This is a genomic window from Telluria sp. ZB4P34, from assembly GCF_059686055.1.
This window is the reverse complement of record NZ_JCASIF010000001.1, coordinates 568,701-681,074: the sequence shown is the minus strand read 5'-3', so window position 1 is coordinate 681,074 and position 112,374 is coordinate 568,701. Positions and strand designations below refer to the sequence as shown.

Genomic DNA, 112,374 nt, shown 5'->3' with positions numbered 1-112,374 from the left:
GCCGCCGATGCCGGCCATCAGGTTGAACGACACGCCGATGTAGGCGCCCAGCACGGTAGGGATCATCGACAGCGCGAGGAGCCAGTAGGTGTTGCGCAGTACTTTGTTGCGCGTGACGTCGCCCCGACCGGCTTTGGTCAGATCGATCGTGCTGCGGGGTTGCGAATTAGGGAACATGGTGCCTCCGGTTGGTGGATGAGCGTCACTGAAAACCATACTAGAAAATGCTTAGCAGAGCCTTAAAACAGGACGATTTTGCTCCGCCACTCTACCACTTTGCTTGCCAGTGCCGCAATATCGGCTATATGAGGGATGTATGGTAAAATTAAAGGTTGATTGAGTACCCGAATTTTAGTTAAGTTCTCGATTTAACCCTTTCTTTTTATTGGAGTTTTTACATGGCAATCGAACGCACCCTGAGCATCATCAAGCCTGACGCAGTCGCGAAAAACGTGATCGGCCAAATCTACACCCGTTTCGAAAACGCCGGCCTGAAGATCGTCGCTGCCCGCATGACCCAACTGACCCGCGAACAGGCTGAAGGCTTCTACGCTGCTCACAAGGAGCGCGGCTTCTTCAACGACCTGGTCAACTTCATGGTGTCGGGTCCGGTCATGATTCAGGCCCTGGAAGGCGAGAACGCCGTGCTGGCGCACCGCGACCTGATGGGCGCGACCGATCCGAAGAAGGCAGAGAAAGGCACCATCCGCGCCGATTTCGCCGATTCGATCGATGCCAACGCCGTGCACGGTTCGGACGCTGTCGAAGCTGCGAAAGTTGAAATCGCTTACTTCTTCCCAGAACTGAAGTAATCGGTTTTATTGCATCAAGAACCGCTCGCCCACGGCCCAAGGCCGGCGCGAGCGGGGTTATTTGGAAAGATACTGGATTTATCATGACGACTCTCACCAACCTGCTGGACTTCGATCCCGCGCAACTCGTTGCGTACTGCGCCGAGCTGGGTGAGAAACCGTTCCGCGCCAAGCAGTTGCAGCGCTGGATCCACCAGTTCGGAGCCGGCAACTTCGACGACATGACCGACCTGGCCAAGTCGCTGCGCGAAAAGCTGAAAACCCGCGCCGAGGTGCGCGCGCCGGGCATCATCAGCGACCACACCTCTACCGACGGCACCCGCAAGTGGCTGGTCGACGTGGGCAACGGCAATGCCGTGGAAACCGTGTTCATTCCGGAAGAAAACCGCGGCACCCTGTGCATCTCGACCCAGGCCGGCTGCGCCGTCAACTGCCGCTTCTGCTCGACCGGCAAGCAGGGCTTCAACCGCAACCTCACCGTGGCCGAGATCATCGGCCAGCTGTGGATGGCCGAGTTCGAGCTGCGCCGCACGAAAGGCATCGAGCCGGGCCCGAAGGGCGAGCGCCAGATCACCAACGTGGTCATGATGGGCATGGGCGAGCCGCTGCTCAACTACGAGCCGACCGTCACCGCGCTCAAGATGATGTTGGACGACAACGCCTACGGCCTGTCGCGCCGCCGCGTGACCCTGTCGACCTCGGGCGTGGTCCCGAACATCGACAAGCTGGCGCAGGACGTGCCGGTGGCCCTGGCCGTGTCGCTGCACGCGTCGAACGACGCCCTGCGCGACACCCTGGTGCCGCTGAACAAAAAATACCCGCTGCGCGAGCTGCTGGCCGCCTGCAAGCGTTACCTGGAGTTCGCCCCGCGCGACTTCATCACGTTCGAATACTGCATGCTCGACGGCTTCAATGACAGCGACGAGCACGCGCGCGAACTGATCGCGCTGGTGAACGACCCGATCGTGGGCGTGCACTGCAAGTTCAACCTGATTCCGTTCAATCCGTTCCCGGAATCGGGCCTGACCCGCTCGAAGAACCCGCGCATCAAGGCCTTCGCCCAGGTGCTGATGGACGCCGGCATCGTCACCACCGTGCGCAAGACGCGCGGCGACGACATCGACGCCGCCTGCGGCCAGCTGGCCGGCGAGGTGCAGGACCGCACCCGCGTGGCCCAGCGCATGGAGAAGATGGCCGAGTACCAGAAAAAATTCGGCGCCGACTTCGGACGCATCGTGGAGATCCCGTCCTGATGGGCCGCGCCGCCGGTCGTGCACTTGTCTTGTTCGCCGTGGCCGTGCTGGCCGGCTGCGCCAGCAATGGGGCCGGCACCAGCGGCGAACTGAAGACTGCGTCCGACGTGACGGCGGCGGAAAAGCGCGCCTCGCTGCGCCTGCAGCTCGCGGTCGGCTACTACCAGAACGGCCAGTACGAAACTGCCCTCGACGAGGCCAAGCAGGCCATCGCGGCCGATCCGGGCAATGCCGAGGCCTACGGCCTGCGCGCCCTGATCTACACGGCGATGGGCCAGTTGCCGCTGGCGGACGACAATTACCAGACCGCCCTGCGCCTGAAACCGGGCAACCCGGACCTGTCGAACAACTACGGTTCCTTCCTGTGCACCTCGCTGAACAAGCCGGCGCAGGCGCTGCCGTACTTCGAGACGGCGCTGCGCAACCCAAGCTACCAGACCCCGGTCAGTGCGCTGGTGAATGCGGGCCTGTGCAGCATCCGCAGCAAGAATTACCAGGGCGCCGAGCGCTACCTGCTCGACGCCCTGCGCTACAACCCGGACCTGCAGGCCACCAACGCCGGCCTGGCGCGGATCTATTACGAGCGGCGCGACTTCCAGCGCGCCGGTTTTTTCATTAACCGCCTGATCGAGACTTCGAAACTCGACACCCTGTCGGCCGACGCGCTGTGGCTGGCCATGCGCGTGCAGCGCAAGCTGGGCGACCGGACACAGGAAGCCAGCCTGGCAGCCCAGCTGCGGCGGCGCTTCCCAGGTTCGCCGGAATACGCGGCCTTCGAGCGCGGCGGATTTGATGAGTGAATTAGCGAGAGTGAGACCAGCAAGATGAACGAGCATGCAGACCAGCCCGCGACGCCGGGCAACGACGCCGGCATTCCCGGCAAGACCCTGCAGACCCAGCGCGAAGCGATGGGCTGGAGCGTGGAACAGGTGGCCGACCAGCTGAAGCTGGCGCCGCGCCAGATCCTGGCGCTGGAAGCCGGCGATTACGCCGCGCTCCCGAGCCCCGCGGTGACGCGCGGCTTCGTGCGTGCCTACGCCAAGCTGCTGAAGATCGACGCCGCCCCGCTGGTCGCCAAGATCGAGATGAACATGCCGCCGGAAGCCCAGGCCGGAGCCACCGCGACCATCGCGCGCCGCGAGCAGCGTCCCGCCTCGTTCTCGCAGAGCCGTTTCCCGATTGGCGGCAAGCGCAATAAAGTGCCGGTCGGCCTGGTCGCCGGCGTGGCGGTGCTGATTGCCGCCGGCGCCGCGCTGTGGCACTTCGGCCTGATCCCGGGCAGCCGGCAGCAGGAAGCCGACACCGGCGCCGTGCTCGAGACCCCGGCGATCGCGCCGGCCACCCCGGGCGCCGCTCCGGCCGCGCAGGATGCGCTGCAGAACCCGTCGGTGCCGCTGATCTCGGTGCCGGCGCCGGCAGGCGAGGGCGCCGTGGCGCCGGCCGCGAACGCGCCGGCAGACGCGACGACCCCAGGCGCCGCGGCCCCGGGCGCGACGCCGGCAGCCACGCTGGCGGCGCCGGTGACCGCCGTACCCGCTGCGCCTGTTGCCTCGGCGGCTGCCGGCAACACGCTGGTGCTGAGCGTGCGCGAAGACGCCTGGATCGGCGTGGCCGGCGGCGGCAAGCGCCTGCTCTGGCGCGAGGTCAAGGCCGGCACGACCGAAACGCTCGAGCTCACCGGTCCGGTCCAGCTGACCGTCGGTAACCCGGGCGCTGTCACGGCCACCCTGCGTGGTGCGGCCGTCGGCCTGGATCTGGCGCCGGGCAAGAAGTTCGCCCAAGTGTCCCTGAAATAAGCGATGGAACAGAACATGATCGTGAACGAACCCTGCATCGGCGAACCGATCCCGTCCGGCCCGCTGGCGCGCCGCGCCAGCCGCAAGGTCCTGGTCTCGCACGGCCAGCGCAAGGTCTGGGTCGGCGGCGACGCGCCGGTCGTGGTGCAGTCGATGACCAACACCGACACCGCCGACGTGATCGGCACCGCGATCCAGGTCAAGGAACTGGCGCGCGCCGGCTCCGAGATCGTGCGCATCACCGTCGACACCCCGGCCGCGGCGGCGGCCGTGCCGGCGATCCGCGAGCAGCTCGACCGCATGGAGATCGACACCCCGCTGGTCGGCGACTTCCACTACAACGGCCACCTGCTGCTGCGCGACTATCCGGAATGCGCGCAGGCGCTTTCCAAGTACCGCATCAACCCGGGCAACGTGGGGCAGGGCGCCAAGCGCGACACCCAGTTCGCCCAGATGATCGAGATCGCCGCCAGGTACGACAAGCCGGTGCGCATCGGCGTCAACTGGGGCTCGCTGGATCAATCGCTGCTCGCTCGCATCATGGACGAGAACGCGTCGCGCGCGACCCCGTGGAGCGCCCAGGCCGTGATGTACGAAGCCTTGATCACCTCAGCGATCGAGAACGCCGTGCGTGCCGAAGAAGTGGGCCTGGCGCGCGACAAGATCATCCTGTCGTGCAAGGTGTCGGGCGTGCAGGACCTCATCGCCGTCTACCGCGAACTGGCGCGCCGCTGCGACTACCCGCTGCACCTCGGCCTGACCGAGGCCGGCATGGGCAGCAAGGGCATCGTCGCCTCGACCGCGGCGCTGTCGGTGCTGCTGCAGGAAGGCATCGGCGACACCGTCCGCATTTCGCTCACCCCCGAACCGGGCGGCGACCGCACGCGCGAAGTCGTGGTCGGCCAGGAAATCCTGCAGACCATGGGCCTGCGCAAGTTCACCCCGATGGTGATCGCCTGCCCGGGCTGCGGCCGCACCACGTCCACCGTGTTCCAGGAACTGGCGGACAATATCCAGACCTTCCTGCGCGAGCAGATGCCGGAGTGGAAAAAGACCTATCCGGGCGTGGAAGCGATGAACGTGGCCGTGATGGGCTGCATCGTGAACGGTCCGGGCGAGTCGAAGCACGCCAACATCGGGATCAGCCTGCCGGGGACGGGCGAGTCGCCGGCGGCGCCGGTGTTCGTTGATGGGCAGAAGTTCGCGACCTTGCGCGGCGAGCGCATCGTCGAGGAGTTCAAGACCATCGTGCTGAATTACGTTCAGAAGAACTACAGCCGCGAAGCAGTAGCACAATAAGATATCCGTAGGGTGGGCGGGTCTCCCGCCCACGCGTTCAACTCGTGCATGCACTGTTTGAACGCGTGGGCGGCAAAGCCGCCCACCCTACGAAAGAAAGATAACAATATGTCCAAACCAGAAAAAATCGTCGCCGTCAAAGGCATGAACGACATCCTCCCGCAAGACGCACCGATGTGGGAGCTGTTCGAGAACACCGCCGAGACCATCCTCAAGAGCTACGGCTACCAGAAGATCGTCACCCCGATCGTCGAAGATACGTCCCTGTTCGCGCGCGCCATCGGCGCCGTCACCGACATCGTCGAGAAGGAGATGTACTCGTTCGAGGATTCGATGAACGGCGACCAGCTGACCCTGCGCCCGGAAGGCACCGCCGGCGCGGTGCGCGCGGTCATCGAGCACAACCTCGTGTACGACGGCCCCAAGCGCCTGTGGTACAAGGGCCCCATGTTCCGCCACGAGCGTCCGCAGCGCGGCCGCTACCGCCAGTTCTTCCAGTTCGGCGCCGAGGCCGTGGGCTTCTCGGGCCCGGACATCGACGCCGAGCTGATCATGCTGTGCCGCCGCCTGTGGGACGACCTGGGCCTGCAGAACGTGCGCCTCGAGCTGAACTCGATCGGCAATGCCGACGAGCGCCTGCGCCACCGCGCCGACCTGATCGCCTATTTCGAGAAGCACGAGGACATCCTTGACGCCGAGGCCAAGCGCCGCCTGCACAGCAACCCGCTGCGCATCCTGGACACCAAGAACGCCGCCATGCAGGAGATGGTCAACGGCGCGCCGAAACTGCTCGACTACCTGGGCGAGGAATCGCTGGCGCACCTGGAAGGCCTGAAGAAGATCCTGGACCGCAACGCGGTGCAGTACACGGTCAACCCGCGCCTGGTGCGCGGCCTGGACTACTACAACCGCACCGTGTTCGAGTGGGTCACCGACGAACTGGGCTCGCAGGGCACCATCTGCGCGGGCGGGCGCTACGATCCGCTGATCGAGCAGTTCGGCGGCAAGCCGACCCCGGCGGTGGGCTTCGCGATGGGCATCGAGCGCATCATCGAACTGATGAAGGGCCTGGGCGAAGCAGCCGCGCCGAACCAGTGCGACGTCTACATGGTCCACCAGGGCATAGAAGCCCAGCTGCAGGCCTTCATCACGGCCGAGCGCCTCCGCGATGCCGGCCTGGATGTTGTGTTACATTGCGCAACGCCGGCCGGCGCGGGCAGCTTCAAGAGCCAGATGAAGAAGGCCGACGGCAGCGGCGCCTCGTTCGCGGTGATCATCGGCGACGACGAGATCGCATCCGGCGAGGCGGTGGTGAAAGCCATGCGCGCGGACGTCGACAAGGCAGCCGGCGAGCAGCAGCAGTCGAAGGTCGCCTTCGAGAATGTGGTCGACTACGTGGTCGACCAGATCGTCGGAGGCGGCGGCCACGACTGCGACGACGAGAACTGCAACGAGCACGGGCACCATCACCGTCCCTGAGCGTAGCAAACCGTGTACCGATCCACCATCCAATAACAACCAGTAACAGAGAACTGAGCAGACAATGGCATACGACCTCGAAGAACAGGAACAGATAGCGAGTTTCAAGGCCTTTTGGGCCCGCTTCGGCAACCTCATCACCTGGGTGCTGATCATCGCGCTCCTCGCCTACGCCGGCTATAACTACTGGCAATCGCGCCAGCGCACCCAGGCCGTCGAGGCGTCGGCGCTGTACGACGAGATGCAGGCCGCCCTGGGCGCGAGCGACAACGCCAAGGCCCAGCGCGTCGCCGCCGACATGCAGAAGAAGTACGAGGGCACCGTCTATGCGCAGATGGCCGCGCTGGCCGCCGCCAAGACCGCTTTCGAGGCAAACGACCTGAAGAACGCCAAGACCCAGCTGCAGTGGGTGGTGGACAAGGGCAGCGACGAATACCAGGCCATCGCCCGCCTGCGCCTGGCCGGCGTGCTGCTGGACGAAAAATCCTACGACGCCGCGATCAAGCTGCTGAACGAGACCTTCCCCGCGCAGTTCTCGGCCGAAGTGGCCGACCGCAAGGGCGACGTGCTGGTCGCGCAGAACAAGCTGGCCGAAGCACGCCAGGCCTACGTGGCGGCACTGGCCGCCATGCACAAGGATAACCCGGGCCGCCAGCTGGTCCAGGTGAAGCTCGAAGCGATCGGCGGCACCGTGCCGGAAGTGAAAGACGCGAAAGACGCGAAAGCCGCCGCGTAATACCAAGATCGACAGGCCCGCGCCCGCCGCCCAGGCGTTCGCGGGCTTTGTGTCCTCTACAAAAGGTTAAAGAATATGCGTATCAGCAGCAAACTTGTTGGTGTTGGTGTACTGGCCCTGGTGACGGGTTGCTCGAACCTCAATCCGACCAGCGCGATCAATAAACTCAGTTCGCTCAACCCCTTCTCGTCGAAATCCAAGACCGACCAGCCGGCGCCGCTGGTCGAGCTGAAGGCGAGCATGGCCGTGCGCACCGCCTGGAAGCTCGAGATCGGCAAGGCCGGCCCGTACAGCTTCTCGCCCGCGCTGAGCGGCAATACCGTGGTGGTGGCCGGCGGCGACGGCGACATCGCGCGCGTCGAAGCGGCCAGCGGCAAGCAACTGTGGCGTATCAAGGCCGGCACCGAGCTCTCCAGCGGCGTCGGCACCGACGGCAACCTGATCGTGGTCGGCGGCGCCAAGGGCACCGTGCTGGCCTTCGACATGGACGGCAAGAAGCTGTGGACCACCCAGCTGTCGAGCGAGATCCTGTCGTCGCCGGTGGTGAGCCAGGGCATCGTCGTCGCACGCAGCCTGGACAACCGCATCGTCGGCCTGGACGCCAGAACCGGCGAGAAGAAATGGACCGTGCAGCGCCCCGCGCCGGCCCTGACCCTGCGCACCGCGCCGGGCATGATCATCAACGGCAACGACGTGATCGTCGCCCAGCCGGCCGGCCGCCTGTCCTCGATGATCCTGGCGACCGGCGCCCCGCGCTGGGACCAGGAAGTGGGCGTGGCGCGTGGCGCCACCGAGCTCGAGCGCGTGACCGACATCGGCGGCGCCCCGGTGCTGTTCGAAGGCGACGTCTGCGCCGTGTCCTACCAGGGCCGCGTGGCCTGCTTCGACGCGGCAGTCGGCACGGCCAAGTGGACCCGCGACCTGTCGTCGGAAGTCGGGGTGGCCGTCGACCAGCGCTTCGTGTTCGCCCCCAACGACAAGGGCGCGCTGTTCGCGTTCAACCGCGACACCGGTTCGAATGCCTGGAAGAACGACAAGCTGGCCTTCCGCCGCCTGTCGACCCCGGTTTCCTACGGCCGCACGGTGGCGGTGGGCGACTACCAGGGCATCGTGCACTTCCTGTCGCGCGAGGACGGCAGCTTCCTCGCCCGCGCCGCTACGGACGGCAGCGCCGTCATCGGCACCCCGCTGGTGGCTGGATCGCACCTGATTTTTCAAACACAAAATGGAACTGTGACCGCCATCGCGGTCGAATAGAATAAAACAATGAAGCCGGTAATTGCACTCGTTGGTCGCCCGAACGTCGGGAAGTCGACCCTATTCAACCGCCTGACCCGCTCGCGGGACGCGCTAGTGGCCGACCTCCCTGGCCTGACCCGCGACCGCCACTATGGCGAAGGCCGGATCGGCGAACGGCCGTTCCTGGTCATCGACACCGGCGGTTTCGAACCGGTCGCCAAAGAGGGCATCATGTTCGAGATGGCGCTGCAGACGCGCCAGGCGGTGGCGGAAGCCGACGTCGTCGTGTTCATCGTCGACGGCCGCCAGGGCCTGACCCCGCATGACAAGACCATCACCGATTTCCTGCGCAAGTCGGGCCGCAAGGTCATGCTCGTGGTCAACAAGTCCGAGGGCATGAAGTACACCTCGGTGACGGCCGACTTCTACGAACTCGGCATGGGCGACCCCTACGTGATCTCCGCCGCCCATGGCGACGGCGTGCACGACCTGGTGAACGAGGCGCTCGATGTCGCCTTCGCCGCCCGTCCCGACGCGGAAGAAGAGCCGGAACACCCCGACCATGGCATCAAGATCGCCATCGTCGGCCGTCCCAACGTGGGCAAGTCGACCCTGATCAACACCCTGGTCGGCGAGCAGCGCGTGATCGCCTTCGACATGCCGGGCACCACCCGCGACTCGATCGAAGTGCCGTTCGAGCGCGAAGGCAAGAAATACACGCTGATCGACACGGCCGGTATCCGCCGCCGCGGCAAGATCTTCGAGGCCATCGAGAAATTCTCGGTGATCAAGACGATGCAGTCGATCTCGGACGCCAACGTCATCATCCTGCTGCTCGATGCCCAGCAAGACATATCCGAGCAAGATGCGCACATCGCCGGCTTCATCCTGGAGTCGGGCAGGGCGCTGGTGGTGGCCGTCAACAAGTGGGACGGCCTGCAGTCGGACGACCGTGACGAGGTCAAGATCGATCTCGACCGCAAGCTCGACTTCCTGTCGTTTGCGAAAACCCATTTCGTGTCGGCGCTGAAGGGTACCGGTATTGCCCAGCTGATGAAGTCGGTGGACGCAGCCTATGCCGCCGCGACCGCCAACCTGTCGACCCCGCGCCTGACCCGCGCGCTGCAGGAAGCAATCGAGAAGCAGGAGCCCAAGCGCAAGGGCAGCACCCGTCCGAAGCTGCGCTACGCCCACCAGGGTGGCCAGAACCCGCCGATCATCGTCATCCACGGCAATGCGCTGGAAGCGGTCAGCGACCCGTACAAGCGTTATCTGGAGAAGCATTTCCGCGACACCTTCAACCTGGTCGGCACCCCGGTACGCATCGAATTCAAGTCTGGCAAGAACCCATTTGCCAGGGAGCAGAATTAGAGCGCTTCCTGGCCGTAGCAGTACGACAAAAAGTGGCAAAACAGGTTACAGTAGCTCAGGGCTTTCATTCGCCATAGCGGAATGTGGCCCCGGCACTTGAAAAAAGGCAAATAGCCTCAAACTCGCATCTACACCCACTGAACAACTACAACATTACGGAGCTGTTATGAGCAATAAAGGGCAACTGTTACAAGACCCATTCCTGAACGCTTTGCGTAAGGAGCACGTCCCCGTCTCCATCTACCTGGTCAACGGCATCAAGCTGCAAGGCCATATCGAATCCTTCGACCAGTACGTCGTCCTGCTTCGTAATACCGTGACCCAAATGGTCTACAAGCACGCCATCTCCACCGTCGTCCCGGCCCGTGCGGTCAACCTCAACCTCGACTCCGAAGCCGAGTAAGGCCGATGGCTGACGCCCCCGGCACTTCCTCCACGCGCGCAGCGCTGGTCGGCATCGATTTCGGTGCCGGTGACTTCAACGCCAGCCTGGAAGAGCTGTCGCTGCTTGCGCGCTCCGCCGGCGCCGACCCGATCACCACGATCACGGCCAAGCGCAGCGCTCCCGATGCGGCCCACTTCGTCGGCAGCGGCAAGGCCGACGAAATCAAGATGGCCTGCAAGGCCGAAGGCATCGACCTCGTCATCTTCAACCACGCCCTGTCGCCTGCCCAGCAGCGCAACCTGGAGCGTCGCCTCGAAGCCCGTGTCATCGACCGCACCAGCCTGATCCTCGACATCTTCGCCCAGCGCGCCCAGAGCCACGAGGGCAAGCTGCAGGTGGAACTGGCCCAGTTGCAGCACCTGGCCACGCGCCTGATCCGCGGCTGGACCCACCTTGAACGCCAGAAAGGTGGTATCGGCCTGCGCGGTCCGGGCGAAACCCAGCTCGAGACCGACCGCCGCCTGATCGGCGAGCGCGTCAAGCAGTTGCGCGTCAAGCTCACCAAGCTGCGCAAGCAGCACGAGACCCAGCGCCGCCAGCGCGGGCGCAACCAGACCTTCTCGGTGTCGCTGGTCGGCTATACCAACGCCGGCAAGTCGACCCTGTTCAACACCCTCACCAAGGCCGGGGTGTACGTTGCGAACCAGCTGTTCGCGACGCTCGACACCACCAGCCGCCGTCTCTACCTGGGCGACGAGGTAGGCAGCGTGGTGATCTCCGATACCGTCGGCTTCGTGCGCGAACTGCCGCACCAGCTGGTGGCGGCCTTCCGCGCCACGCTCGAGGAAACCATCCATGCCGACCTGCTGCTGCACGTGGTCGACGGCAATTCGCCGGTGCGCATGGAGCAGATCGAGCAGGTCAACGAGGTGCTGCGCGAGATCGGCGCCGATCACGTGCCCCAGATCCTGGTCTGGAACAAGATCGATGCGGCCGGGCTGGAGCCCGGGGTCGAGCGTGATGAGTATGATAAGATCAGCCGCGTTTTCATCAGCGCCCACAGCGGGGCCGGCCTGGACCTGCTGCGTGACGCCATTGTCGAGGCGGCGAAATCCGCTCCCGGCCAGCGGTACGCGAACGAAGTGCAGGACGAAGCCGATCAGGAACTCACGGACGGCTTCACAGAAGATGGACCGGCGGTGGACGGTTCCCTCGGTGGTCCTGCCGATAACAATTTAACTTCCACCCATGTCGGGCCACATCACTAGCCTATGCTCGTTTCTTTACTAAAACGTTGCGGCATCAAACTGTCGCTGAACGATCCGCGCTGGGGCCACAAACCCCAGGGCGACCACAAGGCCCAGGAGGGCCGCCGGCCGGGTGAAGGCCCGCCCGACCTCGATCAACTCTGGCGCGACTTCAATGCCCGCCTGAACCGCATCTTCGGCGGCCGCAACAACGGCGGCGACGGCGGCGGCGGCCCCTCGGGCCGGGGCGACATGCGCGGCGCCGGCGTTACTGCCGGCGTGGTGGCGGCGATCGTCGGCCTGATCTGGCTGGCGAGCGGCGCTTTCATCGTGCAGGAAGGCCAGACCGGCGTTGTCACCACCTTCGGCAAGCTCAGCCATACCACCGGCGCCGGCTTCAACTGGCGCTGGCCGTATCCGATCCAGGCGCACGAGACGGTCAACGTCTCGGGCATCCGCACCGCCGAGATCGGCTATCGCGCCAATCCCCGCAACAAGCAGGCGCAAGAGGCCCTGATGCTGACCGACGATGAGAACATCATCGATATCCAGTTCGCGGTGCAGTACACGCTGAAGGACCCGGTCTCCTGGCTGTATAACAACCGCGAGAACGACGAAACCGTGCGCCAGGTGGCCGAGACCACAATCCGCGAAGTGGTGGGCCGCAGCAAGATGGACTTCGTCCTGTACGAGGGCCGCGAGAAGGTCGCCGCCGACGTGCACCAGGCGATGCAGCAGATCCTCGACCGCTATGCGCTGGGCGCCCTGATCACCAACGTGACCATGCAGGGCGTGCAGCCGCCGGAACAGGTGCAGGAAGCCTTCGACGACGCCGTCAAGGCCGGCCAGGACCGCGCCCGCGCCCGCAACGAAGGCGAAGCCTATGCCAACCAGGTGATCCCGCAGGCGCGCGGCCAGGCTTTCCGCCTGCAGCAGGACGCCGAGGCCTACCGCTCGATGGTGGTGGAGAACGCGATCGGTAACGCCTCGCGCTTCGACCAGGTGGTGGCGGCCTACTCGAAGGCCCCTAGCGTGACCCGCGACCGCATGTACATCGACACCATGCAGCAGATCTTCTCCAGCACCAGCAAGGTGATGGTCGATTCGCGCACCGGCAACCCGATGATCTACCTGCCGCTCGACAAGCTGATCGGCCAGGGCGCAGGCGCCGAGAACGTCGGCGGCCGTTCGGGCCCGCAGCAGGTGCCGGCCCCGCAGTCGTCGGCGCCGGCGGACGTCATGCAAGCCATGGATTCGGTGCGTCAGCGCGACAGCCGGAGCCGCGATTCCTCACGTGATCGGGAGAGCCGTTAATGAACCGCCTCGTAACTCTTTTTGTGGCGGGCTTCATTGCCCTGATGCTGCTGTCGTCGACCGTGTTCGTGGTGGACCAGCGCCGCTTCGCGATCGTGTTCGCCCTGGGCCAGGTGCGCGACGTGATCACCGAGCCGGGCCTGCACTTCAAGCTGCCGCCGCCGTTCCAGAACGTGATCTACCTGGACAAGCGCATCCTGACCCTCGATACGCCCGACGCCGACCGCTTCATCACGGCCGAGAAGAAGAACATTTTGGTGGATGCCTTCATGAAGTGGCGCATCACCGACCCGCGCCTGTACTACGTCAGCTTCAGCGGCGACGAGACCCGCGCGCGCGACCGCCTGTCGCAGATCATCAAGGCGGCCCTGAACGACGAGATCACCAAGCGCACCGTGCGCGAAGTGATCTCGGGCGAGCGCGGCGCCGTGATGAATGCGGTGAAGGAAAAGGTCGTGGCCGAAGCCAAGGAGATCGGCGTCGGCGTGGTCGATGTGCGCCTGAAGCGCGTCGACTACATCGAGCAGATCAACAACTCGGTGTACGAGCGCATGAAGGCCGAGCGCACCCGCGTGGCCAACGAACTGCGGTCCACCGGCGCCGCCGAATCCGAACAGATCCGCGCCGATGCCGACCGCCAGCGTACCGTGATCATCGCCGAAGCCTTCCGCGAGGCCGAGAAGATCAAGGGTGACGGCGACGCCAAGGCATCGGTGATCTACGCCGAGTCCTTCGGCAAGAATCCGGAATTCGCCAAGTTCTACCGTTCGCTGGAAGCCTACCGCGCGACCTTCAAGAACCGTGGGGACGTGATGGTGGTGGATCCGAATTCGGAGTTCTTCAAGTACTTCAAGCAGCCTGGAAGCAAATAGACCAGATCGCCTTGGTAGGGTGGGCAGGTTTCCTGCCCACGTGTTCACGCGGCTCATGCACTGCTTGAACGCGTGGGCGGGAGACCCGCCCACCCTACATATCCGTCTAGACAAGCGTTGCAACTTGGCATCTTGACAAGCCGCAAACGCTGTCAAACCAACATCCCCTGCCTCTGCCTCCCCATTTTCAGGTAAAATTGTCGATTCGGCGCTCGCACCGTGCGCCGGCACGCCTGTGCCCTTAGCATTGCTCTTCAACACAACCCGTTAGCTGTCTGCCCATGCCGAATTGGCTTCTGCCTGAGAATATCGCCGATGTCTTGCCGTCCGAGGCGCGCAAGATCGAGGATCTGCGCCGCAAGATGCTCGATACCTTCCGCCTGTACGGTTACGAACTGGTGATGCCGCCGCTGCTCGAATACGTCGAGTCGCTGCTGGCCGGGGCAGGGCAGGACACCGAACTGCGCACCTTCAAGGTGGTCGACCAGCTGTCCGGCCGCCTGCTCGGCCTGCGCGCCGACATGACCACGCAGGTGGCGCGCATCGACGCCCACCTGCTCAACCGCGAATCGATCACCCGCCTGTGCTATGCCGGCAGCGTGCTGCATACCCGTCCCTCCAGCCTGCACTCCACCCGCGAGCCGGTCCAGATCGGTTGCGAGATCTACGGCCACGCCGGCCTGGAAGCCGACGCCGAGATCCAGGAGCTGGCGCTCGGTTCGCTGGCGCTGGCCGGCTTCAACGACGTGCGCCTCGACCTGTGCCACGTCGGCATCCTGCGCGCCGTCCTGAGCGAAGACCCGGTCGCGCAGCGCGACGAAGCCCAGCTGACCTGCCTGCTGCGCGCCAAGGATGCGCCGGGCCTGGACGAGTTCACGCACCACTACCTCCCCGCCACCCGCAAGGCCCTGCTGGCGCTGCCGCAGCTGTACGGCGACGTCGAGGTGCTGGGCCGCGCGAAAGAGGCGCTGCCGGCGCTGCCGGGCATCACCCGCGCATTGGCCGAACTGGCGGCGCTGGCCGCGAGCGCCATCGGCCGCGCGGAAGTGGCGATCGACCTGGCCGACCTGCGCGGCTACCAGTACGAAAGCGGCGCCATGTTCGCGCTCTACGTGCCGGGCCTGCCGAACGCGGTGGCGCGCGGCGGCCGCTACGACCACGTGGGCGAGGCCTTCGGGCGCGCACGTCCGGCCACCGGCTTCTCGCTCGACTTGCGCGAACTGGCGCGGCTGCTGCCGACTGCAGAGCGCAAGCATTCGATCCGCGCGCCCTGGGGCAATGCGCCGGAACTGAAGGAAAAAATCGCTCACCTGCGCAAGGCAGGCGAAGTCGTGATCCAGTCCATGCCGGGTCACGACAATGTTCAGGACGAGTTCGAGTGCGACCGCGTGCTCGTCCTCGAAAACGGAAATTGGATTCTCAAAAACTTAGGTTAAGTGATGTCAAATACTAACGTGGCAAAGAACGTCGTTGTCATCGGCACCCAGTGGGGCGATGAAGGCAAGGGTAAGATCGTCGACTGGCTGACCGACCATGCGGCCGGCGTCGTCCGTTTCCAGGGTGGCCATAACGCGGGTCACACCCTCGTGATCAAGGGCCAGAAGACCGCGCTGCAGCTGATTCCATCCGGGATCATGCGTGAAGGCGTGGCCTGCTACATCGGCAACGGCGTGGTGGTCTCGGTGCCGGACGTGATGCGCGAAATCGACAAGCTGCAGGCCGCCGGCATCGAAGTGGTGTCGCGCCTCAAGATTTCGGAAGCCTGCCCGGTCATCCTTCCTTACCACGTCGCCATCGACAAGGCGCGTGAAGCCAAGCGCGGCGAGAACAAGATCGGCACCACCGGCAAGGGCATCGGCCCGGCCTACGAAGACAAGGTCGCGCGCCGCGCCATCCGCATCGCCGACCTGCTCAACGAAGAGCGCTTCGCCGAGAAGCTCAAGGAAAACCTCGAGTACCACAACCACGTGCTGGTGAACTACCTGGGCGCCGAAGCGATCGACTTCCAGCAGACCTATGACGACGCCATGGCCCTCGTGCCGCGCCTGCGCCCGATGGTGGGCGACGTCTCGTCGCAGCTGTACGCCGCCCACAAGGCTGGCGGCAGCCTGCTGTTCGAAGGTGCGCAAGGCTCGCTGCTGGACGTCGACCACGGCACCTACCCCTTCGTCACTTCGTCGAACTGCGTGGCCGGCAACGCCGCCGCCGGCGCCGGCGTGGGCCCGGGCATGCTGCATTACATCCTCGGCATCACCAAGGCCTACACGACCCGCGTGGGTTCGGGCCCGTTCCCGGCCGAACTGCCGACCGATGCCGGTGTGGGCGAGCACCTGTCGCGCGTGGGCCACGAGTTCGGCACCGTGACCGGCCGCGCGCGCCGTTGCGGCTGGTTCGACGCCGCGCTGCTGCGCCGCTCGGTGCAGATCAACGGCGTGTCCGGCATGTGCCTGACCAAGCTGGACGTACTGGACGGCATCGAATCCCTGAAGCTGTGCACCGGCTACACGGTCGATGGCCGCAATGTCGACATCTTCCCGGTCGGCGCCGAGGAAGCCGCGCTGTGCGAGCCGGTCTACGAAGAGATGCCGGGCTGGACCGAGTCGACCGTCGGCGCCAAGTCGATGGAAGAGCTGCCGGCCAATGCCCGCGCCTACATCAAGCGCATCGAAGAACTGGTGGGCGTGCCGATCGACATGGTGTCGACCGGCCCGGACCGCGTTGAGACCATCGTGCTGCGCCATCCGTTCGCAGCCTGATACCCATAAAAGTAGAAGATAGGAACGACCTGAAATGAACACCCCTGCATCGACCGACAAGGACCTCTGGGTTTCGTGGGACGAGTACAACCGCCTGGTCGAACGCCTCGCGTTGCAAGTGTATGAATCGAACTGGAAGTTCGACATGGTGCTGTGCCTGGCGCGCGGCGGCGTGCGTCCGGGCGACGTGATCTCGCGCATCTTCGATGTGCCGCTGGCGATCCTGTCGACCAGTTCCTACCGCGAAGAGTCGGGCACCAAGCAGGGCAACCTGGATATCGCCAAGTACATGACGATGACCAAGGGCCCGCTGGCCGGCCGCATCCTGCTGGTCGACGACCTGGCCGACTCGGGCGTGACCCTGCAGAAGGTGCGCGAGCACCTGCAGACCAACTACCCGGATGTCAGCGAAGTGCGTTCGGCCGTGATCTGGGTGAAAGGCACGTCGAGCTTCAAGCCGGACTACCACCTGGAAGACCTGCCGCACAATCCGTGGATCCACCAGCCGTTCGAGGACTACGACGGCCTGCGTCCACACCAGCTGGCGGCGTGGATGAAGAAGTTCGAGAAGTAATCCGCTTTGCCGCTCGCCTAGCAGGCGGCAAGCGAACGGGCAGGGAGGGCAAACGCCTTTCCTGCCCGTTTTGCTTTGGGCTTTTCTTTTGAAAAAGCCTCCGCGGCGGGCCAGGAACCCGGTTCGTGACAGAGGCTGGGCGGCGCGGCAGTGACTCGATAAAGACCATCCATCGTAAAGCGCCAGCCCTGGAAGGTGCTTTTGTTGTTTCCCTTGTTTTCTTGAATCATGGGAGAATCTTCTGCCACCAGGTCATAACATAGGAGTGTCTTCTCATGGAGTTCGAAACAAGGCCCCGCAAGGACAATCTTGACGAGATCGACCGGAAGATCCTGCGCATCCTGCGCAGCGACGGACGCATCACCAACCAGAAGCTGGCCGACAGCGTGCACCTGTCGCCCACGCCCTGCTGGAACCGGGTGCGCGCGCTGGAAGAGCAGGGCTATATCGAGGGCTACGCCGCGATCCTGTCCCAGCGCGCGCTGGGCTTGCCCGACACCGTCATCATCGAAGTCACGCTCGAGCGCCACGATGAAGAAATGCTTGAGCGCTTCGGCGCAGCGCTGTCTGAACTGCCTGAAGTGATGGAAGCCAGCCTGCTCACCGGCGACTACGACTACCTGATCAAGGTGGCGGTGGCCGGCACCGAGGGCTACGAGCGCTTCCTGCGGCAACGCCTGTACAAGATCCCCGGCATCCGGCACAGCCGCTCGACCTTCGTGCTGCGGACGCTGAAACGCACCCATTCGGTCGAGCCCTGATACAAAGCAGGGGCCGCCTCCTGGATGCCACTCTGTTAAGATGCTCCCTGGCCATTCGCGATAGTTAACAATAACAAGCACAACCCGATGACCCAAAGTTTCTTCCAGACCTTCATCCTCCTGATCCTCGTCACTGATCCATTCGGCAACGTTCCCCTGTTTGTCGCCGCCCTCAAGGAAGTCCCCCTCGAGCGCCGCGCCCGAATCGTGGTGCGCGAGTGTGCGATCGCCTTCCTGCTGCTGCTGGTGTTCATGTTCTTCGGCCAGCACTTCCTGGCGGCGCTGCACCTCTCGCCGGTGGCGCTGCGCATCGGCGGCGCGGTCATCCTCCTGATCATTGCGATCCGCATGATCTTCCCCCATCCGGATGGCGTGCTGGGCCGCAACGAAGGCGGCGAGCCCTTCATCGTGCCGCTCGCGATCCCCGCGCTGGCGGGCCCTTCGGCGCTGGCCACCGTGCTGCTGTTCAGCGCCGGGAGCGTTGCCGAAACCATGGTCCACGTGGCCGCGCTGGCGGCCGTCGGCGTGGTCTGGCTGGCGGTCTTCCTCAGCGCGGAAAAACTGCAGCAGCGCCTCGGTCCGCAGGTCATGACGGCTTTCGAGCGCCTGATGGGCCTGATCCTGACGGCGATGTCGGTCGAGATGCTGCTGGGCGGCATTCGCGAATTCGTCAAGACGCTGTGAGGGCAGCGGTGCGGGGTCCAACATCGGCTTTCTGGCACACTTTGGCATGAGCAATAGCGCGGCCACATCCGTATCGACCGAAGCATGAAACCAGAACACGAGACGCCTGCCGAATGGCTGCCTTTCCTCAGCGGAGGCGGGCAGATGGGCGCCATGATGCGGGCGCACGACTGGTCCGCGTCGCCGCTCGGCCACCCGCGCGGGTGGCCGCAGGCCCTGCGCACCACCGTGGGCTTGATGCTCAACTCGAAGTTTCCGATGTTCGTGGCCTGGGGGCCGGAACTGGGCTTTCTCTACAACGATTCCTACGCGGTCATCCTGGGAGAAAAGCATCCGGCCGCGCTCGGAAGCCGTTTCCACGACGTGTGGCGCGAGATCTGGGATGCGCTCCATCCGCTGATCGTACGCGCGCTCAAGGGCGACTCCACCTACATGGACCGCATGCCGCTGCGCATGAACCGCCACGGCTACGACGAGGATACCTGGTTCCGCTTCTCGTATTCGCCGGTGCGCGACGAGGACGGCACGGTGGCCGGGATGTACTGCGCCTGCGTCGAAATGACTGATGAAGTACTGGCCGAGCGCTACCGGGAGCAGGAAAACCAGCGCCTGATGACCCTGTTCGAACAGGCGCCCGGGATCCTCGCGGTCCTGCGCGGCCCGGACCACGTCTTCGAGATCACCAACCAGTCGTACCTGCAGCTGATCGGCCACCGCCGATTGATCGGCAAGCCGGCGCGCCAGGCGATTCCGGAACTGGCGGACCAGGGCTTCTTCGAGCTGCTCGACCAGGTCTACCAGTCGGGCCAGCCCTTCGTGGGCCATGCGGTGCCGGTTCGCGTGCAGCGCGAGGCCAGGGGTCCGCTGGAAGAGCGCTTCGTCGACTTCGTGTACCAGCCGATCCGCGGGCCCAAGGGCGAGGTCGAGGGCATTTTCGTGGAAGGCAGCGACGTCACCATGCGCAAGCGCGTGGAAGACGAGCTGCGCGCCGCCAACCGCCAGAAAGACCAGTTCCTGGCGATGCTCGCGCACGAACTGCGCAACCCGCTGGCGCCGATCACGACGGCGGCCCAGCTGCTCCAGCGCGGCGCGCTCGACCCGGAACGCGCACGCCAGGCGAGCGACATCATCGTGCGCCAGGCCGAGCACATGACCGACCTGGTGAACGACCTGCTGGATGTCTCGCGCGTGACGCGCGGGCTGGCCGAGATCAACAAGGAAGAGCTGGATATCGCCTCCATCGTGGCCGGCGCCATCGAGCAGGTACGGCCGCTGCTGGACATGCGGCGGCACGCGCTGCGCCTGGAGCCGTGGGAACTGCCGCTGCATGTGCTGGGGGACCGCACCCGCCTGGTGCAGATCGTGTCGAATATCCTGAATAACGCGGGCAAGTACACGCCGGCCGGCGGCGAGATCGTCGTTCGTTTCGGAAGCGAGGGCGAAGAAGCGGTGATCTCGGTACGCGACAACGGGCAGGGCATCGAGCCGCAGATGCTGCCCTACATTTTCGATCTGTTCACGCAAGCCGAACGTACGCCGGACCGCTCGCAGGGCGGCCTGGGCATCGGACTAGCGCTGGTGAAAAGCCTGGTCGCCCTCCATGGCGGGCGGGTGGCGGCCTACAGCGAGGGGCCTGACCAGGGGAGCGAGTTCGTGATCCGGCTGCCGCTGCTGCCGGATGCGGCGATGCAGGAGGCGCAGCCGCCGCTCCGCCAGGCCGATGACGGTGCGGTGCGGGTGCTGGTGGTGGACGACAATGCCGACGCCGCCCAGATGCTCGCTGCGCTGCTGGAGGCCCATGGCCACGTGGTGAGCGTCGAGTACGACGGTACCGGCGGCCTGGCGCGCGCGCTGCGCGAACGGCCGGAAGTGATGCTGCTCGATATCGGCCTGCCCGACATGGACGGCCACGAGCTGGCGCGCCGCCTGCGCGCCTCGCCCGACACGGCGAACGCCATGCTGGTCGCACTTACTGGCTACGGCCAGGGCGAAGACCGCGAACGCGCGCGCCTGGCCGGCTTCGACCGCCACCTGGTGAAGCCCGCGGACCTGTCGGAACTGCTGCGCATCCTGGCGTCGGTGCGCGATCCCGTCGGCTGAGCAGCCGCCCTCATTTGTGCGCAGCCGGGGCCGCACGCCGGTGTATGCTGGCTGCGGGACAACAGAGGGACAAGCTCGTATGAGAACCTGGAGAATCGCGGTCGAAGACGTGGCCCTGGACCGCAGCTGCGAAGGCGCGCGCAAGAGCGGCGGCCATTGGCATGCCGAGGGCTGCGCGGCGCTGTATTCCGCCTTGACGGTGGAGCTGGCGGTGCTGGAAAAGTTCGTGCACACGGAAGGGCAGGACGAGTCGCTGGTGCTGGTGGCGGTAGATCTGCCGGACGATCCGGAACTGGGCGTGGACGTGGCGCGCGACGAGCTGCCCGAAGGCTGGGACGACACGGACGACGGCGGCGGCGCCGCCGCTTTCGGCACGCGCTTCCTGGAGAAATGCCATCACCTGTACATGCGCGTGCCCTCGGTGATCGTGGGCGAGGGCGTGAACCTGGTCATCAATCCCGAGCACCCGGCCTATGCCGACGTGAAGCTGTCGATCGCGCGCAGCTTCAGCTTCGACCAGCGGATGTTTAAGCGTCCTGGGTAATCTGCGCAGGACGGCTTCGGAATCGTTCCCTTTTCCCCAGACTCGGTTATAGTCGCGCTCATTTCAATTCATGGGCGTACCGGGAATGGCAGACCAGGAAGTCATCAAGCACGGCAAGAAGATCATCCGCCTGGCGGGCAGCAAGGAGCACGCCTTTTCTCACAAGCTGCGCGAGATCGCGATCGAGTTCTTCACGATCGTGTTCGCGGTGAGCCTGAGTATCTGGCTGCACGGGCTGAGCGAACACCATCACCAGCAGCAGGAGGCCAAGGCCTTCCTCGGCGGCCTGCGCACGGACCTGAAGAACGACATCGATGCGATCGCGGAACTCAAGCGGTCCTATGCCGGCTTCAACGCGAATTTCACATACCTGGCCGCGCTCGATCCGAAGCGGATGCCGGACCGGATGGAGTTCGAACGAGTGGTGCTCGCATCCGACGCCAACCATTATTTCAGGCCCTTCACCAGCCGCTACGAAGGCTTCCGCTCCAGCGGCAAAATGGCCTACATCGAAGACCAGGCCCTGCTCGACAACATCTTCGAGCTGTACCAGATGGCGCTGCCGCAGATCCGTTCCTCGGAGGGCGGCTGGGCGAGCCGGCAGGAAAAGCTGCGCGCCTACCAGGACCAGATGCTGGAAGGCGACAGCCTGGAAGAGCATTTCAGGGTGTTCACTTCGCCGAAGGGCAATCGCCTGGTGAAGTCGATGATTGCGCACGAGCTGCTGTTCACGCGGTATGACGGGTATGCGAGGCAGGCCGGGGCGATCGTGCAGGCGATCGAGAAGGCGTATCCGGAGTTGAAGGAAGTGCAGAAGGCTGCGGTGGCCAAGGCGTAGGGGTGATTTGGTCCAGTGGACCAAATCACGCTTCGCCGACCGCGCGTTCAGACGGTGCATGAACTGACGCACCGTCTGATCATCCCGGAGTTGAACGCGCGGTCGGCAGAGCCGACCACCCTACGAAGAACGGGCTTACTTGCCGAGGATCGACACCACATTGTCCGTCCCCGGCGCCCCGAAGGCCTGCTGCTTGAGCACATGCAGCTGGTCGCGCACCTGCGCCGCCTTCTCGAACTCGAGGTTCTTGGCGTGGTCGACCATGAGCTTCTCGAGGCGCTTGATCTCCTTGCTGATCTGCTTCTCGCTCATCGACTCGACCTTGGCGGTTGCCGCGTCCTCGACGATGCCGTCGGCCATGGCCTTCTGCGCGGCGTTGCTGTAGACGCCGTCGATCATGTCCTTGATCTTCTTGTGCACGCCCTTCGGCGTGATGCCGTTCGCTTCGTTGAAGGCGATCTGCTTGGCGCGGCGGCGTTCGGTCTCGTCGATCGCCTTCTTCATCGAATCGGTCATCTGGTCGGCGTACAGGATCGCCACGCCGTTCAGGTTACGCGCCGCGCGGCCGATGGTCTGGATCAGCGAGCGTTCGGAACGCAGGAAGCCTTCCTTATCCGCGTCCAGCACGGCCACCAGCGACACCTCGGGCAAGTCCAGGCCCTCGCGCAGCAGGTTGATGCCGACCACCACATCGAAGGTGCCCAGGCGCAGGTCGCGCAGGATCTCCACGCGCTCCACCGTCTCGATGTCGCTGTGCAGGTAGCGCACCTTGATGCCGTGGTCGCTCAGGTATTCGGTGAGCTGCTCGGCCATGCGCTTGGTCAGCGTCGTCACCAGCACGCGCTCGTCCTTGGCGATGCGGTCGGTAATCTCGCTCATCAGGTCTTCGACCTGCGAGCGCGCCGGCTTGACGATCACCAGCGGATCGACCAGGCCGGTGGGGCGCACCACCTGCTCGACCACGTTGTCGGCCTTGCCCTTTTCGTAGTCGGCCGGCGTGGCCGAGACGAACACGGTCTGGCGCATCTTGCCCTCGAACTCCTGGAACTTCAGCGGCCGGTTGTCGAGCGCGGAAGGCAGACGGAAGCCGTAGTCGACCAGGTTCACCTTGCGCGAACGGTCGCCGTTGTACATCGCGTTGAGCTGGCCGATCATCACGTGCGACTCGTCCATGAACATCAGCGCGTCCTTCGGCAGGTAGTCGATGAGCGTGGGCGGCGGTTCGCCCGGCATCGAGCCGGACAGGTGGCGCGAGTAGTTCTCGATGCCCTTCGTAAAACCGATCTCGGCCAGCATCTCGAGGTCGAAACGGGTGCGCTGCTCGAGGCGTTGTTCTTCGATCAGCTTGTTCTGCTGGCGGAATTCCTCGAGGCGGTCGCGCAGCTCGGCCTTGATCGATTCCACCGCGCGCAGCACGGTGCCGCGCGCCGTCACATAGTGCGAGCCCGGGTAGACGGTGAAGCGCGGGATCTTCTGGCGCACGCGGCCGGTGAGCGGGTCGAACAGCTGCAGCGATTCGATCTCGTCGTCGAACATCTCGACGCGGATCGCGAGTTCCGCGTGCTCCGCCGGGAAGATGTCGATGGTGTCGCCGCGCACACGGAAGGAGCCGCGCGAGAAATCCATCTCGTTGCGCGTGTACTGCATCTGGATCAGGCGCGCGATGATGTCGCGCTGGGCCACCTTGTCCTTGTGGCGCAGCGTCAGGATCATCTTGTGGTATTCGTTCGGATTGCCGATACCGTAGATGGCCGATACGGTGGCCACGATGACCACGTCGCGCCGCTCCATCAGCGACTTGGTGCACGACAGGCGCATCTGCTCGATGTGCTCATTGATCGACGAGTCCTTTTCGATGAACAGGTCGCGCTGCGGCACGTAGGCTTCCGGCTGGTAGTAATCGTAGTAGGACACGAAATACTCGACCGCGTTCTGCGGGAAGAACTCGCGGAACTCCGCATACAGCTGGGCCGCCAGCGTCTTGTTCGGCGCGAACACGATGGCCGGACGGCCCGCCTGCGCGATCACGTTCGCCATCGTATAGGTTTTACCGGAACCGGTTACCCCGAGCAGGGTCTGGTACATCAGGCCGTCGTTGATGCCTTCGATCAGGCCGGCGATCGCGGTCGGCTGGTCGCCTGCCGGCGGGAAGGGCTGGTGCAGCTTGAAGGGCGACCCGGGGAAGGTGATGACCGTCGAATCCGGGGCATGTTCGGGAGCGTTTGCGATGGATAAATCAGCCATACTTTCAGACCTTTGCTAGAATGGGAGTCCGCTTGCGGCACTGCAGCATGACTATACAAGCAGTGTCGTTTCTACAACCGCTGCGAACCCACCGACGAAATCCAGTTTATCACGATGACTTCCACAGCCTCCGCCAGCCTCTTCGGCGCCATCGACATGGCGCCCCGCGACCCGATCCTGGGCATTACCGAAGCGTTCAACGCAGATACCAACCCGGCCAAGATCAACCTGGGCGTCGGCGTCTACTACGACGATCATGGCAAGGTTCCTTTGTTGCAGTGCGTGCAGAAGGCTGAAGCGAAGCTGATGGAGCAGCCGGCGCCGCGTACCTACCTGCCGATCGAAGGACTGGCGGCGTACGACAAGGCCGTGCAAGAGCTGGTATTTGGGGCCGACAGCGCCGTAATTCAAGAGAAGCGCGCGATCACCGTGCAGGCCCTGGGCGGCACCGGCGCGCTCAAGCTGGGCGCCGATTTCCTCAAGCGTTTCGCGCCTGGTTCGGATGTCTACATCAGCGACCCGAGCTGGGAAAACCACCGCGCGCTGTTCGAAAGCGCCGGCTTCGCCGTCAACAACTACACCTATTACGACCCGGCCACCCACGGCGTGAACTTCGAGGGCATGCTGGCGGCCCTGAACGCCATGCCGCGCGGCGCGATCGTCGTGCTGCACGCCTGCTGCCACAACCCGACCGGCGCCGACCTCAGCCAGGACCAGTGGACCCGCGTGATCGAGGCCGTCGTCGACAACGGCCTGGTGCCTTTCCTCGACATGGCCTACCAGGGCTTCGGCGCCGGCATCGCGGAAGATGGCGCCGTGGTGCGCCGCTTCGCCGAGACCGGTGTTCCGCTGCTGGTATCGAACTCGTTCTCGAAGTCCTTCTCGCTGTACGGCGAGCGCGCAGGTGCGCTGTCGATCGTGGCCGGCAGCAGCGAGGAAGCCGCGCGCGTCCTGTCGCAGCTGAAGCGCGTGATCCGCACCAACTACTCGAACCCGCCGACGCACACGGCCAAGGTGGTCGCGATGGTGCTGTCGACCCCGGAGCTGCGCCAGCTGTGGGAAGAGGAACTGGCCGGCATGCGCGTGCGCATCCGCGAGATGCGCAATCTCATGGTCGAGAAGCTGAAGGAAAAGGCGCCCGGCCGCGACTTCGAATTCGTGCGCGAGCAGGTCGGCATGTTCTCGTATTCCGGCTTGACGAAAGAGCAGGTCGGCAAGCTGCGCGAACAGTCGATCTATGCGGTCGACACCGGCCGCATCTGCGTCGCGGCGCTGAACTCGACCAACCTGGACCGCGTGGTTGACGCTGTCGCGAAGGTGCTTTAAAATCTTGGCTCTTCGGGATTGCAGCGTTTTTTGATTCCGAAGAGCAGCAAAGATGGCTGCGCGACACAGGCTGAATTTGACACCGTGTCACTGCAAACATATAATGCTGTCATCAATTCCCTGATAGCTCAGTCGGTAGAGCGACGGACTGTTAATCCGCAGGTCCCTGGTTCGAGTCCAGGTCGGGGAGCCAGAATTCTTGAGAAGGCCACATCGCAAGATGTGGCCTTTTTCGTTTTTGCGGCGTGGCGCGGAGGGTTGCCAGGCGGCGAGCACACGCGGTACGCTCGCGTTATCGACTTTTACAGGACGCCATCGTGAAGCATCTCCCATCGAGCAAACGGGTGGCCATCGGCGGACAGGTGCTCCGGTTTTCCTTATCGGGCGAGGGTTCCCCGACCATCGTCATGCTGAGCGGCGCCGGCGGCCCGCTCGAGAACTGGCACAAGCTGTTCCCCGACATCCAGAAGCTGGGCACGGTCTTCACCTACGACCGGCCGGGCGTGGCCGGCAGCGCGCGTCCGCGCGACGCGCAAATGGGCACGACCGTCGTGCTGCAGCTGCGCGCCCTGCTGCGCGAGACCGGCGCCAGGCCACCTTTCCTGCTGGTGGGGCATTCCTTCGGCGGGCTGCACGCCAACCTGTTCGCGCGCCTGTATCCGGACGACACCTGCGGGGTGCTGTTCCTGGAAGCGACTGCACCCGACGATGTGCTCAACATGAAGCGCTACCGCTCCGGCCTGCAGCGCGCCATTGCGGGGCTGCTCGACCGTTTTTCGCCGCCGGATCCGAACGACGAGGTCAGCAACGAAGAGGAAACGGTGGCCGAGATCGCCGAGGCGCCGGAGTTTCCGGCGATTCCCGTCACAGTGCTGTCGGGCGGCAAGCGCCTGCCGCGCTGGATGGTGTCAAGCGCGGCGCAGGATGAGCGCGAGCGCAACCAGCAGGGTTTACTGCGCCTGTCGCCCCTGGCCGAGCGCGTGATCGCCAAGGGCAGTGCGCATTTCCCGCAGATGTCGGAGCCGCAGGTGGTGCTGGACGCGCTGGGGAAGCTGGTCCGGCGGGTGCAGGCTTGAGAAATCGTGCCTTTCGATCGCTGAGGCTTCGCGATTTCGAAAAGCGCTGCTATAATACGGCCTCTAATCCCTGATAGCTCAGTCGGTAGAGCGACGGACTGTTAATCCGCAGGTCCCTGGTTCGAGTCCAGGTCGGGGAGCCAGAATACGAAGGGCCGCATGGAGATGCGGCCCTTTTTGTTTTTCGGTGGTTGGCCAAGTGCGGTCGGTAGAATGCGGCGGTGTCGGAATATCTGCCGCGACGTTGAACTGTCGTACGCGCTACTGGCGCCAACGACTCCCGGCGCAGGCCGGGACGATGTTGTTTAGGGTAGCGTGGGCATCGGCATTGGTGACTTCGGCGAGCCCTAGAGAACCACCGGCTTCACCCGCGAAGCCGCTTCCAACGCCCGCTGGCGCGCCGTCTCCACATCCTCCGCCGTCGCCAGCGCCACGCCCATGCGCCGGCGCGCGAACGACTCCGGCTTGCCGAACAAACGCAGGTCGGCGCCCGGCACGCGCAGCGCATCGGCCACGCCCTCGAAGGCAATGGCAGCCGCCTCATGCTGCCCATAGATGACGGCGGACGCCCCCGGTGCACGCAAGGACACGTCCACCGGCAGGCCCAGCACGGCCCTCGCATGCAGCTCGAATTCGCTCTGCACCTGGCTGGCCATGGTCACCATGCCGGTATCGTGCGGACGCGGGCTCACTTCCGAGAACCACACCATGTCGCCCTTGACGAACAGCTCGACGCCGAACACGCCGCAGCCGCCCAGGTCAGCCGTCACCTTGGCGGCGATGTCGCGCGCACGTTCGAGGGCGGCGGGGTTCATCGGGTGTGGCTGCCAGGATTCCACATAGTCGCCCTGCACCTGCTTGTGGCCGATCGGTTCGCAGAAACTGGTCTCGACCTCTCCACCGGCGCCCAGCGAACGCACCGTGAGCAGGGTGATCTCGTAGTCGAAGTCGATGAAGCCTTCCGCGATCACGCGGCCCGCATCGACCCGGCCGCCGCTGGCGGCGATGTCCCAGGCTGCCGCCACGTCGTCCGGGCCGTCGAGTGTCGACTGGCCCTTGCCGGATGAGGACATCACCGGCTTCACGACACAGGGAAAGCCGACTTGCGCGCAGGCCTGCTGCAGTTCTTCGAGACTGCTGGCGAATCGGTAGGGCGAGGTCGGCAGGGCGAGTCCCTCGGCCGCCAGGCGCCGGATGCCTTCGCGGTTCATGGTCAGCATCGCGGCGCGCGCCGTGGGGATGCAGGTGATCCGGCCAGCCTCTTCGAGGGCCAGCAGGGTCTCGGTGGCGATGGCCTCGATTTCCGGGACCACCAGGTCCGGCTTTTCCAGCGCGATCAGGGCAGACAGGGCGGCGCCGTCGGTCATGTCGATCACGTGGGCGCGGTGGGCGACCTGGTGGCCGGGGGCGTTCGGGTAGCGGTCGACGGCAATGGTTTCCACGCCCAGGCGCTGCAGGGCGATGATGACTTCCTTGCCAAGCTCGCCGGAGCCGAGCAGCATTACCTTGGTGGCGGAAGGGGAGAGGGGAGTGCCGAAGCGGCGGGATGTCGTCATGGGTCTGTATGAAGTGGCAAGCGATCGGGTGGGACTATAGCAAAGGCCTGCGCCGGCCGCTGCTCGCCAAATGATTACGCGAAGCACTGGTCAAACTGGAATCGGGTCGCTATAATGCGGCCTCTTTTCCCTGATAGCTCAGTCGGTAGAGCGACGGACTGTTAATCCGCAGGTCCCTGGTTCGAGTCCAGGTCGGGGAGCCAGAATACGAAGGGCCGCATGCAAGTGCGGCCCTTTTTGTTTTTCGCGTTCATACGGCGTCAGAAAGCGGCGCTGCCGGATGAGTTGCCGTACCTTATCCCGTGGTACGCGCCACGGGCGCCTACGACAGTCCTGGAAGCCCGGGGAAGCTGCATGTCCATGCCAGGGGATAAGCGCACTCAGGCGGCCCGGTCGAGCGGATGCAGCTCGACCGAGGTGCGGTTGCGGCCGGCCGCCTTGGCGGCGTACAGGGTGCGGTCGGCGCGTTCGATCAGGTCGTCGATTTCTTCGCCGGGCACGTAGCGCGTGAGTCCGCTCGAGAACGCCAGGCGCAGGTGCGGCGCCATCCTGCTCGCCTCGGTCACGGCCAGCGCGCCGCGCAGGCGTTCGATGCCGATGTTCGGATCGCCAGGGGGCGACTCGGGCAGGATCACGAGGAATTCTTCCCCGCCCCAGCGGCCGACGATGTCGGTGCTGCGCAGGTGGAGCTGGGCCTGCCGGGCGAAGCAGACCAGGGCGTCGTCGCCGGCCCGGTGGCCGAAGCTGTCGTTGACGTTCTTGAAGTGGTCCATGTCGATCAGGGCGACCATGAAGTGCGGCCCGCCGCGGCACTGCCGCGTCACGTGTTCCGCCAGCAGGGTCAGCATGTGGCGCCTGTTGGGCAGGCCGGTCAGTTCGTCATGGGTTGCCGCCTTGCGGATCTGGTCGAGTGCCGATGCGAGTTCCGCTTTCTGCGCCTTCAGGCGCTCGCGCATGTGGCGCAGCTGGATCGACAGCGAGGAAATCGAGGGCAGGGTGGCCAGCGCCAGGACGAAGAAAATCAGTTGCAGCCTGGCGGGGTAGGTCAGGGGATCGCGGTGGTTGCTCCAGATCATGGCGATCCCGATGGCGGCCAGGCTGTACGCCATCAGCTTCCAGACGCTGGCGGTCTTCATCTCGAACATGCCGAAGACCATGACGGTCGCGAGCAGGATCAGGGTGCCGGGATGGACCGGACCGGTGACGGCGTAGGCCATGGCGACCAGGGTCTGGGCGCAGATCCCCTGGAAGAGCGCGAGCGAAGGATTGGAGAAGCGCAAATTGAGTCCGCTGCGGAAGATCAGGAAAAAGAGTGCCGGCATGGCGACGCAGACCGGGGCCATCACCGCGGCGCCGCGGGGGTCGAACAGGCCGCTGTCCGCACCGTACACGAGGACGCCGGCGCAGATCAGGTAGACGCAGGCTGTCATCAAGACCACGGTGATGCGGCGGCGCTGCCGGAAGTCGTCCGTGAAGACCAGGCGTTGCAGGCGCTGCGCGTTGGCGCGCCCGGCGCCCGCCCCGGAACCAGTATCCGCTTCGTGCTTATCCATCGATAGTCTCCTGCATAGACGACGGAGGTCAGCTGAATGTTTTCGCTTTACCCGTTCTAAGGTGGACTATACACCTAAAGTAAAGCTAAAAAAGTGCTAAATTGCAACATGCAATGCTTGTATTGCAATATTCGTCAGCGGAACTTCTTCTTGTTCGCCGTATAGGTACGGGTGTAGAAGTCGGACGGCTTCTTCGCGACCCAGTCGATGAAGGCGCGGATGTCGTCGTGCCCGCGCAGCGCGTCCCAGGTGTGATAGGTCTGCAGCAGTTCGCGCTCGGTGAGGGCGGAGTGGATCTTGCGGTGGCAGATCTTATGGATGGGGTACTGCTCCTTGCCCTTGAAGGTTTTCGGGATCAGGTGATGACGGTCGATGTTGGCCGTCCCGAGCACGCGGCCGCACAGCGGGCAGCATGCTTCGGGCGCGGGGGCGTCCTCGATCGGTTCGGCGCGGCGCTTCGGCATGGGGCGAAGATGGCGGCGGCGCCTGCGACTTACAAGGCGCACACTGCTCAGATCCGTCATTTGCGCGTACACGTTTGATAATATAGTAAAATAATTGCTTACCTTTTTGCAAGATAGTCACTTGTCCGTGGGCCTGCTGCAATGATTGACGATCGTCCTGAATGCTCCGTTCTCCTCATCGACGATGAGCCGTTCGCCCAGGACATCATTGCGCACGGACTGCAGGGTTGCGTCGGCCACAACCTGAGCTACGAATCGAGCCCGGCACGAGCAGTCGAGGTGGCGCGCGCGCTGCGGGCCACGGTGGTGCTGGTCGACCTGCGCATGCCGGACCTGGACGGCTTCGCGGTCACCGCGCTGCTGCGCTCCCATCCCGACACCCAGGACATTCCCGTCATCGTCCTGTCTTCCGAAGACGACCCCGACATCAAGGCCAGGGCATTCGCCGTCGGCGCCAACGACTACCTGGTCAAGTGGCCCGACGCGCGCGAACTGGCGGCGCGCGTGCGCTACCACAGCGGCGCCTGCGTGGCGCGGCGCCAGCGCGACGCCGCGTTCGCGTCGCTGCGCGTCAGCCAGGAACAGCTCGCGGCCAGCCAGTCGGCCCTGCACCAGGCACAGAAGATGGAAGCGATTGGCCAGCTCACCGGGGGCGTCGCGCACGACTTCAACAACGTCCTGCAGATCATCGGCGGTAACCTGCAGCTGCTCAAGCTGGTGGGCAACCTGAACGACAACGCGCGCGCGCGGGTCGAGATGGCGCTGTCCGGTGTCGAGCGCGGCGCCAAGCTGGCCGCGCACCTGCTGGCCTTCGCGCGGCGCCAGCCACTGCAGTCGGTGGTGGTCGATCCCGGCCACCTGCTGCGCGACATGGACGACATGATGCGCCGCGTGCTCGGCCCGAACGCGCGCGTCGTCACCGAGATCGAGCCCGGCCTGGGCAGCACGATGGTTGACCCGAACCAGCTCAACAACGTGCTGCTGAACCTGGCCATCAACGCGCGCGACGCCATGGCCGGCAACGGCACTCTCACCATCCGCGCCCGCAACGCCAGGGTCGGCGCCGGCCCGGACGAAGAACCGCTGCCCGAAGTCCCGCAGGGGAATTTCGTCATGATCGAGGTGACGGACACCGGCAAGGGCATGCCGAACGAGGTCCTGCAACGCGCCTTCGAACCCTTCTTCACGACCAAGCCGACCGGGCAGGGCACCGGCCTGGGCCTGTCGATGGCCTATGGTTTCGTGAAGCAGTCGGGCGGCGAGATCGTGCTGCGCAGCGAGCCGGGGCAGGGCACCAGCGTGCGCATCTACCTGCCGCGCAGCGACGCTGCCCCGACCGCGGTCGAGCCGGTACACAACGGTCCGTTGGCCGGCGGGCTGGAGACCATCCTGGTGGTGGAAGACGAGGCGGACGTGCGCGACGCCACCTGCGGCATCCTGTCGGCGCTGGGCTACGAGGTGCTGGAAGCGGCCGACGCGGAAAGCGCGCTGAAGATCATCGACAGCGGCCGCCACATCGACCTGGTGTTCTCAGACGTGATCATGCCCGGGCCGGTGAGCAGCCTGCAGCTCGGCGAGATGGCGCGCCGCCGCCTTCCCTTTGTGCAGGTGCTGTACACCTCGGGCTATGCCGAAGGCGTGCTGTCGCACGAGGGCAGGCTTGACGCGTCGGTACACCTGCTGCAGAAGCCCTACCATCCGGATGCGCTCAGTTCGCGCATCCGTCACCTGCTGCGCCGCGCAGGGCGCGAGCAGAAAGTCGAAGGGCAGAATGGTGTGGCGGTGGCCGCCACGACAGCGCAAGGGCGCGGCCGCCCGGATCACTTGGGCTTGACGTAACGGCGCGAGCCCGGCGGCGGTTCGTTCAGGACCGCCCAGAAGACGCCCAGGTCGGCGATGGCGCGCACGAATTCCGTGAAGTCCACCGGCTTGACCACGTAGGCGTTCACGCCCAGTTCGTAGCTGCGCACCACGTCCTGCTCTTCCTTCGACGAGGTCAGCATCACCACCGGGATGCTCTTCAATGCATCGGTCTCGCGGATCTCCTTCAGCACTTCCAGCCCGTCCACCTTGGGCAGCTTCAGGTCGAGCAGGATGACGGCCGGGTTGCCGACGGTGCGCTCCTGGAATTCGCCGCGGCGGTGCAGGTAGTCGAGCGCCTCGGCGCCGTCGCGCACCACGACGACTTCGTTCGCCAGCTGGCTTTTTGCCAGTGCGATCAGGGTCAGTTCGAGGTCGTTCGGGTTGTCTTCGACGAGGAGGATAGGCTTGAGCATCGTTGGCCTTAATTGGATGGGTATTTCGGGAGACTGAACGAGAAGGTCGCGCCTTCTCCTTGTACTGAGGTGGCCCAGACGCGGCCGTCGTGGCGCTCGACGATGCGGCGCACGTTGGCCAGACCGATGCCGGTGCCCTGGAAGTCTTCCATGCGGTGCAGGCGCTGGAACACGCCGAACAGCTTGTGCACGTATTCCATGTTGAAGCCGGCGCCGTTGTCCGCGATGTGGAAGACCGTGAACTCGCCGTCTTCTTCGGACGTGATTGTGATGACCGCCGGGTCGCGCCCGCCGGTGAACTTCACGGCGTTCGACAGCAGGTTGAGCACGGCCAGGTGCAGGAAGGTCGGGTCGGCGCACACGGCGGGCAGTGCTTCGATGTGCCAGTCGACGTTCCGGCCCTGCATTTCCATGCCCAGCTTGTCGATGCAGGCCGATACCAGGTCGTTCATGTCCACCTTGGTCGGGCGCAGCGCGGCGCGGCCCATCTGCGAGAACGACAGCAGGTCGTCGACCAGCTTGCCGGCCAGGCGGGCCGATTCCTTGATGTTCTTCAGGAAGCGCTGGCGCCGCTCGGGGTCTTCCGCGCCTGCCGATTCGATCAGGAGGTCGGAGAAGCCCACGATGTGACGCAGCGGCGCGCGCAGGTCGTGCGAGACCGAATACGAGAACGCCTCCAGCTCCTTGTTGGCGCGCCCCAGTTCCTCGGCCAGTTCGGCCATCTGCTCGGCGCGTTCCAGCGCGATGCCCAGCAGGGCCGTGCGGAATTCGACCGTCAGTTCGATCTCGGCCACGTGCCATGGCAGGCTGCGGCCGTGGATGGTCTCGCGCCATGACTGGAAGCTCAGGCGCGGGGTCAGCTGGGTGGGATCGGCAGGCGACACCTGCTTGCCGTGCGGGTTACCGGCCCACTCGATGGTCTGCACCACCTCCGGGCGGAACCACAGCAGGTAGTGCTGGTGGATGCGCGAGATCGGCAGCGCCAGCAGGCCGCTGGCGTTGCGCACCATGTCACGGCCATCCGGGTAGGCGTCCTTCAGGTGGTCGGTGTGGAATACCTCGGTGTAGCCGTGCAGCGACAGCCAATCGGCCAGGCTCCGGATCTGCGCTTCGTCCGGCGTGTCGCCATAGGCGAGCACGCGGTCCTCCATCACGATGGCGACCCCGCCCGCGCGCCCGAAGCGCAGCAGTTCGGGAAACACGCCGCTCATGTTCTCGAGGAAGTCTGCTCCATTGGTCAGGCGGCCCAGCATCTCCACCATGATGCGGCGCACGTCGAGGCGGAACTGCAGTTCGCTGGCATCCTCGCGCGATTCGATGCACAGCGCCAGGATCTGGCCCAGCTGCTCGCAGGCGGTGCGCTTTTCGACCGGCACCGGGCAGGGGCCGGCGTTGTGGCAGGAAATCAGGCCCCACAGCCTGCCCTTGACGATGAGCGACACCGACATCGAGGCCAGCGTGCCCATGTTGCGCATGTATTGCAGGTGCACCGGCGAGACGCTGCGCAGGGCCGCGAAGGACAGGTCGTTGCGCGCGCCCGTCGCCGGATTCAGCTCCGGCACCAGCGCGGCCGGCTCGTAGTTCGCATCCTGGATCACGCGGATCGGCGACAGCGTATACAGCGCGCGCGCCTGGGCCGGGATGTCGCTGGCCGGGAAGTGCTGGCCGAGGTAGGAATCGTAGCCGTCGGCGAGGGATTCCGCCACCACGTGGCCGTGGCCGTCCGGGTCGAACTGGTAGATCATCACGCGGCCGTAGCCGGTGACGGCGCGCACATGCTGCGCCGCCAGTTCGGACAGCGCGGTGATCGACAGCGACTGGTTGACCTTGAGAAGAAAATCGCCGATCAGCGGATACAGGTGGCGGAAGTCGGCTGCGCCGGCCCGGTCCACGTTCTCGAGTTCGAGGATCAGCAGGCCGTCCCAGGCATGGACCAGCACGTCGAAGCGGGCGCCGTTGGCCACCGTGACGGTGCCGATGTAGGTCGGACGCGACGCCACTGGACCCGCCCCGATGTCGGCCGCGATGCGCGCGGCTGCGTCGCTGCCCAGCACCTGCGCCAGCGGCCGGCCTGCCGCCTCGTTGGCGGCCATGCCGGTCCAGGTTTCGAGGTTGGCGCTCGCCTGCTGCACGATGAGTTGCGGCGCCGGCGACAGCGTCAGCATGAATCCGTGCGGCTGGATGCTGCCGGGGGTGCGGATCGGTTCGTCCGCGCAGCGGCTGAGGTCGAGGGTGTCGGTGGGGGCCTGGGTCATGTGCAAACGGGGAGGCTGCAGGGTTTACAGTGGGGTATTGTAACGTCAAATCCGGCAGATCGAATGGCCGTAGCGGAATTTCTAAGCTTGCAGATGTACATACAAGTCAATGCCGTGTCAAGCGCGCGGCCGGTATTGCCGATTGACAGTAATATCGGATTTTTGCTGCACCGAAAACGGAAGCGCCGCCCGGCCATGAATTCGCAACATTCTTCCAAGCCCCCACTCACTGACGAGCAACGGTTCCAGTACCTGATCGCCGGCATCAGCGACTATGCCATCTATATGCTCGACCCGTCCGGCCACATCGCCAGCTGGAACGCGGGCGCGCAGCGCTTCAAGGGTTACCTGCCGCACGAGATCCTGCACGAGCATTTCTCGCGCTTCTACACCCCGGAAGACCGCGAGGCCGGCCTGCCGGCGCGCGCGCTGGCGCATGCCCTCGAGCACGGCAAGTACGAAGCCGAAGGCTGGCGCGTGCGCAAGGACGGCGCCCGCTTCTGGGCCCATGTGGTCATCGACCCGATCTACGACGAGCAACGCAACCTGCTGGGCTATGCGAAGATCACGCGCGACGTCACGGGGCGCAAGCAGGCCGAGGATGCGCTGCGCGAGAGCGAACAGCGCTTCCGCCTGCTGGTGCAGGGCGTCACCGATTATGCGATCTACATGCTGACGCCCGAGGGGGTGGTGTCGAACTGGAACGTCGGGGCCGAGCGTATCAAGGGCTATTCCTACGACGACATCATCGGCAGCCACTTCTCGCGCTTCTATACCGACGAAGACCGCGAAGGCGGCATGCCGGACCGCGCGCTGGGCACCGCCGCGCGCGAGGGGCGCTATGAAGCCGAGGGCTGGCGCGTGCGCAAGGACGGCACCCGCTTCTGGGCCCACGTCATCATCGATGCGATCCACGACGACGAGGGCAAGCTGCTGGGCTTCGCCAAGATCACCCGCGACCTCACCGAGAAAAAGCAGGCCCAGGAGGCGCTCGAGCAGGCGCAGCTGGCCCTGTTCCAGTCGCAGAAGATGGAATCGATCGGCCAGCTCACCGGCGGCGTCGCGCACGACTTCAACAACCTGCTGTCGGTGCTGGCAAGCGGCCTCGAGGTGCTGGAGATGACCCGCGAGAACGGCAGCGACGTCAAGACGCTCGACAGCATGCGGCGCGCCATCGACCGCGGCGCCACGCTCACCCAGCAGCTGCTCGCCTTTGCGCGCCAGCAGCCGCTGCAGCCGGAGACACGCAGCATCAACCGCCTGATCTCGGGTTTCGAGTCGGTGCTGCGGCGCGCCGGCCACAGCGGGATCGAGTTCGCCTTCAACCTCGACCCGCAGGCCGGCAGCGCGGTGGTGGACGCGGCCCGCTTCGAGTCGGCGCTGCTCAACCTGGTGGTGAATGCGCGCGACGCCATGCCCGAGGGCGGCAGCCTGGCGCTGGACACGGCGCAGGTAGCACTGCGCGAAGGCGAGGTGGCCGGACTCGCCGCAGGCGCCTACGTGTGCATTTCGGTAACCGACACCGGCGCCGGCATGGGCCCGGAGACCGTGCAGCGCGCCTTCGAGCCCTTCTACACCACCAAGGAAACCGGCAAGGGCACGGGCCTGGGCCTGTCGCAGGTGTACGGCTTCATCAAGCAGTCCGGCGGCGAGGTGGTCATCCAGAGCGCGCTGGGCGAGGGCAGCTCGATTGCGATCTACCTGCCGTCGGCGGCCACCCAGGAACGCGAAGCGGCGCACGGCGACACCGAGACGGTGCTGATCGTCGAGGACGAGCCGGACCTGCTGGACGTGGCCTCCGCGCTGTTCATGAGCATGGGCTACGACGTCACGACCGCGGCCTGCGGCCAGGAAGCCATCGACGTGCTGGCCAGCCGCGACGTCGACATCCTGTTCACCGACGTCGTCATGCCGAATGGCGTGAACGGCATCGAGCTGGCCGAGTTCACGCGCGAAAACTACCCGAACATCAAGGTCATGCTGGCTTCCGGCTATCCGCAGCCGGCGCTCAGGCTCGACCAGTACCGGCTGGGGGAGTTTACCTTCGTGAGCAAGCCGTACCGGCTGTCGGACCTGGCGCGGGGGCTGCGCAGCGTGCATTGAGGGCGGCGTCGCGGTGACTACAAGCCGAAGATAATGTCGCTGATCCGCTCATACACGGGATTGGCCGACGGCCCCGGATTCGGCCAGTTCAGAATGTCGAAGTGGTCGTACCCCCGGTAGTTCCCCAGGAAGTTCCAGGTTCCCTTTACCGGCCTGCCGTCGAACTCCCGCACCGGATGCCCGCCTGGTGCGCGCATGCTTGCCGTGTTCACCACGCCGTCGTTGGCGAACCACTCGCTGTCGATGCGCACCCGCCCGGCGCCCTGCTGGGTGTAGCCGCCCAGCCCGTTCTGCAGGGCCGAGGGCACGATCCATTCGCCGGCCACGCCCTTGAACGCGGGAATCATGTCGCGCCGCGGGTACTGGTAGTAGGTGGTCTGGACCGGGGCGATCACGCGGTCGGTGCCGTTGCAGCACCAGCTGCCGGCCTCGGTCGCCACCGTGCCCACCGAAAAATACGTGATGTGGGGCGAGGTGCGCGCCCAGGCGTTGAATTCGCGCGCACCGTCCGGCGACAGCTCCCACCTGGCCCAGCGGTGTTTCAGGAGTTCGCCCAGCGGCGTCTGCAGGGCAGGGGTCACGTTCAGCACGGCGTCGGAGAAGGTGGTGCCGTTGTGCGGCGCCGAGATCGTCGTCACGCTGCGCACCCAACCGACCTTGCCGCCCTTGAACAGCTCATGGCCGCCTTCGTCCTCGGGCGAGCCGTGTTCGAGGAGTTCGACCAGCGCGCGGATGGTCGTGCCGCCCTGGCTGTGGCCGATGAAATGCAGCGGATGCTGCGCGTCCCAGGCGGGGTAGAGCGCGAGTGGATAGTTCTCGGGATTGTTCTTCGGGTCCGCGGCCCAGCACTTGCCGGCAGGCTTTTGCTGCTGGCCCGGCAGGCCGGCCTTGCGCACGTGGGCGGCGCCGTAGTCGACGCAGCCGCCCTTGATCTGGGCGTACAGGTCGGCCGCCCGGTCCCAGTTGGAACTGACGGGGCCCACCACCGCCGCGAACACCGTGCGCGGGCCGCGGTAGACCTGCATGTGCGAAGCGATGTCGCCGTAGCCGCCCCAGTAGTTGAAGCCGCTGTGCGCGAAGCTGTCGGGACCGAAGCCGAGGAAGCCGTGGACCAGGATCACGGGGTAATTGTTGCCGTGGCCCGCCAGCGCGGCCGGCACGCAGGTGCACAGCGCGGCCAGCGCAAGCAGGGCGTGGGTGATGCGAAACATGCAATTCTCCGAAATGGCATCAAGGCCATTGTCGGAGTTGCGGGCGGTGCGCGGCTTGCGCTGGGTCGGGAACCTGGCGGGTGACTTGGCAGTAGGGTGGTCGGCTCTGCCGACCGCGCGTTCAGCTGACGGGAGAACCGCCACCTTGCGTCTGTTCGATCGGGATTTGGACGCGCGGTCGGCGAAAGCCGACCACCGTATTAATTCGTGGCCTTGTTCGAGCCGATCGAGGTCGTCGGCGCCGAGTTCGGATCCACTGGCGGCTTCGGCACCGGCGTGACGGACGCCGTGACCGAGGTCTTCTCGGCCTGGTCGATATCGCCGTTCCACACCACGTAATCGTCCACCGAGTACAGGCGGCAGGGTTCGGTGCTCTTGGCGGTGCAGGTGGCCAACGCGCGGCCGTCCGGGTCTTCGCCTTCCTCGGCCCAGGTCCAGGCGCCGCTCGGCGACACGGCGAAAGCGCGCGGGGTCATCTTGGTCAGGTAGTCCTGGTAGGCGCGGCGGCCGTTCTCCGACAGGAAAGGCACGGCTTCGACGTCGTCCACCTGGGCATAGTCCGTGCGCGCCGGGCTCGGCGGCGGCGGCACGTCGTGGATGACCGCGGTCGGCATGCCGATCCCGTCCAGGAAACGCATCGTGTCCTCCAGCCAGTATTTCTCGCCGTCGCGGCTGGCCAGCATGCCGTGCGAATCGCGCTTGAAGGCCGGCAGCACGACCAGGCGCCCGCGGCCGCCGGCGCCTTCGAAGGCGGCGTGCATGCGCTGCGCCAGCTCCGGGCCGAACAGCGAATCGTTCTGGCCATACATCCACAGGGTCGGCAGCCTGGTCTTTGCGCCGTACTCCGTGAAGGCCGACACCAGGGCCGAACGCCAGGCGCAGCGGTCGCTGTCGTCGCGCAGGCCGCCGGCAAAGTTGATCAGGCCGCGCACGCCGGGCTGGTTTTCGGTGCCGAGGGCGATGGTCGCCAGGCCGCCGTAGGACTGGCCGGCGACGACGATGCGCTTGGCGTCCACCCACTTCTGCTGGCGGGCGTAGGCGAGGGTGGAGGCGATGTCCTGCGCCTGGGCATAGCCGTTGGCCGTCATGTCGCAACCGAATTCACGGTAGCGCCCGGTAGAGTTGGCGAAGCCCTGGCGCATCGGCACCATCACGGCGTAGCCTCGCTTCACGAAGGCGGCGGCCATGTGATAGAAGCGGTCGCGCGGCTGCAGGTTCGGGCGGCCCGGATCCTTGCCATGGTTGATGATGATGAGCGGGAAGGGACCCGGACCGTTCGGCTGGAACACGGTGGTCTCGAGCATGGCGCGGCCCTTCGGACCGGCGGGCACCTGCTCGATGTGCTCGTTCATGCGGTGATCGAGTTGCAGCTCTTGCTGAACGGCGATGCCCGGGGTCAATGCGGCTAGCGCGAGGAGGACGGCAAGCAGCTTGCGGAGCGTGAATCGTTGGACCATGTTGACTCTGTTTCGACGACGACCTGATGTAGCAACGGAATAAATTTCCGCTTGGAATAAATTGATTTTAGGTACGTAGAAAAGGCAGATCAATACTCGTTGTGGCAATTCTGGGAGTAAATTTTTGTGGCGTGCCAAAGTGTCTACGCCACTTGCGGCCGTGGGGTGTCCAACGCAGTTTTGCCGAGCAGTTATGATGCGAATGTGATCAGAACGCAGAGACATGGCCAGATGAACAAGTACCTTCCGCGCGAGCGGGTCCCGGCGAAGCCGGCGCCATGAACGGGGCGGAGACGAAGCGGGCGCGTTGCGCAAGCTGCCTGCGCGCCCAGTCGGCCTGTATCTGCCAATGGATCGCACGCGTCGAGCCGCGCGCGGCCCTGCTGGTGCTGCAGCATCCGCTCGAAGTGGCCAATGCGAAGAACAGCGCGCGCCTGCTGCACCTGAGCGTGGCCGGCAGCGTGCTGGCGGTGGGAGAAGCCTTCGGCCCTGCCGAACTCGATGCGCTGCTGCATGCGGAAGACCGCATGCCGGTGCTGCTGTACCCGGACACGCCGGGCGATGCCGGCCTGCCGCCGCCGTCCTTCGTCCCGCGGGCGCCGGAGCGCCTGCGCCTGGTGGTGCTGGACGCCACCTGGCGCAAGAGCCGCAAGATGCTGTACCTGAACCCGATTCTTCAGTGCTTGCCGCGGCTGGCGCTGGTGGACGTGGCGCCGTCGAATTACCGGATTCGCAAGGCCCATGCGCCGCACCAGCTGTCCACGCTGGAAGCGGCCGCGCTGGCGCTGGCGCAACTGGAAGGAAACGGGACCGCCTTCCAGCCCTTGCTCGCCGCCTTCGCCGGCTTTGTGCAGCAACAAGCCGCCTATGTTCCGCCCGGCGCGCACGGCTTGTCATCCGGCTGAGAGAGGCGTACCATACTGTATAAACATACAGTATGGAGCCGACGTGTCCGACCGCCCTCAAGCAAGCCAGCGCCAGCCCGTGGACGAGCAGCCCATGCTCGGCCCGCGTCCGCTCGCGGCAAGAAAAGGGCGGGGCGCGGTGTCGAACCTGCAGGGCCGCTACGAGCTCAATGGCAGGGAGGAATTCGACGACGGCTGGGAAGGCGAGAAGGATGAAGCTGTCGCCGTCAAGACCCTTGTCACCGACGAGTTCGCCAAGACCATCCTGACCCGCAACGCCTCGCCGGACATTCCCTTCAATGTCTCGCTCAACCCTTACCGGGGTTGCGAGCACGGTTGCATCTATTGCTTTGCGCGCCCTACCCACAGCTACCTCGGCCTGTCGCCCGGACTCGATTTCGAGAGCCGGCTGTTCGCCAAGGTGAACGCGGCCGACTTGCTGCGGCGCGAGCTGGCCAAGCCCGGTTACGTGCCCGAGCACATCGCGCTCGGCGTCAACACCGATGCCTATCAACCCTGCGAGCGCGAGCTGCGCCTCACGCGCGGCGTGCTCGAGGTGCTCAGCGAGTGCCGGCATCCCGTCGGGCTCATCACCAAGTCCTCATTGATCGAGCGCGACATCGACCTGATCGCGCCGATGGCGGAACAGGGCCAGGCCTGCGCCGCCATCACCCTGACCACGCTCGATCCGGACATCGCGCGCACGCTGGAGCCGCGTGCGGCGGCGCCGGCACGGCGCCTGCGCACCATCCGTACGCTCACCGAAGCCGGCATTCCGGTGAGCGTGAGCGTAGCGCCCATCATTCCTTTCGTTACCGAACCGGAGATCGAGAAAATCCTGGAAGCGGCGCGCGATGCCGGTGCGGTCGGGGCGCATTACGTGGTGCTGCGCCTGCCGCACGAGGTCAACCCCCTGTTCCAGGAATGGCTGCAGGCGCATTTCCCCGATCGCGCCCAACGGGTGATGAACCGCGTGCACGACCTGCGCGGCGGCAAGGACTACGACAGCGATTTCGGCAAGCGCATGCACGGTGAAGGCGTGTGGGCCGACCTGATCCGCCAGCGCTTCTCGAAAGCCGTCGACCGGCTGGGGATGGGGGAGTTTCGCGGGCGCTTCGGCAGGCTGGACGGCTCGCAGTTCCGCAAGCCGCTGGTGGTGCCGCCAGCGTCGCCGGCGCCTGGCAGGCAGTCGGCGAATCCGGCAAGGGCGTCCGCGGGACAGCTGGACCTGTTCTAGCGCTGGCCTCGCTATGCCGGCGGCTCCAGGCCTGGTCGCCGGCAGACAGACCGTCGGCCGGCAAGCGGAGCGTCCGCCTGTACGCGAAGCGTCGGCCGGGAGGTGAAGTGTCGGCCGGCACTGGACCGTCGCACCGGCGCAGGCCGGCGCCCAGGCCGACCGGAGCCGCCGCTTTACTTCTTCTGGATCTTGTTGTGCACCTCGTTCACCATCATCAGCGCCGCCGAGCCGTAGAGCTTGTGGTACTCGGCCTCCATCAGGCCGCTGATGATGACCGGGTCGGTGGCAACGAGACGTTTGGCTTCCTCGATGTCCGGCGTGGCCATCACGAAGACGCCGCGGCGGCCTTCCTTGCCGTCCAGCGGGCCGGCGAAGACCAGCTTCTTCTCGGCCGCGAGCTTGCCCATGTTGGCGAAGTGTCCTTCGAAGATCTTCGCGCGCTCGGCCTTGTCGTCGATGTTCTTCGGGCCGGTCTTGAGGATCACGAACACGTAGGGACGCATGCCGCGCTCGTCGGCGCCGAGCGACCTGGCCAGCTCGGCATCGTATTGCTGCGCCGGCTCGGGCGCCCTGGTTTGGGCCATGGCGGGCGGCATCGCCAGCAGCAGCGCAGCACCCAGCATCATCAGCATCTTCTTCGGCATCCCCGTCTCCTGGTATGGCGCGTGGCATGGACGCGCGCTTGTCAGTTAGTTAGTTATCCAACCGGTTGCCCGGCGTGTTGTTGTCCTGTGATTCCAGCCGTGTCCCGCCGCATGGGCAGGGCATCACACCCACAAGCGGTAGATCCAGAACGATTCGTCCTCGGTGTAGCGGTCGGCAAACTCGGTCGGCGGAAAGCCGCAGATCTGCCGGGTGACGCGGCTCAGGTGGGCCTGGTCGGAAAAGCCTTCGTCCAGCGCCAGCGTGGCCCAGTCCAGCGCTTCGCCTTTCTCGTGGCGTTCGCGGGCGGCGAAGAACAGGCCTTCGGTACGCACCAGCGACTGCCATTCGCCCAGCGAGCGTCCGCTGAACGACTTGATGCGGCGCTCGACCTGGCGCGTGCTGTGCGTGTTGCGCCATTCATGGGCTTTCCATGCCAGTTGCTGCACCCAGTGCCGGCCCATCTGGCGCAACGAGGGCCGCTCGGACCGACGTCCCTGCACGGCGCGCCAGCGCCGGCCGAGCTCGTCTTCCAGCAGGCGCAGGGCGGCCGCATCGTCGGGCGCGGCCAGCAGGGCATCGAGGAAGGGGCGCCAGTCGGGGCCGAGCACCGTATGGGCCGGCAGAAAGCGGTCTTGCAGGCTTGCCAGCTCGACCCCGAACAGGGCGGGCACGGCCTCCGGCAGGAAGCAGGCCATGTAGCCGCGGCCGCCCGTGGGCGACCAGGTGGTCATCGGGTGCGAATGGCTGCCCGAGATCATCACCCGCGATGCGAACGGTTCCCAGCCCCGGACATCGTCGACCAGCCCCGAGTCGAGGCCGTCGAACCACGACAGCGTCACGATCGGTGACGCGGGAAAGTGCGACAGCCGCTGGGCGTCGTCCAGGCCGCAGTGCGCGATGTCGCGGCTGACCAGCGCCAGCATCGCGCCCTGCAGCGCGGGCGGCGCCAGGTGGAGGCGGTCGCGCGGCATCTTGCCCGGCGTGCATGCGCGCGGGGCGCGCGCCAGGCGGTCGGGGCAGGGAAGGAGACGGTCGTGACTGTCGGGGGCCATGAGCCAGCAGTATAGGCATGGTCTGCGCGCATGTCGATGTCGTTTGCGTTCAAGACGCCGGCCGGAAAGCGGCGAAGAATGGCAGGCATGAACACGACCACTCCTCCCCGATGCCCTTTCCATGCGGATGGCATGCCGTCCGCCCAGCCTACCGCTACCGATGCCGCTGCCGCTGCCGCTGCCGCGCACCCGCCCGGCGCATGGCCCCCTGGACCGCCGTCCGGCCTCACCGGCTGGGGGCTGCTGGCGCGTATGGCGCACGACTTGCCGGGCGCCGTCGCCGGCTGGCGCGCGGCCTATGGCGACCTGGTGCACCTGCGCATGTGGCCCGAGCACCAGCTTGTCGTGACCGATCCGCAGCTGGTGCGCGAGCTGCTGGTCAGCCACCAGGACGCCCTGGTCCGCTGGGAACGCGCAGTCGACATCTTCGCCTACCTGCAGGGCGACAGTGTGCTGGTGACGGAAGGGCCGCGCTGGAGCGCCAAGCGCCAGGCGCTGCAGCCGGCCTTCGCGCCGAAGTCGGTCAAGGACTTCGTGCCGACCATCGCGGCGGCGGCAGGGAGCGCGATGGAGGGCTGGCAGCCGGGGCCGGCGATGCCGATCGAAAGCGAGCTGACCTCGCTGGCGATGGACGTGATCCAGCGCATGATGTTTTCAAACGCGATCGGCGGCGAGGCGCGCAGCACCGAAGCGGCCGTCCACGCCGCGATGGTGGCGGCCAATGCCGAGATGTTCTGGCCGGCCAGCGCGCCCGACTGGCTGCCGTGGAAGCGCCGCAAGCGCCAGGTGCGCGCCATGCTCACCGGCCTCATTGAACGCCAGGTGGGGGCGCGCCTGGCCATGGCGCAGGCCGACTGGCCGCAGGACATGCTGAGCCGCCTGCTGGAACTGCACCGGCAGGACGGGGCAGGCTGGCCCCTGTCGGCGGTGCGCGACGAATGCATGACGGCCTTCCTGGCCGGTCATGAAACCACTGCTGCCACGCTGAGCTGGTGGGCCTGGTGCATGGCCGCCAATCCTGCCGCGCAGGAGGCGGCGCGGCACGAGGTCGACACGGTGCTGCAGGGGCGCGCCCCGGGCGGCGAGGCGCTGCCGCGGCTGGGCTACCTGGCGCAGACCCTGAACGAGACCATGCGCCTGTACCCGGCCGCGCCGATCCTCATGAGCCGGCGCGCCACGCGCGAATTCGTGCTGGGCGGCTGGACGATCCCGAAGCGCACCATGTTCATGGTGCCGGTGTTCCTGATGCACCACGACGCACGCTGGTTCCCGGAGCCGCAGGCCTTCCGGCCGGAGCGCTTCGCGCCTGAGGCGCCGGCTATTCCGCGCGGCGCCTTCATGCCCTTCGGGACCGGGCCGCGCGTGTGCCTGGGGCAGCACCTGGCGCTGGCGGAGATGACGGTGGTGGCGGCCATGCTGCTGCAGCGCTTCGACTTGTCGGCGCCCGCGGGACAGGCGGCGCCGGAAGCCGCGATGCACATCTCGATGCGGCCGAAGGCGCCGCTGACGCTCGCCGTCGCGCGCCGCTCATGCTAGGGCCAGGGCCAGGGCCAGGGCCGGCGCCGTTCGCGCTCAGAGGAGGCCGGGCTGCGTGAAGTCGGCCAGGTGGCGCGCGATCGCTTCGACGTGCTCGTCGTGCCTGCCCAGTGCGCGCAGGGCGCGCGCCAGCTCCAGCAGGTACTCGCTGTTCGGCCCGCTCGGACCGCGCGCCGTGGCGATCTGGCGTGCGATGTCGCGCTCGCCGGCCGGGCCGAGGTAGGCCGCATTGCCGGTGGTGGCGATATACACGATGCCTTCATGGACGCTGCCGTCGTCGAAGGTCATGTCGGTGGCCAGGCGCAGGTAGCCGTTCTTCTCGCGGTGGTCGAGGTGGGCGAACTCCTCCGGCGTGACCAGGTAGGCCATGCCATGACAGGTGGCGCCGGCATCCTCGACCAGGGTCACGACGCGCCCCGGTGCGCTCTCGGTGCCGCGGTGGTCATGCGAGCCCTGCCAGAAGCGGCGGCTCCAGCCGCGGATGGAGGCGGGACGGCGTTCGATGAAAGGGAAATCGGCCTTGAAGATCAGGGAACCGTAGCCGAACAGCCAGACGCTGTCGTGGCGGTCGAAACGGTCCATGAGACGGTTGGTCTCGATGGTATTGAGGGACATCGTTCATGCTCGTGTTTTTTGGCAGGCGCCATATTGTAGCGCGCAGCCGGCGGACGGGATGCTAGCGCTTCGGCGGCCGGGCACTGCCGCGCGGCGGTACCGCTTCCAGCAATTCGACCAATGCATCCAGATCCGCAGGCTTGACCAGGTAGTGGTCGAATCCTGCGTCCGTGGCCTTGTCCCGGTCTTCCGACATGCCGAAGCCTGTCAGGGCGATCAGGACGGGCTGCGCGGACAGGCGCGCCCGGATCTTCATCGCAAGCTTGTGTCCGCTGCCGTCGGGTAAGCCGATATCCAGGATGCACACATCCGGCGTCAAGCTGCCGATCGCTTCCAGAGCAGCACGGGCAGTATGCGCAAGGACTACTTCATGTCCCATCGTCGACAGGAAGAACTGCAGCATGTCGGCCGCGTCGACATTGTCGTCCACCACGAGCACCGACAGCCTGTTCCGGGTGCTGGGCAGGTCGGAAAGACGGTCGGCGAGGCGCCGGTCCGGTACTGCCGCGTCTGGCGCAAGCCGCGGTATGCAGACAACGAAACGGCTGCCGTGGCCAAGGCCTTCGCTGTGGCAGCTGACCGTACCTCCGTGCATGCTAACGAGGCTGCGCACCAGCGCCAGGCCGATCCCCAGGCCTCCCTCGGCCCGGTCGGAGGTGCGCTGCACCTGCTCGAACAGTTCGAACACGGCCTGCTGCGCGCCTGGTGCGATACCGATGCCATTGTCGTTGACGACGATGCACACCTGGTCGTCCGCGATGGACAACTCGATATGGATGTTCCCGCCGGGCTGGGTGTATTTCGCGGCGTTGTTGAGAAGGTTGGCCATGACCTGTATCAGCCGCTTTTCGTCGCCCGAGACGTAGGCGGTGGCCGGGGCGAGCGTCACGGCCAGTGTGTGTCCACGACTCTCGATCAGCGGGCGCACCTGCTCGATTGCATTGCCGATCACGATCTTCATGTCGAGCGAGGCCATGCGCAAGGTGATCTCGCCGCGTGACACGCGGGACACATCGAGCAGGTCGTCGACCAGTGCGCTCATGTGCTTGACCTGGCGTATGATGACCTGGCTCGCCCGGTTCGCAGCGACGGCATCGAGCCTGCCCAGGGCCAGCAGTTCGGCGGCGGCGCTCACCGGCGCAAGGGGGTTGCGCAGCTCATGCGCCAGCATCGCCAGGAACTCATCCTTGCGCCGGTCTGCATCGCGCAATGCCGATTCCATGCGCTGCCGTTCGCTCACGTCGTGGAACACGATCACCGTGCCGCACTGTCCTCCATCCTCGCAGGGGATTGTCGATCGCCGCATGTCGATCACATGCCGGCTACCGTCGCGTGCATGGAGAACCGATGTCCTGCGCGGGGACATGCCGCCGGCGTCGTCAGCCATGAGGGCCGCGTCGTCGACTTCGGCAGCGTCCGGCGAGGCGATGGCGAACACCTGCCCGATGTCGAGCCCTTTCGCCGCTTCTTCGGGCCAGCCAGTCAGCATGCGCGCCTGGTCGTTCATGGTCTCGACCAGCCCGGTGCTGTCGACCGAGATGACCCCGTCCGCGATGGCGCGGAGCGTCAACTCGGCGCGCGCCTTCTCGGCGGCCAGCCTGTCCTGCAACTCCTTCAGGTTGGTCAGGTCGCGCGTGAGCTTGCAGTAGCCCTCGAGCTCGCCGCTGCCGTTCCGGATCGCGATGATCTCGACCAGGGCCCAGAACAGCGAGCCGTCCTTGCGCTGCCGCCATGCGGACTCCTGGAAGGTATCGTTATTCGCAGCATCCTCCATGTTATGTTCAGGATGGTTCCGGCGCCGGTCTTCTTCGGTGTACAGGATGCTCAGGTGCTGGCCAATCGCCTCACTCGCGAGATAGCCTTTCATGGCCTCTGCCGCCGGGTTCCAGGTGCGGATCACCCCAGCGGGGTCGAGCAGGAAAATCGCGTAGTCGGAGACTTTCTCGACCATGCGGGCAAAGCTGCGCGCGACGAACGAATCGGACATCGGACCCTCGGCAAGATTCTGATGTGGATACCGGCAGCTGTGCCGGCGCTGTGCCTCGACTATACGTCGCTTGCAGCGCCCTCGACGGACGATTGAATCCGGGATAGCCCCGCATTCGCCCGCCGGGACAGCGATACACGCGGTCTCACCTATTTGCGCGCGACAAAGTCGCTGAGGAAGCCAAGGAAGCTTTCGGCGGCAGGCGACAGCGACCGTCCCGGGCGGGTATAGATGAAGAAGCGGCGGCTCAGCACCGGCTCTTCCAGCTGGCGCAGCACCAGGCCGTACAAGGTGGCCAGCGGCGCCGCGTAGGGCAGGCAGACCGTCACGCCGAGCCCGGCGGCGGCCATCGCCAGCGCAGTGGTCATGAAGGTGACTTCGTTGGCCGGCTTGACCGGCACTTCACGCAGAGGGGAATGCACAGGTGAGGAATGAACGTCTGCCAGCAGGCGCTCGGTGAACTGCCCCTGCAGCGAAATCAGCGGATGGCGTGCGACGTCCTGCCAGGTGACGCGCGGCAACTGTTCGAGCGCGTGCCCTTTCGGGAACACCACGGCGAAGGGCATCTCGAACAGCAGGCTGGCGTCGAGCGGCGGGGCCGGTTCGCGCTCGGGGCCGATGCCGGCGTCGGCCTCGCCCGACAGCACACGTGCAATCACGCTCTCCACCGCGGTGTCGCCCAGGCGCACCTCGATATCCGGATATTCCCTGCGGTAGGCCGCGATCGCCTCCGGCATCAGGGTGCAGGACAGCAGCTGGGGCGCGGCGATGCGCACCATGCCCTTCTTCAGGCGCGTGTGGTCGGCGACGTTGGCCAGGGCGCCGTCGAGGTCGTCGATCATCTGGCTGAACAACGGATACAGTTCCTTGCCGATGTCGGTGAGCAGGGCGCGGCGCGTGCTGCGGTCGACCACCTTGGCGCCCAGGGTCTGCTCGAGCTCCTTGATCAGGCCCGACAGCGCCGACTGCGTGACGTGCATCGCCTGCGCGGCAAGCGTAAAGTTACCTGTCCTGGCGAGGGCCACGAAGGCGCGCATCTGGCGCAAAGTAGGGTTCATGATGCGGGATTCATAAGCTTATCTAATAAATCGAGCGAAAAATACTGTTTGAATGATAGTACGAATTGCTCTCTAATGACGGCACTGGATAATCTCTTGCAAAGGAAACAGCATGAAACTCGCCTCCCTGAAGTCCGGCGGCCGCGACGGCACGCTGGTCGTCGTCAGCCGCGACCTGGTGACCTGCCAGGCCGTGCCGAAAATCGCGCGCACGCTGCAGTGCGCCCTCGACAACTGGGATGAGGTGGCGCCGCAGTTGCAGAAGGTGTACGAGCGCCTGAACGCCGGCACCGCCGACAAGGCCGAATCCTTCATCGAGGAAGAATGCCATTCTCCGCTGCCGCGCGCCTACCAGTGGTGCGACGGGTCGGCCTACATCAACCACGTCGAGCTGGTGCGCAAGGCGCGCGGCGCCGAGGTGCCGGAATCCTTCTACAGCGATCCGCTGATGTACCAGGGCGGTTCGGATTCCTTCGTCGGCCCCTGCGACCCGATCGCCGTGCTGTCGGAAGACTGGGGCGTGGACCTGGAAGCCGAGGTGGCGGTGGTGACCGGCGACGTGCCGATGGGCGCGTCCGTCGAGGAAGCGGCCGGCGCGATCCGCCTGGTGATGCTGGTGAACGACGTCTCGCTGCGCAACCTGATCCCGAACGAGCTGGCCAAGGGCTTCGGCTTCTACCAGTCGAAACCGGCCAGCGCCTTCTCCCCGGTGGCCGTCACGCCCGACGAGCTGGGCGATGCCTGGGTCGATTCCAAGCTCAGGCTGCCGCTGCTGGTGACGCTCAACGACAGCCCCTTCGGCCGCCCGAACGCGGGCGAGGACATGACCTTCAGTTTCGCCCAGCTGGTGGCGCACGCTGCCAGGACCCGCGAGCTGGGCGCAGGCAGCATCATCGGCTCGGGCACGGTGTCGAACAAGCAGGGCAGCCTGCACGGCTCCAGCATCGGGAACGGCGGCGTCGGCTACTGCTGCCTGGCCGAGGTGCGCATGTACGAGACGATCGAACAGGGCAAGCCGGTGACGCCCTACCTGGCGTATGGCGACACCGTGCGCATCGAGATGGTGGACAAGGATGGCGCCAGCATCTTCGGCGCGATCGACCAGGAAGTCACGCGCTATCATCGCAAGGACCTGCACAAGGGGGCGGCATGAAGCTCCATACCTATTTCCGCAGCTCGGCCGCGTACCGGGTGCGCATCGCGCTCAACCTGAAGGGGCTCGACTACGACGCGGTGCCGGTGCACCTGCTTGCCGACGGCGGGCACCACCTGATGGACGAGTACCTGGCCGTCAACCCGAGCGGGCTGGTGCCGGCTTTCCAGGACGAGGACCTCACCCTGACGCAGTCGATGGCGATCATCGAGTACCTGGAAGAGGTGCACCCATTGGTCCCGCTGCTGCCGAAGGACGCGGTCGGCCGCGCCCGCGTGCGCGAGCTGGCGCAGATCATCGCCTGCGACATCCACCCGGTCAACAACCTGCGCGTGCTGAAGTACCTGGTGAAACAGCTGGGGCAAAGCGAAGAAGCGAAGACGGACTGGTACCGCCACTGGGTGATCGAAGGCCTGCGCTCGCTGGAAGCGCACCTGGCGCGCAACGCTGGCGCCGGGACCTTCTGCCACGGCGATACGCCGACCATCGCGGACTGCTTCCTGGTACCGCAGGTGTTCAATGCGAAGCGCTTCGATATCGACGTGGCGGCGTATCCGACCATCGCGCGCATCAATGATTTGTGTGTGGATCTGCCGGCGTTCAAGGCGGCGCATCCTTCGCAACAGCCGGATGCGGAGTGACAGGGTTGCGCTTGTGCCGATGACTCCGTAGGGTGGGCGGCTCCACCCGGCAGACGATGTGACGGGCTGCTGGCGCCGCCCACGCGTCCAGGCAGCGCTTGAATCGCCGCACAGGCAGCATCACCGTGATCTGAACGCGTGGGCGGCATTGCGCACCAGGCCACTCAGGCTGCAGGGTGGAGCCGCCCACCCTACGAACAACTCATCAGTGCCGCGTCTCCGCCCGATCCGGCTCCGACGGCGTCGAAATCTCATCCAGCGCCTCTTCGGCCGCACCGCTGGTCTTGGTCGCGATATCCCCCAGCGACACGATCCCCACCAGCTGCTTCGACCCTTCGTCGATCACCGGCACGCGGCGGATCTGCACGTCGCCCATGGTATTGAGCACCTCGTCGATGTCCTGGTTGCTGTAGCAGGTGCGCACGTCGGTGCTCATCACGTCACCCACGAAGGTCTGGTCGGGCGTCTGTCCGGCCGCCACCGAGCGCACGGCGATGTCGCGGTCGGTGATCATGCCGACCAGCCTGTCGCCGTCGCACACGGGAATCGCGCCCACGTTGAGGTCGTCCATCATCTGGGCTGCGCGCTGGATCGTTTCCTGCGGGGAGATCGTTTGCACATCCGGGGTCATCACGTCACGTATGGTTTGCATGGTTTCCTCCTGCATCGGTTGGTAGGGTGGCCCGATCCCGACGGGTCGGGCAGCGTGGAAATCATGCCTTGAAATGCCGAAAGCGGCCGCTAGATTGACTGTGGGAATGGAGTAGCTCCTGGGCTACAATCCCGCCTCCTTCGCCCTCGCCAGCCTGCCATGTCCAGCCACCCTATTCCTGCATCCATACTTGCCGCCCTCGACCGTGCCGACCGCTCCTGGCGCCCCATCCTCGAGGCCGGCCTGCAGGCCGTCGCCGCCGCCGACCCCGGTTACTTGCCGGCGCTGGCCGCCGACGACTACCTGCCGACCGGGGGACGGATTTTTGCCGCGTTCGCCCAGCCGCTCGGCAGGGTGAAGCAGGTGCTGGTGGGGGAGGGGCCGTATCCGCGCGCCGAGAGCGCGACCGGGGTCTGTTTCATGGATGGCGCCGTGGGTGAACTGTGGTCGGAAGCGGGGCTGTCGAAACCGGTCAACCGCGCCACCTCGCTGCGCAATTTCATGAAGATGCTGCTGGTGGCAAATGGCCGGCTGGACGCAGGCGATACCGGCGGCAGTGCCCTGGCGCCGGTGGCGCGACAGGCACGCAGCGACGGCTCGGGCACGATCCGGACCCTGGCCCAGCTGCAGGACAACCTGACTAACCAGGGCTTCCTGTTGTTGAACGCGGCGCTGGTATTTCGCAAGCACGTGGCGCCCGCCATCGATGCGCGTGGCTGGCAGCCCTTTTTGCAGGCGGTGCTGGCCGCCCTGGCAAGCCAGCCGCAGCCGCCGACGCTGGTGCTGTGGGGAAAGATCGCCGAACAGCTCAGGAAACTGCCGGAAGCGGGGCGCCTGCCGCAGATCCATGCAGAGCACCCGTACAACCTGTCTTTCATCCAGCACAAGGGAATGCAAGAACTGTTCGGACCGATGGAATTGCTGCGGCTGCGCTAGGGCTGCTTGAGGGTGTGGGCAAGGGACTTGACCACCCACCGGTTTTAGGGGCCTTCAAGACAAGCCAGTCAGGATTTGCTATACTTGACTAATTCGATCAAGTACTCAGGTCATTTGGCCGGCTCGCTCGACAAACGATTGTTGCGCTGCACCGAGTATTTGAATAGAAGCAATATTTTACACTAACACTGGGGTTGCGATGCGTCTGACCACCAAAGGCCGTTTTGCTGTTACCGCGATGATCGACCTTGCCCTGCGCCAGGGCAATGGCCCGGTCACGTTGTCGGGCATCAGCCAGCGCCAGGCCATCTCGCTGTCGTATCTGGAGCAACTGTTCGGCAAGCTGCGCCGCCACGAGATCGTCGAGTCGATCCGCGGCCCCGGCGGCGGCTACAGCCTGGCGCGTCCGGCCGACAAGGTGACGGTGGCCGACATCATCATCGCGGTCGACGAACCGCTCGACGCCACCCAGTGTGGCGGCAAGGAAAATTGTCACGGCGCCGACGCTGCTTCCGGCACCCGTTGCATGACCCACGAACTGTGGACCACGCTGAACGCCAAGATGGTCGACTACCTCGATTCGGTCTCGCTGCAGGACCTGGTCGACCAGCAGAAGCAGAAAGAACAGAACGTCGTGGTGGTGCACCGCACTGCCGCCACTGCCGTACAAAACATTGAAACCGGAGTGAACCCATGAACGCGCCTTTGGACAAACAAATCGAGCAGAGCTTCGTGACTGCGCCGCATTTCCCGATCTACATGGATTACTCGGCAACCACCCCGATCGATCCGCGCGTGGCCGACAAGATGATTCCCTACCTGCGCGAGCAGTTCGGCAATCCGGCCTCGCGCAGCCACATGTACGGCTGGAGCGCGGAAGCGGCGGTCGAGGAAGCGCGCGGCCATGTAGCAAGCCTGGTCGGCGCCGATCCGCGCGAAATCATCTGGACCTCCGGCGCGACCGAATCGAACAACCTGGCCCTGAAGGGCGCCGCCCACTTCTATAAAACGAAGGGCAAGCACATCATCACGGTCAAGACCGAGCACAAGGCGGTGCTGGACACCGTGCGCGAACTGGAACGCCAGGGCTTCGAGGCGACCTATCTCGAGCCGCAGGACAACGGCCTGATCACCGTGGCCCAGCTGGAAGCGGCGATCCGTCCGGACACCATCCTGGTCTCGGTGATGCTGGTGAATAATGAGATCGGCGTCATCCAGCCGATCGACGCGATCGGTGAACTGTGCCGCTCGAAGGGCATCATCTTCCACTGCGACGCCGCGCAGGCGACCGGCAAGGTCGCCATCGACCTGACGAAAACCAAGTGCGACCTGATGACCTTCACCGCGCACAAGACCTACGGTCCGAAGGGCGTGGGCGCGCTGTACGTGCGCCGCAAGCCGCGCGTGCGCCTGGAAGCGCAGATGCACGGCGGCGGCCACGAGCGCGGCCTGCGTTCGGGCACGCTGCCCACCCACCAGATCGTGGGCATGGGCGAAGCCTTCCGCATCGCCAGGGAAGAAATGGACGCCGAACTGGCCAAGGTGAAGGCGCTGCGCGACCGCCTCGCCAAGGGCCTGCTGGAGATCGAAGAGGTCTACGTCAACGGCGACATGGAAAACCGCGTGCCGCACAACCTGAACGTCTCGTTCAACTATGTCGAGGGCGAGTCGCTGATCATGGCGATCAAGGGCCTCGCCGTGTCGTCCGGTTCGGCCTGCACCTCGGCCTCGCTGGAGCCGTCCTACGTGCTGCGCGCCCTGGGCCGCAGCGACGAACTGGCGCACAGTTCGATCCGCTTCACCATCGGCCGCTTCACGACCGAGCAGGACATCGACTTCGCCATCGAACTGCTGAAGTCGAAGGTTGGAAAACTGCGCGAACTGTCGCCGCTGTGGGACATGTTCAAGGAAGGGATCGATCTGAACTCGATCCAATGGGCAGCCCACTAATATGCATTGAGCGCGACTAGCGCTTTACGTATCTCAAGGAGTATCAAAATGGCTTATTCAGACAAAGTACTGGACCACTACGAAAACCCGCGTAACGTCGGCGCCTTCGACAAGGGCGACGACGCGATCGGCACCGGCATGGTCGGCGCACCGGCCTGCGGCGACGTGATGAAGCTGCAGATCAAGGTCAACGAGCAGGGCCTGATCGAGGACGCGAAGTTCAAGACCTACGGCTGCGGCTCGGCCATCGCCTCGAGCTCGCTCGTGACCGAGTGGGTCAAGGGCAAGTCGCTGGACGAAGCGCTGTCGATCAAGAACACCCAGATCGCGGAAGAGCTGGCGCTGCCGCCGGTGAAGATCCACTGCTCGATCCTGGCGGAAGACGCGATCAAGGCCGCCGTGGCCGACTATAAAGCCAAGCACGCCGCGAAGGCGTAACCGAGCAAGCAAGACAGAACTGGAGCAAGCGTTATGGCAATCACCCTGACTGAAAAAGCCGCGAAGCACGTCAACCGTTACCTCGAACGCCGGGGCAAGGGCATCGGCTTGCGCTTCGGTGTGCGCACCACCGGCTGCTCCGGCCTGGCCTACAAGCTCGAGTACGTCGACGATGCGACCGCGGACGACAATGTCTTCGAATCGCACGGCGTCAAGGTCTTCGTCGACCCGAAGAGCCTGCCCTACATCGACGGCACCGAACTGGACTTCGCGCGCGAAGGCCTGAACGAGGGCTTCCGCTTCAACAACCCGAACGTCAAGGACAACTGCGGCTGCGGCGAGAGCTTCCGCATTTAACCGGGATGCAGAACCACTTCGAGCTGTTCCAGCTGCCCGCGACCTTCGCGCTTGACGGCGATGCGCTGGACGCGGCCTACCGCGAAATCCAGGGCCGCGTGCACCCGGACCGTTTCGTGAACGCCACCGATGCCGAGAAGCGCGTCGCGATGCAGTGGGCGACGCGCGCGAACGAGGCTTACCAGACCTTGCGCAATCCGCAGAAGCGGGCCCAGTACCTGTGCGAGATCAACGGCGTCGACCTGCAGACCGAGTCGAATACGGCCATGCCGGCAGCCTTCCTGATGCAGCAGATGGAATGGCGCGAAGCGCTCGACGATGCGCGTTCCGCGAAGGATGCGGCGGCGCTGGACGGGCTCGATGCGCAGGTGCGCCGCGAGCGCAAGGGGATGCTGGAGCAGGTCGGCAGGCAGCTCGATGCGGGCGACTACCAGGGCGCGGCGCAGGGCGTGCGCGCCATGATGTTCCTCGATAAGTTCGGGGAAGAGGTACAGTACGCGTTCGAAGCGATCGAACTGTAGGGTAGTCGGCTCCGCCGACCGCGCGTCCAACTACATCATGCATTTCGACGACGCATCCTTCTGTTGAACGCGCGGTCGGGAGGACCCGACCACCCTACAACGGCGGTCATCGCCGTATAAAAGAACAACACAGGTAACACGACCATGGCACTACTCCAAATCGCCGAACCCGGCATGTCCACCGCCCCGCACCAGCATCGCCTGGCGGTCGGCATCGACCTGGGCACCACCAACTCGCTGGTTGCCACCGTCCGCAGTGGCAGCCCGGAAGTGCTGAGCGACGAGGACGGCCGCCCGCTGCTGCCATCGGTCGTGCGTTACCTGCCCAACGGCCACGCCAGCATCGGCTACAAGGCGCAGGCCTGCCAGACCCAGGATCCGAAGAACACCATCGTCTCGGTCAAGCGCTTCATGGGCCGCGGGCTGAAGGACATCGCCCACGCCGAGAACCTGCCCTACGATTTCGTCGACAGTCCCGGCATGGTGCAGATCAACACCGTGGCCGGCGTGAAGAGCCCGGTCGAGACCTCGGCCCAGATCCTGGCCACGCTGCGCCAGCGCGCCGAGGATTCGCTCGGCGACGACCTGGTCGGCGCCGTCATCACCGTGCCGGCCTATTTCGACGACGCCCAGCGCCAGGCCACCAAGGACGCGGCCCAGCTGGCCGGCATCAACGTGCTGCGCCTGCTGTCGGAACCGACCGCCGCGGCGATCGCCTATGGCCTCGACCACGGCAAGGAGGGCATCTACGCCGTGTACGACCTCGGCGGCGGCACCTTCGACATCTCGATCCTCAAGCTCTCCAAGGGCGTGTTCGAAGTGCTGGCCACCGGCGGCGATTCGGCCCTGGGCGGCGACGACTTCGACCACCGCCTGTTCTGCTGGATCGTCGAGCAGGCCAGGCTGGCGCCGCTGTCCGACCAGGACACCGCCACCCTGATGGTCAAGTCCCGCCAGGCCAAGGAGCTGCTGTCGACCAACGAAGAGACGCTGGTGGAGGCGATCCTGAAGTCGGGCGAGATCGTGCAGGTGACCGTCGCGGCGCATACCTTCGCCGAGATCACCAGGCACCTGGTCGGCAAGACCATGAACGCGATCCGCAAGGCGATGCGCGACGCCGACGTGTCGGTCGAGGACATCGACGGCGTCGTGATGGTCGGCGGCGCCACCCGCATGCCGCACGTGAGGCGCGCCGTGGGCGACTACTTCCACACCATCCCGCACGCGAACATCGACCCGGACAAGGTGGTGGCGCTGGGCGCCGCCATCCAGGCCAACCTGCTGGCCGGGAACCGCGCCGAGGGCGACGACTGGCTGCTGCTGGACGTCACGCCGCTGTCGCTCGGCATCGAGACCATGGGCGGCCTGGTCGAGAAGATCATCCCGCGCAACTCGACCATCCCGTGCGCACGCGCGCAGGAATTCACCACCTTCAAGGATGGGCAGACGGCCCTGGCCGTGCACGTGGTGCAGGGCGAGCGCGAGCTGGTCTCCGACTGCCGTTCGCTGGCGCGCTTCGAGCTGCGCGGCATCCCGCCGATGGCGGCCGGCGCGGCGCGCGTCCGCGTCACCTACCAGGTGGACGCGGACGGCCTGCTGTCGGTGTCAGCGCGCGAGACCCGCTCCGGCGTGGAAGCATCGATCACGGTGAAGCCGTCCTACGGCCTGGGCGACGACGACGTGGCGCGCATGCTGCAGGATTCCTACAGCTCGGCCCAGGGCGACATGCAGATGCGCGCGCTGCGCGAAGAGCAGGTCGAGGCCGAGCGCATCCTGCTCGCGACAGGGTCGGCGCTCGATGCGGACGCGGAACTCCTGAGCGGCGCCGAGCAGGAACAGGTGGCGCTGCTGGTGCAGGGCCTGCGCGAGGCGGTCCGGCGTTCGAACGATGCGTCGCTGGAAGCCGCGCAGCGCCAGGATGGCTTGCATGCGGCGGTACAGGCCCTGGCCAAGGGCACCGAAGAATTCGCGGCGCGCCGGATGGACAAGAGCGTGCGCAAGGTCCTGGCGGGCAAGTCGCTGGACGAGGTGTAGGGTGGTCGGCTCTGCCGACCGCGCGTTCAACATGGGGATGCGTCGCCACGGATCAACCGGGAGTCGAACGCGCGCACGGCAGAGCCGTGCACCCTACGAAAACAAACAACGAGGTAAATAAGTGCCACAAATCGTCATCCTCCCCCACCCGGTCCTGTGCCCTGAAGGCGCCGTGCTCGAGTCCCCCGCCGGCAAGTCGATCTGCGACGTCCTGCTGGAAAACGACATCGAGATCGAACACGCCTGCGACCGTGTCTGCGCCTGCACCACCTGCCACGTGATCGTGCGCGAAGGCTTCGAGTCGCTGAACGAGCAGGAAGAAAAAGAAGAAGACATGCTCGACAAGGCCTGGGGCCTGGAGCCGAACTCGCGCCTGTCCTGCCAGGCGATCGTCGCCGACGAAGACCTGGTCGTGGAAATTCCGAAGTACACCATCAACCACGCAGCAGAAAAGAACCACTGAGTCCACCCGGGCAGCCTTGATGAAGCGCGCACACCAACCACCCAAGACCCCGGCCGTGATCGAATTGCCGCCGGAAGTCCGCCCCGGCCAGTCCATCGAGCTGCTGAAGGAACTGCACATTCTCACGCGCGACGGCAAGCTGAACCAGGACAGCCGCCGCAAGCTCAAACAGGTCTACCACCTGTACAACTTCATCGAGCCGCTGCTGAAGGATATTCGCGAGCAGAAGCAGGACGTGTCCCTGGTCGACCACGGCGCCGGCAAGTCCTACCTCGGCTTCATCCTGTACGACCTGTTCTTCAAGGGTTTGGAGGACGGTTCGCACATCTACGGCATCGAGACGCGCGAAGAACTGGTCGCCAGGTCGACCGAGCTGGCCGCACGCCTGGGCTTCACGGGCATGTCCTTCCTGCCGCTGTCGGTGGCGGAATCGACGACGTCGAAAGAACTGCCGGAAGCGATCGACATCGTCACCGCGCTGCACGCCTGCAACACCGCCACCGACGACGCCATCGACTTCGCCCTCAAGAAGCAGGCGAAGCACATGGTGCTGGTGCCGTGCTGCCAGGCCGAGGTCGCGACCGTGCTGCGCAAGAACAAGGGCAAGGACCTGGGCCGCAGCGCGCTGACGGAAATCTGGCGCCACCCGATCCACACCCGCGAGTTCGGCAGCCAGGTCACCAACGTGCTGCGCTGCCTGCAGCTGGAAGCGCACGGCTACCAGGTGACCGTGACCGAACTGGTGGGCTGGGAACACTCGATGAAGAACGAGCTCATCGTGGCAACCTACAAGAACCTGCCGCGCCGCCGCCCGACCGAGCGCCTGCGGGAAGTCATGGCCGAACTCGGTCTCGACGAAATGAAGCAGCGTTTCCATACCCCTGTTGAAGCCAACCAAGCAGACTGAGAACGAGATGAGCGACAAGCACCCGAAGTGGATCGACCTGCGCAGCGACACCGTCACCCAACCCTCCGACGCCATGCGCGCAGCGATGGCGGCGGCCGAGGTCGGCGACGACGTGTACGGCGACGACCCGTCGGTCAACCGCCTGCAGGACTATGCGGCCGAGCTGTTCGGCTATGAGGCCGGCATGTTCGCGCCCTCGGGCACCCAGACCAACCTGATCGCCCTGATGACCCACTGCGGCCGGGGCGACGAGTACCTGGTCGGCCAGGAAGCGCACACCTACAAGTACGAAGGCGGCGGCGCCGCGGTGCTGGGCTCGATCCAGCCGCAGCCGATCGCCAACGGGCCGGACGGCTCGATCGCCTTGGCCGACATCGAGGCCTACATCAAGCCCGACGACATGCACTTCGCGCGCACCCGCCTGCTGGCGCTGGAAAACACCATCGGCGGCCGCGTGCTGCCACAGGACTATGTCAAGGCAGCCACCGACCTGGCGCACAGCCGCGGCCTCGCTACCCACCTGGACGGCGCCCGCATCTGCAACGCCGCCGTCAAGGGGGGCATCAGCCTGGTTGAGGCGGTGCAGGGCTTCGATACCGTCTCGGTCTGCCTGTCGAAGGGCCTGGGGGCGCCGGTCGGGTCCGTGCTGCTGGGGCCGAAGGCCTTCATCGAGCAGGGCAAGCGCTGGCGCAAGATGCTGGGCGGCGGCATGCGCCAGGCCGGCGTGCTGGCCGCGGCCGCGCAGTATGCGCTCGAGCACAACGTGGGGCGCCTGGCCGAGGACCACGACAATGCCGCCGCACTCGCGCGCGGCCTGTCGGACATCGACGCGCTGAAGGTCGGCACGCCGCAGACCAACATCTTCTGGCTGGACATGCCGGCTGCCGCCTGCGAACCGCTGCGCCAGCACCTGGCGCGCGCCCGGATCCGCGCCTCGATCGGCCCGCGCACCCGCCTGGTGACGCACCTGGACGTGTCGAAGGAAGAGGTCGCGCGCACGGTCGAGGTGTTCCAGTCCTTCTTCGCCGACTGGCGCGCCCAGTGACGGCCGCCATGAACGACAAGATGCTTGATGAGGGCGTTCGCCTGGCCAAGCGCGTCGCGGCGCAGCTCGGCTGCTCGCGCGCCGAGGCCGAGCGCTATATCGCCGGCGGCGGCGTCAGTGTCGACGGCCAGGTCGTCGAGGACCCGGCCAGCCGGGTGCTGCCTGCGCAGGAGGTCCGCCTGCTGCCGGGCGCGTCGAGCGAGGAAGCGCCGCCGGTGACGATCCTGCTGCACAAGCCGGCCGGCTTCAATTCCGGCGTCGGCGCCCGCGGCGAGCCGGCGCTGGCCTGCGTGACACCGGAAGCGCATGAGGCCCAGGGACACGGCCAGCCGCGCTTCCTCAAGCGGCACCTGCACAAGCTGACCCTGACCTCGCCGCTGGAAACCGATGCGAGCGGGCTGGTGATCTATACGCAGGACTTCCGGGTGGCGCGCAAGCTGGTGGAGGAGGCCGCCCGCGTCGAGCAGGAATACATCGTCGACGTCACCGGGACGATCAAGGAAGGCGGGCTGGCGCTGCTGAATCACGGCCTGAGCTTCAGCGGCAAGCCGATCGCGCCGATGAAGGTCAGCTGGCAGAGCGAGCACCGGCTGCGCTTCGCGCTCAAGGACGTGCGGCCGGGGCTGATCGATCACATGTGCCGCGCGGTAGGGCTGGAGATCGTCGAGATGCGGCGTATTCGCATCGGGCGGGTGCCGATGGCGGGTCTGCAGGCAGGTCAGTGGCGCTACCTGCTCGACTACGAGCGCTTCTAACTTCCCCTGCGCCGCAACAGCTGCACGCCAAGTGCAGCCACCAGCGCTGTCGCGCCCACGACGAGCGCTGCATTCCCTGACTTATCCGCCCGCCGCTGCCCGCCATGAATCCCGCTGGCCCCGTGCTGCGGCGCATACAAGGCCCCCACCGTATCCGGCGCCGGGTCCGCCCCCTTCGCCCACCGGTCCAGGAAGCGGTTCATGCCTGAGGCAATCAGGTTCGGCGCAACGATGTTGGCCGCCCTGAGCATCGCCACCGGCGCACCCACCGCGGTGGAGTCGCGCGGCCGCCGCGCCAGGTCGACGATCGCCGCCGCGACGGTTTCAGGCTTCAGGGCCCCCGGCGGAATCGACAGCCTGCCGCCGGTATAGTTGGCCGCATGGCGCATCCCCGGCGTGTCGACAAAGGTCGGATACACGTCGCACACATGGATGCGCGGCCGCTTGCCCAGTTCCGCCCGCAGCGCCTCGCTGAAGCCGCGCAGGCCGTACTTGCTGGCCGCATAGGCCGCCGCATAGGGCGAAGCGACGAAGCCGCCGGCCGAGATCATGTTGACCCAGATGCCGTGGTCCTGCTCGAGGAAGATCGGCAGCACCGCGTGGGCGTCGTTCATGTGGGTGAGGAGGTTGGTCTCGATGATGCGCTGGTGGTCGCGCATGGGCACCTCGGCATACTTGCCGACCACGCCGGCGCCGGTGTTGCTGTACCACAGGTCGATCCGGCCCAGGATCGCGCGCGCCCGGCGCGCGAAGTCGGCCACCGCATCGGCGTCGAGCGCATCCACCACCAGCGCCTCGGCCTGGCCGCCGGCCTGGCGGCAGCGCCGCGCGATGTCCTCGAGACCCTCCTTGCCGCGCGCGCCCAGCACCAGCTGTGCGCCCTCGCGTGCGAAGGCGAGGGCGGTCGCTGCCCCGATGCCGCTCGATGCGCCCATGATGACGACGCGGATATTCGATAGCTTCATGGATCACCTTTTTGATGGAGTCGGATTCGAAGTCTTCGATTATTCCGCTATTCCAGTCCTTGCCGCGTTCGAATGCCGCGCGGCAAAGTAAACATCGCCCGCAAAGCATAGCGGTCGCTTCCCGCGTCCACCCCAATCAGCATGCAATACTCGCCCACGTTGGCAGTAAAGCAAGTTACAGTAGGGCCTTGACTGGATCTGATGAGGACAGGAATGCGTACGGTGGCCCGAATTCTTCTCGCGGTAGCGGCATCCGTCGTCACGCCATTGGAGGCGCATGCCGCCGGCCAGTGCCAGTTGACCGAGTCGGAATTTGCCTTTCGTCAGGCGCCCACCGGTCCCCTCAACATCCATGTATTCGCTCCGGTCCAGGCCACCGAGTCTCTCCGGCCCGCGATCGTGATTTTCCATGGAGGCGGGTGGACCATGGGCGAGCCCTCGTGGGCCTTCGGCCTCGTGGACCGTTATGCCTGCAAAGGTTTGGTCACGATTGTCGCCCAGTACAGGCTGTCCGACCAGAAAGCGACGACGCCGGCGGACGCGATCGACGATGCAATGGCTGCGCTCAAGTGGACCCGTACGAATGCGTCCAGGCTCAAGCTCGACCCGAAGCGGGTCGCGGTACTTGGCTGGTCGGCGGGGGCGCATTTGGCGGCATCGGCGGCCGTTTTCGCAAGGGAGGACGATCAGCGCCCGAATTTGCTGGCGCTGGTGTCGCCTGCCGTGTCGGTTGTCGACGACCCCCATTTCCGCTCCCTCTTCCCTCCAGGTACCAGGATTGAAAACTTTTCCCCGGCGGAACATGTGTCGCCCTCGCTGCCTCCAACGATCATCGTAACAGGCCGGGTTGACACAGTGACTCCTCTCGGCGAGGTCCAGAAGTTCCACGAACGAATGAAAGCGGCTGGAAACGTGTCAGAGCTCAACATTTATGAAGACGTCGGACACATGTTCACCCCAAAAGGACAGTCGGACAAGGGTTTTCCCAATCCGGACAAGGCGGTTCGCCAGCGCGCATACGAGGCAATCGACGCGTTCCTCGTCAAGCGGGCTTACATGGCCAGATGAGTATCGCAGGGCTGATGTCACCCGGACGGGCGCCATCATGCAGTGGTATTGGGGCATGGGAGTGCAGGCCGGGAGCGCACACCGAATTCACGCTGCGTTGCCCGACCATCCCGCGTGGACGCCAGCCGGGATCGCTATCCTCGGGCCGGCCCCTTCGACCGTGGAAGGTCGGCGAGGCATTGGTCAGGCGCTCTTGCGCGCAGCCTTGGGCAGCGCGACCAGGCGCGTGCCCGCCAGGCGGTCGTGCAGGAACTGGCGGTTGCGGTCGAACAGCGCCGTCATCGCCCAGGCGACGATCCCGACCAGGAAGGCGGTCGCGATCTGCCGCTTGTCGTGCAGGCCGAAGGCCCAGCACGCGAAGAAGGCCGGGGCGAACCAGCCCCACGCCAGCAGAAAGCGGATCGCGGCGGTCCTGAACGGCAGCGTGGGATGGCCGGGCTGGACCACCTTGATGCGCCAGGTCTTCATCGCCAGCGTATGTCCGGTATTCATCCAGCACCAGATGAAATAGGCCCCCGTCACCAGGAACAGCCACAGCTTCATTCCTTCCTTGGCGACAGGATGCTGGCTGTTCAGGGTCACCAGCATGTAGAAGCCGATCGCCAGCATCATGACGGAAAACAGCAGCAGCGCCTCGTACAGCATGACGGTGACACGGCGCAGGATGGTGGGAGTGGCAAGCGGAAGGGGCTTGCCACCCTCAGTTGCTGGCGTTGCTGGCATTGCTGGCGTTTGCATTCGGTGCGGTAGGAGCGGCAGGTAAGGGGGCGGCGGGTGCGGGGCCGGCCGGCGCCGGCGCGGGTGCGGCAGCGGGCGGGGTCGAGGTGATCGTGGGCGCCACGGTGGCGCCGCCGGGGCTGGCCGGCGTCGTTGCCGGGGCTGCCGGGGGCGGCATGATGCAGGAGGCGCCGCGGCGCATCGCGCCCGGCGGGCAACTGGTGGGCGCGGCGATGATCGGCGAATGCGGCATTGCCGGCGTGCCTTGCGGCCGGGCGCCGCCCGAGCGCGCCAGCTTGCGTTTTTCTTCCTCGGAAAGCTGCTTGTAGCTCTCCCAGGTCGCGGACTTCTGTCCCGGGGCCAGCTTGCGTGTCTTCGAATAGTTTTCGCGCGCCAGGTCGCGCTGGGCCGGCGTCAGGCGCATCCACTGGCGCATGCGCTCGTGCACGCGTGCCTGTTCGGCCGGACTCATTGAGGCGAAGCGGGCCGACAGCTCGAGCCAGCGGCGCTTGCGGATGCCGTCCATGCCGTTCCACTCGGTCTGCAGGGGCTTGAGGGCAGCCTGCTGGGAGCGCGTCAATTCGCGCCAGAGCGGCTTGTCGAGGGTCTTGGCAGACGGCTTGGCGCCCGCCGCAACGGTGGCGGGTGCGCCTGCGCCGGACCCATCCGGCGCTGTGGATGCGGACCGGTTGTAGACCGCCCAGGTCGCAGCCCCGGCAATCAAGACCGCTGCCGCAGTTGCAACAACGGCGAGGCGGGGCTTCGGCGCGGGTTTCGTCATTGCTGGCGCTGTTGCGACTCCACGTAGGCATTGAAGCCATGGTCGAGGTACGCGGTCAGCGGCAGTTCGTCGGCCAGCACGGCGGCGTCGATCTCGGCCATCGCGGCCAGGCGCTGCTGCTGCTCGTGCTGGTAGACGCCGCCCATGCCGATGGCCAGCGCCAGCATCGGCGCCGCCACGGCCAGGCGCGCCAGCGCCGGGCCGGTGAACAAGGCCTTGAGCGCGAAGAGCGGACGCTTCGCCGCGCGCGTCGCCTGACGGGGAGCATCAGGTTTCTTGCGTGACAAGGCGAGCGCGCGCGCCGCGGCCAGCCGCTCGGTCGTCGAAACCGGCAGGGTGTCGAGGTTCTCGTTCAGGGCATGGCGCAGCTTGTACGCCAGGTTGATGTCGTCCGTGTTCATAGCTTGATTCCCTTGGCCTTGAGCGCCTCGGCGAGTGCGTGGGTTGCACGGGAGCAGTGCGTCTTGACGCTTCCCTCGGAACAACCCATCGCTTCGGCCGTCTCGGCCACGTCCATATCCTGCCAGTAACGCATGAGGAAGGCTTCCCGTTGACGCGCCGGGAGCTTTTCTACTTCTTGCTCTATCAGGCGTAAGGTTTGTGCGCGCTCATATTGGTCGGCGCTCGACTCTGCAGCAGCTGACCCTTCCTCCGCTTCGTACGAGGCGAGTATATCAAATTCCTCATCGTCCCCATCCGGGCGGCTGAAGCCCCCGAAGAGGCTGACCCAGGTATTGCGCACCTTCTCCCGGCGGAAGTAATCGAGGATGGTGGTCTGCAGGATGCGCTGGAACAGCATCGGCAATTCGGCAGCCGGCTTGTCGCCGTATTTCTCGGCCAGCTTGATCATGGCGTCCTGCACGATGTCGAGCGCCGATTCGTCCTTGCGCACCGCATACACCGCCTGCTTGAACGCACGCCGTTCGACATTCTCGAGGAAGTCGTTGAGTTCTTTGTCTGTGGCCATGCGTGGTTGGAAGGGCGCCTGTTGCGAATGCCGTAAGGAAAACTATCGAATCCTAGCAAAAATCCATCCCTCACGCATCCACATCGCGCAGCGCCGGCCCGAAGCTTTGCAAAAAGTGCATGAATTCGGTCGAAATGCTTCGCTGTTGAGCCGTTGGGAGATGCAGCGCCAGGATGGCCGTGTGGCGTACCCTCCCCATATCTGTCCGCAGCTATCGTGCGGGCTGCGCATTCGGTGTACGGTCAACGATGCGCAAACATGCACGAGGAGGCACGATGAAAACGCATCAGCTCCGTAGTACCGGTTTGCTGCTGGCATGTGCCGGCCTGTTTGCGACACCGGTCGTGGCGCAGGTCCAGTCGGATGTCACGGCTTCCAGGCTGCGCTTCGTTCTGGTCGACCTGGCGCCCGACGACGGTGAAACACCCTGGTTCACATTCACGCAAGCCGACCTGAGTCCGCTCTCGGCGTCGAGCGCCGTCACGCCGGCTGTCGGGTTCGAACAGCGCGCGCTGGACCGTGCCGAGCGAAGCGGCTTTTTCACGTTCTCGCCGAATACGCGGCTGTCGCTGGCGCTGGACGTGGATATCGCCATGCGGGCCGTGCCCTTGTCCCAGCCCGAGCAGGGCGGTACCGTATGGGCGTATCTCCTGGCCAAGGCGGTCTGGGGGCCGCCCAGGGACAGGTGGGAGCGCCGCGACAGCGAAGACGTGTACGGGGACGTCGGCCTGTATGGCGGAAGCTTCCGGTCCGCCTACGATCGCAACGAGACGCTTTGGGTAAGTTTCGACAACGAGACGGCGTACGCAGCCACGGGTGAATTCACGGTCCAGCTGGAATCGGGCTCGTATGCGCTTGCCTCGCCGGTGCCGGAGGCTTCCGCCCCAGCCATGCTGTTCCTCGGCGCCGGTCTGCTGGGCCTGCTCGGCCGTCGCCGTGCCCAGGTCCGCCCCGTGGCCTGAGCACGGCGCACTGTTTTGGGACGATAAACTTTTTTAAACTGAAGTCTTGACCAAAATGGTGCAACGCAGTAATGTGTTTCAATGCTTTGCACCCCCGAAGCTCTCCGGTCACCCGGTGAAGGCCCACAAGCCATCTCCGGATTGACGCGCTTTCATTTGTAGGCAGTTTGCTCCGACCCGCGCCACAAGCGCGAGAGATGCGTATAAACGCTACAGACACTCAAGCCGAACGAGTTGCGCCCAGCGCCCGTGCGTAAGGACCCTACGGTGTCCCGAAACACCCGCGTGCACGCAGAGAGAAGGGAAGCATGAGCGCTGTCGCGCATTTCGCATTTCGTTAGGAACGGGCATCCGATCAAACTCCCATTGGGTCTTGAAAGGAATGAACATGATTAACGAAGCATCAGCCCCCATCACGGGTGCTGAAATCGTGGTGCGTTGTCTCGCGGAAGAGGGCGTCAAGCACGTCTTCGGTTATCCCGGCGGGGCAGTCCTCTACATCTACGACGCCATCTTCAAGCAGGACAAGTTCCAGCACGTCCTGGTCCGCCACGAACAGGCCGCGGTGCACGCCGCAGACGCCTATTCGCGCAGCTCCAACACCGTCGGCGTCGCCCTCGTGACCTCCGGTCCGGGCGTGACCAATGCCGTCACCGGCCTCTCGACCGCCTACATGGATTCGATCCCGATGGTCGTCATCTCCGGGCAGGTGCCGAGCCATGCGATCGGCCAGGACGCCTTCCAGGAATGCGACACGGTCGGCATCACCCGCCCGGTGGTCAAGCACAATTTCCTCGTCAAGGACGTGCGCGAGCTGGCGTCGACCATCAAGAAAGCCTTCTTCATCGCCCGCACCGGCCGTCCCGGCCCCGTGCTGGTCGATATCCCGAAGGACATCAGCATGCACAAGTGCGTGTACGAGTATCCTCGCGAGATCGAGATGCGTTCGTACAAGCCGGTGGACAAGGGCCATGCCGGCCAGATCCGCAAGGCCGTCCAGCTCCTGCTGGGCGCCGAGCGCCCGATGATCTATGCGGGCGGCGGCGTCATCCTGGCCAATGCGTCGAACGAACTGAACCGCATGGTCGACAAGCTCGGCTTCCCGGTGACGAATACGCTGATGGGCCTGGGCGCCTCGCGCTCGACCAGCCCGCACTTCGTCGGCATGCCCGGCATGCACGGCACCTATGAAGCGAACATGGCGATGCAGCACTGCGACGTCCTGATCGCCATCGGCGCGCGCTTCGACGACCGCGTGATCGGCAACCCGAAGCACTTCGCCACCAACCCGCGCAAGATCATCCACATCGACATCGACCCCTCGTCGATCTCGAAGCGGGTGAAGGTCGACATCCCGATCGTGGGCAACGTCAAGGACGTGCTGGTGGAACTGCTGGCCCAGCTCGACGCCTCCACCTCCTCGCCGAACACGCAGGCCCTGCAGGGCTGGTGGAAGCAGATCGCGGAGTGGCGCGGCAAGGACTGCCTGGCCTATACGGACTCCAGCGAGCTGATCAAGCCGCAGTCCGTCATCGAGCAACTGCACCGCGTGACGAACGGCGACGCCTTCATCACCTCGGACGTCGGCCAGCACCAGATGTGGGCGGCGCAATACTACGGTTTCGACAAGCCGCGCCGCTGGATCAACTCGGGCGGCCTGGGCACCATGGGCGTCGGCCTGCCGTACGCGATGGGCGTGCAGATGGCGAATCCGGATGCGACCGTGGCCTGCGTCACCGGCGAAGGCTCGATCCAGATGTGCATCCAGGAGCTCGCCACCTGCAAGCAGTATCACCTGACCCCGAAGATCATCCTGCTGAACAACCGCTTCCTCGGCATGGTCCGCCAGTGGCAGCAGATCGACTACGGTTCGCGCTATTCCGAGTCCTACATGGATTCGCTGCCGGACTTCGAGAAGCTGGCCGAGGCCTACGGCCACGTCGGCATGCGCATCGAGCGGCCGGGCGACATCGAGGGCTCGCTGCGCGAAGCCTTCGCCATGAAGGACCGCCTGGTGTTCATGAATTTCATTACCGACCAGAGCGAGAACGTCTGGCCGATGGTCAAGGCCGGCAAGGGCCTGAATGAAATGCTGCTCGGCTCGGAGGACCTGTAATGCGACACATCATTTCCGTCCTCCTCGAGAACGAAGCCGGCGCGCTGTCGCGCGTGGTCGGGCTGTTCTCCGCGCGCGGCTACAACATCGAGACGCTCACCGTGGCGCCGACCGAAGACGCGACCCTGTCGCGCATGACCATCGTCACCAGCGGCTCGGACGACATCATCGAGCAGATCACCAAGCACCTCAACCGTCTCATCGAAGTGGTGAAGGTGGTCGACCTGACCGAAGGCCAGCACATCGAGCGCGAGCTGATGTTGATTAAAGTGCGGGCGGTCGGCAAGGAACGCGAAGAGATGAAGCGCACCGCCGACATCTTCCGCGGCCGGATCATCGACGTGACCGAGAAGACCTACACGATCGAACTGACCGGCGCCAAGAGCAAGCTCGACGCCTTCATCGACGCCATCGACCGTGCTTCGATCCTCGAGACCGTCCGTACCGGCGGTTCCGGCATCGGCCGCGGCGAACGCATCCTCAAAGTTTAAGCAGTCTTCGTAGGGTGGTCGGCTCCGCCGACCGCGCGTTCAACTGACGCAAACATACACACACATTAAAATTAATTAAGGAACGACCATGAAAGTTTTCTACGACAAAGACTGCGACCTCTCCCTCATCAAAGGCAAGAACGTCGCCATCATCGGCTACGGCTCGCAGGGCCACGCCCACGCACAGAACCTGAGCGAATCCGGCGTCAACGTCACCGTCGGCCTGCGCCGCGGCGGCGCATCCTGGAACAAGGTCGAAGCCGCCGGCCTGAACGTGGCCGAAGTCGATGAAGCGGTCAAGAACGCCGACGTCATCATGATCCTGCTGCCGGACGAGAACATCGCCGAGGTCTACAAAAACAATGTCGAGCCGAACGCGAAGCAGGGCGCCGCGCTGGCCTTTGCCCACGGCTTCAACGTGCATTACGGCCAGGTGGTGCCGCGCGCCGACCTCGACGTGATCATGATCGCGCCGAAGGCCCCGGGCCATACCGTGCGCGGCACCTACCGCCAGGGCGGCGGCGTGCCGCACCTGGTGGCGGTCTACCAGGACAAGTCCGGCTCGGCGCGCGACATCGCGCTGTCCTATGCCATGGCCAACGGCGGCGGCCGCGCCGGCATCATCGAGACCAATTTCCGCGAAGAGACCGAGACCGACCTGTTCGGCGAGCAGGCCGTGCTGTGCGGCGGGGCGGTCGAGTTGATCAAGGCCGGCTTCGAGACCCTGACCGAAGCGGGCTACGCACCGGAAATGGCCTATTTCGAGTGCCTGCACGAACTCAAGCTGATCGTCGACCTGATCTACGAAGGCGGCATCGCCAACATGAACTACTCGATCTCCAACAACGCGGAATACGGCGAGTACGTCACCGGCCCGAAGGTCGTCACCTCGGCGACCAAGGATGCGATGCGCCAGTGCCTGAAGGACATCCAGACCGGCGAATACGCGAAGAGCTTCATCCTCGAGAACAAGGCCGGCGCCCCGACCCTGATCTCGCGCCGCCGCCTCACCGCCGAGCACCCGATCGAAGAGGTCGGCGCCAAGCTGCGCGCGATGATGCCGTGGATCGCCAAGAACAAGCTGGTGGACCAGAGCAAGAACTGAGGAAATATGTAGGGTGGTCGGCTCTGCCGACCGCGCGTTCAACAAAAACGTGCGAATCACGGCGCAGGCATTCGACCATGATTTGAACGCGCGGTCGGCGAAGCCGACCACCCTACGACAAATCGAGACCGCTTTCGCAATTTCATGAGTGCCTCCAACCGCTCAGTTGCAACGATCCATTACAAATTCATGATGGAAGTTGCGGGTACGGTATCGTATAAGTCATGCGGGCAACCGTCGTATTGTTGACGCTTATTGCTGACTTCTACTGGAGAACAAGAATGAAAATTTCCACATCCCTCATCGCCGCCGCCCTCGTCCTGGCCTGCCAGGCCCAGGCGCAGACCGTCACCGCCCCGTCTACCAGCGGCGCCCTGGTCGTGGTCCCCGCCTTCGGCGAAGTGAAACACGCCAACGACCAGGCCACCGTCACCTTCGCCGTGGAAGAGCACGACAAGGACAAGAACGCCGCCGCGGCCCGCGTGAACCGCAAGATGAAGGAGGGCACCGAGATCGTGCGCCGCGCCGATCCGAAAGCCGAGCTCAAGACGATGGGTTACTACACCTACCCGGTGTACCCCGAGGTGCCGCCGATGCCGCAGCCGGCCGCGCATGCGCCGGCCAGGCCGGTGCCGGTCGCCTGGCGCGTCGGCCAGTACCTGGAAGTCAAGACGACCAACCTGGCCGAGCTGCCGAAGACAGCCGCCGCCGCGCAAAAAGTTCTGCAAATCAACAACGTGAGCTTCGGATTGAGCCCCGAACTGGAAAAGCGCCTGGATGACCAGCGCATCGCCGCCACCTACCGCAACCTGAACGAGCGCATCGTGTCGATCGCGAAGGCGATGGGGCGCAAGCCGACCGAGGCGGTGCTCGACACCGTCGATTTCGAGGGCTCGGGCAACTATGCAGGCGACGGCCAGGCGGCCGGTGCGCCGATGATGATGCGCAGCAGCGCCATGAAGGAAGCGGCTGACCAGATGCCGGAACCGAGCTTCGAACCGGGTGAAACTACCCTCCAGATGCGTCTGGTAGGAAAGCTGCGATTCAAGTGAATGCTCGCACAACAGTGATCATTCGCTAACAAGGGCGTCCCGCCTCTATAATGCTGGGAACAGCATTATTTACAAACGGACTATTATGCCCAATTTTCCACGACGCCGAGTACCTGGAGCAGCGCCCAAGGCGCCACGATTTTCCCGCCTGAAAAAGCGCTTCGGGCGGCGGGCGGAAGACCGACTCCAGGGCGAGCGCGGCCGCGGCATCTACCTGTTGCCGAATGCGTTCACGACCGGCGCGCTGTTCTGCGGCTTCTACGCGATCGTCATGGCGATGAACCAGCGTTTCGAGCATGCGTGCTGGGCGGTGTTCATCGCCATGATCCTCGACGGCCTGGACGGCCGCATCGCGCGCCTGACCAACACCCAGTCGGAGTTCGGCGCGCAGTACGATTCGCTGTCCGACATGGTGTCTTTCGGGGCCGCGCCGGCCCTGGTGATCTACGAGTGGTCGCTGCGCGGCCTGGGCAAGCTCGGCTGGATCGCCGCCTTCATCTATTGCGCCGGGGCGGCGCTGCGCCTGGCGCGTTTCAACACCAATATCGAGGTGGTGGACAAGCGCTTCTTCCAGGGCTTGCCGAGTCCCGCGGCGGCGGCATTGATCGTCGGCTTCATCATGATGATGACCGACCCGGACATCAACGTCAGCTCGCGCAAGGTGGACTGGGTCAGCTGGGGCCTGGCGGTGTTCGCCGGCCTGACCATGGTGTCGAACGTGCCGTTCTACAGCTTCAAGGACGTGAACTTCCGCAAGTCGGTGCCCTTCATCGTGGTGTTCCTGATTGCCCTGGCCCTGGCGCTGCTGGCGATCGACCCGCCGAAAGTCCTGTGGCCGATCTTCGTGATCTATGGCCTGTCGGGCTACGCCGTGTTCGCCTGGCGCGCAGCCAAGGGCAAGCCGGTGAGCATCATCCCGCTCGACGACGACGACGATCCCGGCAATGTGCGCCGCTAGGCTCGGTCGGTTGGCAGAGCCGCCAGGCCTTTGCCGACCTTCCGCGCGGCCTGTCCATGTATTGCGCAGTTCATCCCACAATTTTGCCGTTCGTCACATAATGGTAGGGTAGGCATTCTTCCTTGGCGCAATATCTCTGTTCTTCAACGATAGAGGAATGCCATGGAAGTACCCCGCATGCTGCCGCTCAGCCTTGCCTTGTTCCTGCTTGCCGCGCCCGCCTGGGCGCAGCAGGCCTATACGCCGCCCCTGCAGATCGCGGTCGGCGCCGCGGCCGCCGAGGCGGGAAGCGGACGCCTGCTGCTGTTCGCCAGCAAGGCCGATTCGGCAACTGCCCCGGCCAGTGTGCGCGCCGATCCTTTCTTTGAGAAAAGCAATTTCGTCGCCGCACGCGAGGTGAGTGGCCTGAAGGCCGGCAGCACCCTGGCTTTCTATCCCGGCGACCAGGCATATCCGCATTCCATCGACCAGCTTCCGGCCGGCGACTACTGGGTGCAGGCGCTGCTCGACCGCGACCACAGCTATGCCTATTCCGGCCGCGGCGCGGGCGACGTGCTGTCGCAGGTTGTGCGGGTGACGGTGCCGGCCGCGGCTGCGCCGCTCACGCTCACGCTCGACAAGGTCGTTCCCGAGCGCCGCAGCTACTGGGAGCTGCCGGACGGCAGGCCAATGTTCTCGAGCGAGGACCGCGCCATCGTCGAACACCATGTCAAGCCCTTCGCCTTCGACAGCAAGGCCCTGGGCGCCTTCCACGGCCGGCCGGTCCAGATGCGCGGCTTCGTCATGACGCCGCCCGACTACGACAAGGACAAGGACAAGCGCTATCCGGTGGTCTACTTCACCCACGGCTACCAGGCCGGCATGGCCTCGCTGGCCGACAGCGCGGCGGGCGTGCTGAGCCAGACCGGCAACAAGCGCATGCCGCCCATGATCTGGGTCTTCCTCGACCAGAGCCTGCCCACAGGCACCCACGAATTCGTCGACAGCGCCAACAACGGTCCCTGGGCCACCGCGCTGACCCAGGAACTGCTGCCCGACATCGACCGCCGTTACCGTACCGACCGCAAGGCCGGCCGCTTCCTGATGGGCCATTCGTCCGGCGGCTGGGCCGCCCTGTGGCTGCAGCTGCGCTATCCGGCGCTGTTCCGCGGCGCCTTCGCCACTTCGCCGGACTTCCTCGACTTCAGCGGTTTCGGCGAGCTCGACCTCACGGACCCGAAAGCCGTCAAGAAAGACCTGGCCATGGAAGGCATGGAGGAAGTGCTGGGAGAATATGGCGGCCAGATGCAATCCTTCGAATGGGTGTTCTCGCCGCGCGGCCCCGACGGACGTCCGCTGCGCCTGTACGACCGCAAGACCGGGGTGGTGGACCGGGCCGTCGCCGAGCACTGGCTGGCCAACTTCGACCTGTCGCGCATCGTGCGCAAGGGCTGGGGCGCGCAGAAGGCACAACTGGACGGCAAGCTGCACATCTACGTCGGCGCCAGGGACGAGTTCCAGCTCGACCAGGGCGTGAGGAAGTTCGAGGCGGCCTTGCGCGACGTGGGCGCCAGGGCCAGCATCAGCTACGTGCCGGGCAAGGGCCACTTCGACCTGTACGCGGAAGGCAAGGAACGCATGGCGCTGCGCCGCAAGATGGGCTGGCAGATCTGGAAGATCGCCTATCCGGCCTCGACGCTGGCGGACGCGCCGCCGCCAGGGTAGCAGGACCTACCAGCCCATCTTTTCCTTCGGCTCGTACATCGGATCGGGGCCGTTCAGCATCTGCCGGACGATGCCCTGGCGGTCGAAGTGGACGTGCATGAGCGAGTTCCACACGCCCGCTTCCTTGTAGCGGTACGACCAGACCTCGTAGTCCTTCATCGCGACATGCGAGGTCTCGGCCGGCCGGCCCAGGGTGCGCCGCACGTCCTCCCTGGTGGCGGCGTCGACCTTGATGGTCGCGAACTTCTCGCCGGTGAGTACCTGCTCGAAGGACACCAGGCGCCCGTCGCCGCCGATGCGGGCCATGAAGGTCTGTTGGCCCATGGGGCCGGTGGCGTACTCGAAGATGCGGTCGTTGCCGGCGCCGTAGATGCTGGTGGGCGCGCCCATCTTCTGCTGCACGATGTCTTCCGCGTCGCCGATCGTCGGCGTCTGCCGCAGCAGGCTGGCGCAGCCGGCGAGCAGCACAAGCACGGAAAGCGCCGCGCATGTTGTAAATCTGATCAATTTCCTCATCATTTCGCCCTCCAAACGCCGCAAAACCCCCATGATCCACCTTCCGGGCGATGCAAACAGTGGCCGCAGGTCCGGTTTTCCCCTATACTGGCGGGTCTGTCCGTTTTGGGCAGCGATTTGTCATCAACATCGTCAATCACGGTGCGCTGGGTTTCGACTCATGCACCGCATGTGAAAGGTAACATCATGACCGTAGAAAACATCAACAAAGCCGCGATCATCGCGGACAACGCACGTGGCCAGAACGATACCGGTTCCCCGGAAGTCCAGGTCGCACTGCTGACCGCACGCATCAACGAACTGAACGGCCACTTCAAGGCACACCAGAAGGATCACCACTCGCGTCGTGGCTTGATCATGATGGTCAACCGCCGCAAGAGCCTGCTGGCTTACCTGAAGCGCAAGGACGCCAACCGTTACCGCGACCTGATCGCCAAGCTCGGCCTGCGTAAGTAATCCTTGGTCAAGACGATTTAGTCACGAAATGCCTGCGCCAGATATCTGTCGCGGGCATTTTTTGTTTTCGTTGCTGGTTATTGTTGAGTTTAATGGCGGATTGTAAGAACCGCCCGTGGTGAGGTGAACGACAGCCCCTGAAAATCTGTCGGCAAATAGAAAGGGATTACCCATGTTTAATAAAGTTTCGAAAACCTTCCAGTACGGTCAACACACGGTCACCCTGGAGACGGGTGAAATCGCGCGCCAGGCAAGCGGCGCCGTCGTCGTGTCGGTCGAAGATACCGTCATCCTGGCCACCGTGGTCGCCAGGAAGGACGCCAAGCCGGGCCAGGACTTCTTCCCGCTGACCGTCGACTACATGGAGAAAACCTACGCAGCCGGCAAGATCCCGGGCGGCTTCTTCAAGCGCGAAGGCCGTCCTTCGGAAAAGGAAACCCTGACCTCGCGCCTGATCGACCGTCCGATCCGCCCGCTGTTCCCGGAAGGCTACCTGAACGAAGTCCAGGTCATCATCCACGTCCTGTCGGTCAATCCTGAAATCGATCCGGACATCCCGGCCATGATCGGCGCCTCGGCCGCGCTGTGCATCGCCGGCGTCCCGTTCAACGGCCCGATCGGCGCAGCCCGCGTCGGCTACGCGAACGGGCAGTACATCCTGAACCCGACCACCACCGAGCTCAAGACCTCGCTGATGGACCTGGTCGTCGCCGGCACCGAAACCGCCGTGCTGATGGTGGAATCGGAAGCGCAGCAGCTGTCGGAAGAAGTCATGCTGGGCGCGGTCGTCTTCGGCCATGACCAGATGCGCGCCGTGATCGACGCCATCCACGACCTGGTCGCCGAAGGCGGCAAGCCGGAAGTCGAGTGGAGCCCGGCGCCGAAGAACGAAGAACTGATCGCCCGCGTGAACGACCTGGCCGGCGCCGCCGTCCGCGACGCCTACCAGACCCGCGAAAAGTCGATCCGCCAGCAAAAGCTGAAGTCGATCTCGGCGGAAGTCATGGCCGGCCTGGCGACCCAGGGTGTGCAGGCCGATGCGGCCGAAGTCGGCAACATCCTGTTCGACATGGAAGCCAAGGTCGTGCGTACCCAGATCCTGGACGGCGAGCCGCGCATCGACGGCCGCGACACCCGCACCGTGCGTCCGATCGCGATCCGCACCGGCGTGCTGCCGCGTACCCACGGTTCGGCCCTGTTCACCCGTGGTGAAACCCAGGCGCTGGTCGTGGCTACCCTCGGCACCGCGCGCGACAGCCAGAAGATCGACGCGCTGATGGGCGAGTACACCGACGACTTCATGATGCACTACAACATGCCTCCGTTCGCCACCGGCGAAACCGGCCGCGTGGGCACCCCGAAGCGCCGCGAAGTCGGCCACGGCCGCCTGGCCAAGCGTGCGCTGGTCGCGGCACTGCCCAACCCGGAAGATTTCAGCTACTCGGTGCGCCTGGTCTCGGAAATCACCGAGTCGAACGGCTCCTCGTCGATGGCTTCGGTCTGCGGCGGCTGCCTGGCGCTGATGGATGCCGGCGTGCCGATGAAGGCGCACGTCGCCGGCATCGCCATGGGCCTGATCAAGGAAGGCGGCAAGTTCGCCGTCCTGACCGACATCCTGGGTGACGAAGACCACCTGGGCGACATGGACTTCAAGGTGGCCGGCACCCCGGCGGGCATCACCGCGCTGCAGATGGACATCAAGATCCAGGGCATCACCAAGGAAATCATGCAGGTCGCGCTGGCGCAAGCCAAGGAAGCCCGCCAGCACATCCTGGCCGAGATGCAGCGCGCCGTGCCGAGCGTGAAGACCGAGCTGTCGGACTTCGCCCCGCGCCTGATCACCATCCGCATCAACCCGGAAAAGATCCGTGACGTGATCGGCAAGGGCGGCGCCGTCATCCGCGCGCTGACCGAGGAAACCGGCACCCAGATCGACATCACCGACGAGGGCGTCGTGACCATCGCGTCGGTCGACGCCGCCGCCGGCCAGGAAGCCAAGCGCCGCATCGAAGAGCTGACCGCATCGGTCGAAGTGGGCAAGACCTACGACGGCACCGTGCTCAAGCTGCTGGACTTCGGCGCGATCGTGCAGGTCATGCCGGGCAAGGACGGCCTGCTGCACATCTCGCAGATCGCCAACGAGCGCGTCAACGCCGTGGCCGATTATCTGAAGGAAGGCCAGCAGGTGCGCGTGAAGGTCCTCGAGACCGACGAGCGCGGCCGCCTGAAGCTGTCGATGAAGGCTGCTGATCCGGTGGAAGGCGCGGCGCAGTAATCTGCTCGCGGCGTCAAGCCAGCAAGAACCGCCAGTGCGTGAGCCTGGCGGTTTTTTTATGCGTTGCGGTTCTGATCCCGCTTCCAAAAGAACATACATCGCTTTCGTTTGCGTATTGCCAACCACGGCTTGCTTTGCTACCAGGATGATTGCAATGCGATCGCTCATGAAAAACCATGTGGCGACAGCATCAATTGGCTGAGGAGCGCGCATGTTGGTCGTTTATCAACAATACAAAATTCTTACCCCGGCGGAAAAGGCATACCTGCACGGCCATCCGCATCATGCCTTCGCCATCAAGGAAGCGCGTTCAACTGCGTTTGCCGAAACGATCCGGCGTTTCCGAGTGAACGGACGGAACGATAGGTCAGACGCATTTCGCCACTGCTTCTGGTCTGCACTGTTGGCACGCGATCTGGGCTTTGCCAATGCATTGGTCTTTACTACCGCGCATGAAAATTTTCCCGGCAATGCCATAGGCGAAAAGCGCATGGACTTGCACAACAACCGGATGGGATTGGACATTGGTCGAACCAGAGGAACGAACGCGAGTCTGAGTTTGCGATGTATGACAGCTCTCGAATCCGGAAAACTAAAGGTTCGTGTAAAGTGACGATGCGGCGCATTCTTCCCTTACTCTGCGTGCTTCTCATTATTTGTGGGTGCAGTCGTCCATCCCTTGCAGAGCAGGCACGTGCTTTAGGCGACCGGGCATTCACACCGCAGGCTTGGGCGGCCGCGACGCAAGTTGAGCGCGGACAAATGTTGGCTTCGTTCCTATCCCAGCACGCGCCTGAGCAGTTGACTAGGCTGCAGGTTAAACAATTGCTCGGTGAGCCAACAGGATACGCGGACTATGATGAAGATCCCGCTTATGTTCTTGGGCCCCCGACAGTTGAGAGCGAGTATGGGAAAGGATACTTGCTGGTCTTCGTTACCGACAAACGAACTGGGCGTGTGATGGAAGCCCGTTTGCTGCCCGAAATCCGGCAGTAGGGCTGACCGCCATGCAGCTTGTGTGAGAATTGTGAGTGGCGCAAACAATGGCCATGGTAGAGCCGAAAGTAAAATCTCGCGCTCGCCTGCTGATCGGAGAGTGATGCGCTCCCTGATTTCCCCGATCTGCCTGTCCCTCTGCCTGCAAGCCTGCGGCGGCAACACCTCCGTCGCCCTGTTCTTCGGATGGGGGGCCTGCGACTTCGACCGCGAGCGCTGGGCGCAGGCCGACCGGGTAGGGCGGGGCTGCATGATGTCTTCCTTCCTCGACAAGCATCCGCCGGCCGGCATGACCGTCGTCGAGCTGAAACGATGGCTGGGCGAACCCACGCGCTACGCCGACTTCGAGGACCCGGCCTACCTCGTTGCTCAATCTACTGCAGACGGCCGTCCCGGCAGCCAGCAGCTGCTGGTGTTTCGGATCGACCGCATCAGCGGCCGGGTAATCGAGGTCCTGCTCAGGCCGCTCAACTAGGTCGTCCGTCCTGCCTGCGGCCGAGCAAGCGCAGCCTCGGGAGCGGCCGTTTAGCCCCAATCCGCCGGCGCTTCCGGCCGGCGTTTTTCCATCGTCGATCGGCCCGCACGCGACGCAAGTGTGTCGTAACCGTAATGCAATAAGTGTTATAGTTATTTATTCGCTTAACGATGGAAGCGCACGCCCGTGTTCCGCGCGGCGACTCATGAAATCAACCATTCAATGCTAGGAATCGAACCGATGACCACGAAGGACTACGCCGCCCGTATCAGCCAGCTCATCCAGGAACACCAGGCCGAGATCGGCGCGGAGTGGATCAAGCAGCTGGAAGCGCTGATCGTGCGCGGTACCTCGAGCTCGAAGGAGCAGTTACGCAAGCACTGCCAGCAATTCATCGCGGCCCTGGCCAATGCCACCCGTGGCGGTGAATTCGACAACATCGACCACCGCTCTTGGGACGAGGTGCGCGACCTGCTGGCCGAGATTTCGTCCGCCCGCGCCAGGTCCGGCTCGACCCCGAGCGAGACCGCCACCTTCGTGTTCTCCCTGAAGCAGCCCTTGTTCGCGCAGCTGCGCGCCGGTTTCGACGGCGATGCCGAAGGCATCGCCGTCGCATCATGGACCGTCAGCACCCTGCTCGATAAGCTGGGCCTGTACACCATCGAAGTGTTCCAGAAGACCAAGGACCAGATCATCGTGCGCCAGCAGCAGGAACTGCTCGAGCTGTCCACGCCGGTGGTCAAGCTGTGGAACGGCATCCTGGCGCTGCCGCTGATCGGCACCCTGGACTCGGCCCGCACCCAGGTGGTGATGGAAAACATCCTGCAGAAGATCGTCGACACCGGCGCCATGATCGCCATCATCGACATCACCGGCGTGCCGACCGTCGACACCCTGGTGGCGCAGCACCTGATGAAGACCATCGCCGCCGCCCGACTGATGGGGGCCGACTGCATCATCAGCGGCATCCGCCCGCAGATCGCCCAGACCATCGTGCACCTCGGCGTGAACCTGGAAGACGTGGTCACCAAGGCCACCCTGGCCGACGCCTTCCTGGTCGCGCTCGAGCGTACCGGTACCACCATCACCCTCAAGTCCTGAGCGAATCCGCATGGAACGCATTCCAATTCTGCGCATGGGCGACCTGCTGCTCGTGACGATCCAGGTCGACATGCACGACCGCCTCGCCATGCAGCTGCAGGACGACCTGACCGAGCGCATCGTGAGCGACGGCGCCAAGGGCGTCCTGATCGACATCTCGGCGCTGGACCTGGTCGACTCCTTCATCGGCCGCATGATCAGCAATACCGCCGCCATGGCGCGCGTGCTCGACGCCCGCACCGTGGTGGTCGGCATGCAGCCGGCCGTGGCGATCACGCTCGTCGAGCTGGGCCTGACGCTGCACGGCGTCAGGACCGCCCTGAACGTCGAAAAAGGCATGGCCCTCCTGGGAAAGAGCTTTAAATAATGAACGGCGCGCATACCGACGCAGTCCTGTTCGACACCGCGTTGCTGGATCGCCACCGCCAGCACCGCAACGCACGCGTGACCCTGCGCCTGCAGTCGGACGAGGACGTTGTAGGCCTGCGCAAGCAGGTGCGCGAGCGGGCGGTGGCCATTGCCTTGTCGCTGGTTGACCAGACCAAGCTGGTGACCGCCGCGAGCGAATTGGGACGTAACACGATCAAGTACGGCGGCGGAGGCGAGGTCCACCTCGACAGCCTGGCCGACGGCATCCGGAAGGGCATCGGCCTGCTGTTCGTCGACAACGGGCCGGGTATTCCCGACATCGACAGTGCCTTGCGCGACGGTTTCACCACCGGCGGCGGGCTCGGCCTCGGCCTGGGCGGCTCCAAGCGCCTGGTGGAGGAATTCGAGATCGACAGCCGTCCGGGAGAGGGCACTGCCGTGCTGGTGGTGAAATGGAAACGCTGATCAGTTCACTCACGCAGCAGGAAGTGCATGCGATCAGGCACGCGAGCGACGTCGCCGCGGTGCGGCGCATCGGCCAGAAACTGGCCGATGCGCTCGGCTTCAGCGAGACCCGCGCCGGCCAGCTCGCGCTGATCGTCACCGAAGCCGCCACCAACATCCTCAAGCACGCCGGCGAGGGCGAGATCCACCTCGGACCGGCGCAGTCCGGCGCCGGGGTGGGCATCGACGTGCTGGCGGTCGACAACGGCCCCGGTATCGTCGACCTCGATGCCAGCCTGGTCGACGGCATGTCCACGGCGGGCACGGCGGGAACCGGCCTGGGGGCGCTGGGCCGCCTGGCCGACGAGTTCGACGCCTACACGCAGCCGGGAAAGGGCTCGGCCTTCTTCATGCGGCTGTGGCGCGACGCCACGCCTCCGGAGCCCTGCGGCGTCGAGGTCGGCGCCCTGTGGATGCCGGTGGCGGGAGAAGAGGCGTGCGGCGACGGCTGGGCGGTGCGCTGCGATGCCCGCGGGGCGACGTTGCTGGCTGCCGACGGGCTTGGTCATGGACCCGAGGCGGCGCGCGCGTCCGCCGCCGCGGTACGCGCCATCGAAGCGAGCAAGAGCGCACACGCGGGTGAACTGATGAACGCCGTGCACGAGGCGCTGCGCCCGACCCGCGGCGCAGCGGCTGCGACGGCGCGGATCGACTACGAGGCCGGCGAGCTGCGTTTCGCCGGCGTCGGCAATATCGCCGGCTGCGTGCTCGACACGAGCGACGCCAAGCGCCGGGCGCTGGTGTCGCACAACGGCATCGTTGGGCACAACATGCGCAAGGTGCAGGAATTCGCACTGCCGTTCGGACCCGGCGCGCTGTGCATCATGCACTCGGACGGCATCCAGACCCAGTGGGACCTGGACAAGTATCCGGGCCTGGTGGCGCGCAGCCCGGCCCTGATCGCCGCCATGCTGATGCGCGATTTCATCCGCCGGCGCGACGACGCCATGGTGCTGGTGGTGCGCAGGCACGGGAGTGTCCGGTGAACCTGCAGCGCATCCTCAGCGTGGCCCTCGACAGCGACCAGGACGTGGTGCTGGTGCGCCAGCGTGCGCGCCAACTATCGGAGCTGCTCGGTTTTTCGCAGCAGGACCAGGTACGCGTGGCCACCGCCGTGTCTGAGATCGCGCGCGCGGCCTGCCACCAGGGTTCGGGCGGGCGCGCCGCCTTCCTGCTGGGCAGCAAACTGGCGCGCCAGCACCTGGAAGTCACGATCCATCCGGGCAGCGGAGCGCGCATGCTGTCCGCGCCGGCCGGGCTGGACGAGGGCTTGAGCCGCACGTTGCCGGAACTGGCCCTGATCAGCGCCCACCGCCTGATGGATGCCTGCGAGGTCGAGCCGGAGCAGGGCGCCGTCACCGCGGTGACCATGCGCAAGGCGCTGCCGCCGCAGGCGGTCGTGGACGCCGCGCGCCTGGCCGAGATCAGCAGGCGCCTGGCGGGCAGCCCGGTATCGAACACCCTGCAGGAGCTGGAGCAGCAGAATCACGAGCTGCTGTCGACCCTGGCCGAGCTGCGCGAGCGCCAGGAAGACCTGCTGTCGCTGACGCGCGAGCTGGAAGACACCAACCGCGGCATCGTCGCGCTCTACGCCGAGATCGAAGACAAGGCCGAGCGATTGCGCCGTGCCGATGAGATGAAGTCGCGCTTTCTGTCGAATACCAGCCATGAGCTGCGCACGCCGCTGTCCTCGATCCGCGCCCTCGCCCAGCTGCTGCTGGCCCGCATGGACGGCGACTTGAGCACCGAGCAGGAGCGCCAGGTGCAGTTCATCGCCAAGGCCGCGGGCGACCTGTCGGAGCTGGTCAACGACCTGCTCGACCTGGCCAAGATCGAGGCCGGCAAGGTCGACGTGCAGCTGGCGCCGGTGGTGGTCGACAACCTGTTCCGCGCGCTCAAGGGCATGATGCGTCCGCTGGTCGACGACGGCCGCGTGGAGCTGGTATTCGAATCCGACATGCATGATCCCTTCGATTCCGACGAGGGCAAGATCTCCCAGATCCTGCGCAACTTCATCTCGAACGCGCTGAAGTTCACCGAGCGCGGGGCGGTGCGCGTGTCGGCCACCTACGATGCGCAGCACGATACGATCGCCTTTGCGGTCCTTGATACCGGGATCGGCATCAGCCCGGACAACCTCCAACTGATATTTGAAGAGTTCAGCCAGATCGAGCATCCGCTCCAGCGGCGCAGCAAGGGCACCGGCCTCGGACTGCCGCTGTGCCGCAAACTGGCCGAACTGCTGCACGGACGCGTCGACGTCGCCAGCACCGTAGGCGAGGGCTCGACCTTCACGCTTACCCTGCCGAGACGCTTGCCGGAACACGCGCGGCAAGCCAGCCACGATGGAACCGAAGAATGACAGCCAATCCCTTCCTCATCCTCAACGTCGACGATAACGACGGCGCCCGCTATGCCAAGAGCCGGATCCTGCAGGGAGCGGGTTTCGAGGTGGCGGAGGCGGCCAACGGCACCGACGCGCTGGAGATGGTCAAGCGCCTGTGCCCCGCGCTCGTGCTGCTCGACGTGAAGCTGCCGGACATTAACGGCATCGAGGTCTGCCGCCGCATCAAGGTCAATCCGGACAGCGCCATGGTGCTGGTCCTGCAGACCTCGGCCGCCCTGACCGGCCGCGCCGACAAGATCCGCGGGTTGGAAGGCGGCGCCGACAACTACCTGGCGGCGCCGATCGAGGCCGATGAGCTGATCGCCAACGTGAATGCGCTGCTGCGCATGCGCGAGACCCAGGTCGAGCTGCGCGACAGCGAAGAGCGCTTTCGCCAGATCACCGACAACATCGACGACGTGTTCTGGATGTTTTCCGTCCCCGATGGGAGGTTGATCTACGTCAGCCCGGCGTATTCGGCGATCTGGGGCGGGGCGCCCGATGCCCTGTCCGAGCGGCCGGGAAGCTGGCTGGACGCCGTGCATGCGGACGACCGCGAGCGCATTGCCGCGCGCTGGCGCCGGCTGCCGGAGGCGCCGCACTACGACGACGAATTCCGCATCCATGGCCCCGACGGGCGGATCCTCTGGGTGCGCGACCGCTTGTTCGCCGTACGCGACGGGCGCAGCGAGGTGTACCGGGTGGCGCGCGTGACCAGCGACATCACGGCGCGCAAGGAGATGGAGGCGCTGCTGCGCGCCGCCGACCGCAACAAGAACCAGTTCCTCGCCACGCTGGCGCACGAATTGCGCAATCCGCTCAGCCCGATCCGCAACGCGGCCGCGCTGCTGGGAGCGAGCGACGCAGCGGGCACCGCCGGCGCCGAGCGCCAGGCGCGCGCGCGTGAAGTCATCACGCGCCAGGTCGATCACCTGGCGCACCTGGTGGACGACCTGCTCGACGTCGCCCGCATCTCGGAGGGCAAGATCGTGCTGCGCACCGAAGAGGTGGACCTGGGCGCGGTGATCGCCCAGGCCATCGAAACCGCCGGCCCTCTCATCACGGCGCGCAGCCACCACCTGGACGTGCAACTGCCGGAGCAGGAGGTATGGGTGATGGGCGACCCGGTGCGCCTGGCCCAGTCGGTCGGCAACCTGCTGCACAATGCCGCGAAGTTCACGCCCCAGGGCGGGCAGCTCGCGGTAAGCGTGCAGGTGCTGGAGAACGAGCGGGTGCAGATCTCCGTGCGCGACAGCGGCATCGGCATCGCCGAGGACAACCTGGCGCGCATCTTCACCATGTTCGCCCAGGTCGACGCGCCGCCCGACCGCGCCCCCGAAGGGCTGGGCATCGGCCTGTCGCTGGTGTCGCACCTGCTCGAACTGCACGGCGGGCGCCTGTTGGCCGAGAGTCCGGGCGTTGGCCTGGGCAGCACCTTCACGGTCGAGCTGCCGCTGCTGCGCGTGAGCGCCCCGGCGGCCAGCCCGGAACAGTGCCAGTTGGCCGACACCGGCGGCAGCGGCATGCGCGTGCTGCTGGTCGACGACAATGTCGATGCGATGGAAATGATGGGCTTCCTGCTGGCCGAAATGGGCTACGAGACCTGCACCACCTCGGACGCTTCCCAGATCGAGGAACTGGCGCTGCGCCAGCGGCCGCACGTGATCGTGCTCGACATCGGCCTGCCTGGGATCGACGGCTACGAAGTAGCGCGCCGTGTCAAGCAGAACCCGGCCCTGTCCGGCATCCGGCTGGTGGCGCACACCGGCTATGGCTCGCCGGAAGACCGCAAGCGCGCGATGGACGCCGGTTTCGATGCGCACCTGGTCAAGCCGGCCGAGCTGCCCGACCTGGAGCGGGCGCTGAAGGGCTAGCTCGGCTACAATTCTCCGCTCAGGAGGACGACCTCCCCCGCAGTGGGAACAATGTCCGGGACGGCCCGGTTTTTCGCAAGGAGAGCCGGTATGGCTTGGCTGATGTTGTTTGTAGCAGGATTGTTCGAAGTGGTGTGGGCGGTGGCGATGAAGCAGTCGAACGGCTTTACCCGCCTGTGGCCCAGCGTCGTCACCCTGGTCGGCATGATCGCCAGCTTCGTGCTGCTGACGGCCGCGATGCGCACCCTTCCCCTGGGAACCGCCTATACGGTATGGACCGGCATCGGCGCCGTGGGCGCCTTCGTGGTCGGGATCGTCATGCTGGGGGAACAGGTCAACACGATGCGCGTGGTGGCGGCGGTGCTGATCGTGTCGGGGCTGGTGTTGATGAAACTGGCTGATTGAGAAGCCGGCGCCTGGCCTGCAACATTGGATCCCGGCCTGCACCGGGATAGCGGTTTCACGGCCAATGGTGCGAAGGCCTCCCGTCACCGCCATCCTGCAAGCCGTCGTCCCGGCGAAGGCCGGAATCCGATTCCGCAGCGCAGTGTGAAAACGAAAAGCCCCGCTCGCGCGGGGCTTTCCACATCAGCACGCAGGCCGAATCACTTGTCGGTCACCGTGAACTCCCCGAACGCCTTGAGCTGCTCGCCCACCGCCTTCGGATCCCCCACCACCACGATCGACTGGTTCTCCGGCGCGAAGTACTTGCGCGACACCTCGCGCACCTGCTCCGGCGTGACCTTCTGGATGCGCGGCACGTATTCGCCCAGGAATTCGGCCGGCAGGCCGACCAGCCAGTTCTGCGCCAGGGTGGCCGCGACCGCGCGCTGCATCTGGTTGCTGATCAGGTAGCCGCCTGCGACGTAGCGCTTGTTCATCTCCATTTCCTTGGCCGGCACCGGCTCGGTTCCGATGCGCTTGAACTCGGCGAAGAACTCGTTCAGCGCCGCGCCGGTCACTTCGTTGCGCACGTCGGCGCCGCCGACGATCGCTCCGCCCACGCGGTTCAGGCGGGCGCCGGCCGAGGCGCCGTAGGTGTAGCCCTTCTGCTCGCGCAGGTTGCTGTTCACGCGGCTCGAGAAGCCGCCGCCCAGGATGGTGCTGGCCAGGCGCAGCGGAATCTGGTCCGGCGCGCTGGCGGCGATGCCGGGGCTGCCCAGGCGCACGGTCGACTGCACGCTCTTGTCACGCTGCAGCAGGACGCGCGCAGGCTTCGCGCTGGCCGGCGCGGGCGCGGTATCCGGCAGGGCCGGGCCGCTGGCCTTCCAGTCGCCGAAGGCCTGTTCGGCCAGCTTCAACGCATCGGCTTCCTTGACCGGCCCGGTGATCACCAGGAGGGCGCGCTCCGGGCGCATGCGCTTGGCGTGCTCGGCGCGCAGCATGTCCTGGGTCACGGCGTTGATCGCCTCCACCGTCGGGGTGGTGCGGGCGTACGGGTGGTCGCCATAGACCGCGCGGCTGATGGCGCGCTCGGCGCGGAAGCCCGGCTGGGTTTCCGACACGCGCAGCGACTGCAGTGCGTTGGCCTTGGCCAGCGCGACTTCCTTCTCCGGGAAGGCCGGCGTGCGGGCGACTTCGGCCAGCAGTCCCATCATCGGCGCGGCTTGCGACGCCAGCGCGTTGGCCGCGACCACGAGGCCGTCCGAGGAAGCGCTGGCGGCCACCGAGCCGCCCATGCCCTGGGCCGCTTCGGCGATCGCGCGCGAATCGCGCTTGGCGCTGCCTTCGTTGAGCAGGCCGGCCAGCATGTTGGCGAAGGCCGGGGTGCCTGGCGCGTCGGCCGCGAAGCCGGCGCCGCGCAGGGCCAGCACGTAGTCCACGCGCGGCAGGCCCTGGCGCGGCACGACCCACACGGTCAGGCCGTTGGCCAGGGTTTTCTTGGCGATCTTCGGCACCGGGATCGGCTTGTCCTTGCCATAGGCAGGCATCGGCAGGGATTTTTCCGCGGCAGGCGCGGCGGCGTAGGCCGCCGGCGCGAAGGCGACCGAGACGGCGATTGCGAGCATCAGTTTTTTCATCGATGCGCTCCTTATTTGTTTGCGCCGGCGGCGGCAGGGGTGGCGGCAGGGGCAGCAAGCATCGCGGCCGGCTTGCGGTCGATCACGGTACGGTTGGCCGGCACCATGTAAGTGCGCACCGCGCGCTGGATGTCTTCCGAGCTCACGGCGTCGACCCAGCCCGGGATCTTGTTGACCACGTTGGCGTCGCCCCACATCACCTGCATCTTGGCCATCATGTCGGCGCGGTTGATGAAGCTTTCGAGCTGGTTGTTCCAGTTGGCCTGCATGCGGGTTTTCACGCGCTTCAGGGTCGCGGCGTCCACGCCGTTCTGCGCCACCTTGGCGAGTTCCTCGTCGATCGCCTTGAGCATGGCGTCGGCGCTGCTGTTCGGCTTGTACAGGGCGAACACGGTCAAGAGGGTGGGGCCGTCGTACTCGAAGGGGCCGGTCAGGCCGAACAGGGAGTCGACGTTGAGCGCGATCTCGCGGCCCTTGACCAGGCCCTGGTACAGCAGCGAGGCGTCGCCGCCGGCCAGCAGTTCGCCCAGCACGGCCATGGCGGCCTGGTCGCGGTGGCCGCGCGGCGGCATCTTCCAGGCCGCGGCGATGGCCGGCACCTGGGCCAGCGCGTCGCTCTGCACGATGCGCTTTTCCTGGGTGTTCAGGCCTTCGTTGAAATCGGTCGGCTTCGGGGTGGGGCGGGCCGGGATGCCGCCGAAGTACTTCTGGGCCAGCGCGAAGCCCTGGCTCGGCGTGATGTCGCCGGCGATCGCGATCACGGCGTTGTTCGGGCCGTAGTAGTCGCGGTGGAAGGCGCGCACGTCTTCCAGGCTGGCGTTCTCCAGGTCTTCGAAGCTGCCGTAGCCGTCATGGTTGTTTTCCCATTTCTGGAAGGCGTGCTGGCCGATGTCGATCCACATGAAGCCGCCGTAAGGCTGGTTCTTCACGTTCACGCGGATCTCTTCCTTCACCACGTCCTGCTGGTTCTTCAGCGTGGCCGGGTTGAAGTCGAGGGTCTTCATGCGGTCCGCTTCCAGCCACAGGATCGGCTCCAGCGCCGACACCGGCGCCGTTTCGATGTAGTTGGTGTAGTCGGCGCGGGTCGAGCCGTTGTTGCGGCCGCCGCCGGCGGTGATGGTGGTGTCGAACACCCCCTTCTTGGCGTTCGGCGTGCCCTGGAACATCAGGTGTTCGAACAGGTGGGCGAAACCGGTGCGGTTCCTGGGCTCCAGGCGCATGCCCACTTTGTAGACGACGGACACGCCGACGGTCGGCGAACTGCGGTCTTCGGTGACGATGACCGTCAGGCCGTTGTCGAGCTTCTTGACGGCGACCGGCAGGGTCCACTGGTCCGCCGAGGCGGCGAACGCCGACAGCGAAAACGTGAGCCCGGCCAGCAATACAGGTAATTGGCGCATGCGCATGGATAGACCTCGATAGGAGTGTGCTTGTGACGATACTTGAGCTGGCGGCTTGGCCGCCATGCGCTGCATCTTAGCGCAATGGCATGCCAATAAGTAATCTTTTTTGCATGGAATAGTTTGCGCCATGTCGGTCGCGCGCCACAGTCCCCGGCGAGCACACCCTGTCCATCCATATGCCGCTCTGGAGCGCGTTTTCTGCAGTTCATCGCAGGGCGGTGGGCAGGGGCCCTCCAGAAAGATATAGTTGCAGCATGCCAATACCGGCCAGACGCTGGTAATGTTGCGGTAGAGCCAGCTCATGAGGCCGGCAGCAACGACACCCAAGAACACGCATTCGGAGAAATCAATGACACTGCTTCCCAAGCTCGGCCTGGCGTTCGCGCTTCTCGGCACCTCGCTTCTCGCCACGATCGGGATCGCGAGCGCGGCGCCGGACACGGCCACCGAGACCCGCCCGATCGACGCGCGCGTGGTGCGCGTCAAGCTGGACGGCGTGGTGGACCTCAAGATTCGCCAGGGCAGCACGCCGATGCTGGTGCTGAGCGGCGACCCGCGCCTGCTCGGCAAGACTACCACGCTGCAAAGCGGCGACACCCTCAACATCGGTACCGAGATCAAGGGCGTGCGCATCAACCTCGGCCGCAGCATGGGCCTGCATGCCGAGCTGACCCTGCCGAACCTGCGCGAAGTCAGCTCGGAAAGCGTCGGCGGCACGACAGTCAGTGGTTTCTCCGGCGACGAGCTCGAGCTTAACCTGGATGGGGCCGGCTCAATGAATGTATCATGTAACTACAAGGTCGTGAGCGCGAACCTGGGCGGTGTCGGCAGCATGAAGATCCATGGCATCGACAGCGACAGCGTCGAGCTGAACCTGAGCGGCGCCGGCTACGTGACCCTGTCGGGCCGCAGCCGCACGCTCAAGGCGGAGCTCGGTGGACTGGGCGGGCTGGACGCCCGGGCCTTCGCGGCCGAGAACGTCACCCTCGAGCTGTCGGGCCTGGGCAACGCCACCGTGACCGCGCGCGACAGCGCCAACCTGACGCTGTCGGGCATGGGTTCGGTGACGGTGTACGGCAAGCCACAGAACCGCAAGACGAGCGTCGACGGCCTGGGCAAGGTCAACTGGAAGTAGTCGGCTGCTGCGAGAGCAAAACAGGAATGGCGGCAGGGAACAAGAACAAGATGAGTCCATCACGAGGACCAAGGGTACGCAGAGACCCTGATTCCATGGTCGAGACATGAAAAAACTATTGGTAGCAATCGCATTCGCCCTTGGCCTGCAGGCAGGCGCGCATGCGGGCTTCGCGGAAGGGGCCAGCGCGTATAACGCGCGCAACTACGCGGCAGCACTGAAACAGATCCTCCCGCTCGCCAAGTCCGGCCACGCGGATGCCCAGCATTTGCTGGGCCTGATGTATTACATGGGCCGCGGCGTCACGCGCGACTACAAGCAGGCATTTGCCTGGCACCACCGGGCCGCCCAGCAGGGCAAGGCCGACGCGCAGTACGTCGTGGGCGCCATGTATTACACCGGCAACGCGGTTCCCCAGGACCAGCGCCATGCGGTGACCTGGTTCCGCAAGGCGGCCGAGCAGGGGCATGCCGACGCCCAGCACGCGCTCGGGCTGATGTACCGCTACCACCAGGCCGGCATGCCGCAGGACATGGTGCTGGCCTACATGCTGTGGAACCTGGCTGCGGCCGGCGGCAACCATAACGCGGTCGAGCAGCGCGCCGCGATCTCGCGCCAGATGACGCAGGAGCAGATCGAGGAGGCCCAGTCGCTGTCGCGGCTGTGGAAGCCGGGGAGGCCCTTGCCGACGAGCTCGCGTACGGGCACCAGTTCCTGATCAAACACCGCCGGCGAGCCCGGCGGCTTTTCGTTAGCCGCGCCGCCCTCCGTAGGGTGGTCGGGTCCTCCCGACCGCGCGTCCAACCAGATCGAGCATGGACGCACGGTCTGTTCACGCCGGACCAGATCGAGCATGGACGCACAGTCTGTTCACGCCGGATTTGAACGCGCGGTCGGCATAGCCGACCACCCTACTTGACACCTGCCGGCGCTGCCGCCTTCGCAGCTGCGCGAAACAGCGTCAGCGGCACCGCATTGCCCATCGCCTGGTAACCGAGGTCGTTCGGATGCAGGTGGTCGCCGCTGTCGTAGGCCGGCAGCAGGCGCGTCGGATGGGCCGGGTCGCGCGTGACGCGGTCGAAGTCGATCACGGCGTCGAACTCGTCGTTGTTGCGGATCCAGTTGTTCACCGCCTGCCGCACGGTTTCCTTGTCTAGCGAGTAGTAGCCGGCGCCCTCGAACGGCGTCAGGGTGCCGCCGATCACGCTGATGCCCTTGGAGCGGGCGCGCTTGATCAGCTGGCGGTAGCCGGCGATCAGGTCTTCCGCCGTGACCGGGTTGGCGGGCGAGCTGTTGCCGATGTCGTTGATGCCGACCAGCACCACCAGGTAGCGCACGCCGGCGGTGGCCAGCACGTCGCGGTCGAAGCGCTCCAGCGCGCTGCGTCCGGCCAGCGGATTGGGCGAGTTGCCGAGCAGCCGGTTGCCGCTGATGCCGCGGTTGACCACGCCGAAGCGGGTGTTGATGCCGACGATGGGATCGCGCTCGGTCTGCAGGCGGCGCGCCAGCCAGTCGGGCCAGCGCTTATTCGTGTCCGGCGTGCTGCGGGTGCCGTCGGTGATCGAGTCGCCCAGCGCGACGATGGCCGGTCCGGTCGAATCCACATCGACTTCGGTGAGGAAGGGCCAGATCGTGATGGTGCGCTGCACCGGCAGGGTGGGGGCGGCCGTGAAGTTACCCGGCAGCGACACGTAGTTGGTCTGCAGCGCCAGCGAATGCAGGGTGGTGGCTTGTACCGTCCCCGGCAGGTAGAGGCTCACTGCCAGGTCGGACAGCGCCGGCACGTTCAGCTCGACCGGGTCGGACAGGGCCGGCGCGCCGGGCGGGATGGTGACGAAGCTGCGGCCGCCGAAGGTGAGCGCGCGGTCGGTGCCGGGCGCCACGTCCGAACCGCTGGCGCGCAGGCCGATCCGCGCCGCCCCGATCGTGAGCGGCGTGCTGCCCAGTTCGTTCGACAGGCGGATGCGGACCCGGTTGCCGCCTATGCTGGTGTGGACGACCAGGCGCAGCGTCTGGTCGGTGAAGGTCTGCAGGCCGGCGTCCGGCGGCGGACCGGCCGGCGCCGTGCCCCAGGTGCCGGTCCAGTTCTCCGTGGTCCACGGCTGGGCGCCGACGGGATGGGTCGGCAGCGCGATCGCGGCGGCCAGCATCGCGCTGCCCAGCAGCAGGCGTCGGCGCGGCGGCTGCATGCGCTCGCCGGCGCCGGTCAAGTGATCCCGGAGCCGCCGCGCGGCCTTGGCAAGGAGGGGAAGGAAGCGTTTCATCGTATGCTCCTCGAGGTGATGGCCATGCGATATGCATGAGCTCGTCTGACCAATGTAGCCAGCCCCGCAGCCATGGACAAGCAGGAGGACGCCACGATCCTTGCGCCAGATCGAGGCGTGACAGGATTGATATGCCTGCAAGAATCTTCCCTGCGCTTGGGAGCAATCTTGTCCGCGGATTGACCCGTGACCGCGAGGACTGTGTTCGCAGGCGCACGGAGCCGCATCGGCAACAGGACTAGCGTGGCCATTCCAGGAACGAGGAGCGGCCATGAGCAAGCATTCACGCGACGTAAGGATCGAAAACCCGACCATGCCGGCGGGTGGTTGGGGCTCGGTGCAGGAAGTGACCAGCATCCTGCTGCACCAGCGGGTGCCCCTGAAGGACAGCCGGCTGCTGCTGAACCAGAACAAGCCGGACGGCTTTGCCTGCGTCAGCTGCGCCTGGGCCAAGCCGGCCAACCCCCATCCCTTCGAATTCTGCGAGAGCGGCGCCAAGGCCACCGCATGGGAAACCACCAGCAAGGCGATCGGCGCGGACTTCTTCGCGCGCCATACCGTGAGCGAGCTGGAGGCCTGGGACGACCACAGCCTGGAAGACCAGGGCCGGCTGACCGTCCCCTTGCGCTACGATGCGGCCAGCGACAGATACCTTGAAATCGCCTGGGACACGGCCTTCGTCGAGATCGGCACCGCGTTGCGCGGCATGGACCGCAAGCAGGTCGTGTTCTACAGTTCCGGGCGCGCCTCGCTCGAGACGTCCTACATGTACGGCTTGCTGGCGCGCATGTACGGCAACAACAACCTGCCGGACAGTTCCAACATGTGCCACGAAAGCACCTCGGTCGGCCTGCAGAAGACCATCGGCGTACCGGTCGGCACCGTGACGCTGGACGACTTCGCCCAGACCGACTGCATCTTCTTCTTCGGCCAGAACGTGGGCGTGAACAGCCCGCGCATGCTGCACCAGCTGCAGGAAGCGCGCCGCCGCGGCGTGCCGATCATCACCTTCAACCCCTTGCGCGAGCGCGGCCTGGTCAGCTTCACCAACCCGCAGTCACCAGCCGAGATGCTGACCCGCTCGGAAACGCCGATCAGCACCCAATACCACCAGGTGAAGCCGGGTGGCGACACGGCCGCCATCATGGGCTTGTGCAAGGCCATCTTCGCCCATGACGACGACGCCCGTGCGGCGGGCGGCGCGCGCGTGCTCGATACGGCCTTCCTGCAGGAGCATACCCACGGCCTGGCCGAATTCGAGGGGGCGGTGCGCGCCTGCGACTGGGCCGACATCGAGCGCGAATCGGGCCTGCGGCGTGCCGCGCTGGAAAGCGCGGCCGAGGTGTACTGCAAGTCCACGGCCGTGATGGCGGTGTATGGCATGGGCCTGACCCAGCATCGCAACGGCGTGCAGAACGTGGCCATGGTCGTCAACCTGCTGCTCCTGCGCGGGAACATCGGTAAACCCGGCGCCGGCGTGTGCCCGGTGCGCGGCCACTCCAACGTGCAGGGCCAGCGCACGGTCGGCATCACCGAGAAGCCCGAGCTGGCGCCGCTCGACCGGCTGAAGGAGCAGTACGGTTTCGAGCCGCCGGTAGAGAAGGGCATGGACACGGTCGAGGCCTGCGAAGGCATCCTGGCCCGGCGCGTGCAGGCTTTCATCGGCCTGGGCGGCAACTTCGTGCGCGCGGCGCCGGAGCATGCGCTGATGGAGGCGGCCTGGCGCGAGATCCCGCTGACGGTGCAGGTCTCGACCAAGCTCAATCGCAACCACCTCATCCACGGCAAGGCTTCCTACATCCTGCCTTGCCTGGGCCGCATCGAGATCGACCGTCAGGGCAGCGGCCCCCAGGCTGTGAGCATCGAGGACAGCACCGCCTGCATGCACGGCTCGCGCGGCATGGCCGAACCGGTAGCCGGCACGCTGCTGTCGGAAGCGGCCATCGTGGCCGGCATCGCCAAGGCCACGCTGGACCCGAATCCGCACGTCGACTGGGACGACTGGGTGGCCGATTACGCGCGCATCCGCGATGCGATCGAGGCGACCTATCCCGAGATCTTCCACGACTTCAATGCCCGCATGTGGACGCCGGGCGGCTTCCGCAAGCCGCTGGCCGCGGCGCACCGGGTCTGGAAGACCGAGAGCGGCAAGGCGATGTTCACCACGCCCGAAGGGCTCGACGGGAATCCCGACCTGCGCGACGGGCGGCGCGGTACCGGGCCTGCGGCGCTGCGCCTGTTCACGGTGCGCAGCGACGGCCAGTTCAACACCACGATCTACAGCCACGACGACCGCTTCCGCGGCGTCTACGGCAGCCGCATGGTGCTGTTCATGGCGCGCGCCGACATGGCGAAATACGCGCTGGCGCAGGGCGCCATCGTGGCCCTGCGCTGCGCCGCCGACGACGGCGTCGAGCGCAGGGTGGGCGGGCTGGCCGTCGTGCCCTACGACGTGCCGGAAGGCTGCATCGCCGGCTACTTCCCCGAGCTCAATCCCCTGATCCCGCTGTGGCACCATGCCAAGGAAAGCAAGGTGCCGGCGGCCAAGGCCATCGACGTGTTCCTGGAACGCGACGGGAGCCCGGCGTGAACGCCGCCGACGCTTCCTTTGCGCCGCCGGGCGCCAGTCGCCTGCCGGCCGGCCGCTGGCGCGACGGCCGGCTGGAAGGGGCCAGCGAGCTGGTGGCGGAGGAAGTGCCGGTGGCGCTCAGCTACAACGGCATCAGCCACGCAGTGATGCTCGCTTCGCCTTGCGACCTGGAGGATTTCGCGCTCGGCTTCTCGCTGGGCGAGCGCATCGTGCAGGACGCGCGCGAGATCTACGGGCTGGAGGTGGAAGAGGGCGCGGGCGGCATCGTGGTCGAGATGCGCATTGCTTCCAGCGCCATGCTGCGCCTGAAGGAAACGCGCCGGGGACGCCTGGGCAAGACCGGCTGCGGCCTGTGCGGGGTCGAGAGCCTGGCCTGTTTCGAGGAAGAGCTGTTTGCGGCGCCGGCGCCCGGCCATGCCGCGCCGCTGCGCCTGGACCCGGACGCCCTGCATCGCGCGATGGCAGCCATGGCGGCGCGCCAGGACCTGCACCAGGCCACCGGCGCCGTGCACGCGGCCGGCTGGGCGGGGCCGGACGGCGAACTGCTGTACGTGCGCGAGGATGTCGGGCGCCACAATGCGCTCGACAAGCTGGTTGGCGCACTGGCGCGCGGCAGGATCGATCCCGGCGAGGGTTTTGCGGTGGTCACGAGCCGGGCCAGCTTCGAGATGGTGCAGAAGGCGGCGCGCGCCGGCATTCCCCTGCTGGCGGCAATCTCGGCGCCGACCGCGCTGGCGGTGCAGCTGGCCGACGCGGCCGGGGTGAGCCTGCTCGGCTTCGTGCGGGGAGGGCGCCATGTCCTGTATTCCCATCCGCAGCGGGTGGCGACGGGGGCGCAGTGAACCCGGTATCATGCGCTCCTTGACAAGCGCATTCCGGAGCACACATGGTCATCGTGACCCACAACGGCAAGTTTCATGCCGACGACGCATGGGCGGTGGCCGTCCTGCACATCCTGTTCCCTGAGGCCGAGATCGTCAGGACGCGCGAGCCGTCCATCATCGAGGCCGCCGATTTCGTAGTCGACGTCGGCGGCGTCTGGGACCCGGCCGCCGGCCGCTTCGACCATCACCAGAAGGGCTTCGAAGGCGCCCGCGGCAGCGGCGTGCCCTACGCCAGCGCCGGCCTGGTGTGGCGCGACTACGGCGCGCGCTGCGTCGCGCACCTGGCCGCGTTGCACACCGGACACCAGCTCGACCCCGACACGGCGCAGCAGATGGCCTATGCGATCGACGCCGACATCGTGCAGTACCTCGACTTGTCCGACGTCGGCGCCGCCAGGAACGCGCCCGGCGGCTATGGCATGTCGGCCGTGGTGTCGGGCTACAACCCGAACTGGCTGGACGAGCAGCGCCTCGGCTACGGGCAGGAGGCGGAAGCCTACCGGCTGGCCCAGTTCCGCAAGGCCATGGACTTCCTCACCGACGTGATCGTCAACTCGGTGAAGTACCGCGTGGGCGCGATCCTGGCGCTGGCCCAGGTGCGCCGGTCGGCGGCGTTCGAAAACGGCCGCCTGCTGTTCCTGGAGAATGCAGCGCTGCCCTGGAGCTCGGTGGTGCGCAAGGAAATGCCGAAGGTGCTTTTCGTGCTCAGCCATAGCCTGTCGGAGGACCGCTACATGCTGCACACCGTGCCGGCCACCACCGACACCTTCGACGCGCGCGCCGACCTGCCCGAGAGCTGGGCCGGCCTGCGCGACGCCGACCTGGCGGCGGTGACCGGCGTGCCCGATGCGAAGTTCTGCCACAACGGGCGCTTCATTGCTGCTGCGAAATCCTACGAAGGCGCTTACGCGATGGCGAGGCAGGCCCTGCAGGCCGTGGACGAGGGCCGGACGCCCCTGTACACGCCGCGCGAGGCAGTTTCGCCCTGAGTAGGCACAGCGTTAGGTAAGGCACGGTCTGTCGCGGCCGGACACTTTATCTTGGTCCCATGGCCAAGATGGTTTCGATGAAAAAGCTGTACGCGATGCAGCGGATGTCCGCGGCGCTGAAGCGCGCATCGGCGGCGCGGCCCTTCGGGCCGGACACGGACCGGGCGCTGCGCTGGGCCGCGGCCTGGGGAATGTGCGCCGGCATCCGTACGCCGCATACGCGCGTGCGGCTGCGGCGCGACACGCTGGTGGGTGTCAGCGCCGCGCCGGAGCCCAATCGGCACATGCGCTCCTGAGCCAGTGTGCTATGCTGACCCCCTGGCCCGTCCAACTGTGTCGATCCGTCGCGTGATGCCAGGCATCCGGCGATCGATTGGGGTATGGGCATGATTGCCAAAAGCAGGTTCAATCACACGGCCGCAGGTCTACTCAGCAAGTTCATCAGCCGTAACAACGATATCGAGGGCTACTGGGGGCTCGGCGTACTCTACGCGGAAGCGCGTGCATCGGCCAACCGGGTCGCGTTCGACCTGCTCGACAGCACCGCACGGCCTGTATCGCCCGTCTGCAACAGCGCGGCACATACCTGGGCGCTTTACCTGCGCGCCGCGCTCGCCAGGCACGGCCTCACTTCCCACATACTCGCCGCAGCAACCGTTTCCATTGAATTCAAGCTGCCGCTGCCGAAACGGCCGCCCTACATCCCGTGTGGCGATCCCTTCGAATGCGTGGTGCATCTCCGCTCCGCGGATGGGCGTGAATTTGTCCGTCGAGAAATTGGATACTGCCTGCCGCAGGACCAATTCCATGGCAGCCGCAGCACGCGCTGGCCCGGCTGATGCGTAGACGGGCGCGCAGCTTTTCGCCGGCTCCCTTACAATTGCGGTTTTTTCAACACGGGAGTTCCCATGCGCGCCATCGAAATCACGCAGCCCGGCAAGCCGGAGGTCCTGCAGCCATGCGAACGGCCCATGCCGGTCGCTGGGCCTGGCGAAGTGTTGATCAAGGTACATGCCGCCGGCATCAACCGTCCCGACGTGCTGCAGCGCCTGGGTAAATACCCCGTGCCGCCCGGCGCCTCCGATCTGCCGGGCCTGGAAGTGGCCGGCGAGATCGTCGGCGGCGACCATGCCGCGGCCGGTTTCGCCAGGGGCGACATGGTCTGCGCGCTGGTGCAGGGCGGGGGCTATGCCGAGTACTGCAGCGCGCCGGCCGCGCAGTGCCTGCCCATCCCGCAAGGTCTGAGCCCGTTTGAAGCGGCCTCGTTGCCCGAGACGTTTTTTACCGTTTGGTCAAATGTGTTCGACCGCGCCCGGCTGGCGCCCGGCGAATCGCTGCTGGTGCAGGGCGGCAGCTCGGGCATCGGGGTGACCGCCATCCAGCTGGCGGCGGCCCTGGGCCACCGCGTGTTCGCCACTGCCGGTACGGACGACAAGTGCCGTGCCTGCGAGCAGCTGGGCGCCGAGCGCGGCATCAATTACCGCAGCGAAGACTTCGCTGCCGTAGTGAAGGAACTGACGGGCGGGAAGGGCGTCGACGTGATCCTGGACATGGTGGCCGGCGACTACCTGCCGCGCGAGATCGACTGCCTGGCCGACGACGGCCGCATCGCCCTGATCGCGCTGCTCGGCGGCGCCAAGGCCGAGATCGACCTGGGCCAGGTGCTGCGCCGCCGCCTGACGATCAGCGGTTCGACCCTGCGCCCGCGCCCGGTGGCCTTCAAGGCCGCGATCGCCCGCAGCTTGCGCGAGCGCGTCTGGCCGCTGTTCGAACAGGGCAAGCTCAAGCCCGTGATCTACCGCAGCTTCCCGCTGGCCGGGGCGGCCGAGGCGCATGCGCTGATGGAGTCCAGCACGCACGTGGGCAAGATCGTGCTGGAAGTGGTCTAAGAGATTGAATCAAAAAGGGAAGTGGCGTGTCGGCAGGGCTCAGTCATTGTTTGACCGCCACATATTCGACCGCTAGAATAGCGGGTTAATTTATCCGTGGGTTAGTATGCGTGCCAAACTCGTCGTAGGTAACTGGAAAATGAACGGCAGCCGCGCTGCCAATGCCGCGCTCCTGAACGGCATCCTCGAAGGACTGGGCGATGCCAAGGCCTCCGTGGCGGTGTGCGTGCCGGCGCCTTACCTGTTCCAGTGTGAAGAAATCCTGCAAGGATCCCCGGTCGCCTGGGGTGCGCAGGACGTGTCCTGTCATCCGGTGGGCGCCTATACGGGCGAAGTCTGCATGTCGATGCTGCAGGATTTCGGCTCTCGCTACGTGATCGTCGGCCACTCGGAGCGCCGCGCCTACCACGGCGAAACGAACGAGCTGGTCGCCAGGAAGGCGAAAGCGGCGCTCGACGCGGGCCTGACCCCGATCGTCTGCGTCGGCGAAACCCTGGCGCAGCGCGAAGGCGGGCAGACCATGGAAGTGGTCGACGCACAGCTGGAAGCCGTGCTGGAAGCTGTTGGTAGCGACGCCGTCGACAGGATCGTGCTGGCCTACGAACCCGTATGGGCGATCGGCACGGGCAAGACCGCGACACCGGAAATGGCCCAGGAAGTGCACGCCGCCGTGCGCGAAAAACTGCGCGAATGCAACGCCGATGCGGCGCAACGCACGCTGGTGCTGTACGGCGGCAGCATGAAGCCGGATAATGCGGCGGACCTGATGGCGCAGCCGGACATCGACGGCGGCCTGATCGGTGGTGCGGCACTGAAGGCGGCGGATTTCCTCGGTATCGTCCGCGCGGCCAAGTAACAGAATCAAGGGCCAAGGCTCTCAAGCAGCAAAGTACTTCAACGTCGTCGTTAACTTGGAAATGGAATTGCAATGAACACCGTGTTCAATCTGATTATTGTTGTGCAGGTTATTTCGGCCCTGGCCATCATCGGCCTGGTGCTGGTCCAGCACGGCAAGGGCGCCGACATGGGCGCGGCCTTCGGCTCGGGCGCCTCGGGCAGCCTGTTCGGCGCCTCGGGCTCGTCGAACTTCCTGTCGAAGTCGACCGCGTTCGCAGCCGCCGTCTTCTTCGCCTCGACCCTGGCGCTGGCATGGTTCAGCAATTCCCGCACCGCTGGTCCGGACGGCGGCGTGATGGAGCGCGTGACCGTGCCGTCGTCGGCGGCCCCGGCCACCGGAGCGCCGGCCGCCGGCATCCCGAACGATGTCCCGGGCGCAGGCCCGAACGCCGGCCCGACCACGGTCGTTCCGGCCAACGACATTCCGCAGACGCCGGGCGTCGCCATTCCTGCGGCGCCGGACCAGGCCGCTCCGGCCCCGGCAGCACCGGCCACCGCTCCTGCCACGCCGGCGCCGACCAAGTAATTCGGCCGGGCCGTACGCCCGTCCCGGATGTGGAGTAGAATGCGGCTCGCCATCGAGCGGGTCGCATCGTAGTGAAGGATGGGCAGCCCTCAATGCTGCCGGCCCTGCTGTAAAGATGGCTAGCCTTAAAAGAAATGTTGAGTAATTGCGTAATTTCCTTGTGATCGCGCAATTTGTGCATTGAAAAGTAGTGCTAAGGCAGGGTAAAATACTGGTCTCCAGCCGACGTGGTGAAATTGGTAGACACGCTATCTTGAGGGGGTAGTGGCGCAAGCTGTGCGAGTTCGAGTCTCGCCGTCGGCACCAAGATACGAAAGAGCCAGCAAGGGCGTATGAGCGATCGCTCTCCTGCCTGCGCTGGCTTTTTCACGAGGATCAGTCGTACGATCCTGGTAGCAATCTTCGGACGGCCTTGCAAACCGTAGCGAGCGGCGGCAATGCCGGTCGAGAAGCACAGCCGTACTCGAGTACGGCGAGCATCGCAGACCGGCAGTGCAACGCGCAGTAGGTTTGCAAGGCCGTCCGGCCAGGTTCGCGCGATTCGGCGCTGCAGCCCTGCAGTGTTTCTTTAACCGATCGTTCAAATAGGCTTCACGTGAACCTCGAAAATTATCTCCCCGTTCTTCTCTTTATCCTGGTTGGCATCGGCGTTGGTGTCGCTCCGCAGGTGCTCGGCCGCATCCTCGGCCCGCACCGCCCCGACGCGGCCAAGCTGTCCCCGTATGAATGCGGCTTCGAAGCCTTCGAAGACGCGCGCATGAAGTTCGACGTTCGCTACTACCTGGTGGCGATCCTGTTTATTTTGTTTGATCTGGAAACGGCATTCTTCTTCCCATGGGGCGTCTCGATGCGCGAACTGGGCTGGACCGGTTTCATCACGATGATGGTGTTCATCGCCGAATTCATCGTGGGCTTCTGGTACATCTGGAAGAAAGGTGCCCTTGATTGGGAATAAGCCATGGCAATTGAAGGCGTATTAAACGAAGGTTTCATTACCACCACAGCCGATAAGCTGATCAACTGGGCGCGCACGGGATCGATGTTCCCGATGACGTTCGGTCTGGCCTGCTGCGCGGTCGAGATGATGCATGTGGGCGCCGCCCGCTACGATCTCGACCGTTTTGGCATTGTGTTCCGCCCGTCGCCGCGCCAGTCCGACGTGATGATCGTTGCCGGCACGCTGTGCAACAAGATGGCTCCCGCCCTGCGCAAGGTGTACGACCAGATGGCCGAGCCGCGCTGGGTGATCTCGATGGGTTCCTGTGCCAACGGCGGCGGCTACTACCACTACTCGTATTCGGTGGTGCGCGGTTGCGACCGCATCGTCCCCGTGGACGTCTACGTGCCGGGCTGCCCGCCGACCGCGGAAGCACTGCTGTACGGCATCATGCAGCTGCAAAACAAGATCAAGCGCACCAACACCATCGCGCGCTAAGAACAGCGAAACACCATGACGACGAAACTCGAAACCCTTGAACTCGCCCTGAAAAATGCACTGGGCGAGGGCGCGACCGTCAAGCAGGCGCTGGGCGAACTGACCGTGGTGGTCAAGGCCGCCGACTACCTCAGCACGATGCAGGCGCTGCGCGACACGCCTGCGCTCGCATTCGAACAACTGATCGACCTGTGCGGCGTCGACTATTCCCAATACGGCGAAGGCACCTGGGACGGTCCGCGCTTCGCGGTCGTGGTGCACCTGCTGTCGGTGCAGCATAACTGGCGCGTGCGCGTGCGCACCTTCTGCCCGGATGAAGACATGCCGATGGTCGAGTCGATCACCGGCATCTGGCGCGCCGCCAACTGGTTCGAGCGCGAAGCCTTCGACCTGTTCGGCATCCTGTTCGACGGCCACGGCGACCTGCGCCGCATCCTGACCGACTACGGCTTCATCGGCCACCCGTTCCGCAAGGACTTCCCGATCACGGGCTATGTCGAGATGCGCTACGACCCTGAACAGAAACGCGTGATCTACCAACCGGTGACGATCGAGCCGCGCGAGAACATCCCGCGCGTGATCCGTGAAGAAACCTACGGGACATCGAAATAATGGCTGAGCTTAAGAATTACACCCTGAACTTTGGTCCGCAGCACCCGGCAGCGCACGGCGTGCTGCGCCTGGTGCTGGAGCTGGATGGCGAAGTGATCCAGCGCGCCGACCCGCACATTGGCCTGCTGCACCGCGGCACCGAGAAGCTGGCCGAGACCCGCACCTACCTGCAATCGGTCCCGTACATGGACCGCCTCGACTACGTGTCGATGATGTGCAACGAGCACGGCTACGTGCTGGCAGTGGAAAAGCTGCTGGGCGTCGAAGCGCCGATCCGCGCGCAGTACATCCGCACCATGTTCGACGAGATCACCCGTATCCTGAACCACCTGATGTGGCTGGGCGCGCACGCGCTCGACATCGGCGCCATGGGCCCCTTCCTGTACGCCTTCCGCGACCGCGAAGACCTGTTCGACGTGTACGAGGCGGTGTCGGGCGCGCGCATGCACGCGGCCTACTACCGCCCGGGCGGCGTCTACCGCGACCTGCCGGACCGCATGCCGCAGCACAAGGAATCGCCGATCCGCTCGAAGAAGGCGATCGACGAACTGAACCGCGACCGCCAGGGTTCGGTGCTGGACTTCATCGAAGCCTTTACCAAGCGCTTCGACGGCTACGTGGACGAATACGAGACCCTGCTGACCGACAATCGCATCTGGAAGCAGCGTACCGTCGGCATCGGTGTCGTCAGCCCGGAAGATGCGCTGGCGATGGGCTTCACCGGTCCGATGCTGCGCGGCTCGGGCATCGCCTGGGACCTGCGCAAGACCCAGCCCTACGCGGCCTATGACAAGGTCGACTTCGACATCCCGGTCGGCACCAACGGCGACTCCTACGACCGCTACCTGGTGCGCATCGAAGAGATGCGCCAGTCGAACCGCATCATCAAGCAGTGCGTCGCCTGGCTGCGCGTGAACCAGGGCCCGGTCATGATCGACAACCACAAGATCGTGCCGCCGAACCGCGAAGACATGAAGTCCAACATGGAATCGCTGATCCACCACTTCAAGCTGTTCACCGAGGGCTTCCACGTGCCGGAGGGCGAGGCCTACGCGGCGATCGAGCACCCGAAGGGCGAGTTCGGCATCTACATCGTGTCGGACGGCGCCAACAAGCCCTACCGCCTGAAGATCCGCACCCCGGACTATGTCCACCTGCAGAGCCTCGACGAAATGTCGCGTGGCCACATGATTGCAGACGCGGTGGCCATCATCGGCACCCAGGATATCGTGTTCGGCAGTATCGATAGGTGACGCTAACGTCCGTTAAGAGGTCAAGAAAATGTTATCGCAGGAATGCTATAAAAAAATCGATCGCGAGCTGGCCAAGTACCCAGCCGATCAACGCCAGTCGGCCGTGATGGCTTCGCTGGCCCACGCCCAGGTCGAACTGGGCTGGCTGTCGCCGGAAACGATGCAGGAAATCGCCGACTACATCGGCATGCCGGCCATCGCCGTGCAGGAAGTGGCGACCTTCTACAACATGTACAACATCAAGCCGGTCGGCCAGAACAAGATCACCGTCTGCACCAACCTGCCGTGCGCCCTGTCGGGCGGCGAACGCGCCGGCCAGCGCATCCAGGACGCGCTCGGCATCGGCTATCGCGAGACCACGGCCGACGGCAAGTTCACGCTGGTGGAAGGCGAGTGCATGGGCGCCTGCGGCGACGCACCGGTGATGCTGGTGAACAACCACCGCATGTGCTCGTTCATGAGCGACGACAAGATCGACGCCCTGCTTGAGGAACTGAACAAATGACCAGCCTGCACGACCGTCACATCAATCCGCTGATCCTCAAGGACCTGAACGGCGACAACTGGCGCCTGGCCGACTACGTCAAGCGCGGCGGCTATTCGGCGCTGCGCCGCATCCTGGAAGAGAAGATCACGCCGGAACAGATCATCGCCGACATGAAGGCCTCGGGCCTGCGCGGCCGCGGCGGCGCCGGTTTCCCGACCGGCCTGAAGTGGAGCTTCATGCCGCGCCAGTTCCCGGGCCAGAAATACCTCGTCTGCAACACCGACGAAGGCGAACCGGGTACCTTCAAGGACCGCGACATCATCCGCTACAACCCGCACGCGCTGATCGAAGGCATGGCCATCGGCGCCTACGCGATGGGCATCACCGTGGGCTACAACTACATCCACGGCGAGATCTTCCAGGAGTACCTGCGCTTCGAGGAAGCGCTGGAAGAGGCGCGCGCCGCCGGCTTCCTGGGCGACAGGATCATGGGCAGCGAATTTTCCTTCCAGCTGCACGCCCACCACGGCTACGGCGCCTATATCTGCGGCGAAGAAACCGCGCTGCTGGAGTCGCTCGAAGGCAAGAAGGGGCAGCCGCGCTTCAAGCCGCCGTTCCCGGCCTCGTTCGGCCTGTACGGCAAGCCGACCACGATCAACAACACCGAGACCTTCGCGGCCGTCCCCTTCATCCTGAACCTGGGCCCGGAGAACTACATGGGCCTCGGCAAGCCGAACAACGGCGGCACCAAGATCTTCTCGATCTCGGGCGACGTCGAGCGTCCGGGCAACTACGAAGTCCCGCTGGGCACCCCGTTCGCCAAGCTGATGGAGCTGGCCGGCGGCATGCGCGGCGGCAAGAAGATCAAGGCCGTGATCCCGGGCGGTTCGTCGGCGCCGGTGATCCGCGGCGAGGTCATGATGGATACCGACCTCGACTACGACTCGATCGCCAAGGCCGGCTCGATGCTGGGTTCGGGCGCCGTGATCGTCATGGACGAGACCCGCTGCATGGTCAAGTCGCTGCTGCGCCTGTCCTACTTCTACTACGAAGAATCCTGCGGCCAGTGCACCCCGTGCCGTGAAGGCACCGGCTGGATGTACCGCATGGTCCACCGCATCGAGAACGGCAAGGGACGTCCGGAAGACATGGACCTGCTGAACAACATCGCGGGCAACATCAAGGGCCGCACCATCTGCGCGCTGGGCGACGCCGCCGCGATGCCGGTCGAAGCGATGATCAAGAACTTCCGCGAGGAATTCGAATATCACATCGAGCACAAGCACTGCCTCGTGCCCGCATACCTTTAAACCAGGTCAGGTAACGATCAAATGGTTGAAATTGAATTAGACGGCAAAAAAGTCGAAGTCGCACCAGGTTCCATGGTGATGGACGCCGCAAACAAACTCGGGACCTATATCCCGCACTTCTGCTATCACAAGAAATTGTCGATCGCAGCGAACTGCCGCATGTGCCTGGTGGAAGTCGAGAAGGCGCCCAAGCCGATGCCGGCCTGCGCCACCCCGGTGTCGCCGGGCATGATCGTGCGCACCCACAGCGACAAGGCCGTGCAGGCGCAGAAGTCGGTGATGGAGTTCCTCCTCATTAACCACCCGCTCGATTGCCCGATCTGCGACCAGGGCGGCGAATGCCAGCTGCAGGACCTGGCCGTCGGCTACGGCAAGGGCCAGTCGCGCTACGAGGAAGAAAAGCGCGTGGTGGCCCCGAAAGAGGCCGGCCCGCTGATCTCGATGGAAGAGATGGCGCGCTGCATCCAGTGCACCCGCTGCGTGCGCTTCGGCCAGGAAGTGGCCGGCGTGATGGAATTCGGCATGGTCGGCCGCGGCGAGCACTCGGAGATCACCACCTTCGTGGGCAAGACCGTCGATTCGGAAGTGTCGGGCAACATGATCGACCTGTGCCCGGTCGGCGCCCTGACTTCCAAGCCGTTCCGCTACTCGGCGCGTCCGTGGGAACTGCAGCGCCGCAAGTCGATCTCGCCGCACGACTCGCTCGGCACCAACCTGATCGTCCAGGTCAAGGGCGGCAAGGTCATGCGCGTGCTGCCGCTGGAAAACGAGGCCATCAACGAGTGCTGGCTGTCGGACAAGGACCGCTTCTCGTACGAGGCGCTGGACAACGCCGACCGCCTGGTCAACCCGATGATCAAGCAGGACGGCAAGTGGATCGACACCGACTGGCAGACCGCGCTGGAATACGTGGCCCACGGCCTGCGTAACATCCGCCACGAGCACGGCGCCGACAGCATCGCCGCCGTCGCCACCCCGCACTCGACGCTGGAAGAACTGTACCTGCTGAACAAGATGATCCGCGGCATTGGCTCGGACAACATCGAGTTCCGCCTGCGCCAGAGCGACTTCGCCCTGGACGGCCAGGTGACCCCGTGGCTGGGCATGCCGATCGCGCAGATCTCGCAACTGAAGCGCGCCTTCGTCATCGGCTCCAACCTGCGCAAGGACCACCCGCTGGTCACGACCCGCCTGCGCGTTGCCACCAAGGGCGGCACCAAGCTGTCGCTGCTCGGTGCGAGCGATGACGACCTCCTGATGCCGATCGCGAATAAAGTGATCGCCGCCCCGGCCGACTGGCTGGCCGCGCTGTCGGAAGTCGTGTCGGCCGTCGCCGGCGCCAAGGGCATCGCCGCACCGTCGGGCTTCGAGAACGTCCAGGCAGGCGAGGGCGCGCAAGGCATCGCCGCGACCCTGGTCGGCGTCGACACCCCGGGCGCCGTACTGCTGGGCAACGCCGCCTCCTACCACCCGCAAGCCTCGAAGATCCACGCCGCCGCGCAGTGGATCGCCGAACAGACCGGCTGCTCCTTCGGCTACCTGGTCGACGCCGCCAACACCGTCGGCGGCCATATCGTCGGCGCGACGGGCAAGGGCGAGGCTGTCTTCGCATCGCCGAAGAAGGCCTACGTGCTGCTGAACGCGGAACCGGAACTGGATGCGGCCAACCCGCAGCAGGCCCGTGCGATGCTGGACGGCGCCGAGATGGTCGTCGCCATGTCGGCCTTCAAGCACGGCTTCGACTTCGCCGACGTGCTGCTGCCGGTCTCGCCGTTCAGCGAAACCGCCGGCACCTTCGTGAACTGCGAAGGCCGCGCCCAGAGCTTCAACGGCACCGTCAAGCCGCTCGGCGAAACCCGTCCGGCCTGGAAAGTGCTGCGCGTGCTCGGCAACCTGCTGGGCCTGCAAGGCTTCGACTACGAGACCTCGGAATCGATCCGCGACGAAGCCATCGGCAAGGGCGTGACCGACCTGTCGGCCAAGCTGAACAACGTCGCGCGCCTCCAGCCATCCGCCGGCCAGTACGCCCCGGCCGGCCAGCTCGAGCGCGTCGCCGACGTGCCGATCTACTTCACCGACGCGCTCGCGCGCCGTTCGGAGCCGCTGCAGCGCACCGCCGACGCGAATGCGCCCCTGGTGAACCTGTCGGCCGCCGTTGCCGAGCAGATCGGCGTGCAGGCGGGCGAACTGGTGCGCGTGACCCAGGGTTCCGGCAGCGCCGTGCTCGTAGCCAACGTGGACAAGCGCCTGCCGTCGAACGCGGTGCGCGTGGCCGCCGGCCACCCGGCCGTCGCCACCCTCGGCGCCATGTTTGGTTCGATCAATGTTGAGAAAGCAGTTGGTAAAGCGACTGAGCAAGCAGGAGGCGGCAAATAATGGCAACGCCCGGATTTATCGATAACTTTTACGAATTCGGCGCTGCCAGCCCGATCGGCTTCGCGTGGCCCATCCTGTGGACCCTGCTGAAGATCATCGTGGTCCTGCTGCCGCTGATGGGCCTGGTCGCCTACCTGACCCTGTGGGAGCGCAAGCTGATCGGCTGGATCCAGATCCGCGTGGGCCCGAACCGCGTGGGTCCGGGCGGCCTGCTGCAGCCGATCGCGGATGCGCTCAAGCTGCTGCTCAAGGAAATCGTCATCCCGACCAAGGCCAACCGCAGCCTGTTCGTGATCGGTCCGGTCATGACCATCATGCCGGCGCTGGCCGCCTGGGCGGTGGTGCCTTTCGGTCCGCAAGCCGCGCTGGCCAACGTCAATGCCGGCCTGCTGTTCCTGATGGCGATCACCTCGATGGAAGTCTACGGCATCATCATCGCCGGCTGGGCCTCGAACTCGAAGTACTCGTTCATGGGCGCGATGCGCGCCTCGGCACAGATGATCTCCTACGAGATCCCGATCGGCTTCGTGCTGGTGGTGGTGCTGATGGTCACCGGCAGCCTGAACATGTCGGACATCGTCCTGAGCCAGCAGATCGGCGTCATGGCCGACATGGGCCTGAATTTCCTGTCCTGGAACTGGCTGCCGCTGCTGCCGCTGTTCGTCATCTATTTCGTGTCCGGCCTGGCCGAGTGCAACCGCCACCCGTTCGACGTGGTGGAAGGCGAATCGGAAATCGTGGCCGGCCACATGGTCGAGTACTCGGGCATGTCCTACGCGATGTTCATGCTGGCCGAATACGCCAACATGATCCTGATCGCGACCCTGGCATCGATCCTGTTCCTGGGCGGCTGGTCGGCGCCGTTCGGTTTCCTGGAATTCGGCGCGATCGGCGGCTTCTTCTGGCTGTTCCTGAAGATGTTCATCATGGTCTCGCTGATGATCTGGGTCCGCGGCACCTTCCCGCGCTACCGCTATGACCAGATCATGCGCCTGGGCTGGAAAGTGTTCATCCCGCTGACCCTGTTCTGGCTGGTCGTGGTCGCCCTCTGGATGCACTCGCCCCTGAACATCTGGCCTGCTCTGAAGTAAGGAAGCAACTCAAAATGAATCGGATTAAAGAATTTGTCGGCAGCCTGATGCTGTCCGAACTCTTCAAGGGCCTGGCCCTGACCGGCAAGTATGCGCTGTCGCGCAAGATCACGGTCCAGTACCCGGAAGAGAAGACGCCGATGTCGAACCGCTTCCGCGGCCTGCACGCCCTGCGTCGCTACCCCAACGGGGAAGAGCGCTGCATCGCCTGCAAGCTGTGCGAGGCAGTGTGCCCGGCAATGGCGATCACGATCGAATCGGCGCAGCGCGAAGACGGCACCCGCCGCACCACGCGCTACGACATCGACCTGACCAAGTGCATCTTCTGCGGCTTCTGCGAAGAGTCCTGCCCGGTCGACTCGATCGTGGAAACCCACGTGCTGGAATACCACGGCGAGAAGCGCGGCGACCTCTACTACACCAAAGAGATGCTGCTGGCGGTCGGTGACCGCTACGAAAACGACATCGCTAGCGCCCGCGAAGCGGACGCGAAGTACCGATAAGAAGAGGCTGTCAATTCATGGAATTCACCACTTTCCTGTTCTACGCGTTCGCGCTCGTGATGGTCATCGCGAGCCTGTGCGTCATCACCACCAAGAACTCGGTGCATGCCGCACTGTTCCTGGTGCTGGCATTCTTCAACGCGGCCGGCATCTGGATGCTGCTGAAGGCCGAGTTCCTGGCCATCGTGCTGGTGCTGGTCTATGTCGGCGCCGTGATGGTGCTGTTCCTGTTCGTCGTCATGATGCTCGACATTAACGTCGAGCGGATGCGCGAGGGCTTCTGGGGCTACCTGCCGCTGGCCTCGGGCATCGGCGCCCTGATCGTGCTCGAGATGGGCGCCGTGCTGTATCGCTCGTACAGCCAGACCGACCTGTCGGCCGAGGCCGCCGCCCTGAACATCGGCGGCACCAAGGAACTGGGCCTGCTGATCTATACCAAGTACATCTACGGCTTCGAGATCGCGGCCGTGATCCTGCTGGTGGCGATCATCGCCGCAGTCGCGCTGACCCTGCGCAAGCGCAAGGACAGCAAAGCCATCGACCCGGGCGCCGCCGTCCGCGTCAAGCGTAACGACCGCCTGCGCATCGTCAAGATGGACGCGGTCAACCAGCGCGCCATCGATGCAGCCGCCACCGAACGTGCGGCGGCAGCAGCGGCCGCAGCAGCCGGGGTGCCGGCCATACCGAAGGAGAACCCATGACCTTGTCGCTCGCACACTACCTGATCCTGGGCGCGATCCTGTTCGCGATCTCGGTGATCGGTATCTTCCTGAACCGGAAGAACATCATCATCCTGCTGATGGCCGTCGAACTGATGCTGCTGGCGGTGAACCTGAACTTCGTCGCGTTCTCGCACTACCTGGGAGACGCGGCGGGACAGATCTTCGTGTTCTTCATTCTGACCGTCGCGGCCGCCGAATCGGCGATCGGCCTGGCGATCCTGGTGGTCCTGTTCCGTAACCTGGACACGATCAATGTGGAAGACCTCGACAGCCTGAAGGGCTGACGGTCTCGGTTGATTAACAATAACGATTAAGGTTCAACATGGCGGGGCAACTCTCTTCCTCAATGTTACTGGCGGTGCCTTTGGCGCCGCTGGCGGGCTCGGCGATCGCCGGCCTGCTGGGCACCAAGTTCTTCGGCAATGTGGTCGGCCGCAAGGTGTCGCACACCGCGACCATCCTCGGCGTCCTGATCGCCCTGGTCATCTCGGTGCAAACCCTGATGGCGGTCCTCGGCGGCGCCTACTTCAATGAAGACATCTACACCTGGATGACCGTGGGCACGCTCAAGATGGCGGTCGGCTTCGAGATCGACACGCTGTCGGCGACGATGATGTGCGTGGTGACCTCGGTGTCGCTGATGGTGCACATCTACACGATCGGCTACATGGCCGAGGACGAAGGCTACAACCGCTTCTTCTCGTACATCTCGCTGTTCACCTTCGCGATGCTGATGCTGGTCATGTCCAACAACTTCCTGCAGCTGTTCTTCGGCTGGGAAGCGGTGGGCCTGGTCTCGTACCTCCTGATCGGCTTCTGGTACACCCGCCCGACCGCGATCTTCGCGAACATGAAGGCCTTCCTGGTCAACCGCGTCGGCGACTTCGGCTTCATCCTGGGCATCGGCCTGCTGCTGGCCGCCTCGGGCACCATGCACTACGACGAAACCTTCGCGCAGGCCGACAAACTGGTGAACATGACCGTGCCGGGCATCGGCTGGCCGCTGCTCACCGCCGCCTGCGTCTGCCTGTTCATCGGCGCGATGGGTAAATCGGCGCAGTTCCCGCTGCACGTGTGGCTGCCGGACTCGATGGAAGGCCCGACCCCGATCTCGGCGCTGATCCACGCGGCAACCATGGTTACCGCCGGCATCTTCATGGTGGCGCGCATGTCGCCGCTGTTCGAACTGTCGGACGGCGCACTGAGCTTCGTCATCGTGATCGGCTCGATCACGGCGCTGTTCATGGGCTTCCTGGGCATTATCCAGAACGACATCAAGCGCGTCGTCGCTTATTCGACCCTGTCGCAGCTGGGCTACATGACCGTCGCGCTGGGCGCCTCGGCCTACTCGGTGGCCGTGTTCCACCTGATGACCCACGCCTTCTTCAAGGCGCTGCTGTTCCTCGGCGCGGGTTCGGTCATCATCGGCATGCACCACGACCAGGACATGCGCAACATGGGCGGCCTGCGCAAGTACATGCCGATCACCTGGATCACCTCGCTGCTCGGCTCGCTGGCACTGATCGGCACCCCGTTCTTCTCGGGCTTCTACTCGAAGGATTCGATCATCGAGGCGGTGCACGCGACCACCATCCCGGGCGCCGGCTTCGCCAACTTCGCGGTGCTGGCAGGCGTGTTCGTGACCGCCTTCTACTCGTTCCGCATGTACTTCCTGGTCTTCCACGGCCCGGAGCGCTGGCATACCGCGCATGGCCACGACAGCCATGCACACGATGACCACAAGCAGGCGGTAGCTAGCGGCCACGGCCACGCCGACCCGCACGCCCTGCACGATTCGGACGCGCACCATGAAGAAGAACATGGCCATGACGATCACCATCATGGCCTGGCCCCGGGCCAGAAGCCGCACGAGTCGCCGTGGGTCGTGACCCTGCCGCTGATCCTGCTGGCGATCCCGTCGGTCATCATCGGCTACCTGGCGCTCGGCCCGATGGTCCATGGCGACTACTTCAAGGACGTCATCACGGTCAATCCGAACCACCCGGCCATGGCCGAACTGAGCGGCATGTGGCACGGCCCGATGGCAATGGCCATCCACGGCCTGCAGACCGCACCGTTCTGGCTGGCGCTGGCGGGCGTGGTCCTGGCCTACTACTGCTACATGGTCAACCCGCGCGTCCCGGCCTGGTTCTATGCCAAGTTCAAGTTCCTGCACACCCTGCTGGACAACAAGTACTACATGGACAAGTTCAACGAGGTCGTGTTCGCCGGCGGCGCGCGCGGCATCGGCAACGGCCTGTGGAAAGTGGGCGACCGCGGCCTGATCGATGGCCTGATGGTCAACGGTTCGGCCAAGCTGGTCGGCTGGTTCTCGACGATCACCCGTACCTTCCAGACGGGCTACATCTATCACTATGCATTCGTGATGATCGTCGGCGTGCTGGCTACCCTGCTGTGGTTCTTCCCGTTCTGGCGCGGTTAAACCAGGCACAGTGATAAGAAAAGCGAAAAGCGAAAAATGATGCAGTCAATTTCTACATTTCCTCCTTACCTGAGCCTGGCGATCTGGCTCCCGATCGTCTTCGGCCTGATCGTGCTCGCCGTCGGCCGCGACAAGAACGCCGGCTTCACCCGCCTGCTGTCACTGGTCGGCGCCGTCGTCAGCTTCCTGCCGACCTTGCCGCTGATCATGAATTTCGACAGCGGCGCCCACGGCATGCAGTTCTATGAAGTCGCCAGCTGGATCGAACGCTTCAACGTGTTCTACAAGCTGGGCGTGGACGGCATGTCGCTGTGGTTCATCCCGCTGACCGCCTTCATCACCATCATTGTGGTGCTGGCGGCATGGCAGGTCATCGAAGACCGCGTCGGCCAGTACATGGGTTCCTTCCTGATCCTGTCGGGCCTGATGATCGGCGTGTTCGCCTCGCTGGACGGCCTGCTGTTCTACTTCTTCTTCGAAGCCACCCTGATCCCGATGTACATCATCATCGGCGTGTTCGGCGGCCCGAACCGCGTGTATGCGGCATTCAAGTTCTTCCTGTACACGTTCTTCGGCTCGCTGCTGACCCTGGTCGCGATCATCTACCTGTACAACCTGTCCGGTTCGTTCGACATCCTGGCATGGCACAGGCTGCCGCTCACGATGAACGAGCAGATACTGATCTTCATCGCCTTCTTCATGGCCTTCGCCGTGAAGGTGCCGATGTGGCCGGTGCACACCTGGCTGCCGGACGCCCACGTGGAAGCGCCGACCGGCGGTTCCGTGGTGCTGGCCGCGATCATGCTGAAGCTGGGCGCCTATGGTTTCCTGCGCTTCTCCCTGCCGATTACCCCGGACGCCTCGCAGTACCTGGCCCCGGTCGTCATCGTGCTGTCCCTGATCGCCGTGATCTACATCGGCTTGGTGGCGATGGTGCAGAAGGACATGAAGAAACTGGTCGCCTACTCGTCGATCGCCCACATGGGTTTCGTCACCCTGGGCTTCTTCATGTTCAACGACCTGGGCGTGCAGGGCGGCCTGATGCAGTCGATCTCGCACGGCTTCGTGTCGGGCGCGATGTTCCTGTGCATCGGCGTGCTGTACGACCGCGTCCACTCGCGTGAAATCGCCGACTACGGCGGCGTGGTCAACACCATGCCGAAGTTCGCCGCCTTCGCGGTGCTGTTCTCGATGGCCAACGCCGGCCTGCCGGCCACCTCGGGCTTCATCGGCGAATT

General features: G+C 65.3%; 108 protein-coding genes and 4 tRNA genes (2 of these 112 running past the window's edge). 87 read left to right on the top strand and 25 right to left on the bottom strand.

Annotation, left to right across the window (positions count from 1 at the left end; genetic code table 11):
- Positions 1-177, bottom strand: the beginning of a protein-coding gene (locus AC56KL_RS03040; protein WP_497178657.1) for a Bax inhibitor-1/YccA family protein. The gene continues 522 nt to the left of window position 1, outside the view; 177 of the gene's 699 nt are visible here — the first part of the coding sequence; it begins with the start codon at positions 175-177; its stop codon lies off the left edge, out of view.
- Between the two features lie 221 nt (positions 178-398).
- Here AC56KL_RS03040 and ndk point away from each other — a divergent pair, with 221 nt between their 5' ends.
- The 16 genes from ndk to AC56KL_RS02960 all read left to right on the top strand — a co-directional run bounded on the left by ndk (position 399) and on the right by AC56KL_RS02960 (position 17,133).
- The gene (gene ndk / locus AC56KL_RS03035; RefSeq protein WP_436105057.1) at positions 399-812 is read left to right on the top strand and encodes a nucleoside-diphosphate kinase; all 414 of its coding nucleotides are present in this window, start codon (positions 399-401) and stop codon (positions 810-812) included.
- A gap of 83 nt (positions 813-895) precedes the next feature.
- Complete coding sequence (gene rlmN / locus AC56KL_RS03030) at positions 896-2,065, top strand: dual-specificity RNA methyltransferase RlmN (RefSeq protein WP_497178656.1); 1,170 nt, start codon at positions 896-898, stop codon at positions 2,063-2,065.
- Positions 2,065-2,865 (top strand): type IV pilus biogenesis/stability protein PilW, encoded by an 801-nt coding sequence (pilW, locus tag AC56KL_RS03025; protein WP_497178655.1) that lies wholly within the window; start codon positions 2,065-2,067, stop codon positions 2,863-2,865. The genes rlmN and pilW overlap by 1 nt, the downstream gene beginning before the upstream one ends.
- Before the next feature lie 24 nt (positions 2,866-2,889).
- Positions 2,890-3,861, top strand: coding sequence for a RodZ domain-containing protein (locus AC56KL_RS03020; RefSeq protein ID WP_497178654.1), 972 nt, complete (start codon positions 2,890-2,892; stop codon positions 3,859-3,861).
- A 15-nt stretch (positions 3,862-3,876) separates the two neighbouring features.
- Positions 3,877-5,160, top strand: a complete 1,284-nt coding sequence (ispG, locus tag AC56KL_RS03015) for a flavodoxin-dependent (E)-4-hydroxy-3-methylbut-2-enyl-diphosphate synthase (RefSeq protein ID WP_497178653.1) — start codon at positions 3,877-3,879, stop codon at positions 5,158-5,160.
- A 108-nt stretch (positions 5,161-5,268) separates the two neighbouring features.
- On the top strand, positions 5,269-6,639 hold the full coding sequence (gene hisS / locus AC56KL_RS03010; protein WP_497178652.1) for a histidine--tRNA ligase: 1,371 nt from the start codon (positions 5,269-5,271) through the stop codon (positions 6,637-6,639).
- 64 nt (positions 6,640-6,703) lie between these two features.
- A complete protein-coding gene (locus AC56KL_RS03005) occupies positions 6,704-7,375 on the top strand; it encodes a YfgM family protein (protein WP_497178651.1) in 672 nt (223 codons plus the stop codon).
- 75 nt (positions 7,376-7,450) lie between these two features.
- The gene (gene bamB / locus AC56KL_RS03000; RefSeq protein ID WP_497178650.1) at positions 7,451-8,632 is read left to right on the top strand and encodes an outer membrane protein assembly factor BamB; all 1,182 of its coding nucleotides are present in this window, start codon (positions 7,451-7,453) and stop codon (positions 8,630-8,632) included.
- 9 nt (positions 8,633-8,641) lie between these two features.
- Positions 8,642-9,985 carry a ribosome biogenesis GTPase Der gene (gene der, locus AC56KL_RS02995; RefSeq protein WP_497178649.1) on the top strand — a complete coding sequence of 448 codons (1,344 nt, stop codon included), beginning with the start codon at positions 8,642-8,644 and terminating at the stop codon, positions 9,983-9,985.
- Positions 9,986-10,151: 166 nt separating this feature from the next.
- Positions 10,152-10,388 carry an RNA chaperone Hfq gene (gene hfq, locus AC56KL_RS02990; RefSeq protein WP_026354376.1) on the top strand — a complete coding sequence of 79 codons (237 nt, stop codon included), beginning with the start codon at positions 10,152-10,154 and terminating at the stop codon, positions 10,386-10,388.
- A 5-nt stretch (positions 10,389-10,393) separates the two neighbouring features.
- Complete coding sequence (gene hflX, locus AC56KL_RS02985) at positions 10,394-11,638, top strand: GTPase HflX (protein WP_497178648.1); 1,245 nt, start codon at positions 10,394-10,396, stop codon at positions 11,636-11,638.
- A 3-nt stretch (positions 11,639-11,641) separates the two neighbouring features.
- Entirely contained in the window at positions 11,642-12,931 is a 1,290-nt protein-coding gene (gene hflK / locus AC56KL_RS02980) for an FtsH protease activity modulator HflK (RefSeq protein ID WP_497178647.1), read from the top strand.
- Entirely contained in the window at positions 12,931-13,803 is an 873-nt protein-coding gene (gene hflC / locus AC56KL_RS02975) for a protease modulator HflC (protein WP_497178646.1), read from the top strand. Before hflK ends, hflC begins: the two co-directional genes overlap by 1 nt.
- A 281-nt stretch (positions 13,804-14,084) precedes the next feature.
- Positions 14,085-15,239 carry an ATP phosphoribosyltransferase regulatory subunit gene (locus AC56KL_RS02970; RefSeq protein ID WP_497178645.1) on the top strand — a complete coding sequence of 385 codons (1,155 nt, stop codon included), beginning with the start codon at positions 14,085-14,087 and terminating at the stop codon, positions 15,237-15,239.
- A 3-nt stretch (positions 15,240-15,242) separates the two neighbouring features.
- On the top strand, positions 15,243-16,559 hold the full coding sequence (locus AC56KL_RS02965) for an adenylosuccinate synthase (protein WP_497178644.1): 1,317 nt from the start codon (positions 15,243-15,245) through the stop codon (positions 16,557-16,559).
- 34 nt (positions 16,560-16,593) lie between these two features.
- Positions 16,594-17,133 (top strand): phosphoribosyltransferase, encoded by a 540-nt coding sequence (locus AC56KL_RS02960; RefSeq protein ID WP_497178643.1) that lies wholly within the window; start codon positions 16,594-16,596, stop codon positions 17,131-17,133.
- 17 nt (positions 17,134-17,150) lie between these two features.
- Here the strand turns inward: AC56KL_RS02960 and AC56KL_RS02955 are convergent, their stop codons facing one another.
- The gene (locus AC56KL_RS02955) at positions 17,151-17,363 is read right to left on the bottom strand and encodes a hypothetical protein (RefSeq protein ID WP_497178642.1); all 213 of its coding nucleotides are present in this window, start codon (positions 17,361-17,363) and stop codon (positions 17,151-17,153) included.
- Between the two features lie 45 nt (positions 17,364-17,408).
- Between AC56KL_RS02955 and AC56KL_RS02950 the strand changes: the two genes are divergently transcribed.
- The 5 genes from AC56KL_RS02950 (at position 17,409) to AC56KL_RS02930 (ending at position 22,060) form a co-directional block, all read left to right on the top strand.
- Positions 17,409-17,894 (top strand): Lrp/AsnC family transcriptional regulator, encoded by a 486-nt coding sequence (locus tag AC56KL_RS02950; RefSeq protein ID WP_497178641.1) that lies wholly within the window; start codon positions 17,409-17,411, stop codon positions 17,892-17,894.
- Between the two features lie 87 nt (positions 17,895-17,981).
- Positions 17,982-18,578 carry a MarC family protein gene (locus tag AC56KL_RS02945; RefSeq protein WP_497178640.1) on the top strand — a complete coding sequence of 199 codons (597 nt, stop codon included), beginning with the start codon at positions 17,982-17,984 and terminating at the stop codon, positions 18,576-18,578.
- 84 nt (positions 18,579-18,662) lie between these two features.
- Positions 18,663-20,678 (top strand): hybrid sensor histidine kinase/response regulator, encoded by a 2,016-nt coding sequence (locus AC56KL_RS02940; RefSeq protein WP_497178639.1) that lies wholly within the window; start codon positions 18,663-18,665, stop codon positions 20,676-20,678.
- 79 nt (positions 20,679-20,757) lie between these two features.
- Positions 20,758-21,222: an RES family NAD+ phosphorylase gene (locus tag AC56KL_RS02935; protein WP_497178638.1), complete on the top strand. Its 465-nt coding sequence runs from the start codon at positions 20,758-20,760 to the stop codon at positions 21,220-21,222.
- A gap of 70 nt (positions 21,223-21,292) precedes the next feature.
- Positions 21,293-22,060, top strand: coding sequence for a hypothetical protein (locus AC56KL_RS02930; protein WP_497178637.1), 768 nt, complete (start codon positions 21,293-21,295; stop codon positions 22,058-22,060).
- Positions 22,061-22,195: 135 nt separating this feature from the next.
- On the opposite strand, the gene uvrB is transcribed toward AC56KL_RS02930, so the two are convergent.
- A complete protein-coding gene (gene uvrB / locus AC56KL_RS02925; RefSeq protein ID WP_497178636.1) occupies positions 22,196-24,304 on the bottom strand; it encodes an excinuclease ABC subunit UvrB in 2,109 nt (702 codons plus the stop codon).
- A 114-nt stretch (positions 24,305-24,418) separates the two neighbouring features.
- Here uvrB and AC56KL_RS02920 point away from each other — a divergent pair, with 114 nt between their 5' ends.
- The 4 genes from AC56KL_RS02920 to AC56KL_RS02905 all read left to right on the top strand — a co-directional run bounded on the left by AC56KL_RS02920 (position 24,419) and on the right by AC56KL_RS02905 (position 26,849).
- Positions 24,419-25,630: an amino acid aminotransferase gene (locus tag AC56KL_RS02920; RefSeq protein ID WP_497178635.1), complete on the top strand. Its 1,212-nt coding sequence runs from the start codon at positions 24,419-24,421 to the stop codon at positions 25,628-25,630.
- 117 nt (positions 25,631-25,747) lie between these two features.
- A tRNA-Asn gene (locus AC56KL_RS02915) sits at positions 25,748-25,823 on the top strand.
- A 124-nt stretch (positions 25,824-25,947) separates the two neighbouring features.
- Positions 25,948-26,706 (top strand): alpha/beta fold hydrolase, encoded by a 759-nt coding sequence (locus AC56KL_RS02910; protein WP_497178634.1) that lies wholly within the window; start codon positions 25,948-25,950, stop codon positions 26,704-26,706.
- Between the two features lie 67 nt (positions 26,707-26,773).
- Positions 26,774-26,849, top strand: a tRNA-Asn gene (locus tag AC56KL_RS02905).
- A gap of 204 nt (positions 26,850-27,053) precedes the next feature.
- Here AC56KL_RS02905 and purT read toward each other — a convergent pair.
- Positions 27,054-28,262, bottom strand: a complete 1,209-nt coding sequence (purT, locus tag AC56KL_RS02900; protein ID WP_497178633.1) for a formate-dependent phosphoribosylglycinamide formyltransferase — start codon at positions 28,260-28,262, stop codon at positions 27,054-27,056.
- Between the two features lie 127 nt (positions 28,263-28,389).
- Here purT and AC56KL_RS02895 point away from each other — a divergent pair.
- Positions 28,390-28,465 (top strand) — tRNA-Asn (locus tag AC56KL_RS02895).
- A gap of 177 nt (positions 28,466-28,642) precedes the next feature.
- Here the strand turns inward: AC56KL_RS02895 and AC56KL_RS02890 are convergent.
- Positions 28,643-29,815 carry a GGDEF domain-containing protein gene (locus tag AC56KL_RS02890; RefSeq protein ID WP_497178632.1) on the bottom strand — a complete coding sequence of 391 codons (1,173 nt, stop codon included), beginning with the start codon at positions 29,813-29,815 and terminating at the stop codon, positions 28,643-28,645.
- Between the two features lie 134 nt (positions 29,816-29,949).
- The gene (locus AC56KL_RS02885; RefSeq protein ID WP_497178631.1) at positions 29,950-30,279 is read right to left on the bottom strand and encodes a hypothetical protein; all 330 of its coding nucleotides are present in this window, start codon (positions 30,277-30,279) and stop codon (positions 29,950-29,952) included.
- Positions 30,280-30,420: 141 nt separating this feature from the next.
- Between AC56KL_RS02885 and AC56KL_RS02880 the strand changes: the two genes are divergently transcribed.
- On the top strand, positions 30,421-32,118 hold the full coding sequence (locus tag AC56KL_RS02880; protein ID WP_497178630.1) for a response regulator: 1,698 nt from the start codon (positions 30,421-30,423) through the stop codon (positions 32,116-32,118).
- Here the strand turns inward: AC56KL_RS02880 and AC56KL_RS02875 are convergent.
- A complete protein-coding gene (locus tag AC56KL_RS02875; RefSeq protein WP_497178629.1) occupies positions 32,100-32,555 on the bottom strand; it encodes a response regulator in 456 nt (151 codons plus the stop codon). The two genes, AC56KL_RS02880 and AC56KL_RS02875, sit on opposite strands and share 19 nt — an antisense overlap.
- Positions 32,556-32,563: 8 nt before the next feature.
- A complete protein-coding gene (locus tag AC56KL_RS02870; RefSeq protein WP_497178628.1) occupies positions 32,564-34,810 on the bottom strand; it encodes an ATP-binding protein in 2,247 nt (748 codons plus the stop codon).
- A 195-nt stretch (positions 34,811-35,005) separates the two neighbouring features.
- Here AC56KL_RS02870 and AC56KL_RS02865 point away from each other — a divergent pair, with 195 nt between their 5' ends.
- The gene (locus tag AC56KL_RS02865) at positions 35,006-36,913 is read left to right on the top strand and encodes a hybrid sensor histidine kinase/response regulator (RefSeq protein ID WP_497178627.1); all 1,908 of its coding nucleotides are present in this window, start codon (positions 35,006-35,008) and stop codon (positions 36,911-36,913) included.
- Positions 36,914-36,930: 17 nt separating this feature from the next.
- Here the strand turns inward: AC56KL_RS02865 and AC56KL_RS02860 are convergent, their stop codons facing one another.
- Both AC56KL_RS02860 and AC56KL_RS02855 read right to left on the bottom strand, forming a co-directional pair.
- Positions 36,931-38,124, bottom strand: a complete 1,194-nt coding sequence (locus AC56KL_RS02860) for an esterase/lipase family protein (RefSeq protein ID WP_497178626.1) — start codon at positions 38,122-38,124, stop codon at positions 36,931-36,933.
- Between the two features lie 200 nt (positions 38,125-38,324).
- Positions 38,325-39,581, bottom strand: a complete 1,257-nt coding sequence (locus tag AC56KL_RS02855) for a dienelactone hydrolase family protein (RefSeq protein ID WP_497178625.1) — start codon at positions 39,579-39,581, stop codon at positions 38,325-38,327.
- A 278-nt stretch (positions 39,582-39,859) separates the two neighbouring features.
- On the opposite strand from AC56KL_RS02855, the gene AC56KL_RS02850 reads away from it, so the two are divergent.
- Both AC56KL_RS02850 and AC56KL_RS02845 read left to right on the top strand, forming a co-directional pair.
- Positions 39,860-40,486, top strand: a complete 627-nt coding sequence (locus tag AC56KL_RS02850) for a tRNA-uridine aminocarboxypropyltransferase (RefSeq protein WP_497178624.1) — start codon at positions 39,860-39,862, stop codon at positions 40,484-40,486.
- A gap of 94 nt (positions 40,487-40,580) precedes the next feature.
- The gene (locus tag AC56KL_RS02845; RefSeq protein ID WP_497178948.1) at positions 40,581-41,723 is read left to right on the top strand and encodes a PA0069 family radical SAM protein; all 1,143 of its coding nucleotides are present in this window, start codon (positions 40,581-40,583) and stop codon (positions 41,721-41,723) included.
- A gap of 173 nt (positions 41,724-41,896) precedes the next feature.
- On the opposite strand, the gene AC56KL_RS02840 is transcribed toward AC56KL_RS02845, so the two are convergent.
- Positions 41,897-42,367 (bottom strand): YciI family protein, encoded by a 471-nt coding sequence (locus AC56KL_RS02840; protein WP_497178623.1) that lies wholly within the window; start codon positions 42,365-42,367, stop codon positions 41,897-41,899.
- 123 nt (positions 42,368-42,490) lie between these two features.
- Positions 42,491-43,420, bottom strand: a complete 930-nt coding sequence (locus AC56KL_RS02835; protein WP_497178622.1) for a helix-turn-helix domain-containing protein — start codon at positions 43,418-43,420, stop codon at positions 42,491-42,493.
- 87 nt (positions 43,421-43,507) lie between these two features.
- On the opposite strand from AC56KL_RS02835, the gene AC56KL_RS02830 reads away from it, so the two are divergent.
- Entirely contained in the window at positions 43,508-44,956 is a 1,449-nt protein-coding gene (locus tag AC56KL_RS02830) for a cytochrome P450 (protein ID WP_497178621.1), read from the top strand.
- Positions 44,957-44,992: 36 nt separating this feature from the next.
- Here AC56KL_RS02830 and AC56KL_RS02825 read toward each other — a convergent pair whose 3' ends face one another.
- The 3 genes from AC56KL_RS02825 to AC56KL_RS02815 all read right to left on the bottom strand — a co-directional run bounded on the left by AC56KL_RS02825 (position 44,993) and on the right by AC56KL_RS02815 (position 48,616).
- Positions 44,993-45,571 (bottom strand): gamma-glutamylcyclotransferase, encoded by a 579-nt coding sequence (locus AC56KL_RS02825; RefSeq protein WP_497178620.1) that lies wholly within the window; start codon positions 45,569-45,571, stop codon positions 44,993-44,995.
- 61 nt (positions 45,572-45,632) lie between these two features.
- On the bottom strand, positions 45,633-47,558 hold the full coding sequence (locus tag AC56KL_RS02820; protein WP_497178619.1) for a PAS domain-containing hybrid sensor histidine kinase/response regulator: 1,926 nt from the start codon (positions 47,556-47,558) through the stop codon (positions 45,633-45,635).
- A 149-nt stretch (positions 47,559-47,707) separates the two neighbouring features.
- Positions 47,708-48,616, bottom strand: a complete 909-nt coding sequence (locus tag AC56KL_RS02815) for a LysR family transcriptional regulator (RefSeq protein WP_497178618.1) — start codon at positions 48,614-48,616, stop codon at positions 47,708-47,710.
- 112 nt (positions 48,617-48,728) lie between these two features.
- Here AC56KL_RS02815 and AC56KL_RS02810 point away from each other — a divergent pair, with 112 nt between their 5' ends.
- Together AC56KL_RS02810 and maiA are read left to right on the top strand one after the other, a co-directional pair.
- Positions 48,729-49,769, top strand: a complete 1,041-nt coding sequence (locus AC56KL_RS02810; protein ID WP_497178617.1) for a fumarylacetoacetate hydrolase family protein — start codon at positions 48,729-48,731, stop codon at positions 49,767-49,769.
- Positions 49,766-50,410, top strand: coding sequence for a maleylacetoacetate isomerase (gene maiA / locus AC56KL_RS02805; protein WP_497178616.1), 645 nt, complete (start codon positions 49,766-49,768; stop codon positions 50,408-50,410). Before AC56KL_RS02810 ends, maiA begins: the two co-directional genes overlap by 4 nt.
- 205 nt (positions 50,411-50,615) lie before the next feature.
- Here maiA and AC56KL_RS02800 read toward each other — a convergent pair whose 3' ends face one another.
- A complete protein-coding gene (locus tag AC56KL_RS02800) occupies positions 50,616-51,062 on the bottom strand; it encodes a CBS domain-containing protein (protein WP_497178615.1) in 447 nt (148 codons plus the stop codon).
- A 159-nt stretch (positions 51,063-51,221) separates the two neighbouring features.
- Between AC56KL_RS02800 and AC56KL_RS02795 the strand changes: the two genes are divergently transcribed.
- The 11 genes from AC56KL_RS02795 to AC56KL_RS02745 all read left to right on the top strand — a co-directional run bounded on the left by AC56KL_RS02795 (position 51,222) and on the right by AC56KL_RS02745 (position 60,468).
- Positions 51,222-51,998, top strand: a complete 777-nt coding sequence (locus AC56KL_RS02795; RefSeq protein ID WP_497178614.1) for a uracil-DNA glycosylase family protein — start codon at positions 51,222-51,224, stop codon at positions 51,996-51,998.
- A 199-nt stretch (positions 51,999-52,197) separates the two neighbouring features.
- Positions 52,198-52,695: a Fe-S cluster assembly transcriptional regulator IscR gene (gene iscR / locus AC56KL_RS02790; RefSeq protein ID WP_497178613.1), complete on the top strand. Its 498-nt coding sequence runs from the start codon at positions 52,198-52,200 to the stop codon at positions 52,693-52,695.
- Positions 52,692-53,948 carry an IscS subfamily cysteine desulfurase gene (locus AC56KL_RS02785; RefSeq protein ID WP_497178612.1) on the top strand — a complete coding sequence of 419 codons (1,257 nt, stop codon included), beginning with the start codon at positions 52,692-52,694 and terminating at the stop codon, positions 53,946-53,948. Before iscR ends, AC56KL_RS02785 begins: the two co-directional genes overlap by 4 nt.
- A gap of 48 nt (positions 53,949-53,996) precedes the next feature.
- Positions 53,997-54,386 (top strand): Fe-S cluster assembly scaffold IscU, encoded by a 390-nt coding sequence (gene iscU / locus AC56KL_RS02780; RefSeq protein WP_497178611.1) that lies wholly within the window; start codon positions 53,997-53,999, stop codon positions 54,384-54,386.
- A 33-nt stretch (positions 54,387-54,419) separates the two neighbouring features.
- Positions 54,420-54,743 (top strand): iron-sulfur cluster assembly protein IscA, encoded by a 324-nt coding sequence (gene iscA / locus AC56KL_RS02775; RefSeq protein ID WP_497178610.1) that lies wholly within the window; start codon positions 54,420-54,422, stop codon positions 54,741-54,743.
- Between the two features lie 5 nt (positions 54,744-54,748).
- Positions 54,749-55,264 carry a Fe-S protein assembly co-chaperone HscB gene (gene hscB, locus AC56KL_RS02770; RefSeq protein ID WP_497178609.1) on the top strand — a complete coding sequence of 172 codons (516 nt, stop codon included), beginning with the start codon at positions 54,749-54,751 and terminating at the stop codon, positions 55,262-55,264.
- 144 nt (positions 55,265-55,408) lie between these two features.
- Entirely contained in the window at positions 55,409-57,298 is a 1,890-nt protein-coding gene (gene hscA, locus AC56KL_RS02765; protein WP_497178608.1) for a Fe-S protein assembly chaperone HscA, read from the top strand.
- A gap of 121 nt (positions 57,299-57,419) precedes the next feature.
- Positions 57,420-57,761 carry an ISC system 2Fe-2S type ferredoxin gene (fdx, locus tag AC56KL_RS02760; RefSeq protein WP_497178607.1) on the top strand — a complete coding sequence of 114 codons (342 nt, stop codon included), beginning with the start codon at positions 57,420-57,422 and terminating at the stop codon, positions 57,759-57,761.
- 19 nt (positions 57,762-57,780) lie between these two features.
- Positions 57,781-58,668, top strand: a complete 888-nt coding sequence (locus tag AC56KL_RS02755) for a class I SAM-dependent methyltransferase (RefSeq protein WP_497178606.1) — start codon at positions 57,781-57,783, stop codon at positions 58,666-58,668.
- Positions 58,669-58,675: 7 nt separating this feature from the next.
- Positions 58,676-59,713, top strand: coding sequence for a low-specificity L-threonine aldolase (ltaE, locus tag AC56KL_RS02750; RefSeq protein WP_497178605.1), 1,038 nt, complete (start codon positions 58,676-58,678; stop codon positions 59,711-59,713).
- Between the two features lie 8 nt (positions 59,714-59,721).
- Positions 59,722-60,468: an rRNA pseudouridine synthase gene (locus AC56KL_RS02745; protein ID WP_497178604.1), complete on the top strand. Its 747-nt coding sequence runs from the start codon at positions 59,722-59,724 to the stop codon at positions 60,466-60,468.
- Here the strand turns inward: AC56KL_RS02745 and AC56KL_RS02740 are convergent.
- Entirely contained in the window at positions 60,465-61,433 is a 969-nt protein-coding gene (locus AC56KL_RS02740) for an SDR family oxidoreductase (protein ID WP_497178603.1), read from the bottom strand. The two genes, AC56KL_RS02745 and AC56KL_RS02740, sit on opposite strands and share 4 nt — an antisense overlap.
- Before the next feature lie 213 nt (positions 61,434-61,646).
- Between AC56KL_RS02740 and AC56KL_RS02735 the strand changes: the two genes are divergently transcribed.
- Positions 61,647-62,501 (top strand): alpha/beta hydrolase, encoded by an 855-nt coding sequence (locus tag AC56KL_RS02735; RefSeq protein ID WP_497178602.1) that lies wholly within the window; start codon positions 61,647-61,649, stop codon positions 62,499-62,501.
- 183 nt (positions 62,502-62,684) lie between these two features.
- Here the strand turns inward: AC56KL_RS02735 and AC56KL_RS02730 are convergent, their stop codons facing one another.
- The 4 genes from AC56KL_RS02730 to AC56KL_RS02715 are packed head-to-tail and all read right to left on the bottom strand — an operon-like array spanning position 62,685 to position 64,966.
- Positions 62,685-63,224 (bottom strand): RDD family protein, encoded by a 540-nt coding sequence (locus tag AC56KL_RS02730; protein ID WP_497178601.1) that lies wholly within the window; start codon positions 63,222-63,224, stop codon positions 62,685-62,687.
- The gene (locus AC56KL_RS02725; RefSeq protein WP_497178600.1) at positions 63,202-63,999 is read right to left on the bottom strand and encodes a DUF3106 domain-containing protein; all 798 of its coding nucleotides are present in this window, start codon (positions 63,997-63,999) and stop codon (positions 63,202-63,204) included. Before AC56KL_RS02725 ends, AC56KL_RS02730 begins: the two co-directional genes overlap by 23 nt.
- Entirely contained in the window at positions 63,996-64,400 is a 405-nt protein-coding gene (locus AC56KL_RS02720) for a DUF3619 family protein (RefSeq protein WP_497178599.1), read from the bottom strand. The genes AC56KL_RS02725 and AC56KL_RS02720 overlap by 4 nt, the downstream gene beginning before the upstream one ends.
- Entirely contained in the window at positions 64,397-64,966 is a 570-nt protein-coding gene (locus tag AC56KL_RS02715) for an RNA polymerase sigma factor (protein ID WP_497178598.1), read from the bottom strand. Before AC56KL_RS02715 ends, AC56KL_RS02720 begins: the two co-directional genes overlap by 4 nt.
- Positions 64,967-65,241: 275 nt before the next feature.
- On the opposite strand from AC56KL_RS02715, the gene AC56KL_RS02710 reads away from it, so the two are divergent.
- The 7 genes from AC56KL_RS02710 (at position 65,242) to AC56KL_RS02680 (ending at position 73,354) form a co-directional block, all read left to right on the top strand.
- A complete protein-coding gene (locus AC56KL_RS02710; RefSeq protein WP_497178597.1) occupies positions 65,242-65,928 on the top strand; it encodes a hypothetical protein in 687 nt (228 codons plus the stop codon).
- A 388-nt stretch (positions 65,929-66,316) separates the two neighbouring features.
- Positions 66,317-68,044 (top strand): acetolactate synthase 3 catalytic subunit, encoded by a 1,728-nt coding sequence (locus AC56KL_RS02705; protein WP_497178596.1) that lies wholly within the window; start codon positions 66,317-66,319, stop codon positions 68,042-68,044.
- Entirely contained in the window at positions 68,044-68,535 is a 492-nt protein-coding gene (gene ilvN / locus AC56KL_RS02700) for an acetolactate synthase small subunit (RefSeq protein WP_027867685.1), read from the top strand. Before AC56KL_RS02705 ends, ilvN begins: the two co-directional genes overlap by 1 nt.
- A gap of 88 nt (positions 68,536-68,623) precedes the next feature.
- Positions 68,624-69,640 carry a ketol-acid reductoisomerase gene (gene ilvC / locus AC56KL_RS02695; protein WP_497178595.1) on the top strand — a complete coding sequence of 339 codons (1,017 nt, stop codon included), beginning with the start codon at positions 68,624-68,626 and terminating at the stop codon, positions 69,638-69,640.
- Positions 69,641-69,921: 281 nt separating this feature from the next.
- The gene (locus AC56KL_RS02690) at positions 69,922-70,692 is read left to right on the top strand and encodes an SIMPL domain-containing protein (RefSeq protein WP_497178594.1); all 771 of its coding nucleotides are present in this window, start codon (positions 69,922-69,924) and stop codon (positions 70,690-70,692) included.
- An 85-nt stretch (positions 70,693-70,777) separates the two neighbouring features.
- Positions 70,778-71,650, top strand: a complete 873-nt coding sequence (gene pssA, locus AC56KL_RS02685) for a CDP-diacylglycerol--serine O-phosphatidyltransferase (protein WP_497178593.1) — start codon at positions 70,778-70,780, stop codon at positions 71,648-71,650.
- Positions 71,651-71,812: 162 nt separating this feature from the next.
- Positions 71,813-73,354, top strand: a complete 1,542-nt coding sequence (locus AC56KL_RS02680) for an alpha/beta hydrolase (RefSeq protein ID WP_497178592.1) — start codon at positions 71,813-71,815, stop codon at positions 73,352-73,354.
- A 6-nt stretch (positions 73,355-73,360) separates the two neighbouring features.
- Here the strand turns inward: AC56KL_RS02680 and bamE are convergent, their stop codons facing one another.
- Complete coding sequence (gene bamE, locus AC56KL_RS02675; RefSeq protein ID WP_497178591.1) at positions 73,361-73,828, bottom strand: outer membrane protein assembly factor BamE domain-containing protein; 468 nt, start codon at positions 73,826-73,828, stop codon at positions 73,361-73,363.
- A gap of 228 nt (positions 73,829-74,056) precedes the next feature.
- On the opposite strand from bamE, the gene rpsO reads away from it, so the two are divergent.
- The 11 genes from rpsO to AC56KL_RS02620 all read left to right on the top strand — a co-directional run bounded on the left by rpsO (position 74,057) and on the right by AC56KL_RS02620 (position 84,711).
- Positions 74,057-74,326: a 30S ribosomal protein S15 gene (rpsO, locus tag AC56KL_RS02670; protein WP_027867691.1), complete on the top strand. Its 270-nt coding sequence runs from the start codon at positions 74,057-74,059 to the stop codon at positions 74,324-74,326.
- Positions 74,327-74,498: 172 nt separating this feature from the next.
- The gene (pnp, locus tag AC56KL_RS02665) at positions 74,499-76,601 is read left to right on the top strand and encodes a polyribonucleotide nucleotidyltransferase (protein ID WP_497178590.1); all 2,103 of its coding nucleotides are present in this window, start codon (positions 74,499-74,501) and stop codon (positions 76,599-76,601) included.
- Positions 76,602-76,812: 211 nt separating this feature from the next.
- Complete coding sequence (locus tag AC56KL_RS02660) at positions 76,813-77,214, top strand: DUF6973 domain-containing protein (RefSeq protein WP_497178589.1); 402 nt, start codon at positions 76,813-76,815, stop codon at positions 77,212-77,214.
- 486 nt (positions 77,215-77,700) lie between these two features.
- Complete coding sequence (locus tag AC56KL_RS02655; RefSeq protein ID WP_497178588.1) at positions 77,701-78,072, top strand: hypothetical protein; 372 nt, start codon at positions 77,701-77,703, stop codon at positions 78,070-78,072.
- 240 nt (positions 78,073-78,312) lie between these two features.
- Positions 78,313-79,173: an STAS domain-containing protein gene (locus AC56KL_RS02650; RefSeq protein WP_497178587.1), complete on the top strand. Its 861-nt coding sequence runs from the start codon at positions 78,313-78,315 to the stop codon at positions 79,171-79,173.
- A 10-nt stretch (positions 79,174-79,183) separates the two neighbouring features.
- A complete protein-coding gene (locus tag AC56KL_RS02645) occupies positions 79,184-79,540 on the top strand; it encodes an STAS domain-containing protein (protein WP_497178586.1) in 357 nt (118 codons plus the stop codon).
- Positions 79,540-80,007, top strand: a complete 468-nt coding sequence (locus tag AC56KL_RS02640; protein ID WP_497178585.1) for an anti-sigma regulatory factor — start codon at positions 79,540-79,542, stop codon at positions 80,005-80,007. Before AC56KL_RS02645 ends, AC56KL_RS02640 begins: the two co-directional genes overlap by 1 nt.
- On the top strand, positions 79,995-81,032 hold the full coding sequence (locus tag AC56KL_RS02635) for a SpoIIE family protein phosphatase (RefSeq protein ID WP_497178584.1): 1,038 nt from the start codon (positions 79,995-79,997) through the stop codon (positions 81,030-81,032). The genes AC56KL_RS02640 and AC56KL_RS02635 overlap by 13 nt, the downstream gene beginning before the upstream one ends.
- Positions 81,029-82,408, top strand: coding sequence for an ATP-binding protein (locus AC56KL_RS02630; RefSeq protein WP_497178583.1), 1,380 nt, complete (start codon positions 81,029-81,031; stop codon positions 82,406-82,408). The genes AC56KL_RS02635 and AC56KL_RS02630 overlap by 4 nt, the downstream gene beginning before the upstream one ends.
- On the top strand, positions 82,405-84,306 hold the full coding sequence (locus AC56KL_RS02625) for an ATP-binding response regulator (protein WP_497178582.1): 1,902 nt from the start codon (positions 82,405-82,407) through the stop codon (positions 84,304-84,306). The genes AC56KL_RS02630 and AC56KL_RS02625 overlap by 4 nt, the downstream gene beginning before the upstream one ends.
- Positions 84,307-84,396: 90 nt before the next feature.
- Complete coding sequence (locus tag AC56KL_RS02620; RefSeq protein WP_497178581.1) at positions 84,397-84,711, top strand: DMT family transporter; 315 nt, start codon at positions 84,397-84,399, stop codon at positions 84,709-84,711.
- A 200-nt stretch (positions 84,712-84,911) separates the two neighbouring features.
- Here AC56KL_RS02620 and AC56KL_RS02615 read toward each other — a convergent pair whose 3' ends face one another.
- Entirely contained in the window at positions 84,912-86,327 is a 1,416-nt protein-coding gene (locus AC56KL_RS02615) for a M16 family metallopeptidase (RefSeq protein WP_497178580.1), read from the bottom strand.
- 11 nt (positions 86,328-86,338) lie between these two features.
- Positions 86,339-87,727 carry a M16 family metallopeptidase gene (locus tag AC56KL_RS02610; RefSeq protein ID WP_497178579.1) on the bottom strand — a complete coding sequence of 463 codons (1,389 nt, stop codon included), beginning with the start codon at positions 87,725-87,727 and terminating at the stop codon, positions 86,339-86,341.
- A 352-nt stretch (positions 87,728-88,079) separates the two neighbouring features.
- Between AC56KL_RS02610 and AC56KL_RS02605 the strand changes: the two genes are divergently transcribed.
- On the top strand, positions 88,080-88,865 hold the full coding sequence (locus tag AC56KL_RS02605) for a GIN domain-containing protein (RefSeq protein ID WP_497178578.1): 786 nt from the start codon (positions 88,080-88,082) through the stop codon (positions 88,863-88,865).
- A gap of 106 nt (positions 88,866-88,971) precedes the next feature.
- Complete coding sequence (locus tag AC56KL_RS02600; RefSeq protein ID WP_497178577.1) at positions 88,972-89,583, top strand: tetratricopeptide repeat protein; 612 nt, start codon at positions 88,972-88,974, stop codon at positions 89,581-89,583.
- A gap of 193 nt (positions 89,584-89,776) precedes the next feature.
- Here AC56KL_RS02600 and AC56KL_RS02595 read toward each other — a convergent pair whose 3' ends face one another.
- Positions 89,777-91,129 (bottom strand): SGNH/GDSL hydrolase family protein, encoded by a 1,353-nt coding sequence (locus AC56KL_RS02595; RefSeq protein WP_497178576.1) that lies wholly within the window; start codon positions 91,127-91,129, stop codon positions 89,777-89,779.
- A 271-nt stretch (positions 91,130-91,400) separates the two neighbouring features.
- Between AC56KL_RS02595 and AC56KL_RS02590 the strand changes: the two genes are divergently transcribed.
- The 22 genes from AC56KL_RS02590 to AC56KL_RS02485 form a co-directional block, all read left to right on the top strand.
- Positions 91,401-93,719, top strand: a complete 2,319-nt coding sequence (locus AC56KL_RS02590; RefSeq protein WP_497178575.1) for an FdhF/YdeP family oxidoreductase — start codon at positions 91,401-91,403, stop codon at positions 93,717-93,719.
- Positions 93,716-94,561, top strand: a complete 846-nt coding sequence (gene fdhD, locus AC56KL_RS02585; RefSeq protein WP_497178574.1) for a formate dehydrogenase accessory sulfurtransferase FdhD — start codon at positions 93,716-93,718, stop codon at positions 94,559-94,561. The genes AC56KL_RS02590 and fdhD overlap by 4 nt, the downstream gene beginning before the upstream one ends.
- 44 nt (positions 94,562-94,605) lie before the next feature.
- Positions 94,606-95,592 carry an MYG1 family protein gene (locus AC56KL_RS02580; RefSeq protein WP_497178573.1) on the top strand — a complete coding sequence of 329 codons (987 nt, stop codon included), beginning with the start codon at positions 94,606-94,608 and terminating at the stop codon, positions 95,590-95,592.
- A 59-nt stretch (positions 95,593-95,651) separates the two neighbouring features.
- Positions 95,652-95,888 (top strand): hypothetical protein, encoded by a 237-nt coding sequence (locus AC56KL_RS02575; RefSeq protein WP_497178572.1) that lies wholly within the window; start codon positions 95,652-95,654, stop codon positions 95,886-95,888.
- Positions 95,889-95,978: 90 nt separating this feature from the next.
- A complete protein-coding gene (locus AC56KL_RS02570) occupies positions 95,979-96,431 on the top strand; it encodes a hypothetical protein (protein WP_497178571.1) in 453 nt (150 codons plus the stop codon).
- Positions 96,432-96,500: 69 nt separating this feature from the next.
- Positions 96,501-97,481: an NAD(P)H-quinone oxidoreductase gene (locus tag AC56KL_RS02565; protein WP_497178570.1), complete on the top strand. Its 981-nt coding sequence runs from the start codon at positions 96,501-96,503 to the stop codon at positions 97,479-97,481.
- Between the two features lie 106 nt (positions 97,482-97,587).
- Positions 97,588-98,337, top strand: a complete 750-nt coding sequence (tpiA, locus tag AC56KL_RS02560; protein ID WP_497178569.1) for a triose-phosphate isomerase — start codon at positions 97,588-97,590, stop codon at positions 98,335-98,337.
- 72 nt (positions 98,338-98,409) lie between these two features.
- Positions 98,410-98,904: a preprotein translocase subunit SecG gene (gene secG / locus AC56KL_RS02555; protein WP_497178568.1), complete on the top strand. Its 495-nt coding sequence runs from the start codon at positions 98,410-98,412 to the stop codon at positions 98,902-98,904.
- Between the two features lie 221 nt (positions 98,905-99,125).
- Positions 99,126-99,210 (top strand) — tRNA-Leu (locus tag AC56KL_RS02550).
- 289 nt (positions 99,211-99,499) lie between these two features.
- Entirely contained in the window at positions 99,500-99,859 is a 360-nt protein-coding gene (locus tag AC56KL_RS02545) for an NADH-quinone oxidoreductase subunit A (RefSeq protein ID WP_027863883.1), read from the top strand.
- A gap of 3 nt (positions 99,860-99,862) precedes the next feature.
- A complete protein-coding gene (locus tag AC56KL_RS02540) occupies positions 99,863-100,339 on the top strand; it encodes a NuoB/complex I 20 kDa subunit family protein (RefSeq protein ID WP_020654624.1) in 477 nt (158 codons plus the stop codon).
- Positions 100,340-100,354: 15 nt separating this feature from the next.
- A complete protein-coding gene (locus AC56KL_RS02535) occupies positions 100,355-100,951 on the top strand; it encodes an NADH-quinone oxidoreductase subunit C (protein ID WP_497178567.1) in 597 nt (198 codons plus the stop codon).
- Positions 100,951-102,204, top strand: coding sequence for an NADH-quinone oxidoreductase subunit D (locus AC56KL_RS02530; protein WP_497178566.1), 1,254 nt, complete (start codon positions 100,951-100,953; stop codon positions 102,202-102,204). Before AC56KL_RS02535 ends, AC56KL_RS02530 begins: the two co-directional genes overlap by 1 nt.
- Before the next feature lie 28 nt (positions 102,205-102,232).
- On the top strand, positions 102,233-102,709 hold the full coding sequence (nuoE, locus tag AC56KL_RS02525) for an NADH-quinone oxidoreductase subunit NuoE (protein ID WP_497178565.1): 477 nt from the start codon (positions 102,233-102,235) through the stop codon (positions 102,707-102,709).
- Positions 102,706-104,001 (top strand): NADH-quinone oxidoreductase subunit NuoF, encoded by a 1,296-nt coding sequence (nuoF, locus tag AC56KL_RS02520; protein ID WP_497178564.1) that lies wholly within the window; start codon positions 102,706-102,708, stop codon positions 103,999-104,001. The genes nuoE and nuoF overlap by 4 nt, the downstream gene beginning before the upstream one ends.
- 21 nt (positions 104,002-104,022) lie before the next feature.
- Positions 104,023-106,377 carry an NADH-quinone oxidoreductase subunit NuoG gene (nuoG, locus tag AC56KL_RS02515; protein ID WP_497178563.1) on the top strand — a complete coding sequence of 785 codons (2,355 nt, stop codon included), beginning with the start codon at positions 104,023-104,025 and terminating at the stop codon, positions 106,375-106,377.
- On the top strand, positions 106,377-107,468 hold the full coding sequence (gene nuoH / locus AC56KL_RS02510; protein WP_497178562.1) for an NADH-quinone oxidoreductase subunit NuoH: 1,092 nt from the start codon (positions 106,377-106,379) through the stop codon (positions 107,466-107,468). The genes nuoG and nuoH overlap by 1 nt, the downstream gene beginning before the upstream one ends.
- Positions 107,469-107,482: 14 nt before the next feature.
- Positions 107,483-107,971: an NADH-quinone oxidoreductase subunit NuoI gene (gene nuoI / locus AC56KL_RS02505; protein WP_036249070.1), complete on the top strand. Its 489-nt coding sequence runs from the start codon at positions 107,483-107,485 to the stop codon at positions 107,969-107,971.
- 17 nt (positions 107,972-107,988) lie between these two features.
- Positions 107,989-108,672: an NADH-quinone oxidoreductase subunit J gene (locus AC56KL_RS02500; RefSeq protein ID WP_497178561.1), complete on the top strand. Its 684-nt coding sequence runs from the start codon at positions 107,989-107,991 to the stop codon at positions 108,670-108,672.
- Positions 108,669-108,977 (top strand): NADH-quinone oxidoreductase subunit NuoK, encoded by a 309-nt coding sequence (nuoK, locus tag AC56KL_RS02495; protein WP_027863874.1) that lies wholly within the window; start codon positions 108,669-108,671, stop codon positions 108,975-108,977. Before AC56KL_RS02500 ends, nuoK begins: the two co-directional genes overlap by 4 nt.
- 38 nt (positions 108,978-109,015) lie before the next feature.
- Complete coding sequence (gene nuoL / locus AC56KL_RS02490) at positions 109,016-111,136, top strand: NADH-quinone oxidoreductase subunit L (protein WP_497178560.1); 2,121 nt, start codon at positions 109,016-109,018, stop codon at positions 111,134-111,136.
- A gap of 36 nt (positions 111,137-111,172) precedes the next feature.
- Positions 111,173-112,374, top strand: the 5' portion of a protein-coding gene (locus AC56KL_RS02485; RefSeq protein WP_497178559.1) for an NADH-quinone oxidoreductase subunit M. 298 nt of this gene lie beyond the right edge of the window; the window shows 1,202 of its 1,500 coding nt (coding positions 1-1,202); the start codon lies at positions 111,173-111,175; its stop codon lies beyond the right edge, outside the window.

Coding starts and splice junctions, on each gene's coding strand:
- rlmN (WP_497178656.1), top strand. CDS start 896: ATGACGACTCTCACCAACCTGCTGGACTTCGATCCCGCGCAACTCGTT.
- AC56KL_RS02605 (WP_497178578.1), top strand. CDS start 88,080: ATGACACTGCTTCCCAAGCTCGGCCTGGCGTTCGCGCTTCTCGGCACC.
- AC56KL_RS02580 (WP_497178573.1), top strand. CDS start 94,606: ATGGTCATCGTGACCCACAACGGCAAGTTTCATGCCGACGACGCATGG.
- nuoI (WP_036249070.1), top strand. CDS start 107,483: ATGAATCGGATTAAAGAATTTGTCGGCAGCCTGATGCTGTCCGAACTC.
- AC56KL_RS02715 (WP_497178598.1), bottom strand. CDS start 64,966: ATGGCCACAGACAAAGAACTCAACGACTTCCTCGAGAATGTCGAACGG.
- AC56KL_RS02575 (WP_497178572.1), top strand. CDS start 95,652: ATGGCCAAGATGGTTTCGATGAAAAAGCTGTACGCGATGCAGCGGATG.
- AC56KL_RS03005 (WP_497178651.1), top strand. CDS start 6,704: ATGGCATACGACCTCGAAGAACAGGAACAGATAGCGAGTTTCAAGGCC.
- AC56KL_RS02600 (WP_497178577.1), top strand. CDS start 88,972: ATGAAAAAACTATTGGTAGCAATCGCATTCGCCCTTGGCCTGCAGGCA.
- maiA (WP_497178616.1), top strand. CDS start 49,766: ATGAAGCTCCATACCTATTTCCGCAGCTCGGCCGCGTACCGGGTGCGC.
- AC56KL_RS02970 (WP_497178645.1), top strand. CDS start 14,085: ATGCCGAATTGGCTTCTGCCTGAGAATATCGCCGATGTCTTGCCGTCC.
- hflC (WP_497178646.1), top strand. CDS start 12,931: ATGAACCGCCTCGTAACTCTTTTTGTGGCGGGCTTCATTGCCCTGATG.
- AC56KL_RS02835 (WP_497178622.1), bottom strand. CDS start 43,420: ATGGCCCCCGACAGTCACGACCGTCTCCTTCCCTGCCCCGACCGCCTG.
- AC56KL_RS02565 (WP_497178570.1), top strand. CDS start 96,501: ATGCGCGCCATCGAAATCACGCAGCCCGGCAAGCCGGAGGTCCTGCAG.
- hscA (WP_497178608.1), top strand. CDS start 55,409: ATGGCACTACTCCAAATCGCCGAACCCGGCATGTCCACCGCCCCGCAC.
- AC56KL_RS02810 (WP_497178617.1), top strand. CDS start 48,729: ATGAAACTCGCCTCCCTGAAGTCCGGCGGCCGCGACGGCACGCTGGTC.
- AC56KL_RS02705 (WP_497178596.1), top strand. CDS start 66,317: ATGATTAACGAAGCATCAGCCCCCATCACGGGTGCTGAAATCGTGGTG.
- AC56KL_RS02955 (WP_497178642.1), bottom strand. CDS start 17,363: ATGATTCAAGAAAACAAGGGAAACAACAAAAGCACCTTCCAGGGCTGG.
- AC56KL_RS02645 (WP_497178586.1), top strand. CDS start 79,184: ATGGAACGCATTCCAATTCTGCGCATGGGCGACCTGCTGCTCGTGACG.
- AC56KL_RS02735 (WP_497178602.1), top strand. CDS start 61,647: ATGCGTACGGTGGCCCGAATTCTTCTCGCGGTAGCGGCATCCGTCGTC.
- AC56KL_RS02965 (WP_497178644.1), top strand. CDS start 15,243: ATGTCAAATACTAACGTGGCAAAGAACGTCGTTGTCATCGGCACCCAG.
- AC56KL_RS02500 (WP_497178561.1), top strand. CDS start 107,989: ATGGAATTCACCACTTTCCTGTTCTACGCGTTCGCGCTCGTGATGGTC.
- AC56KL_RS02725 (WP_497178600.1), bottom strand. CDS start 63,999: ATGACGAAACCCGCGCCGAAGCCCCGCCTCGCCGTTGTTGCAACTGCG.
- AC56KL_RS02840 (WP_497178623.1), bottom strand. CDS start 42,367: ATGCCGAAGAAGATGCTGATGATGCTGGGTGCTGCGCTGCTGCTGGCG.
- AC56KL_RS02950 (WP_497178641.1), top strand. CDS start 17,409: ATGGAGTTCGAAACAAGGCCCCGCAAGGACAATCTTGACGAGATCGAC.
- AC56KL_RS02830 (WP_497178621.1), top strand. CDS start 43,508: ATGAACACGACCACTCCTCCCCGATGCCCTTTCCATGCGGATGGCATG.
- AC56KL_RS02890 (WP_497178632.1), bottom strand. CDS start 29,815: ATGGATAAGCACGAAGCGGATACTGGTTCCGGGGCGGGCGCCGGGCGC.
- AC56KL_RS02590 (WP_497178575.1), top strand. CDS start 91,401: ATGAGCAAGCATTCACGCGACGTAAGGATCGAAAACCCGACCATGCCG.
- AC56KL_RS02825 (WP_497178620.1), bottom strand. CDS start 45,571: ATGTCCCTCAATACCATCGAGACCAACCGTCTCATGGACCGTTTCGAC.
- AC56KL_RS02865 (WP_497178627.1), top strand. CDS start 35,006: ATGAATTCGCAACATTCTTCCAAGCCCCCACTCACTGACGAGCAACGG.
- hfq (WP_026354376.1), top strand. CDS start 10,152: ATGAGCAATAAAGGGCAACTGTTACAAGACCCATTCCTGAACGCTTTG.
- ilvC (WP_497178595.1), top strand. CDS start 68,624: ATGAAAGTTTTCTACGACAAAGACTGCGACCTCTCCCTCATCAAAGGC.
- AC56KL_RS02855 (WP_497178625.1), bottom strand. CDS start 39,581: ATGGTCCAACGATTCACGCTCCGCAAGCTGCTTGCCGTCCTCCTCGCG.
- AC56KL_RS02800 (WP_497178615.1), bottom strand. CDS start 51,062: ATGCAAACCATACGTGACGTGATGACCCCGGATGTGCAAACGATCTCC.
- AC56KL_RS02885 (WP_497178631.1), bottom strand. CDS start 30,279: ATGCCGAAGCGCCGCGCCGAACCGATCGAGGACGCCCCCGCGCCCGAA.
- AC56KL_RS02795 (WP_497178614.1), top strand. CDS start 51,222: ATGTCCAGCCACCCTATTCCTGCATCCATACTTGCCGCCCTCGACCGT.
- nuoH (WP_497178562.1), top strand. CDS start 106,377: ATGGCAACGCCCGGATTTATCGATAACTTTTACGAATTCGGCGCTGCC.
- bamB (WP_497178650.1), top strand. CDS start 7,451: ATGCGTATCAGCAGCAAACTTGTTGGTGTTGGTGTACTGGCCCTGGTG.
- AC56KL_RS02875 (WP_497178629.1), bottom strand. CDS start 32,555: ATGCTCAAGCCTATCCTCCTCGTCGAAGACAACCCGAACGACCTCGAA.
- AC56KL_RS02785 (WP_497178612.1), top strand. CDS start 52,692: ATGAACGCGCCTTTGGACAAACAAATCGAGCAGAGCTTCGTGACTGCG.
- ltaE (WP_497178605.1), top strand. CDS start 58,676: ATGAGCGACAAGCACCCGAAGTGGATCGACCTGCGCAGCGACACCGTC.
- nuoE (WP_497178565.1), top strand. CDS start 102,233: ATGTTATCGCAGGAATGCTATAAAAAAATCGATCGCGAGCTGGCCAAG.
- AC56KL_RS02860 (WP_497178626.1), bottom strand. CDS start 38,124: ATGTTTCGCATCACCCACGCCCTGCTTGCGCTGGCCGCGCTGTGCACC.
- AC56KL_RS02660 (WP_497178589.1), top strand. CDS start 76,813: ATGTTGGTCGTTTATCAACAATACAAAATTCTTACCCCGGCGGAAAAG.
- AC56KL_RS02680 (WP_497178592.1), top strand. CDS start 71,813: ATGGAAGTACCCCGCATGCTGCCGCTCAGCCTTGCCTTGTTCCTGCTT.
- AC56KL_RS02720 (WP_497178599.1), bottom strand. CDS start 64,400: ATGAACACGGACGACATCAACCTGGCGTACAAGCTGCGCCATGCCCTG.
- pssA (WP_497178593.1), top strand. CDS start 70,778: ATGCCCAATTTTCCACGACGCCGAGTACCTGGAGCAGCGCCCAAGGCG.
- rpsO (WP_027867691.1), top strand. CDS start 74,057: ATGACCGTAGAAAACATCAACAAAGCCGCGATCATCGCGGACAACGCA.
- AC56KL_RS02595 (WP_497178576.1), bottom strand. CDS start 91,129: ATGAAACGCTTCCTTCCCCTCCTTGCCAAGGCCGCGCGGCGGCTCCGG.
- AC56KL_RS02530 (WP_497178566.1), top strand. CDS start 100,951: ATGGCTGAGCTTAAGAATTACACCCTGAACTTTGGTCCGCAGCACCCG.
- AC56KL_RS02690 (WP_497178594.1), top strand. CDS start 69,922: ATGAAAATTTCCACATCCCTCATCGCCGCCGCCCTCGTCCTGGCCTGC.
- AC56KL_RS02845 (WP_497178948.1), top strand. CDS start 40,581: ATGCTCGGCCCGCGTCCGCTCGCGGCAAGAAAAGGGCGGGGCGCGGTG.
- nuoL (WP_497178560.1), top strand. CDS start 109,016: ATGGCGGGGCAACTCTCTTCCTCAATGTTACTGGCGGTGCCTTTGGCG.
- AC56KL_RS02880 (WP_497178630.1), top strand. CDS start 30,421: ATGATTGACGATCGTCCTGAATGCTCCGTTCTCCTCATCGACGATGAG.
- AC56KL_RS02650 (WP_497178587.1), top strand. CDS start 78,313: ATGACCACGAAGGACTACGCCGCCCGTATCAGCCAGCTCATCCAGGAA.
- nuoK (WP_027863874.1), top strand. CDS start 108,669: ATGACCTTGTCGCTCGCACACTACCTGATCCTGGGCGCGATCCTGTTC.
- AC56KL_RS02570 (WP_497178571.1), top strand. CDS start 95,979: ATGATTGCCAAAAGCAGGTTCAATCACACGGCCGCAGGTCTACTCAGC.
- iscR (WP_497178613.1), top strand. CDS start 52,198: ATGCGTCTGACCACCAAAGGCCGTTTTGCTGTTACCGCGATGATCGAC.
- AC56KL_RS02640 (WP_497178585.1), top strand. CDS start 79,540: ATGAACGGCGCGCATACCGACGCAGTCCTGTTCGACACCGCGTTGCTG.
- AC56KL_RS02945 (WP_497178640.1), top strand. CDS start 17,982: ATGACCCAAAGTTTCTTCCAGACCTTCATCCTCCTGATCCTCGTCACT.
- AC56KL_RS02960 (WP_497178643.1), top strand. CDS start 16,594: ATGAACACCCCTGCATCGACCGACAAGGACCTCTGGGTTTCGTGGGAC.
- hisS (WP_497178652.1), top strand. CDS start 5,269: ATGTCCAAACCAGAAAAAATCGTCGCCGTCAAAGGCATGAACGACATC.
- purT (WP_497178633.1), bottom strand. CDS start 28,262: ATGACGACATCCCGCCGCTTCGGCACTCCCCTCTCCCCTTCCGCCACC.
- AC56KL_RS02815 (WP_497178618.1), bottom strand. CDS start 48,616: ATGAACCCTACTTTGCGCCAGATGCGCGCCTTCGTGGCCCTCGCCAGG.
- AC56KL_RS02730 (WP_497178601.1), bottom strand. CDS start 63,224: ATGCCAGCAACGCCAGCAACTGAGGGTGGCAAGCCCCTTCCGCTTGCC.
- pilW (WP_497178655.1), top strand. CDS start 2,065: ATGGGCCGCGCCGCCGGTCGTGCACTTGTCTTGTTCGCCGTGGCCGTG.
- AC56KL_RS02940 (WP_497178639.1), top strand. CDS start 18,663: ATGAAACCAGAACACGAGACGCCTGCCGAATGGCTGCCTTTCCTCAGC.
- AC56KL_RS02635 (WP_497178584.1), top strand. CDS start 79,995: ATGGAAACGCTGATCAGTTCACTCACGCAGCAGGAAGTGCATGCGATC.
- AC56KL_RS02655 (WP_497178588.1), top strand. CDS start 77,701: ATGCGCTCCCTGATTTCCCCGATCTGCCTGTCCCTCTGCCTGCAAGCC.
- AC56KL_RS02920 (WP_497178635.1), top strand. CDS start 24,419: ATGACTTCCACAGCCTCCGCCAGCCTCTTCGGCGCCATCGACATGGCG.
- AC56KL_RS02610 (WP_497178579.1), bottom strand. CDS start 87,727: ATGCGCCAATTACCTGTATTGCTGGCCGGGCTCACGTTTTCGCTGTCG.
- iscA (WP_497178610.1), top strand. CDS start 54,420: ATGGCAATCACCCTGACTGAAAAAGCCGCGAAGCACGTCAACCGTTAC.
- AC56KL_RS02540 (WP_020654624.1), top strand. CDS start 99,863: ATGGCAATTGAAGGCGTATTAAACGAAGGTTTCATTACCACCACAGCC.
- iscU (WP_497178611.1), top strand. CDS start 53,997: ATGGCTTATTCAGACAAAGTACTGGACCACTACGAAAACCCGCGTAAC.
- secG (WP_497178568.1), top strand. CDS start 98,410: ATGAACACCGTGTTCAATCTGATTATTGTTGTGCAGGTTATTTCGGCC.
- AC56KL_RS02870 (WP_497178628.1), bottom strand. CDS start 34,810: ATGACCCAGGCCCCCACCGACACCCTCGACCTCAGCCGCTGCGCGGAC.
- hflX (WP_497178648.1), top strand. CDS start 10,394: ATGGCTGACGCCCCCGGCACTTCCTCCACGCGCGCAGCGCTGGTCGGC.
- AC56KL_RS02935 (WP_497178638.1), top strand. CDS start 20,758: ATGAGAACCTGGAGAATCGCGGTCGAAGACGTGGCCCTGGACCGCAGC.
- tpiA (WP_497178569.1), top strand. CDS start 97,588: ATGCGTGCCAAACTCGTCGTAGGTAACTGGAAAATGAACGGCAGCCGC.
- der (WP_497178649.1), top strand. CDS start 8,642: ATGAAGCCGGTAATTGCACTCGTTGGTCGCCCGAACGTCGGGAAGTCG.
- AC56KL_RS02710 (WP_497178597.1), top strand. CDS start 65,242: ATGAAAACGCATCAGCTCCGTAGTACCGGTTTGCTGCTGGCATGTGCC.
- AC56KL_RS02820 (WP_497178619.1), bottom strand. CDS start 47,558: ATGTCCGATTCGTTCGTCGCGCGCAGCTTTGCCCGCATGGTCGAGAAA.
- AC56KL_RS02850 (WP_497178624.1), top strand. CDS start 39,860: ATGAACGGGGCGGAGACGAAGCGGGCGCGTTGCGCAAGCTGCCTGCGC.
- hflK (WP_497178647.1), top strand. CDS start 11,642: ATGCTCGTTTCTTTACTAAAACGTTGCGGCATCAAACTGTCGCTGAAC.
- AC56KL_RS02930 (WP_497178637.1), top strand. CDS start 21,293: ATGGGCGTACCGGGAATGGCAGACCAGGAAGTCATCAAGCACGGCAAG.
- AC56KL_RS02615 (WP_497178580.1), bottom strand. CDS start 86,327: ATGAAAAAACTGATGCTCGCAATCGCCGTCTCGGTCGCCTTCGCGCCG.
- ispG (WP_497178653.1), top strand. CDS start 3,877: ATGATCGTGAACGAACCCTGCATCGGCGAACCGATCCCGTCCGGCCCG.
- hscB (WP_497178609.1), top strand. CDS start 54,749: ATGCAGAACCACTTCGAGCTGTTCCAGCTGCCCGCGACCTTCGCGCTT.
- ndk (WP_436105057.1), top strand. CDS start 399: ATGGCAATCGAACGCACCCTGAGCATCATCAAGCCTGACGCAGTCGCG.
- AC56KL_RS02625 (WP_497178582.1), top strand. CDS start 82,405: ATGACAGCCAATCCCTTCCTCATCCTCAACGTCGACGATAACGACGGC.
- pnp (WP_497178590.1), top strand. CDS start 74,499: ATGTTTAATAAAGTTTCGAAAACCTTCCAGTACGGTCAACACACGGTC.
- ilvN (WP_027867685.1), top strand. CDS start 68,044: ATGCGACACATCATTTCCGTCCTCCTCGAGAACGAAGCCGGCGCGCTG.
- AC56KL_RS02745 (WP_497178604.1), top strand. CDS start 59,722: ATGAACGACAAGATGCTTGATGAGGGCGTTCGCCTGGCCAAGCGCGTC.
- nuoF (WP_497178564.1), top strand. CDS start 102,706: ATGACCAGCCTGCACGACCGTCACATCAATCCGCTGATCCTCAAGGAC.
- nuoG (WP_497178563.1), top strand. CDS start 104,023: ATGGTTGAAATTGAATTAGACGGCAAAAAAGTCGAAGTCGCACCAGGT.
- AC56KL_RS02535 (WP_497178567.1), top strand. CDS start 100,355: ATGACGACGAAACTCGAAACCCTTGAACTCGCCCTGAAAAATGCACTG.
- AC56KL_RS02755 (WP_497178606.1), top strand. CDS start 57,781: ATGAAGCGCGCACACCAACCACCCAAGACCCCGGCCGTGATCGAATTG.
- uvrB (WP_497178636.1), bottom strand. CDS start 24,304: ATGGCTGATTTATCCATCGCAAACGCTCCCGAACATGCCCCGGATTCG.
- AC56KL_RS03020 (WP_497178654.1), top strand. CDS start 2,890: ATGAACGAGCATGCAGACCAGCCCGCGACGCCGGGCAACGACGCCGGC.
- AC56KL_RS02620 (WP_497178581.1), top strand. CDS start 84,397: ATGGCTTGGCTGATGTTGTTTGTAGCAGGATTGTTCGAAGTGGTGTGG.
- AC56KL_RS02740 (WP_497178603.1), bottom strand. CDS start 61,433: ATGAAGCTATCGAATATCCGCGTCGTCATCATGGGCGCATCGAGCGGC.